We start from the raw sequence: 115099 nt of genomic DNA on the forward strand, positions 1-115099 counted from the left end.
GTCGACGCGGGCGCTACCCTGGCCTGCCAGGCTCCGCTGCTGTGGCTGGGCGCTGTGATCGTGGGCGCGATCGTGCCTCTCGTGTGCTGCGTGATGGCCCGCAAGAAGGGCGACGCCGCCAGCTGGAAGCTCTTCGGCGGCGTGGCCGTGGTCGCGGCCCTTATCGGCGCGGTCTGCCTGCGCGTCGCCTTCTACAACGTGGGCCTGTCCGTGTTCATGTTCTACTAGGCGGCCTCAAGGGGATTGGCCGGGCCCAGCAGCCCGGCCGCCCCTGGCGGGGAAGGCCGACGGCTCCGCGAGGCTCCGGCCCGCCGGCCTTCCCGCCCCGCCATCGGCGATCCGTCCTCGATGGCGGGGCAGAGGCCGAGCGATCCCGGCAGGGCACCAGGCCCCGACAACCGAATACCCTCGAGCGGCCCCTTCCGCTTGGAGACACCCTTTCCCCAAACCCCCTTGCAAACAGGGACGTCTCCAAGCGGAAGGGGCCGTTTTGCGTTTGGGCGAGACGCTTAGAGAAGACGCTTAGGGGACGTAGCTCTATCTGTCCGGAACAAGCTGGCCATTGCTTTGCGGCAGAAAGCCGGACAGATAGAGCTACGTCCCCTAAGCGTCCTTGTGCATGGTTGAGCGGTACGGTGGCGTCCTGCTACGTTATGCAACGCAAAACGCAAAGGCGAGCCGCCTAAAGGAAGGAGCTCATCGTGAAGGAAGTGCTGTTCGTCGAGTACCCGAAGTGCTCAACGTGCAAGAAGGCGAAGGCATGGTTGGATGCGCATGGCGTGGCGTATTCGGATCGCGACATCGTGGCGGATAACCCCACGGCGACTGAGCTGGCCGAATGGCATGCGAAAAGCGGGCTGTCGCTGCGCCGGTTCTTCAACACCAGCGGGCAGCTGTATCGTCAGCATAATGTGAAAGCCCAGCTAGATGCAGGCATGTCGGACGCGGAAGCTTATGACCTGCTGGCTGCTGACGGCATGCTGGTAAAGCGTCCCATCGTCGTTGGCTCCGATTTCGTCTTAACCGGTTTCAAAGAAGCCGATTGGGAAGCTGCGCTGCTATAAGCATTTCGCACAGGCGTTCTGCGCTTCCGTTAGACAGATAGGAAAAGGGAAACCGCCGAAAGTCGATTGGCGGCTGGGCTAGTGGGGCGCTTAGGGGACGTAGCCTTATCTGTCCGGAACATGCTGGCCATTGCTTTGCGGCAGAAAACCGGACGGATAGAGCTACGCCCCTAAGCGTCTGGACCTAAGCGTTTGGGTAGATAAGGCTACGTCCTCAACTGGCAAGGCCCCGGATCGCTTTAGCGGTCCGGGGCCTTAGTGACTTCGGCGCGAAGCCGGGGTGGCTGCAGCGGGAGGCTGCGGCCCGCTGAAATCCCTTATGCCAGCTGCTCGGTGAAGTCGCTGGGCTCGATGACGCACATGCGCTTGCCGTCTTGCAGGCGGATGCGGCCGATATGCAGCTTCATGACGCCGGCGGTTTCCAGGCTGGTAGTGGTGAAGCGGGAAACCACCAGCTGCTCGCTTGCCTTTCCTGCCATGGCGTACACGCGGCGAGCGTCCTTCGCGTGCTCCTTCTCCTGCTTGTCCAGGGGCATCTCGGAGCTGTCGAAGTATTCACGGCAGGGGATGAACCCGTTCACGAAACCGCTGATGATCAGCACCTTCGGCGAAAGCCCCGCGACCTGGTCGTAGGGGACCACCTGGACGGCGCTTGCGGCGTCGATGCGGGGCGCCAGCAGGCGGCTGCGGAAGCGCTCGGCCATGGCGGCGGCGGAGTTGTCGTGGCCGCCCAGGCACAGCGTGCTCACGATGCCCGGTGCCGTTGCGCCTTCCTGGCCCGTAACCAGCTCGGCGAGCTTGTTCAGCAGCGCCGTGCCCTCAAGGCCGGCGGCGGACTTGATGAGCGCAAGGCCCGCTTCGTGCGCATCGGCCACGCGCTTGGCGCCCACCACGCGGTCGGTCTCGCCTGCGTTGGCGGCGAGCGCGCCGTCCTGCACGTTACGCAGGGCCTCCACCAGGCCCTTGTCGTGCTCGTCGGCGTATGCGCGCAGGTTCGCCATGGCGGAGCTGTTGGCCAACCAGTCGCCGTACCCGCACCAGCAACGCCATGCAAGCGCGTTTTCGGGGTCGGCCACCAGGTCCAGCGCCGTCAGCACGCGGGCGGGCACGCAGCGCTCGTTGTCGCGGATGTCGCCGCGCACCGGCTGGCGATCGTTCAGCGCCTGGGCGGGAACCTTCGCCGCCAGCAGGGCTTTCACCATGTTGCGGCCCCATACGCCGTTGGGCGTGGCCACCACCACATCGGCGGGGTTCATGCCGCCCGCCATGGCTTCAGCAGCGAAACGCGCAACGGCGCCGAATTCGTCTTCGGGCAGCGGGCTTTCCAGCACAACCGTCTGACCTGCGGCGACGTCTTCCGCTGCATGGAACGCGATCGACTGCATGGCGGGGTCTGCCAGCAGTTTGGAGGCCGCTGCGGCCCCGGCTGCGCAGGTATGGCACGCGGAAAGCTCGATATCCTGCGCCCCTTCGTGCGCATCCATGAACTCGTCCAAGCCCGCGGCATAGGGGTAGCTGTCGTAGACCTGCACGCAAGCGGCGCGGTCGCCGGCGACGGTGAGCGTCTTTGCCGCCACCAGGCCGGCAAGCAGCTGCGATGCCTTGCTGATGCGCTGATAGTCGTCCACCAGCACATGGGCGAACGAATGCGCTGCAACCGCGCCGGCATGGGTCCGCAGGTAATTTGCCGCAAGATTGCCCGCCTCGGGCTCGGCGATGCTGCGCGTGAAGGCTAGGTTGTCCTTCAGCAGCGTATGCACGTTGGACTCCTCGCCGGGCAAAAGCCAGTTCGGATCGTCATCGGCAAGCTCGGTCCAGCTGCGGTAGAAGAACTTCAGCATCTCGCGCAGGCGTTTGGGGCGCAGACCGCTCACCTTCATGTCCTCGAGCAGGAACAGCTCCTCGTAGGCGGTCAGCAGGCGCGGCTCGCGGCCCGACCAGCGCACCGCCTCGGCGTCGGAGAGCACCTCGAGCGCCAGGGCGCGCGGCGTGGTCACCGTGACCCCATCGGCGTTTGCGCCGGCTTCCTCGGCAGCGGCGTTCAGGCGCAGCGTGAACGCCTCGCATGCTTGCGGCGTGGCGCACAGCACTAGCACGTTCTCCGCCTTTTCGCCGCCTGAAAGCAGCGAGCATACGCGCTTGATCAGCGCGTGCGTTTTCCCGCAGCCGATGCCGCCGATGATGCGCGTTGCCTTGATGTGCGAAACGTCTTGATTCATGTTCGACCTCCCAGCCGTTAACCCTTACCTATTTATATATGCGTTCGCGATCTTGCCCGCCAGGCGGGTCGGAACGCGTTTCCGTCGGTCGCCGCCGACGGGTCGTTGTCTTCCTCGGCCCCTCCGTCGGCTTGTTGGGCGACGGAGGTTTGCGCCGAAGCGGGTGAGGAGGGTGCCCGCTTCGGCTTCTCAGGTTGAAAGAGGGGGCGGCGGCATCTTCTAAAGTGGGGAGGGAGGGGAGGGTGAAGAGGCGCCGCTCCCGGGCAGAAGGTGGTCTATCCCCAGAACCCTTGCTAGGCCACCCTCTGCTCGGGAGGCCGGGCGCGATGCGCGCCCGGCTGTTCCCGTGTTGCGTTCCTCGCGCCGCAACGTGCGCGTTTGCCGTATCCGCTTGCCGGCTACTTCTCGTTTTCCACCAGCGAGACGGGTTCGCCCTTCTTGGCGATCAGCGGCATGCTGATCGCGTGCGCCGGGCAGGCGTCCACGCACGAGCGGCACTTCGTGCATTCGCTCCATGCGGCCTCGGACAGCTCGGGGTGGCGCGGGTCGATGCCCTCCTCGCAGGCGCGTCCGCAGGCGCCGCACTTCTTGCCCTGGGCCGTTTCCAGGCACTTCGCGTTATCGATGGTGGGCTTGAACGTGCGGTTCAGCTTGGCGATCAGGCTCATGAACGCCGAAAGCGGGCACAGCTTATGGCACCACTTCTTGAACAGCAGCACCTCGGCGATCAGGATGGCGGGCACCACGATGAGCGACCACGTCACATCGCCCTGCGCGAACAGGTTCACCAGCAGCAGGATGGTGGCGAAGGTAAGGCCGATGGGGCACACCAGGCAAAATACCGGGAAGCCGAAGATGAAGGTGGACAGCAGCGCGCCGCCCAGCACGAAATGGCGGGCATCCACGGCCTCGCCGCGCTTCTTCGCGCAGCTTGCGCAGCCGGCCAGGCCCTTCGAGTCCTTCTCGCAGCCGGTTGCCAGCGCGGCCTTCTCGTCCTCGGTCAGCGGTGCGATATCGGCAGCGGCCTCGGCCGCCTTACCGTCCGCCTGTTTCGCGGCCTTTGCCTTCGCGGCCTTCGCCTGCTTCTCAGGCTTGGTGAAGATGCCGCGAAGCTTCTGCACCAGGGGAACGAGGCACATCCAGCCGCAGAACGCGCGGGCGAACACGATGATGAGCGCCACCATGATGACCAGCGACACCACGGCGCGCGGCACCATCATCTTGCTTGCGAGCATGGTGCCCAGGGCGCCCAGCGGGCAGAGGATGGAGATATCCCAGATGCCCGGCGCGGAAATGGTGCCGATGCCCAGGTTCGTCAGAAAGCCAACGAAAACGATGGCGACGATGGCGAGCGCGGTTATGGTGCGCAGCGTCTTGGAATTGCGTTTCATGACCGCACCTACCTTTCTACCTGGTCAAGCGGCTTGATGGTGATGGCGCGCGAAGTGGCGCCCTCGGAGATGGAGCCGTTTTGCAGCGACACGCATACGCTTTCGCAGGCTCCGCAGCCGTTGCACTTGTTATCGAGCACCACGGGTCGGTTCTCGTCGTCGAGCGCGATGGCCTCGTACGGGCACGCGTCGTAGCAGAATCGGCAGCCGATCAGCTTGTACGCCAGGCACCAGTCGGTGTTGATGACGGCGCGGCCGATGATGGTGTTCTCCTTCGTGGCGCCCGCCGGCAGCTCCAGCGCGCGCGTGGGGCAGGCCGAGACGCACAGCGGCGTGCCGCCGTTCTCCTCGGTGCACCAATCGCAGTAGTCGTCGCTGAAGTCGAACGTGGGCGTGCGCATGTTCAGGATGCCGTCCTCGATGTGCGCCGGGCGGATGACGTCGCGCGGGCAGATCTCGTAGCATTTCTCGCAGCGGATGCAGGCGCTGATCAGGCGGTCCTCATCCTGACCTCCCGGAGGTCGGATGATGGCCTGCGGGTTCGCCAGCTTCAGCCCGCCCAGGCCGAGCATCACCGCGGCGCCGCCGATGCCCAGGCACAGCGTGCGACGCGTCATTCCCCCGGTTTTCGCTTGTTTCTCCGCGGCGGCCTGCGCTGTTGCGGGATCCGCCGCTCTCCTCGTCTGTTCCGCGCGGCCTTCGGGCAGGTCCGTGCGGTTATCCGTGTTGTCCATCTCTCCTTCTTTCGCTCGCGCCCGATGCTGGCCTCCCCGTATCCGACGCCCTCCGCGCCGGGAAGCCTGGCGGTGCAAACCGCCGACGCGCCGGCTTCGAAGCGCGTCGGCGGGCGATGCCCGTTACTCGTCTTCGGTCAAAACGTCGTCCAGGAACGCCTTGTCGGTGTTCAGGAACCCATCGGTGAGATAGGCCAGGCCCTGATACAGGTCGGTTTTCGCGAAACGCTTCATGTCGGCCGTCATCATGGGAACCCACGACAGCAGATGGTCCTCCAGGAAGTTTTTCTGCGTGGTCAGCAGCGCGGCGGCCTCCTCCTCGTCGCCCTTGCGCAGCGCCTCGGCGGTGCGGTTGGCAAGCACCTGCTCGAATTCCAGCTCCAGGGCCACGTGGTCCTCGCCTTCCTTCCAGCTGTTCTTCTTGTCAAGGCCGGCGGAACGGTAGATGGCGAGCACCTCGTCGCGGGCGTCCTGCATGAGCAGGCGCTTCTCGGAGGTGTACACGCTTTCGAACGGGTAGGCGGCGCTGTAGGCGTCCACGCCGTGGCCGATGAACACGCGGGTGTAGTCCACGGCCAGGTCGGTCAGACTGTTCTCCCAGGTGTTGGACAGGTACTTCGCCAGGCGCAGGTAGCCCTCGTCCACGTCGGCGTTGCCCGTGGAGGCGGGGAAGCGCATGCCGTGCAGCTCGTCAAGCAGCTCCTGGTCGATTTCCACGCGGAACAGTCGGCTGAGCAGGCCGTACGTTGCGGCACGCTGCTCGATGAGCTTGATCAGATCGTCCATGGAAGCCTGCTCTGCGGCGGTGTTGGCGTTCTCGGTCATGGTTAGTCCTCCTTAGAATCGGCCGCGGACCCGTCCACGACGTCTGCCAGCATTTCCAGGCCTTGCTTTCCCGTTTCGGTGGTGAACCAGGCCTTGCGCCATTCCAGCGCATCGCATTGCTCCAGCTTGTCCACGAAGTGCGGGGCGTACAGGCGGGGCTTTTGCACCAGCGGGTCGTTGTCGACCTTGCCGTTGATGGCCGGCGTGGCGGCGCCGCCTTCGGCCGCGCACAGTGTGAGGATGCGCTTGTAGATGACCGCGTACGCCGCGTCCTCCTCAAGCAGGGCGCGCAGGCGCTCGATCGGTTTGTCGGAATCAAGTTTTGCCTGGCCAGGCTCGGTGATGCGCCAGAACACCTCGACGGGTTCGGCGGCCTCCAGATACTCCACGCCGTCCACGACCACGGTCTTGGGCTCGTTTTCCGTGTCGTCGGCGGGCTGGCCGTCGACGGTGATGCGCTCGATGGCGCCGGCGCGCTCGAGCAGGTTGCACAGGTTGGCGGCGGTGTAAACGCTGAAGTTGTCCTGCTGCAGCTCGTCGACGTGGGCGTTCACGGCCTCGGCGGTTTGCGGCTCTTGCACGAAGGAAAGGATGCCCAGCAGCACCTTGCGGCGCGGGGCCATGGATTTGAACAGGTCGTCGATGCGCTCGGCAGGCGTACGGTCGTCGCTTTCGGCTTCGGACTGCTGCGCAGGTGCATCGGTTGCCGAGCTGATAGCGGTGTAATCGCCGCCCTCGTCCTCGTCGTCGTCCGCGCCGGTATCCTCCAGCGGGTCGAACTCGTCAAGCTCGGAATCAAAGGATAGATCGAAAGTGGAATCAGACATGCTCCGCCCCTCCCAGACATTGCCAACAACAAAACTAGCGCCTGCCTTCTGGCACGACGCTACAGTGCCGGCCCGTAAGACCGACTCCGGGAACTTCACCCCTGAAGCTCCGACTTTTGCAAACAATGTCTGCCGCACGCATATGGTGCGCCGGCGGACTCCCCGCGTTGATGATAGGCGCGCCGCGTCGACGATGTCAAGGTCCGACTTTTCGCGGCAGATTATCCGACTTTGCGGATAATCGTGTCCGCGTTTGACAATGCGCGGAGGGTTGCGCCATACTGCGCGGCGGGGTTTGGGGAAGAATGCAAGTGGACGACGGACCCGGCCGCGTGGGGACGTGCGCCGGCCCGCTTTGGTTTGGAGAAAGGAAGCTGAAGCCATGACCGCTTTTATTCGACCCTCTTTGATTCTTCGCATGGACCTGGACGAACGTTTATTCAACGACGAGTGCGTCTCCGACATCAAACGCTCGTACTCCTATGTGGCGCCGTCGCTTGTGCAGGCGCACAAGCCGGCAGACGGGCAGCGCCCGGAGAACGTGATGCGCTTCATGATCAAGCTGCATCGCGCCTACTGGGACAGCTCCGATGAGGCGGCGCAGCAGCTGTGGGAGGGCGTCATGCCCAAGTGGCTGCACAACATGTTCTCGAAGGTGTCCAACACCATCACGGCCGCCAACAACGTCCGTGCCGAAAACGGCCAGCCGGCGTTCCCGTACCACTGGCTTGAGCTGGAGTTCGGCGACGACGCGCTCATCGCGATGAAGACGGGCTCCGATTCGTCGTTGCCTGCCGATGCGGTGGACATGGTCGAGCGCGTGCGCGAACTCATGAACGCCGGTGCGCTGGGGCAGGATATCGCCTGCGTGCGCATCCCGTCGCGCGCCAGCTACGAGGCGCAGCTCGCGGTCGCCGAGCAGGCGCAAGCCGAGGCGGCCGCTGCCGAGCAAGGTGAAACCGCAGGTCAAACGGCTGAGCAGCCGCAGATTGCCGAGCTCGCCGACGCCGCCGAGCCCGTTGCCGCCGAGCCCGCCGCCGGCGCGGCCGACCAGTCCGCCGAGTCCGCCTTCGCCATGCCCGAGCTGCCCGCGTTCGACGTGGATTACGGCACCTGGGGCATCGAGTACGCCGACGGCACCGTGCGCGAGTTCGATGCTTCCGCCGGTGCGTTCGCGTAGGCGAACGGCTATACTAACCATTTGCAAGGGGGTAGACGAGAAAGGGGCAGCAATGCCAAGTGCCAAGAATTTCCTCGGTCTGCTCGAAAAACTTCAGAGCGCCGATATCACGGTTCATCAGAACCGTTGCGCCGTCGTGCGCAATCGCAACGCCTCGTGCATGAAATGCGCGGAGGTGTGCACATCGGGCTGCATCTCCTACAACGACAACGAGCTGATCATCTCGCCGGAGAAGTGCATCGGCTGCGGCACGTGCGCCACCGTGTGCCCCACGTGCGCGCTTGAGGCCCATCGCCCCAATGACGCCGAGCTGCTGCATCGCTGCATCCAGGCCATGCGCGCCGCCGACGGCGAGGTCGTCATCGCGTGCGAGCAGATCGTGAACGCCGCCGAGGGGCTGCTTGACCTGGAGAAAGTCGTGTCCGTCACGTGCCTTGGGCGCGTGGAGGAAAGCCTGCTGGTCACGTTGGCCGTGGCCGGCGCCAAGCACGTCAGCCTGGTCGAGGGCAAGTGCGCCGCCTGCGAGCACGCCACCGGGTTCCATATGGCCGAGCAGGTGCGCGACACCGCCAACACGCTGCTGGAAACCTGGAACAGCAGCGTGCGCGTCGACCTGGTCAAGAAGTTCCCGCACCAGGTTCGCCAGGAGGGCAAGTCCAGCTTCGACGCCGGCAAGCGCAGGTTCTTCGCCGAAGTGGGCTCCGAGGCGAAAGCCGCCGCCGGCACCACCGCCGATTACGCCGTGAAGGAAACGCTCGGCATCGAGGAGAAGCCCGAATCGCGTTTCCAGAAGGTGATGGAGGACGGCACGCTGCCGCATTTCGTCCCCGATCGTCGCGAGCTTCTGCTGAACAGCCTGTCCAGCCTAGGCGAGCCGCAGGACGTCATGATCGACACCCGCCTGTGGGGCCACGTCATCATCGACCCGGACAAGTGCAGCAGCTGCCAGATGTGCGCGACGTTCTGCCCGACCGGCGCCATCAGCAAGTTCACCGACGAGGACGGCACGTTCGGCGTGGAGCATTTCCCCGGCGATTGCGTGAAATGCCGCTGCTGCACGGACATCTGCCCGCAGCAGGCGCTCACGCTCTCCGACGAGGTGTTCGCCGTCGACCTGCTATCGGGCACGGTGGAACGCTACGAGATGAAGCCGCTCGCGCACCCCGTGGGCGACCCGCATCAGATCTGGCACACCATGAAGGACCTGCTCGGCTGCGATCAGGTCTACGAGCGCTAAATCCGCTTCCATAACTTCCGCATGCGGGGCCGTCCTTCGGGGCGGCCCCGTTCTTTAAGCCCGTTTTCAGGCTGGGCCGTATACTGTTGATCAAGAGAATGCACGCCTGCGCCCTGCGGCGCGGGTTCGGGAATCGACGGAAGGCACACCATGCAGATCCTCATCGTGGAAGACGACGTGCGGCTGGCCCGCGCGCTGGCGCACATCCTGGAGAAGAACGGCTACGGCACCGACGTGGTGCACAACGGCGCCGACGGGCTAGCTTATGCCGAAAGCGGCATCTACGACGTGGTCATCCTGGACGTCATGCTGCCGAAGATGGACGGTTTCACGGTGGTGGCCGAATTGCGCCGCAAGAACGTGAGCACGCCGGTGCTGCTGCTCACTGCGCGCGATGCCGTGCCCGACAAGATCGCCGGCTTGGACAGCGGCGCCGACGATTACATGACCAAGCCGTTCAGCCCCGCCGAGCTGCTGGCGCACCTGCGTGCCCTCACGCGCCGCCAGGGCGAGGTGATCTTCGAGAAGCTCGACGCGGGCGACCTTTCGCTGAACCTGGAAAGCTACGACCTGACGTGCGGGCAGAAGACCATCCACCTGTCGTTCAAGGAGTTTTCCCTGGCGAAGGTGCTTATGAGCAACCCGGGCCAGGTGGTGTCGAAGGAGCTGCTCATCGAACGCGTGTGGGGCGTGGAGTCAAGCGCCGAGGACAACAACGTGGAGGCCTACGTCAGCTTCCTGCGCAAGAAGATGCGCTTTTTGGGCTCGCAGGCATGTATCGAGACCATCCGCAAGGCGGGTTACCGTTTCGCCGCCGATGGCGCTGCGGCCTAGGGCGGCGCCATGCTGAAGAAGCTCCGCATCAAGTTCATAGTGCTGAACATGGCCACCGTCGCCGTCGTGCTGACGGTGGTCTTCACGACCATCTGCGTGGTGAACCATCGGCAAAGCGTCGCCGCGGTCGACGGCGCGCTCAACCAGGCCATCGCGCAGGCATCCGAGCATCAGGGCAGGCAGATGGGGAAGGACGCGTTCGGCGAAGGCCAGCCGGAATCCGGCGACGGCCCGGAGGCGCCGGCCCAGGCGGTCGAGCAAGCCGGCGCTGCCGTCGATCCGGCTGTGGGCCGGGAGGACGCCGCGGCCGATGTGCTCGCCGGCTCGGCCGATCAGGAGCTCGCCGTCGCCGACTCCTCCGACGTTGCGGCGCCGCCGACCATCGGCGGGCGCGAGCGCGATGGGGAGCAGGTCATCCCCGTGGCCCTGTTCTCCATGTCCGCGGACGGTGACATGTCCGCTCTCGGCCGCTTCAACACGGCTTCCATCAGCCAAGACGTGCTCGAGCAAGCCGGTCAGCAGCTCGCCGGAGCCGACGAGGGCTTCGGCAGCCTATCCGACCTGGGCCTGTTCTATGTAAAGCGCCAGGCGGGCGGCGTCACGTACCTGGCGTTCGCCGACATGGGCAGCGCGAGCGGCTGGCGCACTCTGGCGGCCACGCTTGCCGTGGTGGAGGTGGCGGCGTTGGCCGTGTTCTTCGTCATCAGCCTGTTCTTCAGCCGCTGGGCGCTGCGCCCCGTCGCCCGCGCCTGGACGCAGCAGCGGCGTTTCGTCGCCGATGCGTCGCACGACCTGAAAACCCCGCTTACCGTCATCCTGGCAAACACGTCCATCGCGCTCGAGCATCCTGAGCGCAGCGTGGCAAGCCAAAGCCAATGGCTCGAGAGCACGCAGCACGAGGCCGAGGCCATGCAGGGCCTGGTGGGCGACCTGCTTGCGTTGGCGAAGATGGACGAGGAGGAGGCCGCCGCGCAATCCGGCGATGCCCGCCCGGCCTTCGAGGAAGTCGACCTGTCCGACGTGCTCGAGGGCGAGGCCTTGCAGTTCGAATCGGTGGCGTTCGAGCGCGGCGTGAAGCTGGAATCGCAGGTGGAGCCCGGTATCAGGCTACGCGGCAACGAGCAGAGGCTGCGCCGTTTGGCGGGCACGCTCATCGACAACGCCTGCAAGTACGTCGACGACGGGGGAGCGGTGGACGTGTCGCTTTCGCGGTCGGGAAAGCAGGCGAAGCTTGCGGTGCGCAACACCGGCGCGCCCATATCGCCCGAGGACCTTCCCCACGTGTTCGACCGCTTCTACCGCGCCGACAAGGCGCGCACGGGCGGCGCCGGCGGGCACGGCCTGGGGCTCGCCATCGCGCGGGCCATCGCCGAGGAGCACGGCGGCACGCTGACGGTCGCCAGCACGCAGGCCGAAGGCACCGTGTTCACCGCAACGTTGCCGTTGAAGTAGGTAGCGGTCCCTCCCTGCGCCGCTCGCCGCGTTGCTTTCGTGGAAGCTCTGCCGAGGCGCTCATCGGTGGTATCATACGTGTTTACTTGCAAATCACGGAACAAGCGAGGCAGCCCATGCTTTTGTGCGCGCAGTACGTGCTTCCCATCACGTCGGAACCCATCCACAACGGTGCGGTGCTCGTTCGCGACGGCGCCATCCGCGACGTCGGCGACGCCGCCATGCTCAAGTTGCGCTATCCCGATGAGAAGGTCTCCGATTTCGGCCAGGCGGCCATCCTGCCCGGCTTCGTCGACCTGCACACCCACCTGGAGAACGCGGTCATGCGCGGCATCGTCCACGATGTCCCCTATGCAACCTGGATCATGACCATGCGCGAACTGTCCGCGAAGATGGACGTGGCGGATTGGTACGATTCCGCTATCCTGGGCGGCCTCGAGTCGCTGTCCAGCGGCATCACCACCGTGGCAGACATCACCACCTCGGGCGCCAGCTGCACCGCCATGCAGAAGCTCGGCATGCGCGGCGTCGTCTACCGCGAGGTGGGCGCCATGGACCGTCGACGCGTCGACTTCGCCATGCATCAGGCCGAGAACGACCTGGCCCATTGGCAGGAGGAGGTCGACTCCGACCGCCTCACCATCGGCTTGGCGCCGTCGTCGCTGTTCACCTGCAATCCGGAGATCTTCCGCAAGGTCGCCCAGCTCGCCGCCAAAGAGAACCTCCCGGTGGCGTTGCGCCTGGCCGGCGACCGCGAGGAATGCGACTTCGTGCGTTACGGCTCCTCGCCCTTCTCCGTTCATTCCATGGACACCACGCGCTGTTTCGTGGAGGTCCCGCCGTGGCTGCCCACGGGCACCACGCCGGTCAACTACGTGCTGAACTGGGGCGCGTTCGAAAGCGACAACGTCATGATGGTGCACGGCGTCTACGTCGACGACCATGACGTGGCCAAGCTCAAGGAATACGACGTCTCCATCGCCAGCTGCCCGCGCATCAACGCGCAGCTGGGCATGGGCGTGGCCCCGCTCGCCGAGTTCCTGAACAACGGCCTGCGCGTTGGCCTGGGCACCGACAGCCCCGCCGCCACCGATTCCACCGACATGATCTCGGAGATGCACACCGGCATGCTCATCCAGCGCGCCGTGAACCCGCGCAGCTTCATGAAATCCTCCACCATGCTGGAGATGGCCACCATCGGCGGCGCCCGCGCGCTGCGCATGGACGACAAGGTGGGCAGCCTGGAAGTGGGCAAGCTGGCCGATGTCATCGCCGTCGACCTGTCCGGCTCGCACCAAACGCCGGCCACCGACCCGGTCTCGGCCGTGGTCAACGCCTGCACCGGCTCCGACGTGCTCATGACCATGGTGGGCGGCAACGTGCTGTACGAGAAGAGCAGCTGGCATGTGGGCGTGGAAGTGGCCCGCAGCATCGCCCGCGTCATCGAGATTCGCAGCAAGCTGAGGTAGCGCGCCATGGGAACGAACCAAAAGCTCACGGCCAAGCAGAAGGCCGAACGCATCAAGGCGGCGCAAGAGCGGGAAGCGCGCGAGAAGGCGCGCCGCGAGGCGGCGGCCCGCACGAAGAAGATCTTCACCGTGGTGGTGTGCGTCATCCTGGTGCTGGCGCTCGGCATCCCGACCATCGCGCTCTCCGTGCTGTCCCTGTAGCAACCTTCGGTAATCGATAACGCCCCGGTCCCCGAACGCGGCTTCCCTAGGAAGAACTTTTCTGTAAAGGAAGTGCGCGCGAAGGGGGCCGGGGCGTTTGTGCTACCATGAATGGCTGTTGCGCGCAAGCGCGAAAAGAGTAAAGGGAACGCACGCAAAGGGGAATGCTTTGTTTGGTATCGGTGGATTTGAGCTATTTCTCATTCTGCTGTTCGGTTTCCTGCTGTTCGGCCCCGACAAGCTGCCCGCAATGGCGAAAACGCTTGGCAAGGCCATCGGCAAGTTCCGAAACGCGCAGGAGGAGATGAACAAGGTTATCAAGAACGAGGTGTACGACCCCGATTCCGACGAGCCGTTCAAGAACCCGCTCGATGTTATGGAAAAGGCCGCTGACGCAGGTAAGAAGGCCGCCAACGGCGCAAGCAAGGCAGTGAGCAGCGCAAGCAAGGCCGTCTCCTCGCATAGCTCCTCCGCCGCGGCATCCAAGCCGCGCCCGGCGGGCCAGCAGGAAAGCTTCAGCGAGCGCAAGGCCCGCTATGATCGCGAGCGCGCCGCCAAGCAGGCCGCCGAAGCCGAAAGGGCCGAGGCCGCCAAGCAGGCCGCCCTGGCCGCCGCCGACGCCAAGTCGACCGAGGCCGCGGCGCCCGAAACCGCCGCGCAAGCGGCTCCCGCGGCGCCCGCCGCACCGGCGGCGTCCGCTGCAGAATCTTTCGCCACCGAAACGAAGGGGGAGTAACCGATGCCTATCGGACCGGCGCGAATGCCCCTATTCGATCATCTGGGCGAGCTGCGCATGCGCTTGGTGCGCATCGTCGTGTGCCTGCTCATCGGCGTGTGCGTGTTCTACTTCGCCACGCCCACCATGGGCCAGTTCCTGATGATCCCCATCTCCGAGTACCTGCCGAAGGGCCCCGACGGCCTGCCGTCGTTCATGGCCATCGACCCGTTCGAGGCGTTCTCCACCCGCTTCAAGATCTCCATCTGGGCGGCCATCGTCGCTTGCTCGCCGGTTATCCTGTGGCAGCTGCTGGCGTTCTTCCTGCCGGCGCTCAAGCCCAACGAGCGCAAGTGGTTCATCCCCACGTTCGCCGCTGCCGTGGTGCTGTTCATCCTGGGCACCGTGTTCTGCTACTGCATCATCCTGAACCCGGCGTTCCAGTGGCTCACCGACCAGGCCATGGGCCTGGGCACCGTCACGCCGCGCATGGCCAGTTACGTGGACATCATCATCAAGTTCGAGCTGGGCTTCGGCGTGGCCTTCGAGCTGCCGCTGGTCATCTTCTACCTGGTGGTGTTCAATGTGGTGCCGTACAAGAAGCTGCGCAACAGCTGGCGCGGCATCTACGTGGGCCTGCTGGTGTTCTGCGCCATCGTCACGCCCGATGCATCGCCGGTCACCATGGCGCTCATGTTCGCCGCGCTGATCGTGCTGTACGAGGTGTCGCTGCTGCTGGCGCGCATCGCCTTGGGCAGGCGCATCAAGAAGCAGAACGAGGAGCTTGCGAAGGAGGAGGGCCAGGAAGCCCCTGCTCCCAAGACCAAGAAGCTCAAGGCCGTGAAGCGCAAGTAGCTTCGCCGTCAAACATATATGGTTAACCTGAAGGCCCGCTGCATGCGGGCCTTCTTGGGATAGTATGGGTGCGTACCAATGACGTGCGGCGCGGGCGCTGCACGATTTCGCGGATCGAAGGAGCTGCATGCACGAGCTAGGTATCATGACCGGAGTCATGGAAGCGGTGGAGAATTCCGCCGTGCAGGCGGGCGCCACGAAGGTGCTCAAGGTCACGCTGTCCATCGGCGAGATGACCGAGGCCATCGAGGACTCGCTGCGCTTCGCGTTCGAGGTGCTCACGGAAGGAACCATCAGCGAAGGCGCGGAGCTTGAGATCAACATGGTGACGCCCCGAAGCTTTTGCCTGGACTGCGGAGCCGAGTACGAGCACGATCGCTTCCACATGGTGTGCCCCGAGTGCGGCGGCTACAACACGAAGCTTTTGGCTGGTCGCGAGATGCAGATCGATTCCATCGAGGTGGACCTGCCCGACGACTAGCGGGCGCCGGCGCAATGCCGCGTGGCGGATGTCTGCTGCAGGGACGGGCGGTTCCCGCGCGTACGTGCCCGATGGCGCAGCTGGAAGACCGAGCGTTCGCCACGCTTTCCCGATTTGGTTTATCACCGAAACCGCTGCTTGATCAATAGGAGGAATCAGCATGCAAATCGATATGAAGCAACCTATCCTTGACAAGAACGATCAGCTGGCGGCGCAGCTGCGCAAGCGCTTCGCCGACAACCACGTGTTCGTGCTCGACCTGCTTGCCAGCCCCGGCTCGGGCAAGACATCCACCATCCTGGCCACCATCGAGGCGCTGCGCGACGAGTTCAACATCGCCGTCATCGAGGGCGACATCGCCAGCAACGTGGATGCCGAGAAGATCAAGGCGCAGGGTATCGCGGCCGTGCAGATCAACACGGGCGGCGCGTGCCACCTGGAGTCCAACATGATCAGCCGCGCCATCGATGTGCTCGACCTGGAGCGCCTGGACCTGATCATCGTGGAGAACGTGGGCAACCTGGTGTGCCCGACCGACTTCGATCTGGGCGAGAACGCCAAGGTCATGATTTTGTCCGTGCCCGAGGGCGACGACAAGCCGCTTAAGTATCCCGGTGTCTTCCAGGCGGCGAAGGTGGTCATCCTGAACAAGGTGGACACCATGCCCGTGTTCAACTTCGATCGCGAGGCGTTCGATTCCAGCGTGCGCCAGCTTAACCCGCAGGCTCCTATCTTCCCCATCGCCGCAACCACGGGCGAGGGCGTTGAGGAATGGGCCACCTGGCTGGCCGAGCAGATCCGCGCCATCCAGTAGCACGGCGAACATATCCTATCCAAGCAGGCGGCATGTCGCAGGACATGCCGCCTGCTTGCGTTTTCGGGGGTTCCCAACGTAGGCTCGCCGTTTCATTAGAGGGGTGACAAGACCAAGTGCCGGCGTACGCGGACGGCGGCAAGGGCAAGCTCTACGCCGTCCGCCCGCCTTCCCGCGTTCGCTGGTCGCGCTATTCGACCGGTTGCCAAGCTGTTGCGTGCTGGCAATCACCTGGAAACACTGCTTGGGCATACTCGTATCCGAAGGAATCCCGCTTGTGCTGAAAGGACAGCTTTATGCGAGCGAACGATATGTACAAGGCGTGCGCGGACGCGCTGCGCGCCTATGCGGAGGGCGCCGGCTTCACCGATATGGTGGTGGGACTTTCCGGCGGCATAGATTCGAGCGTCATCGCCGTCATGTGCGCCGACGTGTTCGGCCCCGATCACGTGCACGGCATCATGCTTCCCGGCCCTTATTCCACGGAGCATTCCCTGGACGATGCGCGCGAGCTGGCGGATAACCTGGGCATCGAGACGCACATCGTGTCCATCTGCGAGCCGTTCGAGGCGTTCGAGGCGGTGCTGCGCCGCTCGGGCTGCGGCAAGCTTTCGGGCACGGCATCGGAGAACACGCAAGCGCGCTGCCGCACCGTGGTGCTCATGGCGCTTTCCAACGCCAACGGCTGGATGCTCGTGAACACGGGCAACCGCAGCGAGTCCATGATGGGCTACTCCACGCTCTACGGCGACACGGCCGGCGCGTTCGCGCCCATCGGCGGCTTGTACAAGACCGATGTGTACGCCATCGCGCGCTGGCGCAACGAGCGCGCCGAGCGCGACGGCCAGGTGCCGCCCATCCCCGAGCACGTGCTGGTCAAGCCGCCGAGCGCCGAGCTGGCGCCCGGCCAGGAGGACGAGAAGTCCATGGGCATCGATTACCCCACGCTCGACCGCATGCTCATCGCGCATTTCGAGCACGGCGTCAGCGAGGACGGCCTGGTGGAGGCCGGCTTCAACCGCGCCGACGTCGAGCGCGTGTTGGCGAAGGTGCGCTCGCAGGCCTTCAAACGCGCCCTCGAGCCGCCGTATCCCGACACCAAGTTCTACGAATAGGGAAGCGGCTGCCGACGCCCCGCCGGGCGGTGGGGAAACGGAGCGGCGTGGAAAGGCGGCGCGGCGGATCCGCTCCCGCTGGCAAACCGCGGGCGCGTCGGCTCCGCTCGCCCGCTCGGGGTGCCTCCGGTTGCCGGGCGCCCCGCATATCGAGAAGATGTGACGCGTGCCGAACGGCCGGCCGCGCGCGTGGCGCGTGCGTTACCATGGCTGCGATATCGAAATGGGGGACGGTGCCCACGGCCGATTGTACGGCGGCGGGCGCCGTCCCTTCGCCATCTAGTGAAAGAGCATGCCACACATGAAACGCCGCGAGTTCTTCAAGCTGGTCGGTGCCTCCGCCGCCTTCGCCGCCGTGCCCCTGCTGTCGTCGTGCAGCTCCGCCGCGGTCCCCTCCTCCGAGGGGACCGGCGTGCTCGGCCAGCCTCAGGTGTCGTTCTCCACGTCGGTGGACGTGCTCATCCTGGGCAGCGGCATGGCGGGCCTTTCGGCGGCCATGGACCCCTCCGAGGCGGGGCTGACGGTCATGGTGGCCGAGAAACTTGACGTGCTGGGCGGCGAAAGCTACGAGTCGAACGCCGTCATGGAGGTGTGCGGCAGCCAGCTGCAGAAGGACGCGGGCATCACCGAGACCTGCGACGACGTGTGGCCCGAGCGCAAGGAGCAGCTGAAGGCCGCCGGCGTTACCGACCTTGATTTCGCGAAACGCCTGTTCTACGCGGCACCCGAGTGGGTCGACCGCATGAAAAGCTCGTATGGCGCGCAATTCGCCAACCCTGCCAGCTATTCCGCCAACGAGGCGAACCGCCGCCGCGTGCTCCCGAAAAACGGCATCGGCGACACGGAGAGCATCATGATGCCGCTGCGCGACAAGCTGGCGGCGAAGGGCGTGCAGTTCTCCACCGGCTACCGCGCCACCGGGTTCATCCTGGACGAGGCGGGCAAGGTGTGCGGCGTGCGCTTCTCCACCAGCAAGAAGGACCAATCCGGTGTGGTCGACGTGCATGCGCGCGCCGTGGTGGTTGCCACGGGCGGGTTCGCCAGCAACCAGTCGCTCGTGCGCGAGTACCTGTCGGCGTGGGAGCGCATCGGCTGCTACACCGCCGCGTCCATGGGGGAGGGCCACAAGCTGTGCCAGGCGCTCGGCGCGCAGCTCAGCGACATGAGCGTGACCCCTTCCGTGACCAGCGATCTTCCGCCGGCAGCGGCATGGAGCATGTTCGCGCCCACTATCGTGGTGGACGCGCAGGGCAACCGCTTCGCCAACGAGGATTACATGCGCAGCCTGTGCGCCACGTGCTTCACCCAGGAACGTGGCTATTTCTGGACCATCTTCGATAGCGGCATCTCGGAGAGCGGGCAGGCGCGCAGCGCGGCGCAGGTGACGTCGAAGAACGCATCGCGCCTGGTGGGCCCGTGCGATACGGTGGAGCAGCTGGCGTCGGGCATGGGCGTGTCCGAGGACGTGCTCGGCAAGACCATCGACCGCTTCTCCAGCATGGTGGAGGCGGGCAAGGACTCCGATTTCGGGCGCAAGCAGTTCCTGGAGAACCTCAAACCGCCGTATTACGCGCTCAAGCAGCTCCCCGTGCGCTTCCGCACGCGCGGCGGCGCGGTGGTTGACGGCAGCGGGCGTTTGCTGGACGCCACAGGCAAGGCCATCGCGGGCGTGTACTGCTGCGGGGCGGCCGCGCAGGGCGGCGGCGAGAGCCTGACCACCAACGGCGCCTTCGGCGTGCTCACCGGCAAAGCCGTGACCGAGGACCTGGGCGCCGCGTAACCCTACCGTCCGCATCCGCGTGATTACCCCGGGCGGCGTATGGCGCGTGGGGCGCGCTCGGGATACCATGGACGGCATGGAAAACCTTCTTATGACATATCGCGACATGACGACGCGTGACTGGGCGATCGACGCCGCGGTGACGCTGGCGGCGTTCGCCGTCGGCTGCCTGCAGCTCATGCTCACGGCATCGTCCATCATCATCCCCGACCTGGCGCTGCGCCAATATCTCGGCATGGTCAACGTGGTGCCCGACCTGCAGGTGTTCGTGGGCCTGGGCATGACGGTGGTGCCGCTCGTGTTTCGCCGCCGTTTCCCGCTTCCCGTGTTCGCCGCGTGTCTGGTCATCTTCCTGGGGCTGCAGGTCAGGTTCTCGGGCTTCTCCATGACGGTGGTCGGGCCGCTGGTGGCGCTCTACACCGTGGCGGCCGAATGCGGCACCGTGCCCGGTGTGGCGTGCGGCGCGGCGGCGGTGCTGTCGTTGCTGTTCGCCGGGGCCCCCATGCAGGCTGCTAGCCTGGTGTTTTTCACCCGCTTCCAGAACATCGCGCTCATGGTGGCGGCGGTGCTCGCCGGTTACGCCTACCGCACACACGTCGCGTACGTGCACGAGGTGGAGCAGCGCGCCGTCGAGGCCGAGCGCACGCGCGAGGAGGAGGCCGCCCGCCGCGTGGAGGAGGAGCGCGTGCGCATCGCCCGCGAAGTGCACGACATCACGGCGCACTCGCTTTCTGCGGTGAGCATCCAGCTGGCCGCGGCCGAGCGGCTGGTGGAGCGCGACCCTCAAATGGCGAAGGAGGCGGTGTCCACCGCCCGTGCCACGGCGAAGGGCGCGCTCGACGACATCCGCTCGATGATCGGCGTGCTGCGCCATGGCGACGACGCGGCCGAGACCATGCCCGCCGCCGGAACGAACCAGGTGGGCGAGCTGGAGTCGTACCTGCGCGGGGCCGGCCTGGACGTGACGCTTGACATGGCGGCGTACGACCGCGCGCTCGTGCCCGCGCACATCGATATGGCGCTGTTCACCGTGGCGCGCGAGGCGTGCACGAACGCGGTGCGGCACGCGGGCGCGCGGACCGTGTCGCTGCGGTTCGCCGTGGAGGGCGAAGCGGCAACGCTGTCGGTGGTCGACGACGGCGTCGGCTGCGGTGTGGCGGCGCAGCCGGCCGATATGGCCGCGCAGCAGCTGCCGCGGGCAGCCGACGGCGCGGGCCACGGCGTCGCGGGCATGGCCGAGCGCGTCCACGTGCTCGGCGGCTCGTTCTCGGCAGGCGGTGACGAAAACGGCGGGTTTTGCGTGCGCGCAAGCATCCCGCTTCGCGGAACGGAGGCATAGCGAATGGAACAGATGCTCAACGGCGAAGGTGCGGCCGACGCCCCGCGCCCCGTGCGCGTGCTGGTGGCCGACGACCAGGACCTGGTGCGAAGCGGCTTCCGCATGATCTTGTCGTCCTACGACGGCATCGAGGTGGTGGGCGAGGCGCGCGATGGCGAGCAGGCGGTCGACCTTGCCGAGCGCCTGCGCCCCGACGTGGTGCTCATGGATATCCGCATGCCGCGCGTCAACGGCATCGACGCCACGCGCGCCATCCGCTCCAACGCCGCCCTCGCGGACGTGCAGGTGCTCGTCCTCACCACGTTCGACCTGGACGAATACGTCTACGACGCGCTGTCGGCAGGTGCCGGCGGCTTCCTCCTCAAAGACGCCGAGCCCGACGAGATCGCGTCGGCGGTGCGCGTAGTTGCGGCGGGCGAGGCGCTCATCGAGCCGTCCATCACGCGCCGGCTCATCGAGACGTTCGTGGCGGCGCGCCCGGGCACGCCTGCAGGCGCCGCGGCGCGCGGCATCGACCAGCTGACCGACCGTGAGCGCGAGATCCTCACGCTGGTGGCGCGCGGCCTGAACAACGACCAAATCGGCGAGCGCCTGTTCATCAGCCCCGCAACGGTCAAAACGCACCTCGCGCGCATCATGGCTAAGCTCGACGCGCACGATCGCGCGCAGCTGGTGGTGCGCGCCTACGAAAGCGGTTTGGTGAAGCCCGGCGTGGCATAAAAAGCTGGCGAAAGGGGGAGCGCCGGCGGCTATCGGCCGCCGGCGCTCCCCTCTGCCTTATGCAGCTGCACAAGAAGTTTGCGAAGCGCACCATAAATCACCGTAATCCACTTGCAATCGGACGGTCGGCTGCTATAGTAGGCAATGTGTTTAGCACTCGTTACCAAAGAGTGCTAGCACTCAGAAAGACAGAGTGGTTAAATAACGGGTATGCGAAACCAATCTCGCGTAATCGATGCGAAAGGAAGGCAGCGTTATGAATCTGAAACCCCTGGGCGACCGCGTTATCGTGAAGGCCGACGAAGCTGAGGAGACCACGGCTTCCGGTCTGTTCATCGCATCCGAGGCCAAGGAAAAGCCTCAGAGCGGCGTCGTTCTGGCAGTCGGCGCTGGCAAGCCCGATAAGGACGGCAACCTGGTTCCCGTTCCCGTGAAGGTCGGCGACAAGGTCGTCTACGGCAAGTTCGGCGGCCAGGAGATCAAGGTCGACGGCGAGGATCTGCTCATCCTGCGCGCCGACGATCTGTACGGCGTCTTCGAATAAGTTTCGATCGTTTCACCTCGTCAGTAAGCATGGGCCTGCGCCCGGCATCTTGGAACCGCGCGCAGGCCGCATTCGAAAGGAAGCTTTAGAATGGCTAAGGATATCAAGTTCGAGGCTGATGCCCGCAGCGCTCTTGCCGCAGGCGTCAACAAGCTGGCAAACGCCGTCAAGGTCACGCTCGGCCCCAAGGGCCGCTACGTCGCCCTTGAGAAGTCCTTCGGCGCTCCGCTGATCACCAACGACGGCGTCACCGTCGCCAAGGAAGTCGAGCTGGAGGATCCGGTCGAGAACATGGGCGCCCAGCTCATCCGCGAGGCCGCTGTGAAGACCAACGACGTCGCCGGCGACGGTACCACCACCGCCACCCTGCTGGCCGACGTGATCGTCTCCGAGGGCCTGCGCAACGTCACCGCCGGCGCCGACGCCCTGGGCATCCGCCGCGGCATCCAGAAGGCAACCGACGCCGTGGTCGAGGCCATCAAGGCCGACGCCACCCCGGTTTCCACCACCGAGCAGATCACCAACGTCGGCACCATCTCCGCCGGCGACGCCGTGATCGGCGCCAAGATCGCCGAGGCCATGGACGCCGTGGGCAAGGACGGCGCCATCTCCGTCGAGGATTCCCAGACCTTCGGCCTGGACATGGACATCGTCGAGGGCATGCAGTACGAGCGCGGCTACATCAGCCCCTACATGGCCACCGACATGGAGAAGATGGAAGCCAGCCTCTCCGACCCCTACATCCTGCTGACCGATCAGAAGATCTCCAACATCCAGGATATGGTCCCGCTGCTGGAGCAGATCATGAAGACCGGCCGTCCGCTGTTTATCGTCGCCGAGGACGTTGAGGGCGAGGCTCTGGCCACCATCCTGCTGAACAAGCTGCGCGGCACCTTCACCGCCGTGGCCATCAAGGCCCCCGGCTTCGGCGACCGCCGCAAGCGCATCCTCGAGGACATCGCCGCCGTCACCGGCGCGCAGGTCATCGACAAGGACTTCGGCATGACCCTGGCCGACGCCAAGATCGAGATGCTCGGCACCGCCAAGACCGTCAAGGTCACCAAGGACCGCGCCCTGATCGTGGACGGCGCCGGCGACAAGGCCGCCATCCAGGACCGCATCACCCACATCAAGAAGGAGCTGGAGCGCGTCGACTCCGACTTCGACCGTGACAAGCTGCAGGAGCGTCTGGCCAAGCTGTCCGGCGGCGTGGCCGTGCTGAAGGTGGGCGCTGCCACCGAGGCCGAGCTCAAGGAGAAGAAGTCCCGTATCGAGGACGCCCTGCAGGCTACCCGCGCTGCTGTCGAGGAGGGCATCGTCGCAGGCGGCGGCGTGGCTCTGATCAACGCCATCCCGGCTCTGGACACGCTCGAGATCACCGACGCTGACGAGAAGGTCGGCGTGGAGATCATCCGCAAGGCCATGGAGGCCCCCATGCGCGCCATCGCTCAGAACGCTGGCTTCGAGGGCTCCGTCATGGTCGACAAGGTCCGTCACATGGAGAAGGGCGAGGGCGTGAACTTCGCCGACGGCACCACCGGCAAGATGATCGAGATGGGCGTCAACGATCCCGTCAAGGTCACCCGCACGGCTCTGCAGTCCGCTGCTTCCGTGGCTGCCCTGATCCTCATCACCGAGTGCACCATCAACGAGATCCCGAAGGATCCCGATCCGGCGGCCGCTGCTGCTGCCGCAGGTGCAGCCGGTATGGGCGGCATGATGTAAGCAACAGGTTCATAAACCTTGCAGCAACAAGGGCCCGCTTCGGCGGGCCCTTTCCGCGTCTTGCGGGAAAGATGCGGTGGCCGATGTAGCTTCCATATGCGCATCGTGGGGGCTTTCGGCGCGGCTATGGCGAGCATTCTGGACGAAGCCGCCGCTGCGCACGTCGAGCCGTGAAAGTTAGCCGTCGTTCACGGTTTCTTCACGTTCTACTTGACGGGTTCTGTAAACTGGGAACCTGACATATGGAGCGCATCCGGCGCATGCGCAGGCAAGGGCATTTTTCAATCGCAAGGCAAGGTTCATGGAAGATATCACGCATCTTATCGGACACGTCCTCGAGCATTCCGTCGAGGACACGTTGTACCTTATTCCGTTCCTGTTCATCACCTATCTGGCAATGGAATGGCTCGAGCACAAGGCGGGCGACAAGGCCGAGGAGGCCGTGCGGCGCGCAGGCGCGGCGGGGCCGGTGGTCGGCGCGCTCGTGGGCATCGTGCCGCAATGCGGCTTCTCGGCGGCGGCGGCAACGCTGTGGGCGGGTCGCGTCGTCACGCTGGGCACGCTGTTCGCGGTGTTCCTTTCCACCTCCGACGAGATGCTGCCCATCTTCCTGGCCGAGCAGGTGGCGCCGATGACCATCCTGAAGATCATGGGCGTGAAGCTGATGATCGGCATGGTCATGGGATTCGTGGTCGACGCGGCTGTCCGCCTGGCGCGTCGCGACCGCGAGAAGCTGCGCATCCACGAGCTGTGCGAGCGCGACCATTGCCATTGCAACGGCGACTGCGAGGCTTGCGAGCAGCAGCCGGAGCTGGCGTACGATTTCGAGCACGATGAGGAGCACGAGCACCACCACGAGGGCGGTTCCATCCTGCGCAGCGCGCTCAAGCATACGGTGCAGGTCGCGGTGTTCATCTTCATCATCACGCTCGTGCTCGACGGCGCGCTGGAGCTAGTCGGCGAGGATGCGCTGGCCGCGTTCCTGGGCAGCAACCCGGTGCTGTCCGTGCTGGGCAGCGCGCTGGTGGGCCTTATCCCGAACTGCGCGGCAAGCGTGGTGATCGCGCAGCTCTACGTCGAGGGCGCGCTCGGCGCGGGCGCCATGATGGCGGGCCTTCTGGTGTCGGCCGGCGTGGGCCTGCTGGTGCTGTTCCGCACGAACCGCGGCCTTCGCCAGAACCTCATCGTGCTGGCGGGCCTGTGGGCAACGGGCGTGTTCTGGGGGCTTATCATCTCCGTGTTCGGCATCGTGTTCTAGGACGCCGATGCCGCGGTCGCGGGCCGAAGCGGCTATACGCTGAAGGGCCGCATCCGGTTCCCGCTAGGCGGGGGGACGGGTGCGGCCCTTCCGTCGTTTCGTGCGCATGGCCGCGCGCTGTGGCGCTGTGATAGCATGGGCTCCAACGATGAAAGGAGCATGCAATGGCAACCCTTGATGCCGGTATCACCCGCGAAGCGGCTTTCGACTTGCTCAAAGCCCACAACCAAGACGCCTTCCACATCGAGCACGGCGAAACGGTCGAGCAGACCATGCGCTATTTCGCGCGCGAGTTCGATGCGGAGAACGAGGGTTTTTGGGGCATCGTCGGCCTTCTGCACGATCTTGACTGGGAAGAGCATGACGACGATCCCGAGAACCACACGGTGTATGCTGCGGAGCTCATCGCGGCAGCCGGCGGGTCGCCCGAACTCATCCGCGCCATTCAAACGCACAACAGCGACTTCAACCCCAGCCTTCCCGCGCCCGAGCTGCAGATGGAGAAGGTCCTCTTCGCCACCGAGGAGCTGACGGGGCTCATCGGCGCGGCGGTCATCATGCGCCCGAGCAAGTCCGTCATGGACTTCAACGTGAAGTCGCTTAAGAAGAAGTTCAAGGACAAGCGCTTCGCCGCCGGCGTGAACCGCGACGTCATCCGCCGCGGCGTCGACATGCTGGGATGGGAGCTCGACGAGCTGTTCGAGCGCACCATCGCCGCCATGCAGTCGTTCGCGCCCGACCGCGACACGTTCGTTGCGGCCGAGTAACGCCCCGGCACCTAATTCGCCCAAAAGAATGAAACGCCCGGTGCCCCGTTGAGGGTCGCCGGGCGTTCTCGCGTTCGGCACCTGCCGTCTGCGAGCTTATCGTCTTTGCGGCGGCAGCCGCTTCGCTTTCCTGCCTGCGGGTCTTACCCGCTAGCGCCTGTTGAAGGGGCGCATGGTTACGGGGATGCCGTTTTCGCAGATCAGCTTCGGCTCGCCTTGGATGAGCGGGCGGAAGTAGTCCAGCGCCTCGTCGGAGACGCCCTGGTAGTTCGGCAAGATCCACTCGCTGGGGAAGGGGCGCACGAAGTTGGCAAGGTCGGAGGCGGGGCAGGCGAAGAACTCGGTGTTGTAGCCGCCGTCGACGCCCTGGCCGCGGCGGATGCCCACCACCTGTCCGGTGAACTCGGGCTTCGCGCTGCGCATATGCGCGGAGACGCCCAGGTCGTAGGACTCCTCAAGATCCACCAGGCTCATGGCGAAGTTGCTCGAGCGCGCCACGCGCGACAGGTCCTGCACCACACAGCGCGGTACGATGCCGGCTTCCACGATCATGGACTTCAGCCGTCCGGCGGCTCCGCCCAGCATGGCGTGGCCCAGCCCGTCGGCGGCCTTGCCGTTGGCGGACAGGTACGTGCCGTCGTACCAGCGCGCGCCTTCCGACACCACCACATAGCAGCTGCCCTGCTGCTCCATCTTCGCGCGCACCTGCTCTAGGAAGATGCTGCGGCGGAAATCAACCTCGGGCAGCACGAGCAGGTCGACGTCGCCGGTCAGGCACGTGCTTGCCGCAAGCCAGCCCGCGTCGCGGCCCATGGTTTCCAGCACGAACACCTCGGGGCGCGTGTAGGCGTCGTAGTCCATGCGCGTGGCGTGCGTGATCTCGCATGCCACCTTCGCGGCGCTGGCGAAACCGGGGCAGTGGTCCATAAGGCCCAGGTCGTTGTCGACGGTCTTCGGGATGCCGATGAAGCGCTTGTCTAGGTTGCGCTCGGCGGCCCAGGCGGTCATGGCGGCCACCGTGGACATGGAGCCGTTGCCGCCGATGTAGAACATGGTGGAGATGTCGTTCTCGTCCATGACGTCGATAAGGCGTTGGAAATCGGCCTCATCGGAGAACTTGTAGCGGCACGTGCCCAGCGCGCACGAGGGCGTTTGCTTGAGCACCTCGATCTCGCGACCGCTTAAATCGGTCAGATCGAACAGGTTGCCCGCCAGCGTTCCCTCGATGCCGTGAAGGCCTCCTAGGACGCGGTCGTAAAGCGGGTTGAGCTGGTTTGCGCGGATGACGCCGGCAAGGCTGGCGTTGATGACGGCGGTGGGGCCGCCCGATTGGGCGACAAGGCAATTGGCCATGCGATGCTCCTGCACGTTGTTCAGGGTAGGAAGGCCCCATTATCGCACGCCCGCGCCAGGCTGCGGGCGAAGGGCGAAAGGCTGCAAAAAAGCTGCGAACGGCGCAGGTGCGGCAGGGGCGAACGGGGCGGCGTCGCGCGGTCCCCCGTCGGCGTCGCGTCTCTTTGCGGAGCGGCTTGGCACGTCGCCCGAACCGCTTGCGACGTTGCCCGCCGACCGCGGCACTTCCCGGCGGCGGCGCCATGCAGTTGTGCGACAATAGAGAGGAACTATAGGAAAGCACTGCAATAAGTAGGTAATCACCATGTCTGCCAGATTCAACATCAAGGCGGCAGAGCCCGAGGCGGTCGCATGCCTGCAGCGCGAGCTGCACATGCCGCACTTCATCGCGGCCACGCTCGTCTCGCGCGGCATCGACACCCCGGAAGCCGCGAACCGTTTCCTCACGCCGTCGCTGGAGCGCGATTGGCGCGACCCCTACATCATCCCCGGGCTTTCCGAGGCCGCCGATGCGCTGGAGGCCGCCATCCGCCGCGGCGACCATATCCTCGTGTTCGGCGATTTCGACCTGGACGGCATCTCCGCCACCACCGTCATGACGCGCGGTTTGCGCGAGTTCGGCGCGCACGTCACGCCCTTCATCCCGCGCCGCTTCGAGGAGGGCTATGCCATCACTCCGGCGGCCATCGAGCGCCTGTCGCAGGTCAAGCCCGACTTCCTGGTGACCGTCGACTGCGGCATCGCCTGCAAGGCCGAGGTGCGCCTGCTGCAGGAGCGCGGCATCGAAGTGGCCGTCACCGATCATCACGAGCCTTCCGACCTGGTGCCCGAGGGTGTGCCCGTGGCCGATCCGAAGCGCGACCCCGCCTGCCCCAGCGCCATCCTGGCCGGCGTGGGCGTGGCGCTCAAGATGGTGCAGGCGCTGGGCGGGCGCTTCGGCAAGCCGCACCTGTGGCGCCAGTACACCGACTTCGCCACGCTCGGCACCATCGCCGACCTCATGCCCATGCGCGACGAGAACCGCGCCCTGGTGGCCGACGGTTTGCGCCGCATCAACCAGGCTCCGCGCCCGTGCATCGCCGCGCTGCTCGACACCTCGGGCGCCTCCGGCAAGCAGGTCACCGCCACCAACCTCAGCTTCTCCATCATCCCGCGCCTGAACGCCGCCGGCCGCATGGGCGACGCGCAGCTGGCGCTCGACCTTCTGCTCACCGACGACTTCGAGCAGGCCAACCAGCAGGCGCAGCGCCTCGAGGGCGTCAACGACCAGCGCCGCGCCATCGAGGCGGAGCTCTCCGAGATCGCCAAGGCCCAGGCCGCCGAAACCTACAAGGGCCAGCGCGCCCTGGTGGTGGCCGGCGAAGGGTGGCACGAGGGCGTGAAGGGCATCGTGGCAAGCCGCCTGGTGAACACCTACGGCGTGCCTTGCCTGCTGTTCACCATCGATGGCGACGAGGCGCGCGGCAGCGGCCGCAGCGTGGGCCAGGTCAACCTGTTCAAGGCCGTGGAAAGCTGCTCCGACCTGCTGCTGCGCTTCGGCGGGCACGAGGCCGCCGTGGGCGTGACTCTTCCCACCGAGAAGCTCCCCGAGTTCGAGCGTCGCCTGTGCGAGTACATGGACGCGCTGCCCGAGGGCGCGTTCCATCCGCTCATCACCATCGACGCCTGCGTGAACCTCGACGAGCTCACGCTGCGCAACGTGGCGCAGCTCGACGCGCTGGCCCCGTTCGGCCAGGAGCATCCCGTGCCCGTGTACCTGGCGCGCGACGTCACGCTGCTGCACAGTCGCGCGGTGGGCGCCGAGCGCAACCACTTCTCGTGCTCGCTTTCCAACGGGCGCACCACGGTGGCCGGCATCATGTTCCACTGCAACGACATCGAGGCGCTCATGAAGACCGACAGCGTGGTCAACGCCGCGTTCGAGGTGCAGATCGACGAATGGAAGAACCGCCGCAGCGTGAAGGCCATGCTCAAGTCGCTGTCGCCGGCGCGCACGTGCGTCGCCTTGGAGGCGTGCCTGAACCCGGAGAACCTCAGCTTCGTGAGCGATTTGTACGCCACGCGCGACGAGGAGCTGTGCGCCGACGCGCCGCACGATCCCGAGGCCATCGAGGAGTATGAGAACGAGCTGGAGGTCAATCGCGCCCATTGGGAGGCCATGGCGCGGCAGGACCCGCAGCGCCTGCGCGAGCATATCGTGCGCGCCATCATCGGCGACGGCCAGCTCCATCAGGCCCAGCGCGACATCCTGGATAACCTTGCCGAAGGCAAGTCGGTGCTCGGCGTTATGGTCACGGGCCGCGGAAAGTCGCTGACCTTCCAGGTGCACGCCACGCTGCGCGCGCTGGCTGCCCGCGAGGCCAGCCTGTTCGTGTACCCGCTGCGCGCCCTCATCGCCGACCAGGCGTTCCATCTGCGCGAGGCGCTGGCGCCCTTCGGCATCACCGTGGTCACGCTCACCGGTGAGTCCACGGTCGACGAGCGCCGTCAGGCGTTCGCGGGCCTAGCCGACGGCAGCGTGGACATCGCACTGACCACGCCCGAGTTCTTGGCCTGGCACGCCGACTCGTTCGCCTACACCGGCCGCGTGAAGTTCGTGGTGGTCGACGAGGCGCATCATGTAGGCCTGGCTCGCGCCGGCCAGCGCGAGGCGTACGCCACCATCGGCGCCGCGGTGCGCAGGTTGGGCAATCCCACGGTGCTCGCGCTCACCGCCACGGCCGACGACGAGTGCGCCCAGGCGGTGCGCCGCGAGCTGCCCATCGACGCGTGCGTGTTCGACGCCTCCGATCGCCCGAACCTGCGCCTGGACGACCGCCGCAACGTGCCTAGCCGCGACAACTACCTGGCCAACCTGGTGGCAACCGGCGAGAAGACGGTGGTGTTCGTGAACTCCCGCGAGCAGTCCGTGGCCGTCGCCCGCGCGCTGCGCAAGCACGCGCCGCAGGTGGCGCCGCTCATCGGCTTCTACAACGCCGGCCTGTCGCGCAGCGAGCGCAAGCGCATCGAGCAGCTGTTCCGCACCGATGCGCTCCTGGTGCTCATCGCCACCAGCGCGTTCGGCGAGGGCGTGGATATCCCGAACATCCGCCATGTGGTGCTGTACCACATGCCGTTCAATGAAATAGAATTCAACCAGATGTCGGGCCGTGCCGGACGCGACGGCAAGCCGGCCTGCGTGCACCTGCTGTTCAGCCGCAACGACTGCGCCCTCAACGAGCGCATCCTGGCGGATATGACGCCGTGCCATGACAGCTTGGCGCAGGTGTATCGCAAGCTGCGCGATATGCAGCGCGCCTCCGATACGCTGTTCTTCACCACCAGCGATGCCGAGCTGGCCAAGAACGTGTCCACCGACATCTTCCCGGTGAACACGGCGTCGGTCACGTGCGCCGTGGCGGTGTTCCGCGAGCTGGGGCTTATCGAGGCGCACGCCATGTTCGGTCCCGACGGGTTGGTCCGCTCCATCCACGTGAAGGACACGCAGGACAAGGTGCAGCTCACCGACAGCGTGCGCTATCGCGAGGGGATGGACGAGCGCGAGATCTTCCACGCGTTTCGCGATTGGGTCATGCGCAGCAACGCCTGCGACCTGCAGAGGCGCGTTTCCCATCCCATCCTGCCCACCACCGCCGTTGCAAAGGAGGCTGGAAATGAACAAGTCGAATAGCCGATCGGATCAGGGCCTGCTGGGGGCGCAGCCCGACGTTGTCCGGCAAACCGTCGACGATAGCCTGCTGGGCCGCCCGCACGTGGCGGAGAAGGCGTTTTCCACCGAGGCCACCAAGGTGCTGCCCAAGGGCGAGAAAACCCCTGATGAGCGCTTCGCCGACCTGCAGGACATGACGCGCGGCTACCTGACCGACGAGGAGGAGGCCAAGCTCGAGAAGGCCTTCCGCTTCGCCGCCGCGGCCCACGAGGGCGCGTGCCGCAAGTCGGGCGAGCCGTTCATTGCGCATCCGGTGGAGGTGGCCATCATCCTGGCCGACCTGCGCATGGACGTGGAAACGCTGTGCGCGGCGCTTCTGCACGACACGGTGGAGGATACCGACGTGACCAGCCAGCTGGTCGAGCAGGAGTTCGGCCCGCACGTGGCGCAGCTCGTCGACGGCGTCACCAAGATCACGCGCATCGAGGTGGAAACGCTCACCGACGAGCAGGCGGCAACCATCCGCAAGATGTTCGTCGCCATGAGCAAGGACATCCGCGTCATCGTCATCAAGCTGGCCGACCGCCTGCACAACATGCGCACCCTGGCGGCGCTCAAGGAGGATCGCCGCATCTTCAAGTCGCGCGAGACGCTTGAGATCTACGCGCCCATCGCGCACCGCCTGGGCATCAACTCCATCAAATGGGAGCTTGAGGACCTGAGCTTCTACTACCTCGAGCCCAACAAGTTCAAGCAGGTCTCTCGCATGGTCACCGAAAGCCGCTCCGAGCGCGAGGAGTATCTTGACGAGGTCATATCCGTGCTGCGCGGCGAGATGGACAAGGTGAGCATCCAGGCGCAGATCATGGGCCGCCCCAAGCACCTGTACAGCATCTATCAGAAGATGGCGAAGAAGGGCAAGGGCTTCTCCGAGATCTACGACCTGATCGCCGTGCGCATCATCGTCAAGTCGGTGAAGGACTGCTACTCGGCGTTGGGCGCGGTGCACACGCTGTGGCACCCCATGCCCGGGCGGTTCAAAGACTATATCGCCATGCCGAAGTTCAACATGTACCAAAGCCTGCATACCACCGTCATCGGCCCTGCCGGCCGGCCGCTCGAGGTGCAGATCCGCACCGAGGAGATGCACCGCCAAAGCGAGTACGGCGTGGCGGCGCACTGGCGCTACAAGGAGAAGGGCGGCCGCGGCAGCAACGACTCTATGGACAAGCAGCTGGCTTGGCTACGCGAGATGGTGGACTGGCAGGACGAGACGCACGATTCGCGCGAGTTCCTGAAGGACCTGAAGGTGGACCTGGCGCCTACCGAGGTGTTCGTGTTCACGCCGAAGGGCGAGGCCATGAGCCTGCGCGCCGGCTCCACGCCCGTGGACTTCGCCTACGCCATCCACACCGAGGTGGGCAACCATTGCGTGGGCGCGAAGGTCAACGGCGCCATCGTGCCGCTGGCCTACGAGCTGCAGCTGGGCGACCGCGTGGAGATCCTCACGCAGAAGTCGGCAAGCCCCAGCCGCGACTGGCTCAACATTGTGAAAACGCCCAGCGCGCGCAACAAGATCCGCGCGTACTTCAGCAAGGTCACCCGCGCAGACGACCTGCTCAGCGGCCGCGACAAGCTGGCGCGCGAGATGCGCAAGCACGGCCTGGGCATTTCCAACACCCGCTCCGAGCGCGCGCTGCGCACCGTCGCCGAGCATCTGGGCTACAAGGACGCCGACGACATGCTGGTCAACATCGGCACCAGCAAGGAGAGCGTGCAAAGCGTGGCGAACCGCCTGCTCGCCGAGCTGGGCCGCAAGGGCGATCAGCAGCCCGACCCGCTGAACCTGGGCACGGCGGCCATGACCACCGGCAAGCTGCCGCCCATGCTCACGCTGGTGAACAAGCCGAAGAAGCACGAGACGAAAAGCTCCAACGGCGTGGTGGTGGAGGGCGTGGAAGGCGCGCTCGTGCGCCTGTCACGCTGCTGCAACCCCGTGCCGGGCGATGACATCATCGGCTTCGTCACGCGCGGCCGCGGCGTGTCGGTGCACCGCCGCGACTGCCCGAACGCCAAGGAGCTCATGGCCCAGCCCGAGCGCATCATGAAGGTGCATTGGGAAAGCGACCTGCCGAAGAACACGTCGTTTAAGGTGGAGGTCTACATCGAGGCGCTCGATCGCCTGCAGCTGCTCTCCGATGTCGTGCTCGTGCTGTCGGGCATGGGCGCCAACGTGCTGTCGTCGAACACGGTGTCGCACCGCGACGGCATGGCCGAGATGCGCTTCCTGTTCCAGGTCAGCGATATCACGCACATCGATATCATCCTCAGCAAGCTCAAGGCGCTCGAGGGCGTGTTTGATGCACGCCGCATGGTGCCGAAGGTGGGCGGAGGAAAGGATTCCGCGCAGTTGTAACAAGGGCGCGGCGAATCGCCGCCTTGGGGGTTTCCGGGGCGGCGGGTTTCACGTGCCGGCTCGTTGGGGAAGGGGCGTTTCGGTGAAGTTTCCTTCCCGTTGCAAGGTAAAGGAGGGGCGGCGCGCCCGCCCCTGACGTACGAAGACGATGATTCAGGAGGTTGAACATGGCATATAAGGTGAAGGGAACGTGCGTTGACGCGGCGTTCCTGGTTCTGGGCGGATATCAAACCAACGTCTACGTCGTGTCGGACGGCTCCGCCACCTTCGTGGTGGACCCCGCAAGCGATGCGAAGAAGATCGTGGCGGCTTTAGGCGGGCGCAAGCTCGACGCCATCGTGCTGACGCATCGTCATTCCGACCATGTGGGGGCCGCCGCCGAGCTGCGCAGCCTCACGGGCGCCACCGTCATCGCGTCGGCCATCGACGCCGATATGATCTGCGGCGACAAGCCCGTTCCGCGCGATGATCACCAGTTCCCCGTCTGCCCGGTCGACCAGCGCGTCAACCACGGCGACGTGGTGAAGATCGGCAACATGCCGTGGAAGGTCATCGGCACCCCCGGCCACACCGAGGGCAGCATGTGCCTGTTCCTGGACTCCTCGCTCACCGAGCGCCTGGATGCCAAACCGGTGCTGATCGCCGGCGATACGCTGTTCTTCGGCTCCATCGGCCGCACCGACTTCACCGGCGGCAGCATGTCGGCCATGCGCAAGTCGCTCAAGCGCCTGGCGGTCCTGCCCGACGACACGGTGGTCCTGCCCGGTCACGGCAACCTGACCACCATCGGCGGCGAGCGTCGCCGCGTGTTCGCCTTCTACGCATAAGACGTAGCCTGGTCGGTAACCTTGTATCGTATGAGAAAGGCCCGCGTGAGCGGGCCTTTCGCGTTTTCTAGGTTGTTCGTGCGCGAGCTACACGTTCTTCAGCATGATGGTGCTCATGACGTCGGCGGCAAGCTCGCATGCGTCGCAGCAGGCTTCCATGCTGTCGAACAGGTTCGTCCACACCTGCACGCGCATGGGGTTGTCGTAATCGTTCACGTGCAGGTCGCGGATGACCTTGGTGTAGAGCTGGTCGGCCTGCTCCTCGAGGTCGTGGACCTTCACGATGAGGTGCACGAAGTTCTTCGACTTCTTGAAGTTGCGGAAGTCGCACATGGCGTTGTCGAGCGCCTCGCAGCTGCCCTGGATGAGCTTTGCGAACTCAAGGGCCTGGTCGTGCATGAAGTGGATGTCGTACATGTAGAAGCGAAGCATGACGTCTTCGATATCGTCGACGATGTCATCGAGCGCCTGGCACATCTCGATGATGTCCTCGCGGTCGATGGGGGTGATGAAGTCGGTGGCGACCGTCTTGAAGATCTTGTGGTTGATCGTGTCGCCCTCGTGCTCGATCTCATGCGCCTTCTGCGTGTTCTCCTCGAGCGCGGATGCTTCCGTGAACTGCTCGATGGTTTCAACCAGCAACGCCGACTCGGCGACGGCGAGCTTCGAGTGCTGCTCGAATGCGCCGAAATAGTCGAACTTGTGCTTCCTGCCCATGGGGTCTCCTTCTAAGAACAAGTACCTACCACGTTCGCACGTGCGATTCCAAAGTGTAACGCAAGTTAACGTGCGTGAAACGGGGAATCCACGGCGGCGTTGCGAAAGACGCGAACCGTCAACATCCCGTTATATTGGATGCCCCGTTTGCGCAACAGCTGGGGTGGATGCCCCATTTGGCGGCGGGGTGGATGGGCTCCCGCCTGCACGGGTGGATGGCGCCGCCCTATCCGCCCGTGCGCTTTCGCTAGCGGGCGGGCGGAAGCCCCGGCGGCTGGGGCGGCGTGCGCTGGGCGTCGTCCGGGCTTGCGGGGCCCCTACGTCTCGCTCTCGGGACGCGGCGGCTGGTCGTCGCTTTCCGGATAGCAGCGGTTCTCGCCGTCGGTGCTGGTCACGCCATTGCCCAAGGCGCTATCCGACGACGAGCCGTCGGCGGTGATGGGCGCCATGCTGCCGGTTGTGCCCAGGGAGGTGATGGGCGGCATGCTGCCGGTGACGCCTTTTGCGGTAACCGGGGGGATGGGGCCGGTGAGGCCGGTGGTTTGCGCTTGGAAGCCGGTGGGGCGGCGACGGGCGCGCACGCGGCTGGCCATGCGCTTGACCGGCTGCGCGACGGCTTGCGTGACCACGTCGGAGTAGTCGCGCGCCGGGCGGGTCCGCCAGCCGAACGCCAGCGATGCGTAGCGGATGCCCATGACCAGCGCGACGCACGTGATGGCGGCATACTGGTCGAACAGGTGGTTCGATTTCATGACGGCGAACGCCAGCGCGCCGATGAGCGCCGCGCTCACGTACACCGTGCCCGCTTGGAACGCCTCGGGTTCCCGGTTCATGCAGATGTCGCGCACGATGCCGCCGCCGTTGGCGGTGACGGTGCCCAGGATGACGGCGGGCACCAGGTCAAGGCCGGCGGAGAGCGCCTTGCCCGTGCCGATGATGGCCCACAGCGCAACCGAAAGGTTGTCTAGGAAGTCCATGAGCGGGTCGAAGTACGTCATGAGCTTGCCGAAGTAGAACACCACGATGCCGGCGGCGATGCAGGCGAGAATCAGGTTCGGCTTCTGAAAGGCATAGATGCCGTAGTCCTGCAATAGGATGTCTCGCGTGATGCCGCCGGCCAGGCCGACCACGATGGCGATGCAGCAGACGCCGAAGATGTCGTATTTCGCCCGCACCGCGCTGAGCGCTCCGAAGATGGCGCCCGAAATGGTTGCGGCGAGCTCGAGCCAATAGGGGATAGCCAGGGCTACTTCCAGCATGAATACCCTTTCATATGGGAGTCGTTATACAGGATGAGGTTGCCGCCCGCCCCGATGCGGGCAAACATGCGGGCGTGCAGGTTGCGCCGCGGACGGGCGGGCGGTTGCGGCGCAGGGCATGCGGCTGCGCTATTCCACCGCCAGCACCTGGGCCTGCGTGGGTCGGCCGGAGAAGTCAAGCTCGCCGGTCAGCTCGCGCGTCCGTTCGGCGGTGAAGCCCGGTTGGTCGAAGGCGGCGATCAGGTTCTTCGCCTTGTACTGAGCCTGATCGTAGAGGTCCCAGAAGCCGGTGGTGCGCACATCGCCGGTGAAGGGGTTGGTCCAGGCGGCGTGCTCATGGTTGTCGAACACGCTTTCTGCGGCGGCCACGGGGCGATGGCTCATGGACTGGTAGAACGAATGCGGGCGCGCCAGGCGCTCGACGCGGCCGATGAGGTCGCGCTTGATGCCGGTGGGCGACCAGAACAGGCGCTGCACCCGGCGGAACCCGTGCACCGACAGGCGGAACAGGTTGTGCGGGACCGCTTCGCCGTACACGTTCAGGGCCAGGTAGGCGTACATCTTCGACACGGCGTCGAGCACCGCCTCGCTGGCGTGCAGGATCTCGCGCGAGGGGTTGAACACGGCCACGGTGTCGCCGCGCTTGGCGAACAGCACCATCTCGTCCAGCTCGCTTTCGATGACGCCGTGCACCTCGCTGCCGTCATCGCGCGTCAGGCCCGGCTCGCCTGCGTCGCACAGCGCGTGCTCGTGGCAGTACACCAGCGGGTGCACGGTGGAATCGAGCGCGTAGTGGCAGAGGAATCCCAGCGCGTAGGCTCGTCCGAGGGGCTTCTCCTCGGGTTCCAGGACGCCGAGGGAATCCTTCAGCGCCGCCAGCAGCTCGGCGGGCTTGCGGCTGTGCATGGTGTTGCCCAGCTTGTGGAATGCCGTGGAGCGGAAGTCGGCCACCGCGTAGAACAGCGGGTCGGGGCCTTGATTGCCCAGCAGGAACGCGTCGGCTTCGTCGCGCGATCCGCCGATGGTCTGGAACAGCGCGTCGTACACGTCGCGTCCGAAGAAATCATGGGTGATGATGGCTGGCATTCCGAGTCCCCGTTTCTCGTGTGGCTGACATTCATTTTACGTGGACGATTATAGCCATCATATACAATGGATTGCGCGCCGCTCGGCGGCGTTCAACGTACATGCACGATTCGGTGATCGAAACCGCACGGGCCTGCGCGTCGGCGGGTTCCGCCGTCGGCGCGGGCCTTGCCGATAGCAAGGAGCAGCCATGGGATTGGGCCTTCGCAGCCTGTCGAAACGCGAGCGCAGCTGGGTTTTGTACGACGTGGGAAACTCCGCGTACGTCATGCTTGCGGCAACGCTCATCCCCATTTATTTCTCGGCCATCGCCGAGCCCGGGTCGTCTGCGGTGGTGGCCTGGGGTTATGCGACCACGGTGGCCTCGCTGGCGCTTGCGCTGCTCATGCCGTTTCTGGGCAGCCTGGCCGATCTGAAGGGCAACAAGAAGAAGTTCCTTGCGGGCACCATCGGCACGGGCGCGCTGTCGCTCGCGGTCATGGGCGTGCCCGGCAACGCCATGGTGTTCTTGGCGATATACGTGTTCTCGTCGGTCATGCTCAACGCGTCGCTGGTGTTCTACGACGCGTTTCTGGTCGACGCCACCGAGCAGGAACGCTACGACGAGGTCTCGTCGCAGGGCTACGCGTGGGGCTATATCGGCTCATGCATCCCGTTCATCGCGTGCCTGGTCATCGTGCTGTTCGGCAGCAGCTTCGGCATCGGGCAGCTTGACGGCATCCGCATCTCGTTCGTCATCACCGCGCTGTGGTGGGTGGCGTTTTCCGTGCCGGTGCTGCGCGACGTGCACCAGACGCACTTCAAGGCGCGCGAAGCGCATCTGTTCCGCCATACGCTCAAGGGCCTGGCGGGCACGTGCAAGAAGATCGCCCGCGACAAGCGCCTGCTCATGTACATGCTGGCGTTCTTCTTCTACATCGACGGCGTGCACACCATCATCACCATGTCCACCAGCTACGGCACCGACCTGGGCATCGACTCCACGCAGCTGGTGCTTGCGCTTTTGGTGACGCAGTTCGTGGCGTTCCCGTCGGCCATCGCCTACGGGCGACTGGCCGGGCGCTTCGGCACCAAGCGTATGCTGCTGATCGCGGTGTTCGCGTACTTCTGCATCACGCTGTTCGCTGCATTCTTCCTGCGCTCGGCCGCCGAGTTCTGGGTGCTGGCCGTGTGCGTGGGCCTGTTCCAGGGCGGCATCCAGGCGCTGTCGCGCAGCGAGTTCGGCAAGCTCATCCCGAAGGAGAACGCCAACGAGTACTACGGCTTCTTCGATATCTTCGGCAAGTACGCCACCATCATGGGCACGCTCCTCGTAAGCGTGTTCACCCAGCTCACGGGCTCAAGCAGCTACGGCGTCCTCAGCGTGGCCGTGCTGTTCATCATAGGCTTCACCCTGCTCTGGAAGATGCCCGAGGAGGGTGCCCGCTAGCAAGCGGTGAGCGGGGGGCCGATGTTGCTTGCGGGGGTGCGGGCAAGCAGCCTGCGGGTTCGCGGGGCGTAATCGGGGCGTGCGAGGCCGCTCGCGGTCTGCGGTTCGCAACCCGCGGCCCGCAACCGCGCCCAAGCGCGTCGCCGCTCGGGCTCGTCGGCCGCGTCTGTCGTCGCACGCGTCTGCTCGTGGTCCGCGGTCTCCAGCCGCAACTGTGCCATGCTCGTCTGCTGCTCCTCGGTCGTTCCCTTCTTGCTGCCCGCAGTTCGCGCCCGTAACGCCCGGGCTTGCCCGCAACTGCCCGCACGGTCTCGCGCCTACGCGCGTCGTCGCTTGCGTTTGCCGCCATCGTGTCCCGCTGGCACATGCGGTCGCCGGCTTTGCCGAGGATGTCGGGGTTGGCTTTCGCGTTAGGAAGGGTTTCGCGGAAATATGGCTGAGATTGCGAGTTTTCCGAATCTTAGGCGCCGCTTACTCGCTTCGCGCTGATGGCGGGAGACGAGTGACCTGGGGAAACGCGGGGCGGTGACGTCTTCGTTTGCTTTTGCGCTCGGAATCCTTGGCGAATCGCGTCATCATATTCGGAAAACTCGCAATCTGTGACACGAAACGCGAAAAACCTTCCCAAACGAAAAACGCGAGCTCGGTCTTGACCGCCTCGAAGACGTAGACCTTTTGCGCGAGATCTCTGCGGTTGACAAGGTCTCCCAATTGAACAGCGAAAACTCTACCAAGCGGCAAGCATGATTACGGTTTCGACGCGAAGCTCGCGAGCTATTGCGTAAAACGCCACTGCCAGCACGGTCTTCCGGTCGAAACGCGAAATACTTTCCCAAGCGACAAGCGACAAGCGACAAGCGACAAGCGACAAGCGACAAGCGGCCGGAGCGGACGCGACTGCGACCGAAAGTCCGCGGGCCTTTGCGTGAGGCCGCGCAGGCCAACGTGCTCGCTCACCCAGCGGATGCCGCGCTGTAAGCGGTGCTTCTGCGTGAGGCTTTAGCGGTTCGTGTGCTCGCTTGGTCGGCGGACGTCGTTTGCGCGCGATGTCTTTTGCGAGGCTTTAAGCCCTGCTCCTTTACGTGCCTTTATCGTGCTTGGCAAGGGGATAGGGGTGGACGGAAAGATTTGCGCGCTATTGCCATCCGCCTATATCCTTGCATCCAGTATTTCTCAGCGGATATTTCGGTCGGCGTGAATAACAGAAACCCCTCGGAGTCTTCTCAACCGAAACGGGAAAACCCCGAGAGGTTTATCGTTCTACGCGCTTGTTCTGATGCTTGCGAAACTCCTCCCCTCTCGAATGTGGCGAGCGTGTCAGCGGGGTTGGCGGATGTTCCGGCCGGGGTGAAGGCACGCTCCGATTTGCTGCGCCCTCGATGCGCTTAGCGTGGCCGGCGGTCTTGGCGTGCAGAGCGCTTCTTTGACTGCTTGCGAGGGGGCGCAACTAACCTTCGCTGTTGTCTGAAGGGGAGGCGAGCCCGCTATCGCTTTCTTTTCTATCGCTTTTATATCTCCGGGCCGCCGTTTGGCCGAAAGCGCGCTTTCATGAAGTTGGGATTCTCCGTGCATTGTCTTCGGCTATTTCCTTCGGAAGCCCTTCCGCCGCCTTCACGTCTCCGGTTCATCGCGCAGCCGAAGGTGCGCATTTGCGAAGATGGGACCATCTGCGCGATTTCTTCGCTTTCTCCTCGTTGGCTCTCCGTCGCTCTCATACCCCCAGTTCATCGCGCAGTCGAAGGTGTGCTTTCGTGAAATCGGGGTCTTTGTAGCGCAGCCTGTGGTTCGCCAGAGCGGCTAGCTGTTTCGCAAGCTCGTTAAACGCCCCGCTGTTGCGCACCTGTCCCGAAGCGACGTTGACGGATGTGATTCCCATTGCCTCGAGCGCAGCCCTTCGACGGCCATCGAGCAGCATTTTCTCCTCGTACGCGTGGAATGCGTCGCTATCGTACTCGACGTCGAGCTTCAGCTCCGGCCAATACAGGTCGAGTACGTATCGCCTTCTTGCTCCGAGATGCTTCGGCGGGCGAACGGCGTAATTGAGCTTCGGCATGGGAAACCCGTAGCCGCCAAGGCGATAGGGAAGCACGAGCATCATGGCCAACTGCGTCTCGCGAGGCGACGCCGACCCGTCGATAACGTGCCGCACCGCGCGTCGCGCGGCTTGTTTACCCTGAAAGTTGCCCGACTTCTCAACGAAGCCGAATAGCCTTGCGACGTTTGTCAGGGAAATGGCGTGATAGGAGGTTTCCTCTTGGCTGAAGGAGGCATATGTCCCGCAAAGTTCGAACCCGAGCATGACCAGCTGCGTGAGGCTAAGCTGCTTCGCCACCTGGGTAAATGCCAACTCTGGCGAAGCTGCGGCGTACCCCGGCCCTATGCGCACGAGCGAACTCGGCGGTAGCGCGGCGGTTCGCAGGTGGGTGACGACTGACGCGCTTTCCGTGCGGGCGTGCTTGTCGGTGATCATGACGTGCAGGGGTGCCGTGCATTTCGGCGGCGCATCGCGCAGCCGGGTAGGAGGCTTGGCGGATGCCGATTCCAGCGCCAGCTTCGTGTCCGCCCAGCGGGTCTTCGCCGTTCCCAGGAGCTGCTCTCGGTTTTCGCACGAGCGTCGCGCAAAAGCCCAGTATTGCAGTGCGCTCGATCCGTGAAGCGTTATGAGCCCATGAGTACCCGTGCCCTTCGCCGTCATTGCGCCCCTTTCCGTCCCCATTCATCAGGTCTCTGTTCCCGTCCTTGGAGTTTCCGTCCGTCAGGTTCCCGCTCCCGCTCTTTGGGGTCCCCGTCTTTCGAGTTTTCTCTCCCGTCTTTCAAGTCCGTGAACCATATCCTTCGGGCGCGGCCGCGTCGACGCAGCGGCCGTTCTTGGCACCGATTCGTAACGCGAGATGGCGCAAACCCTTCCATTGTGCTCGCCGACGTCTCCGATTGCGAAGATGCGGTGAAGAGGCGGACCGGTTGCGGGTGCTTCCAGGGATAGATTGCGGTGGCGTTTCCCGGGCTGGATTATGCCGGGCTCTCCCGGGAAAAGCGCATTGGCGTGCGGCCATCTGGCTTAGAGAAAGAGGGACGTTGCGATGTGAGGCCCTGGCTTTGGGGAGGGGGAGGCGTTTTATCGCGCGGTCTCCCTGGCTTCGAGGAAGGAAATCGGCCGATTGTGTCTCAAAATGCGAGTTTTCCGAATCTTTGCCGCGGTTTTGGCGGGCTTCGAGCGTCTTTTCTCGGGCGCTGCCGCGAGCCGAGAAGATAATGCCTGATGGGAGCGTTATCGCTTTGAGTCCGATTGGGATCTGCTGATCTGCCCCAAAGCTAACTTTCGGAAAACAAGCGATTCGAGCCGCGAAACGCGAAAAACCTTCCTTGTAAACGTTTCGCGGCCTGCGCTGAGCGTGCGCCGGCTGTTCGTTGCTCGGTCTCCCTCGCGGTTCGCTCTGCTGCTGGGGCGCCTGCCGCCCGCTAGCCTTCCCCTCGCACCTCGCCCTTTCGCCTGGGCCTCCCGCCGCTTGCGTCGCGCTTGCCGCTTCCGCGTGTGCTACTGTGATGGTTGCGGTTTTTTCCGCATATGATGATTCGACTCCGGCCGCCCGTGCGCTTGCGCGGGCGGCCGCCGCGCTGTGGGGGCGCGGAAGGAAGAGGGGGCGCGCCGCAACGCGCGCATCCGGAAAGGGAAAGGGCGGAATGGAAGCGGCTATCGAGCGTTTCTTCAAGATAGGCGAGCGCGGCAGCTCATTGGGCACGGAGGTGATGGCGGGTCTGACCACCTTCCTGACCATGGCCTATATCGTGGCGGTCAACCCCGCCATGATGGAAGCGGCGGGCATCCCGTTCAACGCCGCGCTCACGGCTACGTGCTTCGGCGCCGCCGTCATGACGGCGGCCATGGGCCTGATCGCCAACCGACCCATCGCGCTGGCGTCGGGTATGGGCATCAACGCCATCGTGGCCTTCACGCTGTGCGGGTCGATGGGGCTCGACTGGCGCATCGCCATGGGCGTGGTGTTCTTGGAAGGCGTCATCATCCTGGTGCTGGTTATGCTGGGCTTGCGCGAGGCCGTCATGGACGCCATCCCCGTGGCGCTGCGCCAGGCCATCGGCATCGGCATCGGCCTGTTCGTGGCGTTCATCGGCCTGAAGGGCGGCGGCATCCTGGCGCCCGATTCCTCCACGCTCGTCACCATGGGCAGCCTGACCGAGCCCACGGCCATAGTGTCCGTAGTGTCCATCGCCCTTGCCATCATATTGACGGTGCGCGGCACGAAGGGCGGCCTGCTCATCTCCATCGTGGTGGCCACCATCGTAGGCATCCCGCTCGGCGTCACGGCGCTGCCCACCGAGTTCGACTTCGTCCCGGACTTCAGCGCGCTGTGCGCCCCGTTCCAACAGCTGCCCGACGGCAGCGGTCTGGCTATCGTGCAGGTGTTCGTGCAGCCCGTGCTGCTCATGTTCGTGTTCAGCCTGCTCATGAGCGACTTCTTCGACACCATGGGCACGATGATGGCGGTGGGCCAGCAGGGCGGCTTCGTCGACGAGGATGGCAACGTGGAGAACACGCGCGAGATCCTCATGGTCGACTCCGTGGGCGCCATCGTCGGCGGCTTCGTCGGCGCAAGCTCCATCACCTCGTTCGCCGAATCCACCTCGGGTGCGGCGGCGGGCGCGCGCACGGGCCTGTCCAACATCGTGATCGCCCTGGCGTTCTTCGTCTGCGCGTTTTTGGCTCCCATCATCGGCATGGTGTCGAGCTTTGCCACCTGCGGCGCGCTGGTGGTCGTGGGTTACCTTATGATGAGCGACATCGGCAAGATCGACTGGGGAAGCCTCGAGGCGGCCATCCCCGCGTTCGTCACCATCATGGGCATCCCGTTCACCTATTCCATCACCAACGGCATCGGCTTCGGCTTCATCACCTACGTGGTGGTGAAGGTGACGCAGGGCCATTGGCGCGACGTCAAGCCGCTCATGTGGATTGTATCGGTAGCGTTTCTGCTCACGTTCGTCGCGTTCTCGTAGCGGATGGGCATTGCCCGGGCCGCACGGTTCGGGCTGCATGTGGCGAAGGGGCGGCGAAGATCGCGCGGCATTCCCGCGACCTACCCGGCGCTTGCTAGCGGATCGCGCCTGGGCGGCGCCTCGCGCCTCGGCTATCCCGCAAACCGATAGCGCGTAGCCGTTCGGCCCGATATCGCCAGCTCGTCCATACGTTCGCTGTGAAAAAACAACCTCGCAACCATCGTTTGATGCGGCGGTTACGAGGTTGTTTGCTATAGTGGCAGACAATCGAAACCCCGTCCGAAAAAGGAAACGCATGTCGCTAATCGTATGCAAATTCGGGGGCACGTCCGTCGCAAGCCCCGAGCGCATCCAAATGGTTGCGAAGAAGCTGATCGCGAAGAAGCAGGCCGGCCATGACGTGGTCGCCGTGGTGTCCGCCATGGGCAAGACCACCGACGAGCTGGTGGGCCTGGCAGCCGCGCTCAACGACAACCCGCCGCTGCGCGAGATGGACCGTCTGCTCTCCACCGGCGAGCAGGTGTCCATGTCGCTTCTGGCCATGGCCATCGAGGCGCGTGGCTACAAGGCCATGAGCTTCACCGGTCGCCAGGCTGGCATTGAGACCGACAAGTTCCACAACAAGGCGAAGATCGTCATGGTGCACAGCGAGCGCGTGCGCGATGCGCTCGAGCGCGGCGCCATCGCCGTCGTCGCCGGCTTCCAGGGCGTCGATGCCGACGGCGACATCACCACGCTCGGCCGCGGCGGCTCCGACACCACGGCGGTCGCTGTGGCGCACGGCCTGAACGCCGACGTGTGCGAGATCTACTCCGACGTGGACGGCGTCTACACCGCCGACCCGCGCATCTGCCCGCGCGCGAAGAAGCTCGATGTCATCAACTACGAGGACATGCTGGAGCTCTCCGGCTCCGGCGCCGGCGTCCTGCAGATGCGCGCCGTCGAATTCGCCCGCAAGTACAACGTGGTCATCCATTCCCGCTCGGCGTTCTCCGACGCCGAGGGCACCTATGTCAAGGAGGAAACCGACATGATGGAGGAAGCCGTCATCACCGGCATCGCACACGACACGTCGGAAGTGAAGGTCACCATCCGCGGCGTGCCCGACATGTCCGGCGTCGCCGCCAAGCTGTTCAGCGCATTGGCGGGCAACCAGGTGAGCGTGGACATGATCATCCAGAACGTGTCCGAGGACGGCATCACCGACATCAGCTTCACCTGCCCGGGTGCCGATGAGAAGCGCGCCTGCGAGACGGTGGAGCGCATCCTTCCCGACATCAACGCGCGCGAATACGTGGTCGACGAGGACATCGCCAAGGTCAGCATCGTGGGCACGGGCATGAAGTCCAGCCCCGGCATCGCCGCCAAGGCGTTTCAGACCCTCGGCGAGAACAACATCAACATCCTGGCCATCTCCACGTCGCCCATCCGCCTGTCCGTGGTGGTCGACGGCGCCCAGACCGCTGCCGCGGTGCGCTGCCTGCACACGGCGTTCGGCCTGGACTCCGACAGCGTGTTCGAGGAGACGCAGCTGTCCGCGGAGGAGATTGCCGCGAAGATGAACAAGGGCAGGTAGCTGTAGCTCCGTCTGCCTGACGGCAGCCGGACTGCTCGACGTTGCGGCCGCCTGTGGCGCCCCGCCTTCGCACGAGCCCGAGGGCTCACGTACCAAAGGCGGTCATACGGCGAACGAACCGCTCGGAGCCGCGGGGGCGCGAAGCATCCCGCGGCTCCTTTCCCATTGCGCGCAGGCAGGGGCCGGCGTGCATCCCCTAAGGCAATATGGGGCGCAAAAGCACCCATCATTGACGATATATCAACCCGGAACGTGAACGAGGAGGACCTCATGGCTTGGACGAAAGTTATGCCGGCTAACCCGGTGGTTGCGGTTTGCGGCGCTACGGGCGCCGTCGGCAACGAGTTCTTGAATGTGCTGCACGACCTGGATTTCCCCGCGTCGAAGGTCATCGCGCTGGCTTCCGCGCGTTCCGCCGGTAAGAAGCTGCCGTTCAAGGGCTGCGGCCAGGTTCCCGCAGGCGAGCTGACCGTGCAGGAGATGACCCCCGAATCGTTCGAGGGCGTCGACATCGCGTTGTTCTCCGCCGGCGGCTCCGTGTCGAAGGCCATGCGCGAGGCCGTGGTCTCCCACGGCGCCGTCATGATCGACAACTCCAGCGCGTTCCGCATGGACGAGGACGTGCCGCTGGTGGTGCCCGAGGTGAACCCCGGCGACGTGAGCTGGCATGACGGCGTCATCGCCAACCCGAACTGCTCCACCATCCAAATGGTGGTCGCGCTCAAGCCCCTCTACGACCTGGCGCGCATCACCCGCGTGGTCGTCTCCACGTACCAGGCCGCATCCGGCGCCGGCGCCCCGGCCATGGCCGAGCTGTACGACCAGACGCGCGAGTTCCTGGACGGCAAGCCCGAGGACGAGCTGACCATCAAGGCGTTCAAGCACCGCATCGCGTTCAACACCATCCCGCACATCGACGTGTTCCTAGACGATGATTCCACGAAGGAAGAGTGGAAGATGGTCGCGGAAACGAAGAAGATCATGGGCGACGAGGGCGTTCAGGTGGCCGCCACCTGCGTGCGCGTGCCCGTGCTGCGCTGCCACGGCGAGTCCATCAACGTCGAGTTCGTCGGCGATGTGCCGCCCGAGGCCGCTCGCGAGGCGCTTGCCGCCGCGCCGGGCGTCACCGTCATGGACGATCCCGCCAACGACGTGTATCCCATGCCGGGCCTGCTGGCCGGCACGAACGACACCTACGTCGGCCGCATCCGCCGCGACCCCACGGTCAAGCACGGCCTGGCCATGTGGGTCGTCGCCGACCAAATCCGCAAGGGCGCTGCGCTCAACGCCGTGCAGATCGCCCAGCTGCTGCTTCCGCAGGAGTAGGGAAACGGCGAAGGGCGTACCCGAAAGGGTCCGCCCGAACAGCTTTATGAAACGCGAACGGGGAGCTGCGGCACGGAGCCGCAGCTCCCCGTTGCTTATGGGCGGGGCGCCCCTTCGGCTCTCCGATGGGAGGGCGAAACTTCGCGAAAGGCGCTCTTGCGGCGCTGATGAGACCCCGCTGTTCCGCCGCCGTAAAACCGCCGCGGACGCTCGCAGGGCGTGGGAGGTCGAGCGCCTGCGAGCGATATTCCGGTGGGGCGATGCGTTTGCTTGCGGGGTTGACGAGGTCTTTCGCTATAATGGGCCGCATGACTAAGAAACCGAAAAAGATACGCTTGGATGAGCTGCTGGTCGAGCAGGGGGTGTTCCCCGACGCCGGCACCGTGCTGCGCGCCGTTTTGGCGCACGAGGTGAAGGTGGACGACGTGTACGTCACCAGCGCCGCCATCAAGGTCGCGCCCGACGCCGACATCGTGGTGAAGGGCCGCAAGAAGTTCGTCTCGCGCGGCGGGCATAAGCTGCAGGGCGCGCTCGACGCGTTCGGGCAGGACGTCTCGGACATGCGCTGCATGGATATCGGCAGCTCGACGGGCGGATTCTCCGATTGCCTTCTGCAGGCCGGCGCCGGCAGCGTGGCGTGCGTGGACGTGAACTACGGGCAGCTGGCGTGGAAGCTGCGCCAAGACCCGCGCGTGGCGGTGTTCGAGCGCACCAACATCAAGCTGGCCGATCCCGCCGAGCTGGGTGCGCCGTTCGACCTGCTGGTGGCCGACCTCAGCTTCATCGGCCTGGCGGCCCTGGCGCCCACGTTCGCGCGGTTCGCGCAGGCGGGCACCATCTTCATCGGCCTGATCAAGCCCCAGTTCGAAAGCCAGCACGACGAAACCGACCACGGCATCGTGCGCGACGAGGCGGTTCGCCTGCGCACGGTCGATGAGGTGCGTGCGGCCCTGGAGGCAGCCGGCTTCGAATGCACGGGCGTCACCGAAAGCCCCATCACCGGCCACGAAGGCAACGTGGAGTACCTGGTCCGCGCGGTTTTTCTGGGGTAGCGATCCCTGTTACACGCGGTACACGGCGATGCCCGTGAAGTTGAATATGCGTTTGCCGTTGCCGCGTACCGCCACATATGCGCGGTCGGTCGTTCCGTCGTTGTTCACGATGGGCGCATAGTATTTGTGGCGATAGAGATGCGACGGATGCATCATCTGACGTTCATCGATAAGCGGCAGCTGATAGGCGACGAAGGGAACGCCCGTGTTGCGCGGCGCGGCAAGGTTGCCCTCGCCTTCGCCGAACAGGATGTCCGTGAGCGTCTTCTTCTTGTCGTAGTCAAGGTACATGTTGACCAGTTGGTCTTGCGTGAGGACGCAATGACCTGCGGAATCTTTCATGAGCTGCTTTTGCGTCATGCCGCCGTCCTTGGTCGTGCGCACGTTCGCGGCGTTGGCGGCGATCTGCACCTGATGCCCCGGCACCTGGTAGTAGCGGATGTTGTCGGCCCGTTTCACCAGCTTTTGCGCGGTGGCCATCGCCGCGACTTCGTTGGAGACGCCCGTCGCGGCGCCGTCGGCATCGTCGTCCTCGGCAAGCAATGCCATCGCCGACTGGGGCAGGGTGGCGGTTCCGAACAGGCCCTTCCAAAAGCCCAGCCACTCGGCAAGCTCGGTCTTCTTTTCGGGGTCGTCTTTGATGACAAGGTAGTGCTCGTTGAGGCAGAACGTCGAATAGTTGATGAGCGCCATGAAGTTCGACAGCACCGAGCTTTGGAAGTTGGCGCGCATCTCGTATCCGTGGTGCTCCCATTTGTAGCTCAGCACCATGAGCTCGTCGAACGCGCCGAACAGGTTCTTGTTCGTGCCGGTGTAGCACTGCATGATCTCGTTGCCCAGGACGCCGGCCATGTCGTAAACGTATCTGCCGCACACCTGGTAGCGGGGGTTCGAGTACAGGTTCTCGGCGAACTCCTTGCGGCGGGCTTCCTTCTCGTCACCGTCGGGCAGCGCATCGATGGATTCCATCATGCTGTTGAGCTTCGAGAGGTCCCATCGCATCTCGGCGGAGAACTTGCTCAGGTAATTGTTCACCTGCAGGTAGCAGGCCTGTTTGTCGAATTGGGCTATGACCTGCGCGATCTTGCGCTCGATGTCGTCGAGCTGCCCTTGGATCTCGGTAAGCTTCGATATGATCTGCGCTGATTCGTCGTTGCCGCCGAACACCAGCTCGAGCAGCGACGAGCTCCCGTACTCGAAGGCGCGCCCCGCCGTCTGCTCGCCGATGAATTTCAGGCCGGCGATCAGCAGGTCGATGGCCTCGATCGCGACGTCGGCCTGGGGAGCGGGGTCTTCCGCGGTCAGCGCGGCCACGTCTTGCTGGAAGTCCTCGGCCGGTTGATCGTCGGATGACATGTCGGGCTCGCCATCGGTTTCCAGGGGATCCTCGGGCGTGAAGGACAGCAGGTTCTCGTCGTCGTCGGCCGTATCCTCCGCGTCGATGGCGACGTCGCTTGCAGCCTCGTCTGCGTAGGCGGTTTGAGGGGCGAAGGGGTTGGCGGAGGCGACGGAGGCGGCGGTGGCGCTGGCGGCGGGCGCCTTCGCCTGCTGGGTGGTTGCGGCGCCGGCCAGGGCGGCGACGGCGTCCTTCCAGGCTGCATCGTCGTTCGCGGCTTCGAGCAGCGTGCCGTGGCGCTGCTCGGCGGCGCCTTCGTCGCCGGTGACGGTCACGCGTGCGCCGCCGGAGCCTTCGCCGGACACCTGGGCCTCGAAGGGCGCGTCGACGTCGCCCACGGAGCTGTTCGCGTTGATGATCAGATCGGCGCACGAATCGCCCAGCGTCGCCTGCCCGATGTGCGCGCCGCCATGTGCGACGGCGTCGCTTTTGCCGATGACGATGAGGTGGTCGACCGACCCTTCGATATCGGCGGTTTTGATCGAGCCGAGGCTCAAAACGCCGATCGCCGCGTCAGGTTGGATGGAAACGACGCCGTCGGAGTTCACGCCGTCGACGTTGAGCATGCGCAGCGTTCCCGTCACGATGACCGGGGACCCAAGCGGCGCCAGCGTTGTACAGCAGGAATCGGGATTTTCGCCATCGCGATAGCAGAGTGCTATGGTGCCGTCGGCAAGGTTGGGGACCAGGGAAAGCGCCGCGCCTGAGAACGCGGTTCCCGCGGCGTCGCCGTTGATGAAGAAGCGCTGTCCATCAACGTGCAGCGTTACCTGGTCGGAGTCGTTTGAGGAAGCGTTGCCGCCATTGTTGTCCGCGCTGCATCCGAGCGAGGCGACGCCCGTGAAACCGAGCGCGCACGAGCCGATGAGCACGGCGGACGTTTTGATCATGGTGCGGCGGGTGAGGCCGTTCCCGGCGGGTCGAGCGTCGAAGCTTGTCATAGGGGCTCCTCCCCGAAGGTGAAAACGTTGCGCACATGATATGACACGCGTGCTCGCTTCCGAAAGGGGGATGCCCGCCTTTTTCGGCGGCGGGCGGCGGCTGGGCGGGTGCGCGAATCAGCGGCGTTGCTTTCGCCCGTTCGCTCGCGTTCTCCGGTGGCGAGCCGTGACGAGCAGCGCCCTCATGTTTCGGGTTTTGAACGATGTTGTTTCCAGCTGGTTAACCGTAGCTGCGGAAACGCTCGCGTAACACGCGGCCTGCACACTGAATGCGGGCCGCTTCTGTTCTCCGGCGGCCTTATCATCCAGACGAAGGACCGCATATGAACGCTGAACTTACCGAACAAGCCGAGGCAGCCCGCGAAACCGGGGCGGCCGCTGGCTTCACCGGCGCGCAATGCGCGAACGAAACGGCCGGTTGCACGCATGCCGCTCCGGCGGCAACCGCGGCGCGCACGCCCGGCCTGTACCGATCCAGCTACGAGCACGACGCGTGCGGCATCGGCGCCCTGGCCCATCTGAAGGGGCAGCGCAGCCATGCCATGCTCGACGACGCGCTTTCCGTGCTCGTGAACCTCGAACATCGCGGCGGCACCGGCTTAGAGCGCAACACCGGCGACGGCGCCGGCGTGCTGTTCCAGATTCCGCACCGCTTCTTCCGCAAGGAGGCCCAGAAGGAAGGCCAGCTGCTGCCCGACGAGGGCGATTACGGCGTGGCCATGCTCTTCTTCCCGCACGACGACCCCACGGGCGTTCGCGACGCGAAGCGCACGTTCGAGGAGGGGTGCGCGAAGTGCGGCATCCCGCTGATGTTCTGGCGCGAGGTGCCGGTCGACCCGCACGACCTCGGTTCCACCGCGCAGGCGTGCATGCCCACCATCCTGCAGGCGTTCCTGCGCCGTCCCGCCGACGTTGACGCAGGTCAGGCGTTCGAGCGCAAGCTGTACGTGTGCCGCCGCACCATCGAGCGAGCCGCCGACGCCAACCCGGCGCTTGCGGGCAAGATCTTCTACGTGTGCTCCATGTCCTCCCGCACCATCGTGTACAAGGGCATGTTGGTGGCCACGCAGATGCGCCGATTCTTCATCGACCTCAACGACGCGGCGGTGGAGACCAGCCTGGCGCTCGTGCATTCGCGCTATTCCACGAACACCACGCCCAGCTGGGAGCGCGCGCATCCGAACCGCTACATCATCCACAACGGCGAGATCAACACGCTGCGCGGTAACATCAGCTGGACGCGCGCCCGCGAGCCGAAGCTATACAGCCCGGCGCTGGGCGATGACCTGCGGCAAGTGCTGCCGATCATCAACCGCGAGGGCTCGGACTCGGCCATTTTGGACAACGTGCTGGAGTTCCTGACCATGAACGGCCGCCCGCTCGACCGCGCGGTCACCATGATGATCCCCGAGCCGTGGGACCACAACGACCGCATCTCCGACAAGCGCCGCGCCTACGACGCGTACCAGTCCATGCTCATGGAGCCGTGGGACGGCCCGGCGGCCATCGCGTTCACCGACGGCCGCATGCTCGGCGCCGCGCTCGACCGCAACGGCCTGCGCCCGGCGCGCTACTACGTCACGCGCGACGACTGGCTGATCCTGTCGTCGGAGGTGGGCACCATCGACGTCGACCCGGCCAACGTGCTGCAGGCTGGCTGCCTGGGCCCCGGCGAGATGCTGGAGGTGGACCCGGGCCAAGGCCGCGTCATCTGGAACGACGAGATCCGCAACCGCTACGCCAACGAGAAGCCGTACCGCGATTGGCTGGACGAGGAGACGCTGGCCGTCGACGACCTGGAGGCCCCGGCGCCCGGCAAGCTGCCCGCCGAGCGCGACGCGAACGTGGGCTTCGCGCGCCGTTTGGCGAAGCTGGGCTACCATTACGACGACGTGCAGGAGCTGGTGCGCCCCATGGCCGAGCAGGGCAAGGTGCCGCTGGCGTCCATGGGAACCGACGCTCCGCTGGCGTGTCTGTCGAAGCGCCAGCGCAGCTTCTTCGATTACTTCAACCAGCTGTTCGCCCAGGTCACGAACCCGCCGATCGATGCATTGCGTGAAAGCTTCGTTACCAGCAGCGTGCTTTACGTCGGCAACCACGGCAACATGCTCGAGGACTGCCGCGACACGTGCCGCCTGGTGCGCCTGGAAAGCCCCATGCTCACGCATGACGAGTTCGACCGCCTGTGCGCCATCGACCGCGTCGGCTTCAAGACGCAGCGCTTCGTGTGCGCCTACGACCGCGATGCCGCCGAGGGCGCGCTCGAGGCGGCGCTCGACGAGCTGTGCGTCGACGTCGAGCAGGCGGTGCGCGATGGCGTGAACCTGGTCGTGCTGACCGACCGCACCGCGGAAGGCGAAGTGCCCATCCCCAGCCTGCTGTCGCTGGCGGCTGTGCACAACCACCTGATCGCCGTGGGACTGCGCACCGACGCCGATCTGATCGTCGAGACCGGCGACGCGATGCGCGCGCATGATTTCGCCTGCTTGGTGGGCTATTCCGCGTCGGGCATCTACCCGTATGCGGCCCACGAGTGCATCCGCGACCTGTGCGAGCGCGGCGAGATCTCCATCCCCGGCGACCAGGCTGTGGCCAACTACGACCGCGCCGTTGTGGCCGGCATCACCTCGATCATGTCGAAGATGGGCATCTCCACGATGCAGGGTTACCATAGCGCGCAGATCTTCGAGATCTTGGGCCTGGACGACTCCCTGGTGGAGAAGTACTTCACGCACACCTCCACGCGCATCGGCGGCCTGAACGCCGCCGGCGTGCAGCGCGAGCTCAACGAGCGCTATGACAGCGCCCTGGCCCTGGAGAAGAGTCCCTCGCCCGAGCAGCTGCCCACGCTCGGCGTCACCGCATGGCGCCCGCTTGGCGGCGAAGAGCACCTGATCAACCCGCAGACCATCTACCTGCTGCAACGTGCTTGCCGCGAGGGCGACTACGGCATGTTCCGCGAGTACAGCGCCGCATGCCACGTGCCCGGCCGCGCGGTCACGCTGCGCGACCTCATGGACTTCGTCCCCACGCGCCAGCCGGTGCCGCTTGATGAGGTCGAGCCCGCAAGCGAGATCGTCAAGCGCTTCAACACCGGCGCCATGAGCTACGGCTCCATCTCCAAGGAGGCGCACGAGTGCCTGGCCATCGCCATGAACCGCTTGGGCGGGCGCAGCAACACCGGCGAGGGTGGCGAGGACCCGGCGCGCGAGACGCCGCTGGCAAACGGCGACAGCAAGTGCAGCGCCATCAAGCAGGTGGCATCGGGCCGCTTCGGCGTGACCAGCCGTTACCTGTCGAGCGCCATCGAGATCCAGATCAAGATGGCCCAGGGCGCGAAACCTGGCGAAGGCGGCCACCTGCCCGGCAAGAAGGTGTACCCGTGGATCGCCGAGGTGCGTCGCTCCACGCCGGGCGTGGGCCTGATCTCCCCGCCGCCGCATCACGATATCTACTCCATCGAGGACCTGGCGGAGCTCATCTTCGACCTGAAGAACGCCAACCCCGATGCGCGCGTGTCCGTGAAGCTGTGCGCGCTGGCGGGCGTGGGCACCATCGCCACGGGTGTGGCGAAGGGCGGCGCCGACAAGATCACCATCGCCGGTCACAACGGCGGCACGGGCGCGGCCCCGCGCGATTCCATCTACCATGCGGGCATCCCGTTCGAGATCGGCCTGGCCGAAACCCAGCAGACGCTTCTGCGCAACGGCCTGCGCAGCCGTGTGGTCGTGGAGACCGACGGCAAGCTCATGTGCGGCCGCGACGTGGCCATGGCGGCCCTGCTCGGCGCCGAGGAGTTCGGCTTCGCCACCATGCCGCTGGTTACCATGGGCTGCATGATGCAGCGCGATTGCCAGCAGGACTCCTGCCCGGTGGGCATCGCCACGCAGAACTGCAAGCTGCGCGGCTGCTTCGCCGGCAAGCCCGAGTACGTGGTGAACTTCATGATGTTCGTGGCCGAGGAGCTGCGCGAGATCATGGCTGAGCTGGGCTTCCGCACCGTCGACGAGATGGTCGGCCATCCCGAGTGTCTGCGTCAGGTGGAGGTGCCCGGCAACTGGAAGGCCAACGAGATGGACCTGTCCGACATGCTGGCGCCCGCGACCTGCGAGTTCGGCCGCGCCATCCCCGGCGCCGACGTGCGTCACTTCCTGCCGTCGATGGCGGCGGATTGCCAGCTTGACAAGTCGCTTGACGCCACGCTGTTCATCCCGTACACGGCCAACGCGCGCGAGCATCTGGAGCCCATTCGCTTCCGCGCCGACATCGACAACGTGAACCGTTGCGTGGGCACCATGCTGGGCAGCCAGGTGACGCGCCAGCATCCCGAGGGCCTGCCCGAAGGGTCCATCACCGTGGACTGCGACGGTTCCGGCGGTCAAAGCTTCGGCGCGTTTCTGCCCTGCGGCGTGACGCTCAACATCACCGGCGACGCCAACGACTACTTCGGCAAGGGCCTGTCCGGCGGCATCCTGACGGTGCGCCCGCCGGAGACGGCAACGTACAAGTTCGACGAGAACGTGGTCATCGGCAACGTGGCCTTCTACGGTGCCACCAGCGGAAAGGGCTTCGTCAACGGTCTGTCCGGCCAGCGTTTCGCCGTGCGCAACTCCGGCGCTACCGTGGTGGTGGAGGGCGTGGGCAACCACGGCTGCGAGTACATGACCGGCGGCGTGGCGCTGATCTTGGGAGAGGTCGGGCCGAACTTCGCGGCCGGCATGTCCGGCGGCGTGGCCTATGTGTACGACAAGTTCGGCACGCTTGCCGCCAACTGCAACCAGGACATGGTGCGCCTGTGCGAGCCCTTCGCCGACGAGATCGAGCTGATCCGCAGCCTGATCGAGGAGCACGCCGAGCGCACGCAAAGCCCGCGCGGCATCAAGCTGCTGTACCAGTTCAACACGCTGAAGCGCCACTTCGTGAAGGTCATCCCGCGCGATTACGAGCGCGTGATGAACGTGGTGGCCGAGGCCGAGGCGGCAGGCAAATCGCGCACCGATGCGCTGCAGATCGCATTCGATGCCATGACGGAAGGGAAGTAGGAGATGGGAAAGCCCGGAGCATTTTTGGAACACGGCCGCTGCGCCCATAGCCTGCGTCCCGTGCAAGAGCGAACCCGCGATTTCGATGAGCTGTACGAGCCGGTGCCGGAGGAGCGGACGCGTGAGCAGGCAAGCCGCTGCATGGCATGCGGCGTGGCGTTTTGCCAGGTGGGAGCGCCGTTCGGGAAGGCAAGGCCTTCCGGTTGCCCGCTGCACAACCTGATTCCCGAGTGGAACGACCTGGTGTGGCGCGGCCAGTGGGAACAGGCGGCCGAGCGCTTGGCGCTGACCAGCCCCATGCCCGAGTTCACCAGCCGCGTGTGCCCGGCCTTGTGCGAGGCGGCGTGCAACCTTGCCCGCAACGACGAGGCGGAGACCATCCACGACAACGAGCGCGCCATCTCCGATTGGCAGTGGGCCCATGGCGGGCCGCGCCGCTTCGAGCCGGCGAGCCCGGATGCGCCGAGCGTCGCCGTGGTGGGCTCGGGCCCGGCGGGCCTGGTGGCCGCTTGGGACCTGGCGCGCCGCGGGGCGCGCGTGTGCGTGGTCGAGCGCCACGACCGCGCTGGCGGCCTGCTCATGTACGGCATCCCGAACATGAAGCTGGATAAGTCGGTGGTCAAGCGCCGTGTGGACCTGATGGCCGAGCTGGGCATCGAGTTCCGTCTGGGCGTCGACGCGGCCGATGCCGACGTGGCCGCGGGTCTGGCTGCGGAGTTCGACGCCGTGGTGGTTGCCGCGGGCGCCTGCAAGGCGCGCGGCGTGAACGCCGAAGGCTTCGACGCCGGCATCGCCGCGGGGGACGTGGTGTACGCGGTGGATTACCTGACCGAGCAGACGCGCTCGTTGCTCGAGGATCGCAAGCCCGCCATCAGCGCCGAAGGCAAGGACGTGGTGGTCATCGGCGGCGGCGACACGGGCAACGACTGCATGGGCACCGCGGTGCGCCAGGGCGCGCGCACGGTTCGCCAGCTGGAATATGGTCCGCGTGCGCCGAAGGAGCGCGCGGCGTCGAACCTGTGGCCCGAATGGCCCAACGTCGCCAAGACCGACTACGGTCAGGAGGAAGCTATCGCGCTGCAGGGCGATGACCTGCGCGAATGGTGCGCCGACACGCAGAAAGTGCTGCTGGATGACGCCGGGCATGTGCGCGGTCTGCAGGTGCGCTCGTTCGATTGGTCGGCCGGCAAGCCCGAGCCCGTGGAAGGCTCCGAGCGTGAGGTCGATGCGCAACTGGTGCTGGTGGCCTGCGGCTTCGCGGGCCCGGAGGGCGGCGTGTTCGACGCGTTCGGCGTGCCGCTGGCAACGCAGGGCCGCCCGCTTCCGGTGATGGCGGCCGGCGATTCGCATCGCGCCCTGCGCGCCGCCGCGGGCAAGGATGATGCCGCCGTGTACGTTGCCGGCGATGCCCGTACGGGCAGCAGCCTGGTGGTCAACGCCATGGCCGACGCCCTCAAATGCGCAGCCGAGGTAGCTGGCGACCTGGGATTGTAGGGAGCTGACGGTAGCGAGTCTAGTGCTAGGGAGCAGGCTTCGGGGAAGCGGGCGGTTTGCCGCCGGCTTCCCCATTTGGTGCCTATGCCATGGCGAAGTTGGTCGAATATCGGATGCATAGTTGCGCTTCTTTGATTCGTGCAATAGCATATTCAGTTACTGCTAATCACAACGAAATCGGAGTCGCATGTCTCGTAGCCAAGCCATCTCACGCATCCTCTTCATCTGCCACGGCAACATCTGCAGGTAAAGGGAGAAGCGCCAGGTCAGAAGGCGAAAAACAAGCTACTAGATTATCAATTTACTACTGATTTACATTTTTTCGGAGTCCAAACACGACAATATAGCTGTTCACGGTGGCAGTCTTGCTTTTCCCATTCGAGCTGCCACCGTTTGAGACAAGGACTTTGATTTTGATACCGCGTTTACTACGCGACAAGATGCGTTCGATACATCCGAACTCCAATTATTCGATTTGAACCCAATCGAAAAGAAACCCCATGCTATAGTGGCATCACCACAACTGCACCTTACTTTGTGAGGGGCGCACAACCGCATAAGCGTAATCACTGACCAGGAAGGCATCTGCCTGTTCTTGGGTGATTCGCTTATGCGCGCCTTTGCAGTTGTGGTGACTGTGGCGGATGCCTTCCTCATCACGACACTTCACGAAGACCTCCCCGCAGTATAGTGTCGGCTCATTGAGCGCGGAGGTGTCATCATGGCAAGTAAAGCACCAAAATGTTGTCCTTCATGCGGGGAAACGCAAGGTTGGAAAGCCGTAGATCAATCAAATAAAGGGTTTTCGGTTGGGAAGGCTGCGGCTGGTGCTGTTCTTCTCGGCCCGGTTGGGCTAGTCGGTGGCGCTTTAGGCAAGAGAACCGCCACGTATTATTGCCAAAAATGCGGTTTTCGCAATGACTACAAACCGAACTAAGGGGTCACGATGAAAGAAAAAGTGATTGCGATTGCTTTTACGTTGGTGATCCTCCTTGGCCTGGGTGGCTGCATTAGCGCTTGTTCAGGCGGTAGCAGCAACTCAAGTAGTTCAAGTTCAAGTTCAAGTTCAAGTGATTCCAGCAGTTCTTCGTTGAGCAAGGACGAACAAGGCAGAAGAGCCGCAGAGAACGAGGCCAGCCACTATCACTACGACAAGTCTGGTCACATATACGATGACCGCAAATAATAAGGGACGAGCCGTTGTAGAACTGCTTGTTTGACGCATGCTTTAGCCAGTTGCTTAACGGCTGAACGATATCGAGCATCATGCATGCGTGCTTCAAGAGGTGTCCTGGCGCTTGAGCGGCTCATTGCGTCTGTTTGGTTTTGTTGCACAACAAAATGGCAAAAACCAATGATAGCGTCAGTAAGCAATGGGGCGCATCAGTTGGAAGTTGCTTGGTGCTGCGCGTATCTGTTTCGGGGAAAGGCGAGGATAATCAATGAAGAAATCAATTGTGTTGGTAACTGCGTGTGTGATGCTTGCTGTCTCCCTCGTTGGCTGTGCTGGTGGTGCGATCAATGAGGCAAGTAGAGCAATTAATGCCATCGGGGAAGTTTCTCTTCAGTCAGGAGAGGCGATTGAGTCTGCTCAGGCGAAATACGATGCCTTGACTGATGAGGAGAAAACGAAGGTGGAGAATTACGACAAGCTGCAAAGTGCGGAAAAGGAATTTACGCAGCAACTTTACTCTGCAACAAAGAAAGAAATTGAGACTGCTGACAAATTAGCGGGCAATTATTTCACTCAGTACTACGATGCGAAGAGCTTTGATGCTGCTAGAGATGACGCTGAGGCTGTGCTGAACTCTTCGGATGAGGAACGATATTCCGAGGCTTATTCGGAATTAAAGGCAGAGAATGAAAGCCTTCAGTCGTATATCGACGGGGAAACAGCAAAATCCTATAGCATAACGACCGATTTGGACGATGAATGCCCCTTTATGATTGATGAGGAGCATCTCCCGTCCCAATGGCTTTTCTCGCCTATTGTCATGCAGACATCGTCCCACCCCACAAACGTTGTCAGCATGAAGAAAGCGACTGACTTGCCGACATATATCTATTTGTATATCAATGGCTCTTCTCGAGACTATACCTATGCGTTAAGCCAGGTTCCGACTAAAGAGATTAACGTGCAAGACAAAAATGGCGAGATCAAGACTGCGCTTGTGAACACTGAGGTTAGCTTCGCGGCGGCTTTCGACCAGGCTGTTAATCGCGATCCCAGCAAGGAACTCAATGAGAGGCCGGGCTATTTCTTTGTTGACAAGAACGGCTATATCGTTTTGGCCTTGCCGAATTACGACGGTGAAGACCACTATGTCTTGTATACGTCTCGCGGTTAAATGACTGTGACTTGGCCGCGAAGTAAAACGCTGCAGGTGTGGCGATGCGGCATCTGCAGGTGAATAGTAAAATACCAGGTCATAAGCTAAAAGAAAGCTGATAGAGAAGCTATTTACTACTGATTTACGCATTTTGAGTCAAAACTCAACATATCGTTTTGCAACAGCAGCGTTGAATTGGCAGGGTTGGCCCCGCTTGGAGTTATCGCTAGTCATCTTGGCACGAGCGTTTTTCGCGGGGAAGCAATCAGTGTTGCTGAGCATCGGTTCTGTATAGGACTGTTCTAAGGGAAGAAAGGGACAGCAGTGAGGAAGATACTTGCGTTAGCAATCATATGTACGGTGCTAATTGCCCCTCTTACCGGCTGTGCTGGTAGTCCGGTCAATGAGGCAAGCGATGCGATCAATGCTATCGGGAAAGTCTCTCTTCAATCGGGGGAAGCTATTGAAGCCGCTCAGGCTAAGTATGATGCTTTAAGCGATGAAGAGAAGGGTAAGGTAGAGAATTACAGCAAGCTGCAGAATGCGACCTCGGAATATCAAGAGCTTCTTATTGAGAAAGATTGCTTTAACCTAATTGAGTCGAGCTACCTGGAGGCGCAGAAGGTCGAACCGGATCGTTCGTCAGCTTCTGAGATGGGGATTAGCATATCAGAAGGGGTATCAGACGAATTGTCGAAACTCGCTTCGTTTGACGATTCGGCTATTGCAAACAAGGACTTCAGGGAACTATTCGGCAGATATAAGCAATCACTGCAATCTCAGATAGACGGTCTTTCCGATTTTCCAAATAACCCTTCTGCTTACAATGAAGCATATCTTGACCAGGGAAAGGTTGTTCAAAACGATTGCCTGGCAACGTTCGAATCCAGTTATGGTTTAGCTCTGAGCGCTGATTACGGGTCGAGCAAGCTTAACAAGATGGGCGTTATCGGTACGCCGTATTCCATCGATACCGAAAAGGGAAAAGTTGTAATGACCGTTGAAGGGTTTTCTGTTACTAGCAAAGATACCGAGACGGTTCGCCAAGTTGGAATGGCAAATGATTCCCAAGAATGTGGTTTCCTTCTTTGCGTCATCAACAACGCTTCGCATCCTGTCTCGGATGAGTATTCGGGCCGTCTCCGATTTGACGAGCTTGGTATTGTTGCCTCTTTAGACGGAGTTCAATTGGCAACGGTTGACGGCTCACTTCGATATCCCGGCTACGAATGTGGCGGTGCAGGCGTTTTGGGCATCTATAACGGATCTGAAGTTAAAGTTGGCGAAACAAAACGAATCTCAATCCCCTACGTTGTTGATTCTGGCGCTAAGGAGGTTCTTGTCAGTTTGAAATCGGGCGAGTTTTTAATTGTCCCGATTGTTCGGTAGGGGGCTGCTAAATGAACGTGAATAGGGAAACTCGGAGTAAGGGACGCGTCAGAATTATTGTCACATCCGTGGGCGCGGTACTGCTGTTAATGTCAGTGCTTTGTTTATCTGCTTGTAACCATAGCGAATCAGCTGATGGGGAGGCTTGGCCACAAGGCGGATTGCTTGATATGGTTCCCGTCGGAGCTGGGACATGCCTCGATACCTTCGAGAACGCCGATGACGCCTATGTGTCATTCAAGGGGGACGAAGAGAGGTTTAAAAGCTATCTAGACGAATGCTCTCAGATGGGTTTTACCGTCGATACCAAATTGAACGGGCATAATTACGATGCATACGATTCTGAGGGATATAGCGTGCGGATTGTCTATTTCGATAGCGGCAAAGATGCGCCTTTCGTCTCCGTTCATTTATACAGGCCGAAAGCGAGCGGAGCCTTGAATTGGCCGACACAAGGTTCCGCCGCTTTGCTACCCAGCCCAAACAAAACAAAAGGCAGTATTTCGATTGACGATAGCGAGCACTTTAGGGCTTATGTTGGTGAAATGAGCCGCGAAGAGTATGACGCCTATGTCGAGGATTGCATGAAAAAAGGATTCAATGTTGACTACTCCAAAGGGGAGAGCTTCAGCGCGAAGGATTCTAAGGGAAATGAACTAGCTCTATGGTATGAGGGCTTTCAAACAATGTATGTTGACCTGAGCGTAGCTTCTGGGACATCAGGCGCAGCTTCAGGCGATGTATCTGCTTTGAAGAAAGAGGAATCTGCGAGCCAAAAAGAGAACGTCTCCTCGGACTTTCCTTCACGGAAAGATGAGAAAACTAGCAAATCAGATTCGGGTTCAAAGTTGAACAAGGACGATATCGAGAAGGTTGCAGTTACGGAGCTCTACGCGAGATTGCAAGAATTGGCCGAAATCTATACGAATCTAGAACCTGGGCCTTGCAAATACAAAATCGGTAGCATAGAGCGCAGCTCGATTCTGAACGAATGGGAGGTTAACGGCACTGTGTACTACGTCGATAAATTCGGCAGCTCGATGAAGTGCACCGGTGGCTATTCGATGTCGTTCACCGTTTATGTGGACGATTATGGAAACGCAACTTGCAACGGCTTCTGATCTTGTTTGAGCGAAGACGCCTCGACTGGAAACCCAATAAAAGGGAAGTTGTTTGAAGTGGAGAAAAGAGCAGGGCGCATATCGGCAATTGACCTTTCGCTTGCAGCGGCGCTGTTATTGCTGGTGCTGCCTGTGCGCTTGCAGTTCAAATGATTCGAGTGACGCTCCATTTTCGCAAGGAGGGGTAGCTTGGCCGCGAGGTGGATTGCTTAACATGCTTCCCGTTGGTTCAAGTTGTTGTTTCTCTTCGACTGAAAACGATGTTTTTGCTGATGTTAAATTTCTGGCAAACAGAAGCGAGTTCAACTCTAAGCGGCTACCGTTTGTTTGCAAGCTATAAGGGCTATCAAACCATGCTCATGAGGTGACGGTTGAAAAGCAGTAGTTTGCTGTGCTGAGCTAAACCGCATCTTGCCGTGTTGGAGATATCGAACCTGCTTCAGAGTTTAAATGACCCCCGAATTGCACAATGTTTATCGATTCGGGGGTCTTCTGCTGGTATCTCATGTGGGGTTCGACCGTCATTCTGCTAAGGATGCCTCTATGGGCTTAGCGTGCTATCAAGATGTTCTGCTGTTTGCCCAGTTCATCGAGGAATAATTGCGTTCAGACCGTTTAGCACGCATAGATGCGTCTTGTGTATCCGCAGCTTTAAACCTCCCTGAGATGCTTTTATATATACCTCTTATTATTCTTGTTTAAATATATAAGCGGTCTAAACGTTCTAAAGCCACCTTACCTGGGAAAACTGCAGAACAGATGCATTATGTAGGCGTTTTCGCCATGCTATTGCGTTCTGCGCACGTACATGCGCGAACCATTCGAGCTGATAGTTTGCAGCTCTTCATGTGCGCATAGCTTTCTTGAGAAGCTGCTTATCGGCATCGAATCGCAGCAGTTCTTAGCACACCAGCTTACGTACGACTCGTATACGCCCTTGTTTGTTTTACCTTCAAATTTGCCAAAAGATGGCTTTACATCCGAGATGAAGGCTCGAACGGGGTCATTGTCCCTAACGATATTGAATCTCATGGTGTCTGACTGCTTGTTAGGGGTCAAGCCAAGGTTTTTACGGCATCTGCGCAGGGCGTTTATGCCTTGCACGATAGCGTATTCGATACATTCCTCTTCGCAAAGCTTCTGCTTGAGGTGCGGATCGTACTCTTTGTCGTTCGGCGTAAATCTCGCGGAAAGCGGAATCGGATGCGTGCGTCTCTCGAAGCCATATGACCCGTCTGCGAAGCGTGGCAGCTCGTTGCAGGAGTATATGAGCGTAGCGCACGGAGTGAACTCAAAAGTCGCGCTGCCCTTGTATTGATCGCTTACGGCTTCGCCTGTAACGAACTTCTTCAGCACTGAGCATGCTTGGTTACCAACGTGATCATTCGAAATATCGTCCCCGATGAGAGCGAGCTTTCCGATGGCTGGCACAAGCTGAAACTTCTCGCCTAGTGCATGGATTGGCAAAGAGAAATAATTTTCGTTACCAAGTAGACACTTCAGCGTCTCGAGAATGGTGCTTTTCCCATTTGCTCCCGAGCCTTGAAGAAGAATCATTCGGGAAACCTCGTGGCCTCTATACATAGCCAATCCGAACATCTCCCAAAGGTTAGCGAGAACGGCCTCATCGTTTTGGGCGATTCTGGCGAATGCCTCATCTACTAGCTGTGAATGAGCGCCTGGATTCCAATTGTGCGGAATCTCGTTCAGGAGCATCAGCTCTCCGCTGTTCGCAACTAGCTCAAGCGTATCGATGTTGAGAATGCCGTTTTTGAAGCGGATGTATTTCTCATCGGCTTGCTTCTTGCGCGGGGCCATCAAGGATAGATACCTCATCACCTCGTTTCTCGTGTAGGTGCTGGCATCTTTTTGAATCCCGATTATCGTTCTGTAAATGTTGTCCTGCCCTAGTGCGTATCTTCCATCAATCTTGATTGCTGGAATGCCCTCAACGAAGCAAACGTCATAGTCGTTAATGAGGATGTCAGCTATTTCGTCATGACGAAGTTTGATCTGCTTTCTTTGGTCGGCTACCTTTACGCTATCAAGGAAGCTGTCGATGCTCGCGTTAGCGTTTACTTCGGTATATAGAAGCGATTGGGTGTTTCCTTTTCGTTCAGCTCCAGCCAGTCGGGTTAAGCGGGATGGGTTTTTGTTTGCCTGGTCGCAGGCGCTGCCGTACTTCTGCTCTAGGCAGCTGTACAGCATGGACACGCGTTTTTTGTATTCTGTGGCGTTTTTTGCATCGATCTTAACGATTGTGTGAATCGATTTATTTCCTGAGTCGGCCATCGTCTGGATAGGCAGCCCCGAGTCGAGCATGCGGTTAATCTGCTCATCCTTTGGAATGTCATCGTATTCGACAAGAGCGTTACGGAACGCTTTCACGTCCTTGTTCTTACGCCCATCAAAACTCATCGGGTTAACGTGAAATAAGATGCCTGCTTCCTTGTTGTAGTCTGGAAATACATCGTCCAGTGATGAGGCTTTATGAAGGTCGCGGATGACGGAGCACGCGGGTTTTGTCTCGGGCTTTCCCGTTGGCGCCCATTTGCCATCATCTGTTTTGCTGAACTTCGTGACGAATACAATGAAGTCGTCAGACGCAAACAGTGATTCAAGTTGTTGCGCAGCTTGCTCGGGCGCGGGTAGATTTTCCTCCACTTTCACTGGCTTTTCCTTTTGCTTGCGACCGGTTCCCATGGGCTTACCTGACCTCATGCTAAGGACGCTTCGGGTGATTTGGGAAACCTCGTTGTCGCTCATGGGCGGCATACAGCGTTCTGCGTTCGCCTTCTTGAGAAGCGCAGCGATGTCCTCCTTGTTTTTGCGGTCTCGTTTAAGTGTTACTCCATATTTGAAGATAGTGGTGTTGCGCTCACCTTCCATGATAATTTCGGGTAGCTCAAACTGGGCGCTTTGATTATTAGCCATGCTTGTCATTCCTTTCGTACATGTTTACTGTTCTAGCGATTCGTAGCAGCGTTTCTGCCATATTTGCTATTCGAGAAATCATCTGATCCCATCCTGTTGGTTGTCTTTTTGAGAGGTAGATTCCGTTTCGTTGGATCCTTCTCAGGTGTTGAATAGCGATTAGCTCGATGAAATCGTTGTCCACCTCCTTGCTCGTTAATCATCGTGGTTACATGCTATATGCTGCAATTAACGATAATCGGGTACATTATCGGGACAAATTATTAATTTGAGAGGAGAGGCATTGTCGATTAGATTTTTCGCAGCTGAGCCAGGGGAGCGTTATGACTTGGACGCAATAAGAAACGCGCCGAAGGGTTATTCCTTAGAAGAAGTTATTCGTCAGATGGGATATTCCGATGTCGAGCGATTGATTAATGCCGCTACGAATCAGGAATTCCTTGAGATCGCTGAGCAATATGCCTTCTTTGTCGGGTTAGAGGCTCCGGAGCTTGAGTGCGACATTGAGGCGGATGCAGAGCAAGAAGCGACAGAGCGTTATAAAAGGAGGTTTTATAACTCGCTTGGTTATATAGATTTGAGAACGCATATGCAATTCGCTATTGCGCTAAACGAGCTTCTTAAAAAGGAGGTCATTGACGTTGATGATTTGCGCGAGGTGGAGATATTTGCTGCCGAGCCTGCGAAAGGCCATAAGGAAATGCTGAAAGAGATGGGGAGGTTGACCAATGTGGCGCGAAGCGTTGCAGGGATGGCTGACCCTCTGGCGGTAGATTGCGAGAAGAATCGTACTGCATTCACCAAGACGCGCTATAGATGCATCCTCGGCTCGTGTTACGCGGGCAGTCCATATGCCGAGCATCTTAAACAGGGGATGCTTCATGCGTCAAAACAGGACGGCTTAGCTTTCGGTCTTGTTGAAGTTGGGGAGGGATTCATGTTCGATATAGTTAACGACCATTTTTCGGATTCGCCTTCCGGATATAGGGAGGCGGTTTCTAAGGCGTTTGAGACGCTGTTCAGAATCAATCTGTGGGATATGGTTCTAACGATGAAGGATGGTTGCCTTACGCTGGCCCCGCGCTCCGTTTATTCGGCGTTCTGGTATCAGCTCGCAAGAGGGATTGAAGGAGGAAGAGCGATGAAATGCGAGGCATGCGGGAAGCCGTTGATAGCTTTTGACGAGAGGGGGATGAAGCGGAAATACTGTTCAGAGGCGTGTAAGAAATGGGCGCATCGGCATCCTGGAGAAAAACGTCCAATGAGACGATAGTGCTATATGAAGTCTAAAAAACAAATGTTTCTTTGACTTTCTTTATCTTCGGTATTTCCCCTGGTGACGAAGTCTAATAAAATAGTCTAAAAAGAAAGGGGAGATAGTGAAGATCGGATATGGGAGAATCAGTACCGATAAGGAAGCTCAGAAGTTTGATCGCCAGGAAGACCAGCTGAAGGATGCTGGATGCGAGCGCATCTACCTTGAGCGCGTGAGCGGCACATCGAAAAGCAAGCCTGAATTGGAGAAGTTGATAAAAGAGCTTAAAAGCGGTGACGAACTTGTTTGCGTCTCAATTGACCGGTTGGGTCGCTCGACTCAGCAAGTTCTCTCCCTTGTGAACACGCTTGACGAGATGGGCGTTGGGCTGACGAGTTTGAAAGAAGGGTTTCAAGCCAATACTCCGCAGGGGAAATTCTTTCTTACTATTGTTGCTGCTTTCTCTGAGCTTGAGGTTGAGATGTGCCGCAGTCGTGTGAAGGACGGGCTTGAAGCAGCTAGGAGAAGGGGAAAGAAGCTCGGCAGGCCGCGCAAGGATATGGATACGGCAATAAAGATGTGGCAATCGAAGGACTACTCGATCAACGAGATATGCTCTGCCGTTGGCTGCACGAAACAAACCCTGTACAACGCAATTAAGCGAGAGGGAGCGACTAGGGATTAGTTGCCTCCTTGGCAGAAGACTTTCGTCTATATGCTTATCAAATAACGCACCATATGAAGCTATAAGCCTCGATAAGATTGCGGATGGGTAAATACTCGTCCTGAAGCAAAACGCGCTTTCTAGCCCCCAAAACGTGCGATTTAAGCCTTATATCCCGACATTTGAAGTGGCAACGGAGCGCTTATGACGGACGGTATGGCAATGCTGCAGCCTGTGAAAACAGGTGGATTTTGCGGTAATTGGCATCTCTGATTTCTTCAAAGGCCATTTGGTTTTGCCGCGCGAATTAATTACCGCGTTTTGTTCATATGCCACGAGTCTTACTACAATAGGCCTTGTCGTGTTTGGACTCCATTAAGAAGGAGGCAAACACATGAGTAGGAAAGATTCCAAAGGTCGCAATCTTCACTATGGTGAAGGACAACGCTCTGATGGCCGCTACTCCTTTCGCTACAAAGATGCAAAGGGGAAGAATCGCACTGTCTACTCTTGGACATTGACAATTCATGACCAAACGCCAGAGGGGAAACGCCCAGGAATGTGCTTGCGTCAGATGGAGAAGCAGATTCAAAAGGACTTATTCGATCGCGTTACGGAAACGAACATGACCGTTCTTGAGCTTGCCGAGAAATACATTGAGACGAAAACAGCGGTACGGATGACAACGCTAGCCGGATATAAAACGCTGTTGAATTTTCTTTCGCAAGACGATTTCGGTGCAAGGCGAATTACGGACGTGACAACCTTGGAGGCGAAGCATTGGATTATTCATTTGCAAAGGGATTGCGGCAAAGGCTACAGCACCATTCACAGTTTCCGAGGTGTTCTGCGCCCGGCATTTCAGCTTGCTGAGGACGATGACCTGATTAGGAGAAATCCGTTCTCATTTGAGCTGGCAACTATTGTGATCAATGACTCGGTTCCAAGAATTGCTCTGACAAAGAACCAGGAGCGAAGGTTTCTTGAGTTTGTTGAGTCGGACAAGCACTACTCTCGGTATTTCGAGGAGTTCTATATTCTGTTCAACACCGGATTGCGCATTTCGGAGTTCTGCGGTTTGACTGATGCGGACTTTGATTTCAAAGAAAAGAGCATCCGTATCGATCGGCAGCTGATGCGATCCTCGAAGATGCAGTATTACCTAGAACCGCCGAAAACTGAATGCGGCACGCGCTTCCTCCCTATGAACAAACGGGTTGAAAGCTGCATCCATCTGATGCTCGATAAGCGAAAGGCGGGATGCGAGAGTTTTAAGGTCGATGGCGTGAGCGGCTTTCTTTCGTTTGATAAGAACGGAAGGCCAAGGGTGGCTCTGCATTGGGAGAATTACCTGAAATATGCTGTTGAGAAGTACAACAGCCTTTATAAAGATGCGCTTCCGAAGATAACTCCGCATGTGTGTCGGCATACGTATTGCAGCAAAATGGCAAGGAATGGCATGAGTCCCGTGCGCTTGAAGTACCTCATGGGGCACTCGGACATTAGCGTTACGTACAACATTTACACGCATATTGGCTTTGAAGATGTTAAAAATGAAGTGCTGAAATCGTAAAACCCCAGGTCAAACCGTGTGTAAAAATGAGCCGAAAATCGCCGATTTGTACATTATTTACACATTCCGCCAGCTATTTTCGAGCGAAATTCAAGGTCAAGGAAGCTGAGATTGGTGTTGCGGGGAAGGGCTTCGGACTTCGAGCCGATTGGGATTCGCGAAGACTGATCGTGTGATTATCGGTTCGTGTTCGTTTAGTGGCGTTGCCTGTTGACCCGCTTTCGAACGAAGCCTTGTTTTGGATAGTATTTGGCCCTTGATAAGGGCAAAGGCCTTCTCCGTTCGATGCCTATGCTGTGGCGAAGTTAGCCGAATATCGGATGCATTATTGCGCTTCCTTGATTCGTGCAATAGCATATTCAGCTACTGCTAATCACAACGAAATCGGAGTCGCATGTCTCGTAGCCAAGCCACCTCACGCATCCTCTTCATCTGCCACGGCAATATCTGCAGGTCGACCATGGCCCAGTTCGTGATGCAGGACCTGGTGAACAAGGCAGGGCTGGCCGACGTCCTGTTCATCGATTCCGCCGCCACCACCAACGACGAGATCGGGCATCCGCCGCATCACGGCACGGTCGACAAGCTCAAGCAGGTTGGCGTGCCGGTGCTGCCGCATCGCGCCCGCAAGGTCCGCGCCGACGAGTACGACGAGTGGGACCTGTTCGTGTATATGGATGACGAGAACGAGCGCCATCTGAGCCGCATCTTCGGAAGCGACCCTGAAACGAAGTGCGTGCGCTTGCTCGCGTTCGCTCCTGGCGCGGGGCTGGTTGACGAGGGCGGGAAGGCTCTTCCCGATGCGCAGGACGCCCGCGTGATCGCGCAGGCCGGCGCAAACGCCGCCGACGTTGCCGACCCCTGGTTCACCGGCAACTTCGACGACACCTATCGCGACGTGCTGGCCGGCTGCAAAGGCCTCCTGACCTGGTGTCAAGCGCAATAACATACGCTCGTTAAACGGGGCCGCCGGCAGATATGCCAGCGGCCCCGCGAACGTTTTCGACGTTTCGTGCCCCAAAACGCGAGTTTTCCGAAATCGCACCGAAGTCCTTCGTTACCAACAAGGCGTTTATAACCGAAATCATGTCGTTCGTTACGATTTCGCCAGAAGTCGCCTCGTTTAACGATAAAACGAGGCCTTCCCGTTTTGGAAAACTCGCAATCCGAGACATCATTCTCCAAAAAGCTTCCAAACCCACCCTTCCAAACTAGTGGATTGACTCTGGTTTGGAAGGGTTTTTCGCTTCGAGTTGCTTGCCTTATGCTCGTTGCTTGCCGGTGAAGCGGTCGATGTCGATGCAGTAGATGTTTGCGCGGGCGAGCGCCTGGTCGGTGAAGTCGGTCGAGGCTTCGGGTGCCAGGTGCTGCATGATGCGCGTGAGGCCGTAGCGCTTCGCTTCGATCCCCTGGATGCGATGGATGGTGCCCGTTCCCATGATGGAGCGGTATGCGTACGAATACGCGCAGGCGTACGTGCCCGTGATCAGGCCTTCCTGCACGTCCATCTCGATCGCCACGCGCGGTTCCCGATTGAACGCGTCCACCTTGCGGCCAACGCCGGCCGAGTGCACCCACAGCGCCAGGCGCGGCGCGTCGGCGTCGATCTCCTCGGGGTCGGCCCAGTCGTAGCCGAAGCTCATGGGCACGATGAACGGCCCTTCCTCGTCCATGCATGCGATGCGCACCGTCTGGCAAGCCTCGACTACCGCATGCAGCTGCGTGGTGCTGCGAAGCTGACGGCCCGCCTGCCGCATGGGGCGATGCGAAACGGGCATGGCGGCCTGCGCTGCGGCGCCGGCCCGGGTCATGCCGGCAGCCTGCTGCGCCTGTGCGGCCTGCGCCATGGCGGCCGCCTGCGCCGCAGCGGCGGCCTGCTGCATTTGCGCGGCCTGCGGTTGCGGCACCGCGCCCTCGGGATAGATGGCGGGGATATTCTGCAAATCCATGAGTGCTCCTGGGTTCGGGCGTTTTCGTTACCCCTATGGTACGGCGTGCCGTTGCGTTCGGTTGCCGCAATCCGCCGTTGCGCCAACATCACACGAGTTTCCCTACTCCTGTTCTACTTGCCATAGAACAGGAGTAGGGAAACTGTTATAATGCGGCTATAACAGCAGTTTCAGGGGGAATCCAGCGTCAAAGGGCAAAAGCGAGGGAAAGGAGCGGATCTTGTTCGTGCGAATAGACCAAACGCTCGATGTGCCGTTGTACCAACAGCTTCGCAACGAGATCGTTCGCGGCATAGCGCAGGAAGAGCTTGCTCCGGGCGATGCGCTGCCGAGCGTGCGCGCTCTGGCGTCGGATCTGGGCATCAACCTGCACACCGTCAACAAGGCGTACGCGTTGCTGCGCGACGAGGGCTATGTGGAGATGAAGGGTCGCAAAGGCGCGTTCGTGGCGCAGCCGGCAGCGGCGGCGGGCACGGCGGCGGCACGAGAGCGGTTGTCTAGGGATATCCACCAACTCGCGCTAGCTTTCAAAGCTTCCGGGGGCACGCGCGAAGTGTTCGAACAGCAGGTAAAAGGCCAGCTAAATGAAGTGTTCTGCGAAAAGGAATAGGGGGTTAGGATATGGAATCCGCCGATATGCAGCTTGTTATGTTCGCGTTGATCGCCACCATCCCGCTTGTTGGGGCGATGATGGCGATCACCCCGCTTTTGCAGCCTAGCGGGCAGGCGTTCTCCGTTTCGGTGCCCGAGGTCGCGCAAGACGATCCGAGCATTCGCTCCCTGAAGCATCGCTTCGTTGCGATTATCGCGGCGTTTACGATGGTCCTTACCTTGGCGGCAATCGTCTTTTGCCTGATGGGGAGCTTAAAAGCGGTAATGGCGCTCGTCGTGGTCGGTTCGCTTGCCCCGCTTGCGCTGGGCTACGGGCTTATCGTGCGCTATCGCCGGCATGTCCAGGCGCTTAAACGCGAACGCGGCTGGCAGGCTAGCACGCAGCAGCGCGTTGCGGCGATCGGGGAGGGCGCCGAGGATGCGCCGCGGGCGATCTCGTTGGCGTGGAATTGGCTGTATGCGCCGGTGATTTTGCTGACCATCGTCGTTGCCGTCGCCGGCTACCCGGTCATGCCCGCCCAGATTCCCATGCATGTCGACCTTTCGGGTGCCGTTACCGATGTCGCGGCGAAAAGCCCGGCGGTTGCCGCGTTTCCCATAGCGCTCGAGCTGTTTTTGGTCGGCTGCTTCGTGTTCTCCCATTGGACGGTGCTGCGCTCGAAAAAGGGAACGGAGCCGGGCAATCCGGCGAGCTCCGCATGGGCGTACGGGATGTTCGCCCATGCGCAAACCGTGTTTCTGCTGGTAGGCGGGCTGGCGATCACGGCGGTATGCGGGCTTCTCATCGAGCTTTCCATGATCGGCGTGCTGCCGATAACGGGAGCGGTGGCCGCCATCGTCGTGGTGGCGATGTTGGTAGCGGCGGGTAGCGTCATCCTCAATGCGGTGTACGGCCAGTCCGGCTCGCGGGTGTTTCGCATGCAGCGGTCCAGCATGCTTTTGGCCGACGATGATGCATACTGGAAGCTGGGCCTTTTTTATTACAACCCTGGCGATGCCAGCCTGTTTTTGCCGCAGCGTTCTGGTTTCGGCTGGACGGTGAATTGGGCGCGCCCGGCTGCATGGGCCGTGATGGCGGGCTTTGCCGTGGCAACCGCCCTATTCGTGGTGCTATGCGTGGCGATGGTCGATTGATCGCAATGTCGCGGATAGGTGCCCTTTCGGGGCTGGTTTCCCGTCCGCAGGCGTCGAGAGGCGAAGGATAAGACGAAGGAGATGGCGAACATGGTGCTGCCCGAGAACGTAGAAGGTTTCCAAAACGGGGCGGATTCCGGCAGTGCGGCCCAGGCGGGAGGTGCGGCGCCGGTGGCGAGCGCGTCGCGAACCGACCGCGGCGCCATGCCTCGGAAGGCGGCGTCGGCAGATTCGCCCGCTGGCCTGCGCGGCTCCCATGCGCACACCAGGCCGCTTGCCGGTTGCGCGGATGCGCCGTCCGCGTCCCCCTCGCTAGACGCCCCTGCGCTTTGCGCGCTGGTCACGGGCGCGACGGGCGGCATCGGCCGCGAGCTGTGCGCGCAGCTGGCTCGCGAATGCGGGACGTTGGCCCTGGTGGGGCGCGATCGGGGTAAGCTTGAGGAGCTGGCGAAGGACCTGGTCGAGCGCCTCGACGTCGACACGCGCGTTTTCGTCGCCGACTTTGCGCAACCGGGCGCCGTCGATGCGCTGGTGTCGCAGGTGCAGGCGGCGAACCTGCAGGTGGAGACGCTCGTGAACAACGCCGGCTTCGGCTACGACGCCCCGTTCGCGGAAAGCAGCCTGGAACGTCAGCGCGCGCTCGTGCAAACCAACGACATGGCGCTCATGGAGCTTTGCCACGCGTTCGCGCCCGGCATGGCGGCGCGCGGGCACGGCGGCATCCTCAACGTGGCCAGCGTTGCCGGGTTCGTTCCCGGGCCGTATATGTCCACGTACTACGCCTCGAAGGCGTTCGTCCAGTCGTTCTCAAGCGCGTTGCATATGGAGCTGCGCCCGCACGGCGTGCACGTGACCGCGTTGTGCCCCGGGCCTGTTCGCACGCCGTTTTGGGACAACGCCGACGCCGGCGGCACGGTGCTGGCGCGCATGACCATCAGCGCACCGCGCGTGGCCCGCGCTGCCATCCGGGCCCTGGGCTGCAACCGTCTGCTGTGCTGCCCGGGTGTGCTGGCGAAGCTCATCGTGTTCGGCAGCCGTTTCGTTCCGCGCACCTGGGCCGCCGCTGCGGCCGCGGCCCTGCAAAAACCGAAAAGGTAGCGTTTCGGCGCCGTCGTCGCTGCGGCTGCGGCGCTAGCAGTCGCGTAGGTTCTTTGCGAGTTGCTTATCGAAGGTGCGGACGGGTTCCTGCTGCAAGACGTTGCGCGCCACTAGCGTGCAGTCCACGAAATCGAGCGAGCTTATAGCGTACATTCGTAAGGCGGCGCGCTTAATATCCTCGTCGTAGACATATACGTCATCAAGCAGGTTTTCAACAGCGGTATCGATTTCTGCCCGCGAGATCTTGTATACGCCTTGCAACACATACACCACTTCGGCAATAGCTTCCATGTACATGCAAGCGCCTTCGATGATCCATTGCTTTGCTTGCTTCGCCTGCGCTTCGTCGTCCCAAAGCAAGTAGCGCAAGGCGACATTTGCATCGATGGTGCTAGCCATGGTGCTTCTCCGCAACGGCGGCAGCCCATGCGTTTGCTTCTTGTGCACGCTTTTCGGGGTCGGCATATCGAGCAAGGCACCCTGCGCCATGCAGTGTTGCCGCGTTTGGCTTCGGGCGAGCGGGCCGAGCGGAAGGATCGGTCATCTCGTCAAGCAGCGTGGCGCTATCAAGCTGAATGCTTTTCGCCAGAAAGCGCCTAACGGCTTCCGCCGGAGATGATCCGCGAGATTTGAACAGCGCCTCTGCGCGCTGCTTCGTTTCTGCGTCCATTCGCACTTGCAAGACGGCATCCATGGGCATAGCAAGCTCCTTTTGCAATACATCGTATTACATAGTAGTATACAACTTAAGGAAGGCGCGCTGCAAGTTAGGTTGTTGAAGGATGGCTCTGATAGAATGGGAAGGAACGCCAATGGGCGAAAACGAAAAAGCCCGGCGGCACCGGGCTTAACTATCCATAGCGCAATCACGCCCGCCTCGGTTATCCTTCCGGGCTTGATGTGCGCCCGCAGCATAGCATGGAGCGGTTGGACTTGCTAAGCGTCCACCTGCTCGACAAGAAAGGCAACACGCATGGCAGAGTTCATCTACCAAATGTACAAGGCGCGCAAGGCGCACGGTGACAAGGTCATCCTCGACGATGTCACCCTGTCGTTCTACCCCGGCGCGAAGATCGGCGTGGTGGGCCCGAACGGCATGGGCAAGTCCACGCTGCTCAAGATCATGGCCGGCATCGAGGAGGTCAGCAACGGCGACGCTCGCCTGACCCCCGGCTATTCGGTGGGCATCCTGCAGCAGGAGCCGCCGCTGGACGAGGACAAGACCGTCCTGGAGAACATCGAGATGGCGTTCGCCGACGTGAAGGCCAACATCGCCCGCTTCAACGAGATCGGCACGCTCATGGGCGAGCCCGACGCCGACTTCGACGCGCTCATGGAGGAGATGGGCAAGCTGCAGGACGCCATCGACGCGGCCAACGGCTGGGATTTGGACAGCCAGCTGTCCCAGGCTATGGACGCGCTGCAGTGCCCCGATCCCGACATGCCGGTCAACGTGCTCTCCGGCGGCGAGCGTCGTCGCGTGGCTCTGTGCCGCCTGCTGCTCGAGGCGCCCGACCTGCTGCTTCTCGACGAGCCCACCAACCACCTGGACGCCGAGTCCGTGCTGTGGCTTGAGAAGTTCCTGCACAAGTACCCCGGCGCCGTGCTGGCCGTCACGCACGATCGCTACTTCCTGGACAACGTGGCCGAGTGGATTTGCGAGGTCGACCGCGGCAGCCTGTACCCCTACAAGGGCAACTACTCCACGTACCTGGAGACCAAGGCCGCGCGTATGGCGGGCCAGAAGCAGCGCGATGAGAAGCTGCAGAAGCGCCTGGCCAGCGAGCTCGAGTGGGTCCGCAGTTCCCCGAAGGCGCGTCAGGCGAAAAGCCGCGCCCGTCTGGAGCGCTACGACCAGATGGCCGCCGAGGCCGCGCAGTCCAAGAAGCTCGACTTCACCGAGATCCAGATCCCGGCCGGCCCGCGCCTGGGCGCCGAGGTCCTCAAGGTCGAGCATCTGCACAAGCAGTTCGGCGACCGCGTGCTCATGGATGACCTGTCCTTCGAGCTGCCGCGCAACGGCATCGTCGGCGTGATCGGCCCCAACGGCGTGGGTAAATCCACCCTGTTCAAGATGATCATGGGCATCGAGCAGCCCACCTCCGGCAGCCTGAAGCTCGGCGAGACCGTGAAGGTTTCCTATGTCGACCAGGGCCGTGCGGGCATCGATGGCGACAAGAACGTGTGGGAAGTCGTCTCCGGCGGCCTGGATTACATGATGGTCTGCGAAACCGAGGTTCCCAGCCGCGCATACGTGGCCAGCTTCGGCTTCAAGGGCTCCGACCAGCAGAAGCCCGCGGGCGTGCTCTCCGGCGGCGAGCGCAATCGTCTGAACCTGGCGCTGACGCTCAAGCAGGGCGGCAACCTGCTGCTGCTCGACGAGCCCACCAACGACCTGGACGTGGAAACGCTGTCCAGCCTGGAGGAGGCGCTGCTGCGCTTCCCGGGCTGCGCCGTGGTGACCAGCCACGACCGTATGTTCCTCGACCGCGTTGCCACGCACATCCTGGCGTGGGAGGGCACCGATGAGAACCCGGGCAACTGGCACTGGTTCGAGGGCAACTTCGAGAGCTACCAGAAGAACCGCGTCGAGCGCCTGGGCGAGGAGGCCGCAAAGCCCCACCGCCTGCACCGCAAGCTGACCAGGGATTAAGCCAAGCGCACAAACGCGAGCGAACGGCTCCCATGACCTCAAAGGCCGCGGGAGCCGTTTTTGCGTTAGCGGCAAGGAATCGTTCGTCGTCGATGTGCGGAAGGTGCGGGAGCGAGGCGCGTTCGACGGCGTTGGGCTTTCTCGTTGGAGACTCGGCTAGATATCCCGAGCTGTGTTCATTCCGGATTGTCCTTCGCGAATGGAGGGGCGCTGAAGGTCACCTCGCCTCTGGGGCAGAAGAAAAGCGGGGATTCCGAGCGTTCGGAATCCCCGCTTGCGTTCGGGTGGTGTTTGCCGTGCTCGCTAGTTCTTCAGCGAGTTGATGGGGGCGGGCATGCGGCCGCCGCGATGGGCGAACACGGTGCCAGCGTGGGTGTTCACGGGCATGACCGGCGCGTAGCCGAGCAGGCCGCCGAAGTCCAGCTTGTCGCCGACCTTCTTGCCGATGGCCGGGATGACGCGCACGGCGGTGGTCTTGTTGTTGATCATGCCGATGGCGCACTCGTCGGCGATGATGCCGAAGATGGCCTCGACCGGCGTGTCGCCGGGGATGGCGATCATGTCCAGGCCGACGCTGCACACGCAGGTCATGGCCTCGAGCTTCTCCAAGCACAGCGCGCCGGACTCGGCGGCGCGGATCATGCCGGCGTCCTCGGACACGGGGATGAACGCGCCGGACAGGCCGCCGACGCTGGAGCTGGCCATGACGCCGCCCTTCTTCACAGCGTCGTTGAGCATGGCGAGCGCGGCCGTGGTGCCAGGGCCGCCGCACTGGCCCACGCCGATGGCTTCCAAGATCTCGGCCACGGAGTCGCCCTCGGCCGGGGTGGGGGCCAGCGACAGGTCAAGGATGCCCTTGGCCACGCCCATACGGCGGCTGGCCTCGCGGGCCATCAGCTCGCCGGCGCGGGTGATCTTGAACGCGGTGGCCTTGATGGCCTCGGCGATCTCGGTCATGTCGGCATCCTTGGGCATGTTCGCCAGCACCTGGCGCACGACGCCCGGGCCGGAAACGCCCACGTTGACCACGGCGTCGGCCTCGCCCGAGCCGTGGAAGGCGCCGGCCATGAAGGGGTTGTCCTCGACGGCGTTGCAGAACACCACCAGCTTGCCGGCGGCGATGCAGTCGCGATCGGCGGTCAGCTCGGCGCACTGCTTGACGATGCCGGCCATCTTCAGTGCGGCATCCATGTTGATGCCGGCGCGCGTGGAGCCGACGTTGACGCTCGAGCACACGCGCTCGGTGGCGGCAAGCGCGTTGGGGATGGAGTCCATCAGCTTGTTATCGGCGGCCGATGCGCCCTTGTGCACGAGCGCGGAGAAGCCGCCCACGAAGTCGACGCCCACCTCGGCGCCGGCCTTGTCCATGGCCACGGCGATGCGCGACAGGTCGGTGTCGGGTACAGCGGCGCAGATCTCGGCGATAGGCGTGACGGAGATGCGCTTGTTCACGATCGGGATGCCGAACTCGCGCTCGAGCTGCTCTGCGGTGGGCACCAGCTGCTCGGCGGCCTTCGTCATCTTGTCGTACACCTTGCGCGCCATGGTGTTGATGTCCGAATCCGTGCAGGAACGCAGGTTCAGGCCCAACGTGATGGTGCGGATGTCCAGGTGTTGCTTGCTGACCATGGCAAGCGTTTCGGCGATTTCTTCCGGGGTGATTTGCATGATGCAGTCCTTTTAACGGGCGATTCTTTTGCAACAGGATAGCAAATTGCGGCCGCTGCCGGGTGCCGCGCCCAACTGTTCCACGAATGATTGACGCTCGGCGGCGCCATTTGCGCTCCTTGCGCACCCGCGATGGGGCAAAGCGCGATACGTCTGCGTTTAAAAAGAACGTCTGAAGTAGCCGAAAATGAGCCACGCCTCTGACCTGGTGTTTTCTGACTGTCGGAATTCGGCTATTCGCCAAGGCCCTATTTAAACGCAGACGTATCGTGGTTAGCCTTGCGTGCGGCGGTATTGGGCGGGTGGAAGAGCTTTTAGGCAACGAAAAAGCGGGCCCGTGGGCCCGCTTTTGCGATCGGTTCGTTGTTGCGGCTTAGAAGACCGGGACGACGGCGCCCTCGTAGGTTTTGTTGATGAAGTCGCGCACGGCGTCGGACTTCAGGGCCTTGGCCAGAGCCTGGATCTTCTCGGAATCCTGGTTGCCGTCCTTGACGACCAGCACGTTGGCGTAGGTCTCGGCGGCCAGGGAGTCGGTAGCCTCGACGGCCAGGGCGTCCTTCTCGACGGACAGGCCGGCGGCCTGGGCATAGTTGCCGTTGATGCAGGCGATGTCGACATCCTTCAGGGCGTTGGGGATGTTGGCGGCCTCAAGCTCCTTGATCTGCAGGTTCTTGGGGTTCTCCACGATATCCTTGGCGGTTGCGGTGATGCCTGCGCCGTCGGCCAGCTTGATCAGGCCCTCCTGCTGCAGCAGGAGCAGGGCGCGAGCCTCGTTGGTGGTGTCGTTGGGAACGGCGACGGTTGCGCCGTCGGCCAGGGCGTCAAGGGAAGCGGTCTTGCCGGCGTACAGGCCGAAGGGCTCGAAGTGGATCGGCTCGACGGAGACCAGGTGCGTGCCCTTCTCCTCATTGAAGGAATCCAGGTAAGGCTGATGCTGGAAGTAGTTGGCGTCGACCTCGCCCTCCTCGGTGACCGTGTTGGGCTGGACGTAGTCGGTGAACTCCTTCACCTCGAGCGTGTAGCCCTGCTCCTTGAGCTGGTCTGCCACGGCGTTGGTGAGGATCTCGGCGTGCGGGGTGGGGCTGGCGGCGACGGTGATGGTCTTGTCGTCGGAGCCGGAGTTGGAACCGGAACCTGCGCAACCGGCCAGGACGCCGGCGGCCAGGACGCCTGCGGCGGCGAACGCCGCGAGCTTCTTCAGTGCGGACTTCTTCATGTAGGGTCTCCCTCCCATCGTTTTGCGCTCAGGCCGCCTCGCGAGTTTGCGGGCGGAGCGGCAAGCGCTTTGTTTGCGTGACGATTAGTATACCGAGCGGCGATTTTTGGGCAATAGCTTTGATGATACGAAAAGTCGGGTGGCGGCTATCTGTGAAATCGATAACCCGGTCGGCTGTGGTGCAGAATGGGGGCGAACGGCGGCAGGACGCCCGCCACCGGCATCGTGTTGCTGGCGAAGTGCTGGAAACCGTGCCGCGCCGTCGATGGTGCGTTGGGAAACGCAAAGGTTCGGACGTCGATTTTAGCGCGCGTTGCATCGTCATTGCCGCTTTGGGCATTGCGCTGCTCCCGGTTTCGTGCTGGAAACCATACCGTTCACCTATATATATGTAGAGGTTGCGGGACTCGTTTGCAGGCGCGCTGCGCTCGTTGCTTCCCGCTTGCGCGGCCGGTAAAATAATCCTATTGAACACTTTGTCCATTATTGCCCGAGTTGTTCAAAACACGTAAAACAGCGCCGCCGGCCGTCACGATCCGGGCCTGCGCGCATTTGCAACCCGCGTACGCAAGGAAGGGGGGCATATGCCCACGCAACGGAGTTCGGTTTCCGATCCGGCGACGGCTGCGAAGCCTGCCGCAGTGGGATCGGCAACCGGCGCATCGCCCGCCGCAGCCTGCTCGGAAGCGAAGCCTGAGGCCGCCAAGCCCGCGCCGCTCGCCGTCGAGGATCGGCGCATCACGCGTTCGAAGCGCGCGCTGCGCGATGCGCTCGTGGAGCTGATCGAGGAACGTGGCCTGACCAACTTCAGCGCCAGCGACCTGTGCTCCCGCGCGGACCTCAACCGCGGCACGCTGTACAACAACTTCGGCGACATGGAGGGCCTGCTCGCCGCCCTTGAGGATGACATCATGGCCGACCTGGAGAACCTCCAGTCCCGCATGCAGCAGCTCAGCCTGAAGGACGTCCTGCGCTATCGCGTGAACAAGAAGCCCATGCCGTTTCTGGTGGGGCTGTTCGACTACCTGCGCGAACAGGGAGACTTCCTACATGCGATCATGGGCCCGAAAGGCGACCCGAGCTTCGGCCCGCGCGTGCGCGACGCCGTATGCACCGAGATCATCCAGACCATCCTGCACGAGCGCTACCGCAACGACCCCTCGCCGTTCGTGCAATATTATGTGGCGTTCTATGCCAGCGCGTATCTAGGGGTAATCACCCATTGGATCGAAACGGGCATGAAGGAAAGCTCGCAGGAGATGGCCCTTGTGGCCATGCGCCTGTTCTTCATCAAACCCGGCGACCCCATTCGACTGTAAGGAATAAGGCGGAACATGAGCGAGAACAACCAGAACGAGAACCTGCACATCGGCATCGACGTGGGCTCCACCACGGTCAAGCTTGCCATCTTGGACGACGCGGACCAGATCCGCTACGCGGTGTATCGCCGTCACCACGCGGACGTGCGCGCCACCATCGTAGAGGTGCTGTCCGAAGCCGCGCGCGACTTCGGCGACAAGCGCATGACCATCGCCATCACCGGCTCGGGCGGCCTGCTTCTGGCCCAATGGCTGGGCATCGAGTTCGTGCAGGAGGTCATCGCCAGCAAAACCGCCGTCGAAACCTTCATCCCGAAAACCGACGTGGCCATCGAGCTGGGCGGTGAGGACGCGAAGATCATCTACTTCGACAACGGCATCGAGCAGCGCATGAACGGCACGTGCGCCGGCGGCACCGGCGCGTTCATCGACCAGATGGCGGCGCTTTTGAACACCGACGCCGGCGGCCTGAACGAGCTGGCGCAGCACGCCACCACCATCTATCCCATCGCCAGCCGCTGCGGCGTGTTCGCGAAAACCGACGTGCAGCCGCTGCTCAACGAGGGCGCGCGCCGCGAGGACATCGCCGCGTCCATCTTCCAGTCCGTGGTCACGCAGACCATCTCCGGCCTGGCGTGCGGCCGTCCCATCCGCGGTTACGTGGCGTTCCTGGGCGGCCCGCTGCAGTACCTGCCTGAGCTGCGCAAACGCTTCTACGAAACGCTGAACCTTGATGAGGAGCACCGCATCGTCCCGCAAAACGCCCACCTGTTCGTGGCCGGCGGCTGCGCCATCGCCGGCGCGGCCAGCGAGACGGTGAAGGCCGAGCTGCTCTCCGACGTGCTCGAGCGCCTGAAGAACCTCGGCGACATCCAGGGCAGCGAGGTCGTGCGCCTGCCCCCGCTGTTCGCCGACCAGGCCGAGCTTGACGAGTTCAACGCCCGCCACGCCGGCGAGCGCGTGCCCCGCGGCGACCTTGCCAGCTACCGCGGCACCGCCTTTTTGGGCATCGACGCCGGCTCCACCACGTTCAAGGCCGCGCTCATCGGCCAGGACGGCGAGCTGCTGTGGACCCATTACGTATCGAACAAGGGCGACGTGCTCGGCTGCGCGAAGGCCGCCATCGCCAAGCTCTACCGCGAGCTGCCGCGCGACGCCGCCGGCAACCCGCTGGTGACCATCGGCCACTCCACGGTCACGGGCTACGGCGAGCACCTGCTGCTCGAGGCGCTGCGCGTGGACTCGGGCGAGATCGAGACGGTCGCGCACCTGCGCGGCGCGCAGGAGATGCTGCCAGGCGTGGAGTTCATCTTGGATATCGGCGGCCAGGACATGAAGTGCCTGCGCGTCAAGGACGGCGTCATCGACCACATCATGCTCAACGAGGCGTGCTCCTCGGGTTGCGGCAGCTTCATCGAAAGCTTCGCCAGCGGCCTGAACCTGGACGTGTCCGAGTTCGCGAAGACCGCCATCGGCGCGGAAAACCCCGTCGACCTGGGCAGCCGCTGCACCGTGTTCATGAACAGCCGCGTGAAGCAGGCGCAGAAGGAAGGCGCCACCGTCGGCGACATCGCCGCGGGCCTGGCCATCTCGGTCATTAAGAACGCCCTGTTCAAGGTCATCAAGATCCGCGACCCGCATGACGTGGGCAGCAAGGTCATCGTGCAGGGCGGCACGTTCCTCAACGACGCCGTGCTGCGCGCCTTCGAGCAGCTCTCGGGCGTGAACGCCGTGCGCCCCGATATCGCCGGCAACATGGGCGCGTTCGGCGCGGCGCTTCTGGCCCGCGACCGCTTTAGCCGCCAGGATTCGCAGGTCAGCGGCCTGCTGTCCCTTGATGCGCTCGAGGCCCTTGCTCCCACGCACAAGACCGTGCGCTGCAAGGCGTGCTCGAACCACTGCCTGCTCACCGTCAACGACTTCGGCGTCGACGAGGCCACGGGCAAGCATCGCCGCTTCATCACGGGCAACCGTTGCGAGAAGGGCACCGGCGCGCTGGGCCAGGCGACGAAGGCCGACAAGGTCCCCAACCTGTTCGAGTACAAGTCGAAGCGCCTGTTCGATCACTATACGCCGCTGCCGGAGCAGGATGCGCCGCGCGGCACCGTGGGCATCCCGCGCGCGCTGAACATGTACGAGAACTACCCGTTCTGGTTCACCTTCTTCACGAAGCTGGGCTGGCGCGTGGTGCTCTCGGACCCGTCCACGAAGAAAACCTACGAGGCCGGCATCGAGTCCATGCCGTCGGAGAGCGTGTGCTACCCGGCGAAGCTCTCGCACGGCCATATCATGAACCTGCTGGACAAGCACCCCGACTTCATCTGGTTCCCCTGCAGCAAGTGGGAGCGCCAGGAGGACGAGGGCGCCGGCAACCATTTCAACTGCCCCATCGTGGCCAGCTACGCTGAGGCGCTGCGCCTCAACATCGACGAGCTGCGCGACTCCGATACGCAGTTCTTGAACCCGTGGCTGCCTTACGATAAGAAGGAGCACCTGAAGAAGCGCCTGTTCGTGGAGCTGATCCAGGCGCATCCCGAGCTGTGCGGCAAGGGCGTGGCGGCGCCTACGCAGGCCGAGGTCGACGCTGCGGTCGACGCCGCATGGGCCGAGGACGAGGCGTTCAAGGCCGACATCCGCGAGAAGGGCGCCGAGACGCTGCTGTGGATGGAGAGGACCCACACGCACGGCATCGTGCTGGCGGGCCGCCCGTACCACAACGACCCCGAGATCAACCACGCCATCCCCGAGCTTCTGACCAGCTTCGGTCTGGCGGTGCTCGCCGAGGACTCCATCGCGCACCTGGGCACGCTCGAGCGCCCCATCCGCCTGGTGGACCAGTGGATGTACCACACGCGCCTGTACGCCGCCGCGAAGGTGGCCTCGGAGCGCAAGGACCTCGACCTTATCCAGCTGAACAGCTTCGGCTGCGGCCTTGACGCGCTGACCACCGACCAGGTGCAGGAGATCTTGGAGCAGGCGGGCAAGGTGTACACCGTGCTGAAGATCGACGAGGTGTCGAACCTGGGCGCCGCGCGCATCCGCGTGCGCAGCCTGCTTGCGGCCCTGAAGGACCAGGCCGACGAGGAGGCCGAGGCCCGCGCCGCCGAGCAGGCGCAGAATGCCGCGGGCTGCGGCGCATGCAGCCTGGACGTGGAGCAGCTGCTGTCCGAGGCCGAGGAGCGCGCGGCGGGCAAGCAGGCCGGCGGCGCCGATGCCGAGGCCGTGCAGGCCGCGGCGGCCGCCATCAAGCCGCCCGCAAGCTTCACGGAAAAGGCCGCGCCCGAGGTGCAGGCCGAGTTCAAGCAGCGCGATAGCGGCGCTTCGACGGAGTTCCCGCGCGCCCAGTTCACCAAGGAGATGCGCGATGCGGGCTACACCATCCTGGCCCCGCAGATGGCGCCGTACCACTTCGAGCTGCTCGTGCCCATCTTCGAGCGCTTCGGCTACAACGTGGAGCTGCTGCCCTCCGTGGACCACGGGGCGGTGGACGCGGGCCTGAAGTACGTGAACAACGACATCTGCTATCCGTCCATCCTGGTCACAGGCCAGATCATGGAAGCGGTCATGTCCGGCAAGTACGACACCGACAAGCTGGCCGTGCTCATCACGCAGACCGGCGGCGGCTGCCGTGCCACGAACTACATCTCGCTCATCCGCAAGGCGCTCAAGTCGGTGGGCCTGTCGCATATCCCGGTCATCGCCATCAGCTTCAAGGACTTGGGCGAGGTCAACCCCGGCTTCTCCATCACGCCGGCCATGCTCTACCAGGCCGTGTCGGCGCTGCAGTACGGCGATTTGCTTATGATGTGCTTGTACCGCACGCGCCCCTACGAGGTGGAGCCCGGCAGCGCGAACGCCCTGTTCGACCACTGGATGGCCGAATGCAAGCGGCAGCTGAAGCGCGGCGTGAAGCGCGGCGAATTCAAGCAGACGGTCAAGCAGATCGTCGAGGACTTCGACACGCTGCCGCTGCAGGGCGAGGGCACCAAGCCGCGCGTCGGCGTGGTCGGCGAGATCTTGGTGAAGTTCCACCCCACGGCGAACAACCAGATCGTCGACGTCATCGAGCGCGAGGGCTGCGAGGCCGTGGTGCCGGGTCTCATCGAGTTCTTCCTGTTCGGCGCCGCGGGCGGCATCTTCCAGAAGGACCCGCTCGGCCGTTCGGCCAAGGGCGCGTTCGGCAGCAAGATCGCCCTGCAGGTGGTGAAGGCCCTGCGCGCGCCGGTGACCAAGGCGCTTGAGGAGTCCACGCGCTTCGAACCGCCGGCGAGCATCTACGAGCTGGCCGAGTACGCAAGCGAGATCTTGAGCCTGTGCAACTCCATGGGCGAGGGCTGGCTGCTCACGGCCGAGATGGTGGAGCTCATCCGCACGGGCGCCCCGAACGTGGTGTGCACGCAGCCGTTCGCCTGCCTGCCGAACCACGTGGTGGGCAAGGCGGTCATCAAGGAGCTGCGCCGCCGTTACCCGGAGAGCAACATCGTGGCTGTCGACTACGATCCCGGCGCGTCCGAGGTCAACCAGCTCAACCGCATCAAGCTCATGATCGCGGTGGCGAAGAGCAACCTGGCCGACAAGGAGGCCGAGGCTCGCGCGGCCCGCACGGCGGCGGCAACGCCGGCAGCCGAGGAAGCCGGCAAGCTCGACGTGCAGGAAACCAGGGCGTAAAGCCGCTAACGGGGGCGAGGGGAAACCGTCGCCCCCTGCGTTTCGCTTGCGAGAACGCGGTCGTTTTGCAACAAGGAAAGGAACGATATGGCTGGCAAGCTGATCATCTGCCCGACGCCCATCGGCAACTTAGGCGATATGCCGCAGCGTGCGCTTGATGCGCTGACCAGCGCCGATGTGGTGTGCGCGGAGGACACGCGCGTCACCGGCAAGCTGCTGGCGGCTTTCGGTATCGAAAAGCGCCTGGAACGCCTGGACGAGGCGCTCATCGGCTCGCGCGCCGACGGCATCGTGGCGCGCGTGGAGGCGGGCGAGGTCATCGCGTACTGCAGTGACGCCGGCATGCCGGGCGTGTCCGACCCGGGTTTGCGCCTGGTGCGCGCATGCCGCCAGGCGGGCGCTCCCGTGGAGGTGCTGCCCGGTCCCACCGCCACGGCAACGGCGTACGTGGCCAGCGGCTGTACGAACCCGCGATTCTATTTCGGCGGCTTCTTCCCGCGCAAGGCCGGCGAGCAGAAGGCCGCGCTCGACGCGGTGCGCACGCTGGATGCGGCGCTTATCTATTATGAAAGCCCGAACCGCATCGCCGGGGCGCTGGCGGCGCTCGCCGAGGCGTTCCCGCTGCGCGAGGCGGCGGTGTGCCGCGAGCTCACGAAGCTGCATGAGGAAGTGGTGCGCGACGCGCTGCCCGCGCTGCGCGACGAGTTCGCGGCCCGCGAGGCGGCCGGCAGCATCAAGGGCGAGATCGTCATCGTGATCGACGGGCCCAGCGAGGCGGAGGGGCAGGCGGCCCAGGAAAGCGCCGAGGATTCCGCCCGTGTCCGCGCCGCCCAGCTCAAGGCCGAGGGCGCGCGCAACAAGGACATCGCGAAAACGCTGGCGGCAGAGTTCGGCCTGCCGCGCAACGCCGCGTACGAGATCGCGCTGGAGGCGTAGGGCGTGGCCAGCGAAAACCGATCCGGCCCGGTGCGCACGCGTCGCGTGGACCCGGGCGAGCTCAAGCGCCAGACGGTGGGCGGATCGCGCACATCGGGCGCCGGTCGCGGGGCCGGCGGAGCCGGGAAGGCTGCGCGGCAGCGTCCGTCCGGCGCCGGTCGCGCGGCGGCCGGGGCGGGGAAGGCCGGTTCGCAAACCGTGCGCCGCAAGCCCGCGCGCGCAGCGGCGGCGCCCGAGGTGTTTTACGTGGACGGCATCGAGGTGCATCTGCAGCGCAAGCGGGTGAAGAACCTCAACCTGCGCATCGCCCGCGACGGCGGCCACGTGGATGCATCCGCGCCCGCCTGGATGACGCCCGCGGACGTTGCCGATTTTGTGCATCGCAAGCACGACTGGATTCAAGCCCAAATGGAGCGCGTGTCCGCCACGCCCATGGCGCAGGCCTCGCAGGCGTCGAAGGCCGAGGTGGCGCAGTGGCGCGCGGTGGTGCAGGCATGCGTGCCCGCGCTGGTGGCGGCATGGGAGCCCATCATGGGGGTGAAGGCGGGTCAGCTGGCGTATCGCAACATGACCAGCCGCTGGGGCAGCTGCCAACCTTCCACGGGCCGCATCTGCATCAACGTGCGATTGGCGCTCTACCCGCCGGAATGCCTGGAGTACGTGGTGGTGCACGAGCTGTGCCACCTGCTCGAGCGCGGTCACGGCCCAAGGTTCCACCAGCTCATGGACAACTTCATGCCCGACTGGAAACAACGCCGCGACAAGCTGCGGTAAAAACTAATGCCTCCGTAGCATTCTGGTTCGTTAACGCTTCGCACCCCGCTGCTGCATTCCATTAGCGACTTGAGCACCTGCGCGCACGGTGGTAGAATACAGTGTATTCAAACAGTGAGAGGAGCTGCTATGACTACGCTTACCATGCGTGTGGATGACATTGATGCGTCGGTCGTGCGCAAATACGCCAAGTTTGAGGGTAAAACCATTTCCGATTTCATTCGCGATGCCGTGTTCGAGAAAATCGAAGACCAAGAAGACCTCGCCGCGCTGCGCGCCGCCGTGGCAGAAGATGACGGCGAACGTTATAGCCAAGCTCAAGTGCTAGCGGAGCTGGGGCTGTAAATGGCGTATCGCGTTGAGTACACCAAGGCTGCGTTGAAGCAGCTAAAGAAGATGGATCGCTTCGATGCGCGGCTTATCGTTTCTTGGATTGGCAAAAACCTGGAAGGGTGCGAAAATCCGCGCGTCCATGGCAAGGGCCTTACGGCCAATCGTTCGGGTGAGTGGCGTTATCGCGTTGGCGATTATCGCATCCTATGCATTATCGAAGATGAGAAGCTTGTCGTTGAAGTTTTCTCGATAGGTCATCGCAGCACGGTGTACGATCGCTAGCGAGTCGATCCTCTGCGATGTTCTAGTTCGTTATCTTCAATTGTTTCTTGTAGCGTGTTTCGTTTCCGTTGCGCTTCCGTGCGCGTTTCGTGCGTCCATGATTGACGGCGGTGTATGGCTGGTACCATCACGGTCATGAACACGAATGAGCTTATATCTACGGGCGTGCCGGACGCGCCTTCTGCAGAACAATCGGCAGTAACTTCCATGGCGGTTAATGGCTGCTCAAACGCTTCTCCCGCCAATCCCGAATCCGAGCGCGACGGCTTGCCGCCGCGGCAGCGCCGCTTGGTGCTGGGCATCATGGTGTCGGGTACCACGGCGGCGTGCATCTCCCAAAGCATGATGATCGCCGCGTTGCCGGCGGTCATGCACGAGTACGCCATCAGCGCAAGCTCCGGCCAGCTGCTCACCACCGCCTACATCTTCGTGTTGGGCCTGATCAGCGCTATGACGGGCTATCTGATGAACCGGTTCGACTCCAAGAAGCTGTTCTTCGCATCCATGGCGTCGTTCGCCATCGGGTGTGCAGCGGCCATCTTCGCGCCGAACTACCCGTGCCTGCTTGCGGCGCGCCTGCTGCAGGCCGGCGGCGCCGGCATCTGCCTGCCGCTCGTGCAGCTGGTGGCGCTGAACATCTATCCGAAAAGCCAGTACGGCCAGGCTACGGCCATCGTGGGCATGATCATCGGGTTCGCGCCCGCCATCGGCCCCACCATCAGCGGCTTCCTCATCGATGCGTGGGGTTGGCGCTCCATGTTCTGGATGCTCGGTGCCATCGCGCTTGCGGTGATGGCGCTGACGGTGCTGCTGCTTGATGACGTGGTGCACCGTCCCGACCATCCGGGGCATTTCGACCTGGTGTCGGCGCTTCTGTATTCCGGCGGCTTCGTGCTGGTGATGATTGCGGCCACCATGCTGGAATCGGGCGGGTCCGTGGGCGTGGGCTTCGTCCTCCCGTTGCTGCTGGGCTTGGCGGGGCTGGCAGTGTTCGCACGCCGCCAGCTGCGCGTCCCCGAGCCGTTCCTGAAGCTGAAGTGCTTCCGCGACAAGACGTTCGCCGTCTCCACGCTCATCGTCATATGCGCGCACATGATGTTCATGGCGCCGTCGATCATGGTGCCGCTGTTCGTGCAGGATATCCAGGGGCTTTCGGCAACGGTGTCGGGTCTGACGCTTTTGCCCGGCGCCATCATGATGGGCGTGATGAACCCCATCACCGGACGCCTCCTCGATCGTCGCGGCCCGCGCCCGCTTATCGTGGCGGGCTGCGCTACGGTGCTTGCGGGCACGGTGGCGTTCGCCCTTATTCCCGCAAGCGTTCCCGAATGGGTGGTTACGGTGCTTTATGGCATCCGCGCGACGGGCATCGCGTGCCTGATGATGCCGCTGACGGCATGGGCGTGCACCACGCTCGATCCCGACGAGCTGGCGCAGGCATCGGCCATCATCACGTCCGCGCGACAGCTCATCGGCAGCCTTTCGGCATCGGTGTTCATCGCCGCTATGGCGTTGACCTCGCAAAACGCGCTCGGCGTCGACCTTGGCGGCTTCGACTTCAGCTTCTGGCTGCAATGCGCCGTTCCCGTGCTTGCGTTCATCCTGGGCATGTTCGTCCTGCCGAAGATGGGAAGCGTTGCGAAATAGCGGGGCCGTCGTGCCATTGTGGTGAGGAGGGATGGTCCGAAGGTATTTCGTTGTTAGCGCCGTTTTAGGATGGCCTCTAGCGTTTCGGTAAGCTCTTCAAGCAGGGGGTCGTCGTTTTCCTTGTTCCAGACAAGGAAAACTGGAACATTTGCCTCTTCGTCGGCGAAGGGGAGAAATACTGCATTTGGATAAGTACTTGCTATATAAGGTTCATTGGTGGCTATGAGACAACCTTTGTCCTCACTAATGAACTGTGTGTTGTCATCGATTGTGTAGAGGTGCGTAAAATGCGGCTCGACGTCTGACTTATCGAATAAATCGAGCAGTAGGGGCAAAGCATATCGTATATCGTGGGGCCACCCGACGGCGACAGAGCGAAGGTCATTGGGCGAAATGGTCGTTAGATTTGCGAGTGGGTTGCTTTTATTGACGACTACGATTGATTGGGACGTTCCGACGCGGGCGGATGCCAGCGTATCGCTCTTTGGTTCCCCAAGGATGAGCGCGGCATCAACGGAGCCTTCAATTACGGCAGATAAACATGACCCGCTATCTCTTCTTACTACGAGAATTCTTCGTTGTGGGTCAAGGCGTTCCAGCGCCTCCACTCCTTTTTGGTTGATAAGTTTGCTTCTTGCTGGGGCATAGGCTGCTGCAAGGATAAATGTTCTGGGGGTGTCATTATTTTCTTTGGGAAGCTTGGCCAAGCGTTCGAACTCTTTGACATTGCGGCTGATGTTGTCGGCAAGGGGCTTAAGGAGCAAGGCTTTCTCTGTTGGAACGATAGCACGCCCTTCCTTTACGAATAGCTTTATGCCGAGCTCTGTTTCCAAATCTCCTAGTGCTTTTGATATGGCGGCGGGTGTCACGAAGTGCGTTTGAGCGGTTTCCTTAAAGCTGCTTGTGTCTACCGCCGTCGAAAAATAGCTGAGCTGCTGAATATTCATACGCTGGTCCGATCGTGATTGAATTTACTTTTGATTATATAAGGACTTCGACTTTGCAATTTACGGAATTAACATAAGGCATGGGTAACAATTAGTTGTCCATCGCAAACCGATGGTGTTTATTTGCGCATAAATAACCGTGTTACAAATGGGTCACTCGATATCGGATAGGCATGCAATCAAGAATGAAGGGAGATGATTATGGAACTTGTTGGAAAAGGTGACTCACTAAAGCTGAAGTTTGCAGCTGCTTTGGCGGCTTGTGCGTTGGCTTTTGGCGTTGCTGTTAGCGTAAGCGACTCGGCATTTGCGTATGATTACAGCCAGGGTAATTGGGGTGATAGCTCTTACTCGAGTTATGCGTATGCTTCAGACGTGTCGTATACGTCCGCTAGGAGCAAGCTTAACGATTCGTCGGCATGGGATGCTTGCTATGGTGGAGCGAACCATTATGTTGAGGTTGCGGCAACAGGATACGTTTGGGATGTCAAATTTGTTGGTAGCCCCATTTATTATTGGAATGCGGGCAAAAGCGGATATCTTCTCAACAACGTAAAAGAGAGAGGCTTTCCTCAAGCGCTTCTGTGGTTTAACAATCCTAACAGCTACAACACGACAATTTCTGGCGTCTGGAGTCCTGATAGTATCTAGCGATGTTAGGGGCGTTGCTTTTGGCGGCGCCCTATTTGAATGGAGCCCTGATGCGCGTAGAAATATCGCATTACACTAAAGCAATAAAAGGCATAACGGTTCTTGACGACGTCAATCTAATTCTTGAACCAGGAACATGCTATGGCCTACGTGGTAAAAACGGGTCTGGCAAAACAATGTTGATGCGTGCAATTGCTGGTTTGCTTTTCCCAACGTCGGGCGGCGTTTTTGTTGATGGCAAAAAACTGGGGAAAGACATTGACTTCCCTGCTTCTGTGGGTCTACTGATAGAGACTCCGTCGTTTTTGCCTCGATACGCAGGGTTTAAGAACCTGCAGTTACTTGCTGGGTTGCGCGGGGTCGCCGGTGGCGACGACATAGCTGAAGCTCTTCGCCGCGTTGGTCTTGATTCCGATGATAAGCGGCCTTATCGCAAATACTCACTTGGTATGCAGCAACGTTTGGGGATTGCGTGTGCCATTATGGAACATCCGGACCTCATTCTTTTAGATGAGCCCATCAACGCACTTGACCCATCTGGGGTTGCGCGCGTAGAAACAATTGTGCGCGAAGAAAAAGAGCGCGGGGCAATTGTTGTTGTGGCTTGTCACGACGCTGAAGAGTTAGACCTTCTTGCTGACGAGATTTTCGTCATGGCGGAAGGGCGTTTGACAAGTCACGAAAAAGCGGGTGGCTAAGATGCGACAAATGAAGAACACGGCTTCCGTAAAGCGTCCTATTAAATTAGCTATTGCACTTGCGCTTGTAATATTATTGGTTGCAGCTTGTACGCTTCGCATCTATTCGGTAAATAACCCGTCCCAACAGAAACCCCCTGTTAGCTATTCGATTTTCGAAGACATGCCAATCCTGAACTCCGCTGGTTCTGATGTGTATGCTAGGGCGCTTCACTATTGCGTCCTGTCCAAAGATGAAGCAATGTCCGCTTTTCCCAATTGCCAAAGCGAATTGGAAATATTGGGGCCCGATGTAAAGACCAAATTACTTGTTGTTCGAGTCGTCTTTTCAAACAAGAGCGATAGTGAACAGGTTGTAGAGCCTGGGCGCTTAACGGCTCAAGCGGGCACCTGGGCGAACGGTATGGATGCCGGACTGTTTTGCAAAATAAACAACGTCACGGGTATGGCGGGACGCCTCGCCGCAGGTCAATCTGTGGAGATGCTGGTTCCTTATGTTGCGTCCGACAATCAGTTTGGCTTTAGCCGCGAATGGGATACGTTTGAAAACGCGTCATTCAACTTGGTGACGGCGACGTACCCGCAAAAAACGTATATCCAACTTTCAAACAAGCTTGCCCTTGAAGATTTTTCCTTTTCATCTAGCTCAGGGGAGGAGAAATAGGATGAAGCGCGCAATTGCGTATGAGATTAAGCGAGCCTTTGGCTCTAGCGGCTTTGCCGTAGCCTTGTTTGCTGCGCTGGTGCTTTCTGTTACTCAAGTTGCCATGGTTTCTGCTCCGTTTGCATATTCCGATGGCTGGCAATTTTGGCGAAATGGTGCGAATGGCGCGTTTCCTCCATCAGCTTACAATACCTGGATAGGGCTTACTGCGTACTCGGTTTTCACGATGATGTTTTACTATGCACTCCCTTTGCTGGCTTGTTTTCCCGCAGCGAGCTCCTTGTGCTTTGATGTCCATTCTGGGTATGCGTGCCAGGTTGTTTCGCGTATTGGCCGAGTACATTACATCGTTTCGAAAATACTTGCCGCCAGTCTGACGGCGGCGATTGTGATTGCTGTGCCGTTGGTGCTGAATGTTACGGCAACGGCGTGCCTGGTGCCTGCATTATGGCCGGACTCGGCTGAGTCTACGTTCTTTGTGAGGCCGAGCAATACGTTGGCGAGCGTATTCTTCGCGTGCCCGCTAGCGTTTATTGCTCTGTTTTCTGCATTGGCGGTAGGCTTGGGCGTTGCTTGCGTGGCGTTGTCCTGTGCACTGTCGTTTTTGGTTAGCAGCCGGTTCATCGTTTTGCTTGCCCCTATGGCGGCATGCTTTGCTCTTCAATTCGCCTTGCAAGGTTCCGCTATTGCAGGCTTTGCTCCTATCAATGCGATATTGCCGTTTCAGCCTCAGCCTTCGATTTTTGTGATTTCAGCTGGGTTGCAAATGCTTGCCATTGTTGCTTTGTTTGGCGTTACGGTCTTGCAAACTAAACGGTTTGAGGGTACGCAATGAGCGCAGCGGGGCGTCATTGGGTTGTATCAGGCATCGAATACATGTGGAAAGTGAACCGGTCGGTTTCTTTTGTTCTGACGGTTTACGGAGTGCTATCAGCGGTGCTTCTTGCAAGGTCAATTTGGGCAGCTGATAGTTTGCTTGATGTGTGGACTACGCTAGGAGTTGGTCCTTCGTATGGCGGAGGGTCTGGGTTGTTGAGCGTAACCTGGGTTGATTGTCTGCTGTTCTTTCTGTTTGGTATGAAGGAGCCGTCAGGTGCAATAAACGAGGTTTTAGCTTTGAACATTGCGTGGGTTCTTTTGTTCGTAGTGGTTGGCTTTGCGGCTTGCTGCGCGGCCGGGCATAAGTGCACTTTGCCGGTTGCTTTGAGGTGCGGGGGCAGGAAAAGGCAAGCTCTGATTATGCTGCTGTGGTTGGTAACGGTTGTCTTGTTGCTGCTAGCTGAGCTTGCTGTCATTGCGTATATTGTCCCAGCCGCATTAGGCGTGCTGGCTCAAGGCGATATATGCTCGCTTTCTCCGTATGTTCAGCTGTTGGTTAGGGAAGGGGTCAGCTCGTTAGAGCTTGCGGACTTTGGACTTATGCTCGTTGCGAATGCTGCCTGGCTGATTGCGGTGGCATTGGGTGTAGCGGCATTCTGCACGATTGCTGGTCGTCCCCTGGCTATGTTGTTGTTGCTTGGAGTGGCTGTTGGCTCGGCGTATGCGCCAACGGCGCTTCCTTTGTTGGATTATGCGATGATTGCTCGTTCTGCGATATTCGGGCCAGGCTTGATTGAACCGCTTATGAGCATGTTTATTGCGGTTGTTGTTGATGCTGTGGCGCTGTTGTTTCTGGTCGTCGCTCGAATGCGTGCTGAATGGAAGTGAATATGATTAATGCGATAGTGCGTTCTGCGAAGGATGCTAGGACGTTGACTGTAACAACTGGACTGACTGTCGCGCTTCTAGCCTTATTGTGCGGGTGTTCTTCACTCCCTTCTTCCCATACGGGGGAGGTGTCTGTAGATCCGGGTGACGCATTGGATGTGCAAGGTGCGAGAGTTTCGGAAGGGCTTCCTTTTAATAGCTCGATTATTAATAAAGCATCAGCGGACGAAGGGGATCTTGTCATAACGCTGCTTGAATATAGCGTTGGCTCATCATTGCCATCAGGTGCGGTTCCCCTTTGGATGAATGGTCAGGCGGACGAAAGCGTGGGCGGACATTGGGAGATTAATGAGGACGGTGCGTTTTCCGATGGCTGGGCGTTTGTGAACGCTCGTTTTCGCGTGACAAATAACGAAGATGTTGCAAGAACGTTTAACGTGGGGACTTTCCGGCTGATGCCTTTCAATGAAGCTGGCGAAAGGGTGCCATTGCTGTATGGGGCCGACCCTATTTGGTTTGAATTGGGCGAACCGAACACGAAGAGCTACTATAACGCGACTGTTCAACCGCATGAGTCGGTGGAATTTGGTATGTCGTTTATTTGTCGGGAGGATTTGTTTGACAATGCTACCGTTTATCTAACCGTTGGCGAAGACATTATCGGCCTTGAAACCACGAATATAAAAGGCTTCCTTCTCGGGTCAACTGCGGAGCAGCAATGAACAGCTTGCGTTTTTCCGAGCGAAAGACGGCGATACGATCGTTTGGAGGCTTGTTTAGGATGCATAAAAGTTTACCGTTTGCAGCGTTGCTGGTCGGGATTGTTGCTGCATCTTTTGCGTGCGTGAAAACGGCGGTTTCCGTTGACATAGGGCTGTGCGCTATGGATTGCTTGCTTGATGCTTGCGATTCGGCGCGGGGGGTTCCTCTGTTGTGGTTGGTGTGCCCGGTGCTCTCGGCGTTTTATCTTGGGTGGTTGTGGCAGGCGCGTGAGGTGCCGGTTGCGGTTGTTCTTTCGGGAAGTCGCGTTCGCTTGGCGGGTGCTCAGTTAGCGGATGCCGTAATTGTCTCGGTTGCGGTTTCGCTGGCTTTCGTAGTGTCGCTGATATTGTTTGGCGTGTTGCTTACGGGGGGCTTTTGCAACTTCGACGCCACAGCAAGTCGTTTCGCTTACGTCAACAAGGGGCTTACGCTTGAAATTGTGCCGGTGACAGAAATAGTCGCGACGGTCTATCTGTACTGCGCTGTCTCTCAGGTAGCGTTATTTGCGGTGTTTTATGTTGTGCGGAATTTCGTGGCTACGAAGGGGGCAATAGCAATTTTGGGAGTGCTTTGCTTGCCTGCGGTGCACGGTCACGATTCGTTTATCTACGATGTTGCGCACAATATTCTTGGTGGTTCGATTATTTTCCCCAATCCGCTTTCGTTCTTGTTCGAGACTGCAAATGTGGGTCACTCATCATGGTTGCCTGGGGCTGGTCATGGGCTTCTCTCGTTGCTTGCTATGATGGGTGTATTGTTAGTGTTTGCGTTTTTGCTGGCTCGCAGGCGAGAGTTTTTGTGACGCAAACGCAAAACTGCGAGACGCGGCAGGGCAAGAACTTGCGAGTCGTCCTCCCCTAAAAATAAGAAACCCGGCTCGTGGCCGGGTTTCCCTTTAGATCATATTCATCTGCGCAAGCGTTGCGTTGTACCAGTGCTCCCAGTTCGGCGGGCAGTACTTCTTGGCGGCGTCCACCGAGATGGTGTAGCCGTAGCCGCGGGCAAGGCCGGCCACATGATCGCGGATGGCCTCTTCCCAGCTTCCCCAGCTGCAGCCGCCCCAGCCCCAGGCGTTGCAGCTGCCGGAGCAGTACAGGCCCTTGGAGCTTTCGGTGTTGGAGATGGCGGGTGACCAACGCGGGTCCACGCCGTAATCCCAAGCGGCCTCGGCGAACACCTTGCCCGTGCCTGCCATAGGCGAACCAGCCAGATATGCGTCGATGCGGCCGGCCCACTGCGCCACGAACACGTCGCGCTCACTTGCCCAGTCGGCGCCGTCGTCGCCGGGTGCCTCCACGGTGCCCGCGGAAGATCCGCCCGCTGCCTCGGCGGCAGCCGGAGCGCTGGCGGAATCGGCCTGCTCCTGCTTGTCCGCCTCCTTTGCGGTTTCGGCCTTGGCTGCCTCGGCTTCAGCGGCCTTTGCGGCCTCTTCGGCCTGGCGGGCAGCTTCCTCCTGCGCTTTGCGCTGGGCCTCCTGGCGCGCCTGCTGGGCGGCGGAAAGCGCCTGCTCGGCGTTGGCCGCTTCGGCGTCGGCGTCCTTCTTCGCCTGCGACAGGTCGCGATGCGTCTGGTCGAGCTCGTCCTTCAGTTCGCCAAGGCGCTTGATCTCGGCCTGGTTGCTGCTGTAGATGTGGGACACGTACTCAAGCGACGTGAAGAAGTCCACGATGTTCTCGGAGCTGAGGACCATTTCCAGCAAGCCGGGCGTGGAAGCCTGCGTCTTGTACAGCTTCACCGCGGCAGCGGAGCTGCGCTCCTGCTGAGTGGGAAGGGCCTCCTCGATTTCGGCGATGCGCGCCTCGTTGTCGGCGATCTGCTGATTCAGGTCGCCGATGCGGCTTATGGCCTGGTCATATTCGGCGGCAGTGCGCTCGACTTCTTGCTGTGCGGCGTCGGCCTGCACGTTCGTGTCGATGTCCTCCGCCCATGCGGTTTGCTGCGAAAGGCCCACGACCGGCACGCTTGCGAAGGCCAGCGTCGCGCTCAAGGCGACGGTCAGCGGCAAGCGGTGGCGAGGGCGGCTGCTCGGGTTCGTTTGAAGTTTGTTAGAAAACATCCGCCATCCTTCGATTTATAACAATTGCCGTTGATTATACCGGGCGGATATGTGCAAACCGTGCCGCTCATTAAACGTGCACAAGCGCTCGAGCCCGCCGGATCGCCCGATGATTGCGTGGTGGCGGGTTTGGGGGCAGGCTTCGCGCCGTCCCCGCGTGGTACAATCAAAGGCACTGCGAAAACCCAGGTTGGCGGGGCATCATTCGCCCGACTGCGGCCGCGAGCAAAAGGAAGCACCATGTCAAAGGGAACCTACTCGTTCACCACGCCCATCTATTACGTGAACGCCGAGCCCCACTTGGGCACGGCCTACACTACCGTCGCCGCCGACACCGTCGCGCGCTACCAGCGCATGAACGGCTACGACGTGGCGTTCGTCACGGGCATGGACGAGCATGGCCAGAAAGTGGCCGATACCGCCGAGTCGAAGGGCATGACCCCGCAGGCCTGGTGCGATTCCATGGAGCCGGCGTTCCGCAACGTGTGGGACCTGCTCGACATCACCTACACCGATTTCGTGCGCACCACCCAGCCGCGCCACGCCCGCACCGTGCAGAAGTTCTGGCAGGACCTGTTCGACAAGGGCTGGTGCTACAAGGGCAGCTACGAGGGTTGGTACTGCGTGCACGAGGAAACCTATTACGCCGAGTCCGACCTTGAGAAGAACGAGGACGGCGAGCTGGTGTGCCCCGACTGCCATCGCCCGGTGCAGAAGGCCGGCGGCGAGGAGAACTGGTTCTTCAAGCTCTCCGAGTTCCAGGAGCCGCTGCTGAAGTTCTACGAGGAGAACCCCGACTTCATCCGTCCCGAAACGCGCAAGAACGAGGTGGTCACCTTCGTGAAGAGCGGCCTGAAGGACCTGTCCATCAGCCGTTCCACCTTCGACTGGGGCGTGCCGCTGCCCTTCGACGATGGCCACGTGGCCTACGTGTGGGCCGACGCCCTGCTGGCCTATCTCACGGGCATCGGCTACGGCGACGAGCAGCGCGCCGGCGAGTTCGAGCAGCGCTGGCCCATGCAGTACCACTTCGTGGGCAAGGACATCACGCGCTTCCACTGCGTCATCTGGCCGGCCATGCTCATGGCCGCCGGCCTGCCCATCACGCACGCGGTGTTCGGCCATGGCTTTTTGCTCACCAAGGGCGAGAAGATGTCGAAGTCCAAGGGCAACGGCATGAAGCCCGCCGACCTGGTGAAGATCTTCGGCGTGGACGCGTACCGCTACTACTTCATGTCCGACGTGCAGTTCGGTCATGACGGCAACATCTCCATGGAGCGCATGGTGCAGGTGTACAACGCTGACCTGGCCAACACCTGGGGCAACCTGTGCAGCCGCGTGTTCAACATGACGAGCAAGTACTTCGACGGCAAGGTGCCCGCCGTGCCGGCAGACGCCGCCGAGCGCGTTGCCAACCCCATGCTGCCCATCGTCGAGCAGCTGTACGCGAAGTACGATGCCTGCATGTCCCAGGTCGACTTCACCGGCGCTGCCGCCGCGGTGCAGGAGCTTGCCGGTCGCGTGAACCTCTACGTTGAGGAAAGCGCCCCGTGGAACCTGGCGAAGAAGGAGGAGACGCAGGGCGACCTGGCCGCCGTCATCTACAACGCGCTCGAGGCCATCCGCATCATCGCGCTGTACATGGCCCCGTTCATGCCGAACACCTCCAACGAGGTCTTCGATCGCCTGAGCCTGGGCAAGGTCACCGATGTGGTGGACGTCGAGGGCGCCACGAAGTGGGGCCAGCTGTCCGCCGGCAACATGGTCACCGTGGGCGACCCGCTGTTCCCGCGCCTGAACATGGACGAGATCCAGATCGAGGAATAAAGGGGTTTCGCCCGCTAAACGGCAGGCGGAACGCTTGATGTTGCGGCAGATCGCGGCGAAGGAACCTCCTCCGCCGCGCCGCACATCGCGACGTCCCGGGCTCCGACGTCGGACGCTTTGGGGACGTAGCACTAAGTGTCCGGGCGAAGGGGAGGACCCTTCGCCCTGCTGTATATATAGGGAAGGGATGCATGGCCGAGGAAGAGCAACAACCGGTTTTCGATGACGCGCTGTTTCGGCAGAAGCGTAAGCACGGAAGGTTTCGCCTGGTGGAGCCGCCGCGGCTTGCCGGTCCGGTGGTGGACACGCACGCGCATGTGCACCTGCTGGCCGACCCGGCGCTGGAGTTCGCGCGCTGCGCGGCGTGGGGCGTGGGCTTCGTCTGCGACATCATTGATGTGCAGGAGGACGCCCCGAACGTGTTCGAGCGCTTCGATGGCTGGTTTGCCGAAGCGCGGTCGCGCCTGCCCGAAGCGGTGGAGCGCACGCGCGAGGTGTTGGCCGCCGGCGGCGACGAGCTGACGCATCTGCCCGATGGCGCCGATGCGGCGTGTTTCGCCTTGCCTGCCGATGCGGCGTCGCGCCCGCTGCCGCGCTTGCGCCTGGCGGCCGGCGTGCATCCGCATAACGCGCGCTTTTACGATGATGCAATGGAATCGCGCCTGGTCAAACGCTTGGCCGACCCGCGTGTATGCGCCGTGGGCGAGATAGGCCTGGACTACCATTACGACCTGTCGCCGCGCGAGGATCAGCGGCGGGCGTTTCGCCGTCAAATCCGCCTGGCGCACGCTACGGGACTTCCCGCGGCGCTGCATGTGCGCGAGGCGCATGACGAGGCGTTCGCCATCCTGTGCGAGGAGGGCTTCCCCGAGGCGGGCACGTTGCTGCATTGCTTCGACCTGGACTGGGAAACGCTTGAGCCTTGGGTCGATCGGGGTTGCTTCGTGGCTTTGGGCGGTGCGCTCACGTTCAAGCGCTGCCAGGACACGCGCGATGCGGTCGCGCGCACTCCGCGCAACCTGCTGCTCACCGAAACCGATTCGCCGTACATGACGCCCGAGCCCATGCGCGGCATGCCGTGCGGCCCGGCGCACACCGTGTTCACCGCGGCGTGCATGGCCGAGATGCTCGGGTGCGAAACCGAGCAGGCCAGGAACGAGATGCTGGCCCAGATCGCGCAAAACGCGCGCGCATTGCTGGACCGCCAGCCCACCGCCTGGCAGATCGAACACGCGCAAACCGCCGCAACTGAAAGGAATTGCGAATGAAACGCCTGATCATCGTTGGTTCGCCTCGCGTCGAGGGGCGAAGCGGCGCGCTTGCGGACCTTCTGTTCGAAAGCTGCATCGAGGAATGCCCGGAAGACGAAGTGTACCTGGCGCCCGTGTCCACGCTCGACGTGGCCGGCTGCAACGCCTGCGATTTCTGCAAGCGCAAGGCGCAGGGCGCGATGACCGAGCAGGAGGCCGCCGAGGACGAGGCCTTCGAGGAGCAGCGCGCCGAGGACGAGGCGCCGCGCCGTTGCGCCATCCGCGACGACATGGACGACGTGTACCCGCTGCTCGAGGACGCCGACGAGCTGATCGTCGTGGCGCCGGTGTATTTCGCCGGGCCGTCTTCGCAGCTCAAGTGCATGCTCGATCGATTCCAGCCGTACTTCTGGACGCGTACCCGTGCGCGCAAGCGCCCGTGCACGCTGCATGTGGTGGGCGAGGGCGGCGACCCGCATGGCTTCGACCCGCTTGTGGGGTGCGTCCGCTCCGCCGCCGCGGTGGCGGGCTTCCGCTTGGAGCGCGTGCTGGATTGGGTCGGCAAGATCGACGAATCCGGCGAGATCGTGGATGAGGCCGACGAGTACCCCGTCGAGGGGCCCGTGGTGCGCGCCTTCGCCGGGGGCAAGATGGCGGACCAGTCGGCCGATGTGCAGGAGCTGCTGGCCGAGGATGAGCCGGTGGAGCAGTTTGACGAGCCCGAGGCGTTCGCCGAGGACGATTTCGCCGCTCAACTGGCATCCCAGGCGCAGCGCCGCCAGAACCGCGCGCGCCTGAACCTGGGCGAGAACGGCGCCGAGCGCCAGGTCATCCAGCTTGACGAGGACGGCCGCCGCATCGATGCGGCGCAGCACGGCCGTAAGCGTTCGGCTCAGAAGAAACACGCCAACGCCAAGCGCGGCACGAACGGCACGGTGCAGGCCAAGCACGAGAACCCGCACGCCCCCAAGGGCAAAGGCGGGCAGGGCAAGTCCGGCAAGGGCGGCTCGAAGCAAGGCGGCGGCCGCGGCAAGCAGGGGAAGCGCCGTGGGTAGCGTATCGTCTTTGGCCAACCTGTCGGTCACCCGGCAGGTGCTGGTGGACCACGGGCTTTCGGCTAAGTACTCGCTCGGGCAGAACTTCCTGGTCAACGAGGCCATCGTGGCGAAGATCGTGGCGCTTGCGGAGCTCGAGGGCGCGGACAACGTGCTCGAGATCGGCCCCGGCATCGGCACGCTCACCATGGCCTTGCTGCAGAATGCGAAGCACGTCACGTCCATCGAGCGCGACACCGACTTGCCCGCCGTGCTGGCCGAAACGCTGGAGCCGTGGTGGGATTCGTTCACGCTTATCCAGAAGGATGCGCTTGACCTGCAGCTTTCCGACTTGGATGGGCAAGAGGCCCCCAACAAGCTGGTGGCGAACCTGCCGTATGCCGTTGCCGCAACGGTGGTGCTCGACTATTTTCAGCGTATCGAGTCGCTTGAGTCGGCAACGGTGATGGTGCAGAAGGAGGTGGCCGACCGCATGGCCGCCGAGCCGGGCACGAAGAACTACGGCGCCTACACGGTGAAGCTGCGGCTGTACGCGCAGCCGGCTGGGCGTTTCCCGGTCAGCCCGAACAACTTCTTCCCGCCGCCGCGCGTGGACAGCGCGGTCATCCGCCTGAACCGCACGCCCGTGCTTGATGAGCAGGGGAAACCGCTCGACGGGGAAGTGGTGCGCGCCGCTTGCGCCATGGCCGATGCTGCGTTCGCCAGCCGTCGCAAGACGCTGTCGAACTCGTGCAAAACCTACTTCGCTGGCCGTGGAGCCAATGGCGCTGCGGTGGCGCCGCATCTGCCCGAGTTGTTCGAGCAAGCGGGCGTCGATCCCAAGCGCCGCGGTGAGACGCTCTCGCTGGCGGAGTTCGTGAACATGGGCAAGGCGCTGCTGGCGCTGCAGCAGGGTTAGCGATGGAAGCCGATATGCTATTTGGGCCGCGTGCGTCGCGGCCCTTTTTGCGTGATGCGGGGTTAGGAATGCGAGTCTGCAGCAGTCTGGCAGGTGTGGGTTCGTTTGCCCGCAGCGTTTCCCGGTAGCAAAGCCGGCAACAGGGAAGCCTGCATTGCTGCGCGCCCCATCAAACGCTGCCTGCAAGATAAAACGTGCCTGGAATATGGCTATTGTGTGGGAAATGCTATGGAATTAGGTGCAAAACATGGAGAAGTAAGCGTGCATTGACCTGCATGATACAATTTTGAGCTGTTATCTGTGTGTTATGTAGGAAAGAGCAACTATGGACTTAGCGAAACAAGCGCAAATCGTCGACTCCATTCATGATACGTTACACGATTTCGTCGGTCAACGCCTGAAGGTGCGCGCCAACATGGGCCGCTCTAAGATCGTCGAGAGCGAGGGCACGCTCATGCAGGTGCACCCGCAGCTGTTCATCATGGAAGTCGATCGCAAGCGCGGCCGCACCGCCCGCCAGTCGTATCAGTACGTCGACGTGCTCACTGGCATGGTCGAGCTGTCGCAGAACGGCGAGCCGCTGTTCGAGCCTTTCGTTCCCGAGGGCGACGAGCCGGGTATGGAATCTCCCCTCATGGAGGAGCGCGTTCTGTCGTAAGCGGCTTCAACCGTGAACTTTTTGCGGATGCCCGCGAAGAAGTGTTTGACAAACAGCGTTTGAACGAGGAAAATACTTTCTCGCGCAAAGCGCAATACCCATGGGGATGTAGCTCAGCTGGGAGAGCATTACGTTCGCAACGTAGGGGTCGTGGGTTCGAATCCCATCATCTCCACCACATGGTAATTAGACGAACCCTTGTTTATCAGGGGTTCGTCTTTTTTTGTCGGCATAAAGTCATCATCCCAATTGTCGAAGCTAAAGAACAGCTGCACTTCATCGCCGTCGATTTGTATGAATCGTATGAACGTGTCGATGATTTCGAACGGGTCAGATTCCGCGCCTAGCGTGTCGAGCCATGCAAGATAGTCATCAAGGCTCAAGTCTTCGGCGCTTTCCGCTTCAAGCGCCTTCTCCAATTCCTCTTTCAGAGCCGCTTGACGGGCTTTCAATTCCTCAACCCTATCCTTGCCGCCTGGGGGCGCTATCCCGTCCTCTATGGCGTGCCATATGCGCTCAAACGCCGCGTCTATGCGCTTAATCTCTGCCGTGATGCGCTCGCTTTCCTTTGGCGCATCATCCTCGGCAGTTTCAGCGATCATCATTTCGAGAGTTGCGATGATGCGCTCGCGCACCTTTGGGTCATGTATTGATTCGAGTATGGTGTCGGCAACTGCATCCTCTATGAGGTCGCGGCGGAACGTTCGGCGGCATTTTGGGCAGCGGTAGTAGTAATACGTCTTGCCGCTCTTTCCAGTTCCAGAGGTTCCGACGAACCACCTGCCACACTCGTGGCAATACATCTTGCCACTGAGCGCATAGGGCTGCTCTCCGTCAACGACGCGGTGCTTATGCCCGCGCCCGCTGAGGATGCTCGCTATTTCATCCTGTTCCTGGTGCGACCACAGCGCAGGCATGCCGTTCGGCATGCGCACGCCCGCGTATTTATACACGCCGCAATTCTGCTCGCGTGTAAGCAGCCTTTTAATCGTGCTTTGCGAGAACGGTTTTCCGCGCCTGGTTCGCTCGGTTCTTATGGCCCTCTGGATGTCGGCAATGGTCGAGCCTGAGAACAGCATGTTTTTCATCTTGTGCATCACGGCGGCTTCGCGCTCGTTTACAACGAAACGATCATCTATCACATCCCAACCGTACAGGCGCTGACCGCTTGCCATGCCGCGTTGCGCGTTCTTCTGGATGCCGTCGCGGATGCGCTCGCTATCGACGGCGCTCTCATACTCGGCAAGCACTTCGAGCATGCCGAGATGCAGAACCTTCGTCGAGCCCTCGCCGAGCGTTTCACCGGCATAGAGGATTTCAACGCCTGCCTTGCGAAGCATGATGCGCGCTAAGGCCATTTCGTCGCGGTTGCGCATGATGCGCGTGACCTTGTATATCACGACGTAATCGAAGAGTCCCTTTTGGGCATCCTTCAACATTGCCTGAAATTCGGCGCGGTTCGTGTTTTTACCCGTTTTAGCGTAATCGCTATATATGCGAACGACGGTAAGGCCGCTTTCGTCGCAGAACTCGCGCGACTTATCGACTTGAATCTCGATGCTCTCGTCTCGCTGGTTGTGCGAGCTGAAACGTGCATATATGGCCGCACGGTTACCCTTTGCCATGGTATTATCACCTTGCCTTTTCAGTTGTCTGTGGAATGGCGCGCCCTGCATCCGGTCTTGGCGGATGGATGCAGGGCATTTTGCTATCTGTAGGTAATCAGCGTGTCATAACGGTCTGCGCCACTGATGCCCTGATCGGGTACTGAGTTGGTATCGACACGTATTATCTCAAGACCTTTCTCTTGCAATGCATTAAGAACCTCATTTATCTGCTCGTTGTATTTCTGGTCAGCTCCAAAAACCTGACCGCTGAACGTTTGCCCAAACGAGCGAATCAGCATTACGTGTACGCGACCATCTGGATTTGGAACAGATTCAATCGCCTTCTCAATTTCTTGCCGTGCAAGTTCTTCGCGCTGGTTCTTAAAAATCCCCATCCTTAATCCTTCCTCGATTCGCTTGCCGCAGCCTTTGCGGTCATCGCTATGTTCTGCTGCCACTGCGGCGAGCTTTCGCGGTAGTTGTCTACAATCTCGCGCTCGTCGCTGGTCAAGTCATCTTCGCTTGTCCCCGTGCTTGGAAAGCCGCATAAATCATTCGGCGTACATTTCAATGCTGCGCATAGCATGAAAGCGTCTTCGAGCGGAATACCAACCTCGCCACGTTCCCATGACGCATATTTGCGTTCTTTTATACCGAGGAAATCGGCAAACGCCTTTTGTGTCGCAAAGCCAGCGGCCTTGCGAAGCTCTTTCAATTTCAATTGATATTCCATGTACCCTCCTTTCGTTGCTGCAACGCCGATTCTACGTGATTCACGTACGTTAATCAAGAAAATACGTAATTCATGCTTGCAAAGTACGTTAAACACGTTTATTGTCTGTAGCCGTCAACGTGATTCACGTTGATTTTGATTCTTTTACTACACGTAAAAGAATACGGTTTGTATTGACTAAAGCCAATACAAACCTAATGAACACTCATTGAAAGGAGGTGAACATATGCCCGAGTTGAAACATGCGTTTGCGGACAATCTGAGAGTTCGTCGCGTCAAGAAGCATTGGTCGCAACAGCAGCTTGCGGAAGCGTCCGGTGTCGGCGTTGATGCAATCGGCAAGTACGAGCGTTGCGATTGCTCGCCGACGCTGGAAAGCATCGTAAAGCTTTCAACCGCTTTGGACTGCACGCCAAACGATCTGTGCACTTTCCCCGAATTCAAGTAAGGAGGTCGCGTAATGGAATGGGTTGACGAGCTGTTCCAGGTAGTCGGCCTGTGGGGCTTCTTCGCTTCGGCTGTTGCCGTCGGCGTTGGGCTCGGCATGGAATACGCGCTCAAGCACACCACTTTCACCATTCGCAAGCATTAAGAAAGGAGGGGTTTCCAATGTATGAAACCAAGCAAGAAACCACTGGTTTGCGTGGTGGTTTTGGACACTCGAAACCGCCGCAACGCATCGAGTGCGTATCAGCGTCGGTTCTTTACGACGGTCAGAGAGGCCGCGCAAGTCTGCAAAGAGAAGGTGCCCGCGCACGTCGGCAAACGCGCACGGGCTATCGTCAAAACCTCCACAGCAATGACGATGAGATTCTAGCAGGAAAACCGAAGGTTATCCGTTGGTTTGTCTACATTTTCGCGGCGTTGTGCTTGTGCGGCATCGTCCCTATGGCGGCGGCGGAATGGCTTATCTGGTTTTGCGATTCCTTTGGCTGCTGGTGGCTTCCGTTCATCCTGCTCGGCGGCGAGGTGTGGTTCATCCTGCATCTGATCGGACGTGATGCGCGATGAACACCGACGATTTCACCCAGCCGCTCGAAAGCGTGATGCGGCAAGAGCGAATGGCGGTCTACCCGCTTCCGCTCAAGATTCAAGACCGCGCAGAGCTGTTCGCCAAATGGTGCGAGCTGAACCCCAAGACGCTTCGAAGCATCGAACTCACGGCCTTGGCTATCCATCAGCGCGGCATGCGCGTATCGACCAAGTACCTCATTGAGAAGCAGCGCTATGAGGGTTCGCATCAGATTACGGGCGTTCCGTTCATGGATGGAAACGGACAAGAACACGCCTATGCCATCAACAACACGGATACGCCGCTTCTGAGCCGTTGGCTTTTGGAACGGCATCCCGATTTGAACATCGAGACGCGCAAGTCCATCTACGACACGAAGAAAGAAGGCTGACATGCTGCGCAAGAACATCGTCAAGCAGCTTCGCGAGGTTTCCGACGTCGCACACGGCATCGAGGAATGCCATATCGGCAACAGCGTCACCGGCGAGCGCATCGACTTCGACGCCGCTTTCGTGGGCGAAATCATCTGCTCCACGCTCGCATACGCTTCCGTTCTGGTCGATGGCCGCTTGAAGGCGGGAGACCCCGAAGACCATCTGATGGGAATCATCCGAACCGCGAGCCAGAAGTATGTCGAACAGTTGTGACCAGCTGAGCTTGTTCGAAGAGCCGCCCATGCCTGAGCCGGGCGCGTGCGAGTACGAGAGCGGCTTTTTCAACGCCACTGGCAACAAGCCGAAAAGCAGGTGCATGTTTCGCGGCGTCTTGATCTGGACGAACTGCCGCGAGTGCGGTCACTGCCTATGGGATGGTTGGCATCTTCACGGCGTGAGCAAGGGGCTTGTGATGGACGAAGGAGGTGAGGACGAATGATGGTTGCCAAGGAGGTGCACGACAAGGCGCAAGAGCCGATGGCGTGGTTCCAGCACGACGCGAACGCGGCTCAAGACCAGAAGTGCCAAAGACTGCTGTTCCGCTACGGGAACGAAGGTTATGGGGCGTGGTGGCGGCTGTGCGAGATTCTGGCGAACACCACGACGCACTCTTTGCCCGTGGAGACGGACGAGGACTGGTTGATTCTCGCCGAGCAGATAGGCATGCGCAAGGCTGGCGCTTTCGACGAGATTTCGAGCGTCGACGATTGCAAGGAGTTCATCGACTGCCTGCTTGAGGTCGGCTTGCTGACGCGAGACGGAAAAGGGCGCATCGAGAGCGGTCGAATGCAGAAAAACGCTCTGTATTTCGGTATGCAAAGGGCGAACGGAGCCAAAGGCGGGAGACCGCGCAAGAACAAGTCAGAGCCGATGAAATAGCAGTTCAAAGGCGGTAAAGCGGATGTTCATGAAAGAAACCAGCGGTAAACCATCGGTTTGCGATTGGCTAAACCCTAACAATACAATACATAACAATACAGGGCGGGTTTTGGGTTGGGTCACAACCCAACCCAAACCCAAAACCCGCAAACGTGCTTGTGGCGTTATGTAACAAGCAAGTCTCACTTTCTTTGCTTCTTTCTTTGCGGACGTTCGTTTTCGCGCCGAATTTTCGAGTTTTCCAATCGCTCGAAACATAGTTTTCAACACGTTTTCCACCAGTTTTCAACAATCGAAGAGTTTTCAACAAAGGACGGTGATGCGGATGCCGTTTGGTAGCTACATCAACAAGATCGCAACTCGCCGATGCCCTTATTGCGGAATCGAGCGACCGAAGGATTGGTTCATCAAAGACCGCAATGCTTGCTGGAAGTGCAGGGCATTGAAGAAGGATGCGAAGGAGGTCGATGGCAATGAGCGAATCGAGTAAACCTCAGCTGCGACAGATCACCCGCGAAGACATCGAGTTCCTTGCCGCTTTGCAAGATGAGATGAACACGCAGCCGCATCTGTGTCAGACAGACCCTCGCTTTTGGGTGGTGAAAACGTTTGAGTACCGCCAAGCGACGGACGATGACGACATCTATCGAGTTACGTTCTACGACGACACTGGCGACATTTCCAGCATGACATTCGATGAAGCTTTGAAGCTCGCGCACAAGTCAAACGTCGATTTTGGCGGCGAAGAGTTTGCGCAAGAAAAGCTCGATGACTTCTGCCTCAGCGTTGATGCCGACGGCTGCGTAAGGTGGTGGTACGAGCATGAAGCTAAGAGGTTCATTGAGGAATACGCGAGCGCGAAGTGTGCCGAGGTTGCTTATGAGACGCGCGAGTCGAAGATCGCCGAGAACACGATGTTCCTCACGCTTCGCGAAGCCAAAGAGCACATCAAGCGCAACGACTATCACTATACCGACCCGTACACCTACGCCATGACGGCGTGGCGCTCTCCGCAAGTCGAGCAGCTCTACAAGATCTTGCACGAGGTCGATTTCAAGCAGCTTTTAGAGGTGGCGAACGATGAAGGTTAGCAGCAGGCAATGCCATATGTACGCGGAGCGTCTGCGTCGCTTCTATCCGTCCGAGCCGGTACCGACCGCCCGCGAGAGCAAGAACATTCGTGATGCGATTCAGTGCACTCGCGGCTATGACGTGTTCAAACGACTTGCCGAGCTGATAGACCGCCCGATATGCCACGACATCGCGAGCCATGGCGGAATGCAGCCAGTAGGTGCAATCCAATGGTTTGAGTGCTCCGAATGTCATTGCAAGGCGCAGACAGACAAGATAGGAATGGTTCTTCATTTCTGCCCACATTGCGGCGCGGAGATGGTCGCCAATGGCTAGCCAAGAAAGCCGCGTGTTGCGACTGCTCGAACCGCAGGGCGAGCCAGACATCATCGAATGCGACGGCAAGCTGTACGTGCCCGATAAAGAGTGTGAGTTCATTCCGGAGGTGTTCGACACCGTTTGGGATGGGGAAGACCAGTGCTTGCGGGTTGACAAGCCTTCCGATGATTGCAGCTGCTTCACATGCTCCGAATGCGGGCAAGAGCTGATGTTCGATTGGGGCGGCGAATACAGCTGGTTCGAGCCCGAATACCCGTACAAGCCTATCGGATTGAAATACTGCCCTGGATGCCGTGCAAGGGTTCTGTTCCCACATCCGTGGTTGGGCGCGAAGGAGGAAGACGAATGATTTGCATCGTTGGAACGCGCAGATCGGGGAAAACGACACGGCTGCTTGAGCTTTCCGCTCAAAGCGGCGTCCCGATTGCCGTTAAGGACGTAATGCATGCCACGTGGCTTCGGCGCTATATGCGTCAATGCGGAATTGATGCACCCGACCCAATTGTTGTTGGTCGTGGAATCTATGGCGAGCGAGGGTTTACCTCAATTGAGGTCAAGCGAGATTCCGACGGAATGGTTCCAGTCCTTATTGACGACGTTCGTGCTTTTTTTGGCGACATGGGCATCAGGGCCGAAGCGGTAACTATAGATGCCGATGCCCTCAACTTTGAGTTCGCAATCAAGGCGAATCCGACACTGGTCAACTGCTTGCGCGTCTGGCGCAACTGCAAGAAAGGCGGCAAGGAATGACTTCATACGTCAAACGGGTCGGCGATCTGACCGACCCCGAGAACCTCGAGAAGGCCGTTGCCGAAGCAAACAAGAACGGTGAGCTTGACAACTTCGACGTTTCAAAGCTCACGTCATGTGACATCAACGGCTCAACGATTAACCCTCGCGGCTACGACCCTGTTACCAAGCCCTCGCACTACGCAGGCCATACGGGCATCGAGTGCAAAACGGCAATGGAATCCATGCTCGGTACGGACGCCTATACGGCATACATGCAGGGATGCGCGTTCAAGTACCTGTGGCGATGGCGCGACAAGAACGGCATCGAAGACCTCAAAAAAGCTCGCGAGTGCATCGACAACGTGATTCGCGCGATTGAGGGTGATGGAGATGAGTAGCGTTAAGTTCGGCATCGAAATCAAGGACGGGGTAAACAACGCAAGGGTCGAGGACATCCAGAAGGCCGCGAGCGATCTAGTCGTGTCGCTGTTGTTCCTCTTGCGCACGTTTGGCGTTTCTGGCGTTACGGTGACGGTAACGCGTGGTGATTTCGATGAGTAGGCTCAGAAAGCGGCACGTGCTCGACAACCTCTGCATGGTCTCGCAGGACATGAGCCGCCGAATCCTGACGTGCGAGAAGCGCGAGCGCGAGAGCGTGAAGGTCAGCTACGAAGACCTCGTCATGTGGTCTGACATCGTTGGCGATGCCATCGAGGTAATCAACGACAAGGGCGGAAGCCATGGGCGTTGAGGTCAAGCAGGATGCCAAGGGTGTCTGGTACGCGCAACCGTACCTTGGAAAGACGGTTGACGGCAAGCAGCGCAGACCTCGCAAGAGCTTTCCCGAAGCGAGCACGCGGGCACAGGCCCAAGAGCTCGCGAACGAGTGGGTTGCGAGCATATCGGCTGGCGGCAAGGTCAAGAGCGCGTTCATAGCAGACCTTTTGGTCGAGTACAGGGCCGAACGCATGGCCAAGGACATAGCACCCGCGACCGCTAACCGCTGGGAGACGTCCACGAAGTACGTTGCCGAATACCTAGCCGGGAAAACCGTTGGCGAGCTGACCGTGATGGATTTCAACGACTTCGAGACGAAGCTGCTCTTGCCGAAGGACAAGAACGGCCAGGGCTTGAGCCGCAACACGGTTCGCGGAGTGCACTACTTCCTGCGCGGCGCATACAACCATTGGGTGAACGCTGGCATCTGCGAGAGCAACCCGATGTTCTACGTTCAAGAGCCTGGCGAGGAAAAGCATGAGGCGATCGCCATCGACGAATGGGATTTCGAGACGCTGAACAAGGCGCTCTCAAGCGAAATCGCGCCCGATGTGCTCAATGCGCAGACCATGCGCCAGGCGGCCTACTCGTTCGCCGCATGGCTCGCGCTCCATACGGGCATGCGCGTCGGCGAGGTGTGCGCCGTGCGCAGGCGGGACGTGTCGCGTCGACTCGGCTACATCCACGTGTGCGGAACGGTCGTCGAGCTTCACGGCGGCGTGGAGCGCAGGGACACGACCAAGAGCAAGCGCAGCCGCAACGTGAGCCTTACCGAGAAGGACTTCGCCGCCGTGTACGCCTTCCTGGGCTTGCAGGACGGGTTTTGCAGCTCTCTCACGCCCAACGCGCCGCTGGTGACCGTAGACGGCTCGTACATGCGCCCGAACACGGTCTCAAAGGCTTTCAGCCGCCTTCGAAACCGATTGGGGCTGTCGAAGAAATGCACCTTCCACAGCCTTCGCCACACTCACGCGACGTGGTGCCTTGCCGAGGGCGTCGACCTCAAGACGCTTTCCGAGCGCTTGGGACATGCCGACGAATCGACCACGCTCAAGACGTACGCGCATCTGATGAAGGGCCGCGACCAAGCCGCCGCGCAGGCTTTCGAGAGCTTCGCGGACAGCTTGGGAGGTGTGTAAACGGTGTGTAAACGGCATCGCGCTAACCATTTTGCCGACGCCGACGAAAAGACAGTTCAGGCCGCGAAACAAGCGGCTCTGAAAACGACATGGTGCGAATTCCACCTAAGAATAAGGAGATAGAGAAAATGGTACCGATTTTGACCAAAGAGCAAAGGCAAGAGAACCTTGCCAAGGGAATGCAGGTTAGGCATCGCCGAGCAGAGTACCGCGAGCAACTGAAGAAGGGCGCTTTGCCGCTTGAGAAGTTCTTCGAGCTTGCAGACGAAGGCGATCAGGCGGCGGCTGGCATGCGCGTCAAGCAGATGATTACGGCGCTGCCCGGATACGCCGAGAACCGCGCCGACGCGCTCATGAAGAAGCTGCGCATCGCAAGCGGTCGCAAGGTGAAGGGCTTGGGCAAGAACCAGCGCGCGAACCTGCTGTCTACCCTGGTGAGGTGGTAGGCATGGCGAAACGTGACGATGGCCGCACGAGCATCAACCGCTTCGCTCTGTTCACGACCGTTGCCGCTGTGCTGCTCGCAGTGGTTCTGATGTTCTGCTTCTTCTGCCTTGTCGAGTCGCTCACCCTGCTGTTCACGGGCGGCGCGTTCACATTGGTTCTGCCTGCGATTGCGACGGCCATCACGGTCTTCGCCTTCATGGCGCTGGCAATCGTCGGAGGTGGTGCCCGATGAGTTCCGAGAGCCTTAACACCTGCACGCTGAGCGGGAACATCGGCAACGATGCCGAGGTGAGGTACACGGCTGGCGGCATGGCGATTACGTCGTTCTCGCTGGCTGTCAACCACAGGCGCAAGCAGCAAGACGGCAGCTATGCGGACGAAACCAGCTGGGTCGATTGCACGATGTTCGGCAAGCGCGGCGAATCGCTGCAAGCCAACGGCTACCTGCAAAAAGGCGCAAAGCTGGCCGTCGTGGGGCACCTGCGCATGAGCACATGGGAAGCCGACGGACAACGCCGCCGCAAGCTGGAGGTCATCGTCGACAACATCATCGGCATGACCAACTACAGGCAACCGCAGCAGCCGCAGGCCCAGCAGCCCTACCAGGCTCAGCCGCAACAGGCGTACACGCCTGACGTTTACGACGAGGACATTCCGTTTTAGGGGGTAGATATGCAAGGACGAAAACTGAACGTGAAGCTGTCAGATGGCGCAGAGCTGCCGCGTTACGCGCACGACGGTGATGCTGGCTTCGACCTGTGCATCACCGAGGATTGCAGGCTTGAGCCGAACGCGCGGGCAATCGTCGGGCTCGGATGCGCGTTTGAGATTCCGACAGGATGCGTTGGGCTGCTGTTCCCGCGTTCTGGCCTTTCGAGCCTTTACGGCGTCACGCTCAGCCACGGCGTCGGAGTCATCGACAGCGGCTTTCGAGGCGAGGTGTGCGCGCCGCTCGTGAACCTCAGCTGCGACACGGTGTATCTGCCGAAAGGCTCGCGGGTTTGCCAGATGGTCGTTGTGCCGTTCGTGCCGTGCGACCTGGTGAAGGTCGACGAGCTGAGCAGCACCGATCGCGGCGAAGACGGCTTCGGCTCTACCGGCATCGAGTAGCTGATGCGTCGTGAATGCCAAGGAATACTTTGAGGGCATACGCGACGAAGTAGCGAGCCTTGAGAAGTCAAGAGAGATACTTGCGCGTCTCAAGGCTCGTGAAGGGGCAAAGGCTCAGAGCTACACGGCTGGCGGTGGCGGCGGCTCGTGCGACCCTATGGATGCGGTTAACGGGCGCATAGACTTCGAGCGACGCTTGGAGCTGCGCATAGTTGAGAGCAACGCCGCCGTCGATGAAGCCTGCGCCGTGCTGTATGGCAACGACAATCACGGCGGCTTGGCAAAGCTCAAGGGCAACCGCTACGCCGATGCTGTATGTATGGGCTACTGCCAGGCAATGCCATGGGCTGACGTTGCCGCCGTTATGCAGTGTTCGCCCAAGTGGTGCCGCGAATTGTGCAATGCCGCGTTCAGGTACATCGACGCTGCTGGTGCGGCGTGGCTCAAGGAAAATTGAAAACAGTACTTCCCTTCACTTCCCGCTTTATGCTAAAGTTCGCTACGGTGGATTAGGTAAACGAAAGGGACACGGGCCTCGGCTCGCGTCCCTTTTTTGTTGGGAAGGTACGGCGATGGCTAAGGGCTTCTCATACCGCTTCTATCATTCGACCGACTGGGAACAGGCTCGCGAGCAGGCGTTGCAACGCGACGGCTACCTTTGCCAGCACTGCTTGGCTCGGGGCATGGAGACGCCAGCGGTCATGGTTCATCACATCGTGGAGCTGACTCCAGCGAACATCAGCGATCCGAACATCAGCACAAACCTCGACAACCTAGTGAGCCTGTGCGACCTGTGCCACAAGAAGGTGCACGGTTGGGTGAGACAAGGCAGCACTAGGCAAGGCTTGGCGTTCGACGAGGACGGCAACTTGATTTCGCTGAGCAACGAACACACAGACTGAGCACAATTCGCAGCTCACAAAACAGAGACAACAAAACAGCAGGTCAGAGCGATGCGGCATCCCCCCGTTCGAAAACCAAGGCGATTAGCCTAGGGCACCAACGCCGGGAGATAGATTTATGCGCGCAGAGGTTTTCAGAACGGGGGTGGTCTTGTGGCGAAGCGGAAAATATGCGAAAGTACCGAGATTTCGCCGAAAGTTGCGAAAAGTCCCCCGAAGCGGAGCGGGCAATCGGTGCAGTCGCTCTACCAAAACGAGCTGAAAAGGCTGCAACGCCTGACCAAGGACGTCATTCCAGACGACAAGCGCACGGCCATCATGCCTCTCATGTCGAACATCGCGTTTCTCAAAGTGAAGCTCGACCAGGCTCGCGTGGAACTGATGGGCGAAAGCATCTTCACCGAGTACGACAACGGCGGCGGTCAGTCTGGGGTGCGCGAGCATCCTGGCTTTTCCGCGTACAACAAGCTGTTCACAACTTTCTCGCGCGGTATCAAGCAGATCACCGACATGATGCCGAGCGGAAGCACGTCAGCCGACGCGCTCATGGATTACCTGAACGAGACGAGGTTCGGTGGCTAGGAAGAAGGCCGCTGGCTCGTGCGAGAAGGCGATACGCGAGTACTTCGGCGGCATCCTCGACGGAACGATAACCTCGTGCGCGAAGATGCGGCAGGTCGCCGCCATCGTCCTTCGCGACTTGGACAACGACGATCCGCTGTATCCGTACCACTACCGCGAGGAATACGCGCAGAAGCACGTGAGCTTCATCGAGCGCTTCTGCCGACTTCCATCCGGCAAGCTCGGACAGCCCTTCGAGCTTGAGCTTTTCCAGCGCGCAATCCTGTCGGTCGTTTTCGGCTTCGTCGATGTCGAGGGGAAGCGGCAGTACCGCGAAGTGCTCTGGATTATGGGGCGCAAGAACGGCAAGACCGCGCTCGCCTCCGCAATAGAGCTTGACTTGCTCATCAACGACGATGAGGGCGCGCCAGAGGTCTACAACGTCGCCACGGCCCACGACCAGGCGGCGAAGGGCTTCAACAACGCCTGGCGAATGGTGCTCACGTCGCCCGCTTTGGGGCGGCACGTGCGAAAGCGCGTGAGCGACCTTTACTGCGACCTCAACATGGGTTCAATCAAGGCGCTGTCAGCCAACACGAACCACCTCGACGGCCTCGACATCTCAGGGGCCATCGTCGACGAGCTCGCGGCCATGAAGAACCGCGATCTGTACGACTTGACTATCCAGGGCACGTCCGCCCGCCGCCAGCCGCTTGTTTTGGAAATCACTACCAACGGTTTCGTTCGGAACGGCATCTTCGATGCTCAGTACGAATACGCCACCAAATGGCTCGACGGTCAGGCGACAGGTGAGAAGGCCGAGCGCTTCATAGCGTTCATCTTCGAGCTTGATGAGCGCGATGAGTGGCAAGAGGAATCGGCGTGGATTAAGGCGAACCCTGGCCTTGGCACCATCAAGAGCCTTGAGGGCTTGCGCCAAAACGTTTCGAAGGCCAAGGATGACCCGACTTTCCTGCCGACGCTGCTGGTCAAGGACTTCAACCTCATCGAGAACCAGAGCCAAGCATGGCTTACGTGGGCTGAGATACACAACGATGACACTTTCGACCCGTCCGACGGGTCTTTTTCTTATGCGGTGCTCGGCGTTGACGCGTCCGACACCACTGACCTCACCGCCGCATGCTTGCTGATGATGCGCCCGAACGACGAGCGCATATATGCGATGCACATGGCGTGGATTCCGCTTCGCGCCTTGGAACAGGCGGAAACGGAAGGACGGCGCGGCGGTCGCGACGGCGTGCCTTACGACGCGTGGATTGCGCGCGGGCTTCTGCGAACGTCGCCGACGCCAATTATCGACAAGCGGCTCGTGCTCGATTGGGTGGACGAGGTGCGCGAGAAATGTGGCATCTACGCCGTCGCGTGCGGCTACGACCCGTGGCACATGCGCGACGTGCCGACGGTGGAAGCCTACGAGGGCTATTTCGGAGCCGACAACTTCAAGAAGGTCATCCAAGGCGCTCAGACGCTCTCGATGCCGATGAAGGAGCTACGCGCCCTGTACAAGGAGAACCGCGTAGTCGATAACGCCAACCCCATAGCCGAGTGGTGTCGCTCGAACGTTGCGGTGCGCAGCGACGCGAACGGAAACATTGCGCCCGACAAGAAGAACCAAGACCCGCGCAACCGTATAGACGCCTGGGCGGCGGAATGCGATGCGTTCGTGGTCTTGAAAGACATGATGGACGATTTCAGAAGCATGATTGGAGGTTAAACGTGGCTAAACGAACGTCGATGTTTCGCTCAATGTTCGATGCCGTATTCCACAAGCCGATCATGCAGGCCGTGGACGGCTACTTTCAGACGTTCACGGCGTACTCACCGCGCTTCACGACGTGGAGTGGCGGCATCTACGAAGCGGAGCTGACGCGAAGCATCATCGAGCGAAACGCCGACCACGCGAGCAAGCTGAAACCCGAGGTTTCGGGAACCGCGCAGCGGTTGGCAACGCGTTCGCTCGAATGGCAACCGAACCCGTGGATGACGACGCCGCAGTTCCTGCACCGCATCTCGACGATGCTGGACGTGTGCGACACGTGCCTTATCGTTCCCATCCTCGACGGGAACGCCGAGACCATCACGGGCTACTATCCTGTCCTTCCGGGACAGTGCGAAGCCTACGACGTCGGCGGCACACTGTGGCTCAAGCTGTCTTTCCCTGGCGGTGACGCCACCATGCTCGAATGGTCGCGCGTCGGCGTGTTGACGCGTCACCAATTCAGAAGCGATTTGTTCGGCGACGGGACGAACGTGCTCAATCCGACGCTAGAGCTGATGCACGCGCAGAACGAAGCTGAGAAGACGGCCATCGAGCAAGGTGCGGCCATTCGCTTCATAGGCAAGATGTCGCAGAACCGCAATCCCGAAGACTTGGAGAAGGCCCGAAAGGAATTCAACAAGCAGCTCGGTTCGGCGAACGCTGGCGGTATAGCTGTCTATGACAACAAATACAACGACGTCAAGCAGATAACGCCGCAGAGCTACA

Annotated in this window: 105 protein-coding genes, 1 tRNA gene and 1 pseudogene (1 of these 107 cut by a window edge); 86 read left to right on the top strand and 21 right to left on the bottom strand. The window is 61.5% G+C overall.

Annotated features, from left to right (window positions below; all coding sequences use genetic code 11):
- Together Q0D52_RS00005 and Q0D52_RS00010 are read left to right on the top strand one after the other, a co-directional pair.
- Positions 1-228: pseudogene (locus tag Q0D52_RS00005) on the top strand (hypothetical protein); the annotation flags it as partial.
- A gap of 473 nt (positions 229-701) precedes the next feature.
- A complete protein-coding gene (locus tag Q0D52_RS00010) occupies positions 702-1064 on the top strand; it encodes an arsenate reductase family protein (protein WP_294379251.1) in 363 nt (120 codons plus the stop codon).
- A gap of 317 nt (positions 1065-1381) precedes the next feature.
- On the opposite strand, the gene Q0D52_RS00015 is transcribed toward Q0D52_RS00010, so the two are convergent.
- The 5 genes from Q0D52_RS00015 to Q0D52_RS00035 form a co-directional block, all read right to left on the bottom strand.
- Positions 1382-3283, bottom strand: coding sequence for a UvrD-helicase domain-containing protein (locus tag Q0D52_RS00015; RefSeq protein WP_294379252.1), 1902 nt, complete (start codon positions 3281-3283; stop codon positions 1382-1384).
- A gap of 398 nt (positions 3284-3681) precedes the next feature.
- Positions 3682-4674, bottom strand: a complete 993-nt coding sequence (locus Q0D52_RS00020; RefSeq protein ID WP_294379254.1) for a 4Fe-4S binding protein — start codon at positions 4672-4674, stop codon at positions 3682-3684.
- An 8-nt stretch (positions 4675-4682) separates the two neighbouring features.
- Positions 4683-5408: a 4Fe-4S dicluster domain-containing protein gene (locus Q0D52_RS00025; protein WP_294379256.1), complete on the bottom strand. Its 726-nt coding sequence runs from the start codon at positions 5406-5408 to the stop codon at positions 4683-4685.
- Between the two features lie 123 nt (positions 5409-5531).
- Entirely contained in the window at positions 5532-6233 is a 702-nt protein-coding gene (locus Q0D52_RS00030; protein ID WP_294379258.1) for a molecular chaperone, read from the bottom strand.
- Positions 6234-6235: 2 nt separating this feature from the next.
- Positions 6236-7060, bottom strand: a complete 825-nt coding sequence (locus Q0D52_RS00035) for a hypothetical protein (RefSeq protein WP_294379259.1) — start codon at positions 7058-7060, stop codon at positions 6236-6238.
- A gap of 382 nt (positions 7061-7442) precedes the next feature.
- On the opposite strand from Q0D52_RS00035, the gene Q0D52_RS00040 reads away from it, so the two are divergent.
- The 18 genes from Q0D52_RS00040 (at position 7443) to Q0D52_RS00125 (ending at position 25546) form a co-directional block, all read left to right on the top strand.
- Positions 7443-8240 (top strand): hypothetical protein, encoded by a 798-nt coding sequence (locus tag Q0D52_RS00040; RefSeq protein ID WP_294379261.1) that lies wholly within the window; start codon positions 7443-7445, stop codon positions 8238-8240.
- A gap of 52 nt (positions 8241-8292) precedes the next feature.
- Positions 8293-9477 (top strand): 4Fe-4S binding protein, encoded by a 1185-nt coding sequence (locus Q0D52_RS00045; RefSeq protein WP_294379263.1) that lies wholly within the window; start codon positions 8293-8295, stop codon positions 9475-9477.
- Between the two features lie 150 nt (positions 9478-9627).
- On the top strand, positions 9628-10311 hold the full coding sequence (locus tag Q0D52_RS00050) for a response regulator transcription factor (RefSeq protein WP_294379265.1): 684 nt from the start codon (positions 9628-9630) through the stop codon (positions 10309-10311).
- 9 nt (positions 10312-10320) lie between these two features.
- Positions 10321-11763 (top strand): HAMP domain-containing sensor histidine kinase, encoded by a 1443-nt coding sequence (locus tag Q0D52_RS00055; RefSeq protein WP_294379268.1) that lies wholly within the window; start codon positions 10321-10323, stop codon positions 11761-11763.
- Between the two features lie 116 nt (positions 11764-11879).
- The gene (locus Q0D52_RS00060) at positions 11880-13232 is read left to right on the top strand and encodes an amidohydrolase family protein (RefSeq protein WP_294379270.1); all 1353 of its coding nucleotides are present in this window, start codon (positions 11880-11882) and stop codon (positions 13230-13232) included.
- A gap of 6 nt (positions 13233-13238) precedes the next feature.
- Positions 13239-13433: a CASC3 protein CASC3 gene (locus Q0D52_RS00065; protein WP_118350733.1), complete on the top strand. Its 195-nt coding sequence runs from the start codon at positions 13239-13241 to the stop codon at positions 13431-13433.
- A 169-nt stretch (positions 13434-13602) separates the two neighbouring features.
- Positions 13603-14169 (top strand): twin-arginine translocase TatA/TatE family subunit, encoded by a 567-nt coding sequence (locus Q0D52_RS00070; RefSeq protein WP_294379272.1) that lies wholly within the window; start codon positions 13603-13605, stop codon positions 14167-14169.
- Between the two features lie 3 nt (positions 14170-14172).
- A complete protein-coding gene (gene tatC, locus Q0D52_RS00075) occupies positions 14173-15003 on the top strand; it encodes a twin-arginine translocase subunit TatC (RefSeq protein ID WP_294361248.1) in 831 nt (276 codons plus the stop codon).
- A 127-nt stretch (positions 15004-15130) separates the two neighbouring features.
- Entirely contained in the window at positions 15131-15484 is a 354-nt protein-coding gene (gene hypA, locus Q0D52_RS00080; RefSeq protein ID WP_294379274.1) for a hydrogenase maturation nickel metallochaperone HypA, read from the top strand.
- A 172-nt stretch (positions 15485-15656) separates the two neighbouring features.
- Complete coding sequence (hypB, locus tag Q0D52_RS00085; RefSeq protein ID WP_294379275.1) at positions 15657-16298, top strand: hydrogenase nickel incorporation protein HypB; 642 nt, start codon at positions 15657-15659, stop codon at positions 16296-16298.
- Between the two features lie 296 nt (positions 16299-16594).
- Positions 16595-17413, top strand: coding sequence for an NAD(+) synthase (gene nadE, locus Q0D52_RS00090; protein WP_294379278.1), 819 nt, complete (start codon positions 16595-16597; stop codon positions 17411-17413).
- A gap of 301 nt (positions 17414-17714) precedes the next feature.
- The gene (locus Q0D52_RS00095) at positions 17715-19193 is read left to right on the top strand and encodes an FAD-dependent oxidoreductase (RefSeq protein WP_294379280.1); all 1479 of its coding nucleotides are present in this window, start codon (positions 17715-17717) and stop codon (positions 19191-19193) included.
- A gap of 91 nt (positions 19194-19284) precedes the next feature.
- Positions 19285-20532, top strand: a complete 1248-nt coding sequence (locus Q0D52_RS00100) for a histidine kinase (protein WP_294379282.1) — start codon at positions 19285-19287, stop codon at positions 20530-20532.
- A gap of 3 nt (positions 20533-20535) precedes the next feature.
- Positions 20536-21252 carry a response regulator transcription factor gene (locus Q0D52_RS00105; RefSeq protein ID WP_294379285.1) on the top strand — a complete coding sequence of 239 codons (717 nt, stop codon included), beginning with the start codon at positions 20536-20538 and terminating at the stop codon, positions 21250-21252.
- A gap of 256 nt (positions 21253-21508) precedes the next feature.
- Positions 21509-21796, top strand: coding sequence for a co-chaperone GroES (locus Q0D52_RS00110; protein ID WP_042432634.1), 288 nt, complete (start codon positions 21509-21511; stop codon positions 21794-21796).
- A 90-nt stretch (positions 21797-21886) separates the two neighbouring features.
- The gene (gene groL, locus Q0D52_RS00115) at positions 21887-23521 is read left to right on the top strand and encodes a chaperonin GroEL (RefSeq protein WP_294379287.1); all 1635 of its coding nucleotides are present in this window, start codon (positions 21887-21889) and stop codon (positions 23519-23521) included.
- Between the two features lie 301 nt (positions 23522-23822).
- A complete protein-coding gene (locus Q0D52_RS00120) occupies positions 23823-24779 on the top strand; it encodes a putative manganese transporter (RefSeq protein ID WP_294379289.1) in 957 nt (318 codons plus the stop codon).
- A gap of 164 nt (positions 24780-24943) precedes the next feature.
- Entirely contained in the window at positions 24944-25546 is a 603-nt protein-coding gene (locus Q0D52_RS00125; protein ID WP_294379291.1) for an HD family phosphohydrolase, read from the top strand.
- Positions 25547-25696: 150 nt separating this feature from the next.
- On the opposite strand, the gene Q0D52_RS00130 is transcribed toward Q0D52_RS00125, so the two are convergent.
- Complete coding sequence (locus Q0D52_RS00130) at positions 25697-26899, bottom strand: diphosphate--fructose-6-phosphate 1-phosphotransferase (RefSeq protein ID WP_294361265.1); 1203 nt, start codon at positions 26897-26899, stop codon at positions 25697-25699.
- Positions 26900-27203: 304 nt separating this feature from the next.
- On the opposite strand from Q0D52_RS00130, the gene recJ reads away from it, so the two are divergent.
- The 3 genes from recJ to Q0D52_RS00145 all read left to right on the top strand — a co-directional run bounded on the left by recJ (position 27204) and on the right by Q0D52_RS00145 (position 33791).
- Positions 27204-30569: a single-stranded-DNA-specific exonuclease RecJ gene (gene recJ / locus Q0D52_RS00135; protein WP_294379294.1), complete on the top strand. Its 3366-nt coding sequence runs from the start codon at positions 27204-27206 to the stop codon at positions 30567-30569.
- Entirely contained in the window at positions 30553-32964 is a 2412-nt protein-coding gene (locus Q0D52_RS00140; RefSeq protein WP_294379296.1) for a bifunctional (p)ppGpp synthetase/guanosine-3',5'-bis(diphosphate) 3'-pyrophosphohydrolase, read from the top strand. Before recJ ends, Q0D52_RS00140 begins: the two co-directional genes overlap by 17 nt.
- Before the next feature lie 167 nt (positions 32965-33131).
- Complete coding sequence (locus Q0D52_RS00145; protein WP_294379298.1) at positions 33132-33791, top strand: MBL fold metallo-hydrolase; 660 nt, start codon at positions 33132-33134, stop codon at positions 33789-33791.
- Positions 33792-33878: 87 nt separating this feature from the next.
- On the opposite strand, the gene Q0D52_RS00150 is transcribed toward Q0D52_RS00145, so the two are convergent.
- The 3 genes from Q0D52_RS00150 to Q0D52_RS00160 all read right to left on the bottom strand — a co-directional run bounded on the left by Q0D52_RS00150 (position 33879) and on the right by Q0D52_RS00160 (position 36853).
- The gene (locus Q0D52_RS00150; RefSeq protein WP_294361273.1) at positions 33879-34508 is read right to left on the bottom strand and encodes a DUF47 family protein; all 630 of its coding nucleotides are present in this window, start codon (positions 34506-34508) and stop codon (positions 33879-33881) included.
- Positions 34509-34825: 317 nt separating this feature from the next.
- Positions 34826-35767, bottom strand: coding sequence for a trimeric intracellular cation channel family protein (locus Q0D52_RS00155; RefSeq protein WP_294379300.1), 942 nt, complete (start codon positions 35765-35767; stop codon positions 34826-34828).
- Between the two features lie 129 nt (positions 35768-35896).
- Entirely contained in the window at positions 35897-36853 is a 957-nt protein-coding gene (locus tag Q0D52_RS00160) for a zinc dependent phospholipase C family protein (RefSeq protein WP_294379302.1), read from the bottom strand.
- A gap of 190 nt (positions 36854-37043) precedes the next feature.
- On the opposite strand from Q0D52_RS00160, the gene Q0D52_RS00165 reads away from it, so the two are divergent.
- On the top strand, positions 37044-38282 hold the full coding sequence (locus Q0D52_RS00165) for an MFS transporter (protein WP_294379304.1): 1239 nt from the start codon (positions 37044-37046) through the stop codon (positions 38280-38282).
- A 1711-nt stretch (positions 38283-39993) separates the two neighbouring features.
- Here Q0D52_RS00165 and Q0D52_RS00170 read toward each other — a convergent pair.
- Positions 39994-40752 (bottom strand): hypothetical protein, encoded by a 759-nt coding sequence (locus Q0D52_RS00170; protein WP_294379307.1) that lies wholly within the window; start codon positions 40750-40752, stop codon positions 39994-39996.
- Between the two features lie 1211 nt (positions 40753-41963).
- Here Q0D52_RS00170 and Q0D52_RS00175 point away from each other — a divergent pair.
- The 4 genes from Q0D52_RS00175 to Q0D52_RS00190 all read left to right on the top strand — a co-directional run bounded on the left by Q0D52_RS00175 (position 41964) and on the right by Q0D52_RS00190 (position 47249).
- Positions 41964-43295, top strand: coding sequence for an NCS2 family permease (locus Q0D52_RS00175; protein ID WP_294379308.1), 1332 nt, complete (start codon positions 41964-41966; stop codon positions 43293-43295).
- A 295-nt stretch (positions 43296-43590) separates the two neighbouring features.
- Positions 43591-44871, top strand: a complete 1281-nt coding sequence (locus Q0D52_RS00180; protein ID WP_294361285.1) for an aspartate kinase — start codon at positions 43591-43593, stop codon at positions 44869-44871.
- 270 nt (positions 44872-45141) lie between these two features.
- The gene (locus Q0D52_RS00185; RefSeq protein ID WP_294379311.1) at positions 45142-46197 is read left to right on the top strand and encodes an aspartate-semialdehyde dehydrogenase; all 1056 of its coding nucleotides are present in this window, start codon (positions 45142-45144) and stop codon (positions 46195-46197) included.
- Positions 46198-46505: 308 nt separating this feature from the next.
- Entirely contained in the window at positions 46506-47249 is a 744-nt protein-coding gene (locus Q0D52_RS00190) for a TlyA family RNA methyltransferase (protein WP_294379313.1), read from the top strand.
- A 9-nt stretch (positions 47250-47258) separates the two neighbouring features.
- Here Q0D52_RS00190 and Q0D52_RS00195 read toward each other — a convergent pair whose 3' ends face one another.
- The gene (locus tag Q0D52_RS00195; RefSeq protein WP_294379315.1) at positions 47259-49586 is read right to left on the bottom strand and encodes a hypothetical protein; all 2328 of its coding nucleotides are present in this window, start codon (positions 49584-49586) and stop codon (positions 47259-47261) included.
- A gap of 323 nt (positions 49587-49909) precedes the next feature.
- On the opposite strand from Q0D52_RS00195, the gene gltB reads away from it, so the two are divergent.
- The 6 genes from gltB (at position 49910) to Q0D52_RS00225 (ending at position 60962) form a co-directional block, all read left to right on the top strand.
- Positions 49910-54628, top strand: coding sequence for a glutamate synthase large subunit (gltB, locus tag Q0D52_RS00200; protein ID WP_294379316.1), 4719 nt, complete (start codon positions 49910-49912; stop codon positions 54626-54628).
- A gap of 3 nt (positions 54629-54631) precedes the next feature.
- Positions 54632-56122 (top strand): glutamate synthase subunit beta, encoded by a 1491-nt coding sequence (locus Q0D52_RS00205; RefSeq protein ID WP_294379319.1) that lies wholly within the window; start codon positions 54632-54634, stop codon positions 56120-56122.
- Positions 56123-57068: 946 nt separating this feature from the next.
- A complete protein-coding gene (locus Q0D52_RS00210) occupies positions 57069-57308 on the top strand; it encodes a hypothetical protein (protein WP_294379321.1) in 240 nt (79 codons plus the stop codon).
- 256 nt (positions 57309-57564) lie between these two features.
- A complete protein-coding gene (locus Q0D52_RS00215; RefSeq protein WP_294379323.1) occupies positions 57565-58470 on the top strand; it encodes a hypothetical protein in 906 nt (301 codons plus the stop codon).
- A gap of 306 nt (positions 58471-58776) precedes the next feature.
- Positions 58777-59841 (top strand): hypothetical protein, encoded by a 1065-nt coding sequence (locus Q0D52_RS00220; RefSeq protein WP_294379325.1) that lies wholly within the window; start codon positions 58777-58779, stop codon positions 59839-59841.
- 11 nt (positions 59842-59852) lie between these two features.
- Positions 59853-60962, top strand: coding sequence for a DUF6591 domain-containing protein (locus Q0D52_RS00225; protein ID WP_294379327.1), 1110 nt, complete (start codon positions 59853-59855; stop codon positions 60960-60962).
- A gap of 786 nt (positions 60963-61748) precedes the next feature.
- Here Q0D52_RS00225 and Q0D52_RS00230 read toward each other — a convergent pair.
- Positions 61749-63896: a phage/plasmid primase, P4 family gene (locus Q0D52_RS00230; protein ID WP_294379329.1), complete on the bottom strand. Its 2148-nt coding sequence runs from the start codon at positions 63894-63896 to the stop codon at positions 61749-61751.
- 283 nt (positions 63897-64179) lie between these two features.
- Here Q0D52_RS00230 and Q0D52_RS00235 point away from each other — a divergent pair, with 283 nt between their 5' ends.
- The 4 genes from Q0D52_RS00235 to Q0D52_RS00250 all read left to right on the top strand — a co-directional run bounded on the left by Q0D52_RS00235 (position 64180) and on the right by Q0D52_RS00250 (position 68334).
- Positions 64180-65169: a hypothetical protein gene (locus tag Q0D52_RS00235; protein ID WP_294379336.1), complete on the top strand. Its 990-nt coding sequence runs from the start codon at positions 64180-64182 to the stop codon at positions 65167-65169.
- Positions 65170-65275: 106 nt separating this feature from the next.
- On the top strand, positions 65276-65836 hold the full coding sequence (locus tag Q0D52_RS00240) for a recombinase family protein (protein WP_294379338.1): 561 nt from the start codon (positions 65276-65278) through the stop codon (positions 65834-65836).
- Between the two features lie 373 nt (positions 65837-66209).
- Positions 66210-67388: a site-specific integrase gene (locus Q0D52_RS00245; protein ID WP_294379340.1), complete on the top strand. Its 1179-nt coding sequence runs from the start codon at positions 66210-66212 to the stop codon at positions 67386-67388.
- A 394-nt stretch (positions 67389-67782) separates the two neighbouring features.
- On the top strand, positions 67783-68334 hold the full coding sequence (locus Q0D52_RS00250) for a low molecular weight protein-tyrosine-phosphatase (RefSeq protein WP_294379342.1): 552 nt from the start codon (positions 67783-67785) through the stop codon (positions 68332-68334).
- 316 nt (positions 68335-68650) lie between these two features.
- On the opposite strand, the gene Q0D52_RS00255 is transcribed toward Q0D52_RS00250, so the two are convergent.
- A complete protein-coding gene (locus tag Q0D52_RS00255; protein WP_294379343.1) occupies positions 68651-69337 on the bottom strand; it encodes a pyridoxamine 5'-phosphate oxidase family protein in 687 nt (228 codons plus the stop codon).
- A 226-nt stretch (positions 69338-69563) separates the two neighbouring features.
- On the opposite strand from Q0D52_RS00255, the gene Q0D52_RS00260 reads away from it, so the two are divergent.
- The 3 genes from Q0D52_RS00260 (at position 69564) to Q0D52_RS00270 (ending at position 72181) form a co-directional block, all read left to right on the top strand.
- The gene (locus Q0D52_RS00260) at positions 69564-69947 is read left to right on the top strand and encodes a GntR family transcriptional regulator (protein ID WP_294379775.1); all 384 of its coding nucleotides are present in this window, start codon (positions 69564-69566) and stop codon (positions 69945-69947) included.
- 11 nt (positions 69948-69958) lie between these two features.
- Positions 69959-71083 (top strand): DUF1648 domain-containing protein, encoded by a 1125-nt coding sequence (locus Q0D52_RS00265; protein ID WP_294379345.1) that lies wholly within the window; start codon positions 69959-69961, stop codon positions 71081-71083.
- Positions 71084-71164: 81 nt separating this feature from the next.
- Complete coding sequence (locus Q0D52_RS00270; protein ID WP_294379347.1) at positions 71165-72181, top strand: SDR family oxidoreductase; 1017 nt, start codon at positions 71165-71167, stop codon at positions 72179-72181.
- 33 nt (positions 72182-72214) lie between these two features.
- Here Q0D52_RS00270 and Q0D52_RS00275 read toward each other — a convergent pair whose 3' ends face one another.
- On the bottom strand, positions 72215-72628 hold the full coding sequence (locus Q0D52_RS00275) for a PIN domain-containing protein (RefSeq protein ID WP_294379349.1): 414 nt from the start codon (positions 72626-72628) through the stop codon (positions 72215-72217).
- A gap of 526 nt (positions 72629-73154) precedes the next feature.
- Between Q0D52_RS00275 and ettA the strand changes: the two genes are divergently transcribed.
- Complete coding sequence (gene ettA, locus Q0D52_RS00280) at positions 73155-74834, top strand: energy-dependent translational throttle protein EttA (RefSeq protein WP_294361302.1); 1680 nt, start codon at positions 73155-73157, stop codon at positions 74832-74834.
- Between the two features lie 303 nt (positions 74835-75137).
- Here the strand turns inward: ettA and Q0D52_RS00285 are convergent, their stop codons facing one another.
- Positions 75138-76502, bottom strand: a complete 1365-nt coding sequence (locus Q0D52_RS00285) for a PFL family protein (protein WP_042432706.1) — start codon at positions 76500-76502, stop codon at positions 75138-75140.
- Positions 76503-76875: 373 nt separating this feature from the next.
- Positions 76876-77718: a MetQ/NlpA family ABC transporter substrate-binding protein gene (locus Q0D52_RS00290; protein ID WP_294161684.1), complete on the bottom strand. Its 843-nt coding sequence runs from the start codon at positions 77716-77718 to the stop codon at positions 76876-76878.
- Positions 77719-78302: 584 nt separating this feature from the next.
- On the opposite strand from Q0D52_RS00290, the gene Q0D52_RS00295 reads away from it, so the two are divergent.
- From Q0D52_RS00295 to Q0D52_RS00325, 7 genes are all read left to right on the top strand, one after another.
- Entirely contained in the window at positions 78303-79037 is a 735-nt protein-coding gene (locus tag Q0D52_RS00295; protein ID WP_294379354.1) for a TetR/AcrR family transcriptional regulator C-terminal domain-containing protein, read from the top strand.
- A gap of 15 nt (positions 79038-79052) precedes the next feature.
- Positions 79053-83705 carry a 2-hydroxyacyl-CoA dehydratase gene (locus tag Q0D52_RS00300; RefSeq protein ID WP_294379356.1) on the top strand — a complete coding sequence of 1551 codons (4653 nt, stop codon included), beginning with the start codon at positions 79053-79055 and terminating at the stop codon, positions 83703-83705.
- An 87-nt stretch (positions 83706-83792) separates the two neighbouring features.
- On the top strand, positions 83793-84641 hold the full coding sequence (rsmI, locus tag Q0D52_RS00305; protein ID WP_294379358.1) for a 16S rRNA (cytidine(1402)-2'-O)-methyltransferase: 849 nt from the start codon (positions 83793-83795) through the stop codon (positions 84639-84641).
- A 3-nt stretch (positions 84642-84644) separates the two neighbouring features.
- Positions 84645-85415, top strand: coding sequence for a SprT family zinc-dependent metalloprotease (locus Q0D52_RS00310; protein WP_294379360.1), 771 nt, complete (start codon positions 84645-84647; stop codon positions 85413-85415).
- Between the two features lie 129 nt (positions 85416-85544).
- A complete protein-coding gene (relB, locus tag Q0D52_RS00315) occupies positions 85545-85760 on the top strand; it encodes a type II toxin-antitoxin system RelB family antitoxin (protein WP_294379362.1) in 216 nt (71 codons plus the stop codon).
- On the top strand, positions 85761-86030 hold the full coding sequence (locus tag Q0D52_RS00320; protein WP_294379364.1) for a type II toxin-antitoxin system RelE/ParE family toxin: 270 nt from the start codon (positions 85761-85763) through the stop codon (positions 86028-86030). It abuts the gene before it with no gap.
- Between the two features lie 114 nt (positions 86031-86144).
- On the top strand, positions 86145-87677 hold the full coding sequence (locus Q0D52_RS00325; protein ID WP_294379366.1) for a DHA2 family efflux MFS transporter permease subunit: 1533 nt from the start codon (positions 86145-86147) through the stop codon (positions 87675-87677).
- Positions 87678-87730: 53 nt separating this feature from the next.
- On the opposite strand, the gene Q0D52_RS00330 is transcribed toward Q0D52_RS00325, so the two are convergent.
- Complete coding sequence (locus tag Q0D52_RS00330) at positions 87731-88624, bottom strand: LysR family transcriptional regulator (protein WP_294379369.1); 894 nt, start codon at positions 88622-88624, stop codon at positions 87731-87733.
- A 201-nt stretch (positions 88625-88825) separates the two neighbouring features.
- Between Q0D52_RS00330 and Q0D52_RS00335 the strand changes: the two genes are divergently transcribed.
- The 7 genes from Q0D52_RS00335 to Q0D52_RS00365 all read left to right on the top strand — a co-directional run bounded on the left by Q0D52_RS00335 (position 88826) and on the right by Q0D52_RS00365 (position 93908).
- On the top strand, positions 88826-89275 hold the full coding sequence (locus Q0D52_RS00335; protein WP_294379370.1) for a DUF2712 domain-containing protein: 450 nt from the start codon (positions 88826-88828) through the stop codon (positions 89273-89275).
- A 50-nt stretch (positions 89276-89325) separates the two neighbouring features.
- Entirely contained in the window at positions 89326-89973 is a 648-nt protein-coding gene (locus Q0D52_RS00340) for an ATP-binding cassette domain-containing protein (protein WP_294379372.1), read from the top strand.
- Positions 89974-89983: 10 nt separating this feature from the next.
- The gene (locus Q0D52_RS00345; protein ID WP_294379375.1) at positions 89984-90637 is read left to right on the top strand and encodes a hypothetical protein; all 654 of its coding nucleotides are present in this window, start codon (positions 89984-89986) and stop codon (positions 90635-90637) included.
- A gap of 1 nt (position 90638) precedes the next feature.
- Entirely contained in the window at positions 90639-91472 is an 834-nt protein-coding gene (locus tag Q0D52_RS00350) for a hypothetical protein (protein ID WP_294379376.1), read from the top strand.
- The gene (locus Q0D52_RS00355) at positions 91469-92344 is read left to right on the top strand and encodes a hypothetical protein (protein WP_294379378.1); all 876 of its coding nucleotides are present in this window, start codon (positions 91469-91471) and stop codon (positions 92342-92344) included. Before Q0D52_RS00350 ends, Q0D52_RS00355 begins: the two co-directional genes overlap by 4 nt.
- A gap of 128 nt (positions 92345-92472) precedes the next feature.
- Positions 92473-93066 carry a hypothetical protein gene (locus Q0D52_RS00360; protein WP_294379380.1) on the top strand — a complete coding sequence of 198 codons (594 nt, stop codon included), beginning with the start codon at positions 92473-92475 and terminating at the stop codon, positions 93064-93066.
- Positions 93063-93908 carry a hypothetical protein gene (locus Q0D52_RS00365; RefSeq protein WP_294379382.1) on the top strand — a complete coding sequence of 282 codons (846 nt, stop codon included), beginning with the start codon at positions 93063-93065 and terminating at the stop codon, positions 93906-93908. The genes Q0D52_RS00360 and Q0D52_RS00365 overlap by 4 nt, the downstream gene beginning before the upstream one ends.
- Positions 93909-94001: 93 nt before the next feature.
- Here the strand turns inward: Q0D52_RS00365 and Q0D52_RS00370 are convergent, their stop codons facing one another.
- Complete coding sequence (locus tag Q0D52_RS00370; RefSeq protein WP_294379384.1) at positions 94002-95162, bottom strand: hypothetical protein; 1161 nt, start codon at positions 95160-95162, stop codon at positions 94002-94004.
- A 240-nt stretch (positions 95163-95402) separates the two neighbouring features.
- Between Q0D52_RS00370 and metG the strand changes: the two genes are divergently transcribed.
- The 6 genes from metG (at position 95403) to Q0D52_RS00400 (ending at position 101028) form a co-directional block, all read left to right on the top strand.
- A complete protein-coding gene (gene metG / locus Q0D52_RS00375; RefSeq protein ID WP_294379386.1) occupies positions 95403-96989 on the top strand; it encodes a methionine--tRNA ligase in 1587 nt (528 codons plus the stop codon).
- Between the two features lie 191 nt (positions 96990-97180).
- A complete protein-coding gene (locus Q0D52_RS00380; RefSeq protein ID WP_294379388.1) occupies positions 97181-98257 on the top strand; it encodes a TatD family hydrolase in 1077 nt (358 codons plus the stop codon).
- Entirely contained in the window at positions 98254-99294 is a 1041-nt protein-coding gene (locus tag Q0D52_RS00385; protein ID WP_294379390.1) for a flavodoxin family protein, read from the top strand. The genes Q0D52_RS00380 and Q0D52_RS00385 overlap by 4 nt, the downstream gene beginning before the upstream one ends.
- A complete protein-coding gene (rsmA, locus tag Q0D52_RS00390) occupies positions 99287-100192 on the top strand; it encodes a 16S rRNA (adenine(1518)-N(6)/adenine(1519)-N(6))-dimethyltransferase RsmA (protein WP_294379392.1) in 906 nt (301 codons plus the stop codon). Before Q0D52_RS00385 ends, rsmA begins: the two co-directional genes overlap by 8 nt.
- Before the next feature lie 325 nt (positions 100193-100517).
- Positions 100518-100850, top strand: coding sequence for a Veg family protein (locus tag Q0D52_RS00395; RefSeq protein WP_281624064.1), 333 nt, complete (start codon positions 100518-100520; stop codon positions 100848-100850).
- Between the two features lie 102 nt (positions 100851-100952).
- Positions 100953-101028: transfer RNA gene (locus tag Q0D52_RS00400), tRNA-Ala, on the top strand.
- Here Q0D52_RS00400 and Q0D52_RS00405 read toward each other — a convergent pair.
- Genes Q0D52_RS00405 through Q0D52_RS00415 form a run of 3 tightly spaced genes read right to left on the bottom strand, consistent with a single transcriptional unit; the run spans position 100979 to position 103190 of the window.
- Positions 100979-102526, bottom strand: a complete 1548-nt coding sequence (locus Q0D52_RS00405) for a recombinase family protein (protein WP_366930319.1) — start codon at positions 102524-102526, stop codon at positions 100979-100981. The genes Q0D52_RS00400 and Q0D52_RS00405 overlap by 50 nt on opposite strands.
- 32 nt (positions 102527-102558) lie before the next feature.
- Positions 102559-102852 (bottom strand): hypothetical protein, encoded by a 294-nt coding sequence (locus Q0D52_RS00410; protein ID WP_294379395.1) that lies wholly within the window; start codon positions 102850-102852, stop codon positions 102559-102561.
- A 2-nt stretch (positions 102853-102854) separates the two neighbouring features.
- Entirely contained in the window at positions 102855-103190 is a 336-nt protein-coding gene (locus Q0D52_RS00415; RefSeq protein WP_294379396.1) for a helix-turn-helix transcriptional regulator, read from the bottom strand.
- Between the two features lie 226 nt (positions 103191-103416).
- Between Q0D52_RS00415 and Q0D52_RS00420 the strand changes: the two genes are divergently transcribed.
- From Q0D52_RS00420 to Q0D52_RS00535, 24 genes are all read left to right on the top strand, one after another.
- On the top strand, positions 103417-103638 hold the full coding sequence (locus tag Q0D52_RS00420; RefSeq protein ID WP_294379400.1) for a helix-turn-helix transcriptional regulator: 222 nt from the start codon (positions 103417-103419) through the stop codon (positions 103636-103638).
- A gap of 12 nt (positions 103639-103650) precedes the next feature.
- On the top strand, positions 103651-103782 hold the full coding sequence (locus Q0D52_RS00425; protein ID WP_294379402.1) for a hypothetical protein: 132 nt from the start codon (positions 103651-103653) through the stop codon (positions 103780-103782).
- A gap of 17 nt (positions 103783-103799) precedes the next feature.
- Positions 103800-104201, top strand: a complete 402-nt coding sequence (locus Q0D52_RS00430) for a hypothetical protein (RefSeq protein WP_294379405.1) — start codon at positions 103800-103802, stop codon at positions 104199-104201.
- The gene (locus tag Q0D52_RS00435) at positions 104198-104593 is read left to right on the top strand and encodes a hypothetical protein (protein ID WP_294379407.1); all 396 of its coding nucleotides are present in this window, start codon (positions 104198-104200) and stop codon (positions 104591-104593) included. The genes Q0D52_RS00430 and Q0D52_RS00435 overlap by 4 nt, the downstream gene beginning before the upstream one ends.
- Before the next feature lies 1 nt (position 104594).
- The gene (locus Q0D52_RS00440) at positions 104595-104849 is read left to right on the top strand and encodes a hypothetical protein (protein ID WP_294379409.1); all 255 of its coding nucleotides are present in this window, start codon (positions 104595-104597) and stop codon (positions 104847-104849) included.
- Positions 104850-104877: 28 nt separating this feature from the next.
- Positions 104878-105075, top strand: a complete 198-nt coding sequence (locus Q0D52_RS00445) for a hypothetical protein (RefSeq protein ID WP_294379411.1) — start codon at positions 104878-104880, stop codon at positions 105073-105075.
- Positions 105072-105515: a Lin1244/Lin1753 domain-containing protein gene (locus Q0D52_RS00450; RefSeq protein ID WP_294379412.1), complete on the top strand. Its 444-nt coding sequence runs from the start codon at positions 105072-105074 to the stop codon at positions 105513-105515. The genes Q0D52_RS00445 and Q0D52_RS00450 overlap by 4 nt, the downstream gene beginning before the upstream one ends.
- 467 nt (positions 105516-105982) lie before the next feature.
- Positions 105983-106606: a hypothetical protein gene (locus Q0D52_RS00455; protein WP_294379415.1), complete on the top strand. Its 624-nt coding sequence runs from the start codon at positions 105983-105985 to the stop codon at positions 106604-106606.
- Positions 106596-106922: a hypothetical protein gene (locus Q0D52_RS00460; RefSeq protein ID WP_294379418.1), complete on the top strand. Its 327-nt coding sequence runs from the start codon at positions 106596-106598 to the stop codon at positions 106920-106922. Before Q0D52_RS00455 ends, Q0D52_RS00460 begins: the two co-directional genes overlap by 11 nt.
- Positions 106915-107274: a hypothetical protein gene (locus Q0D52_RS00465; protein ID WP_294379420.1), complete on the top strand. Its 360-nt coding sequence runs from the start codon at positions 106915-106917 to the stop codon at positions 107272-107274. Before Q0D52_RS00460 ends, Q0D52_RS00465 begins: the two co-directional genes overlap by 8 nt.
- Complete coding sequence (locus tag Q0D52_RS00470) at positions 107271-107675, top strand: hypothetical protein (protein ID WP_294379422.1); 405 nt, start codon at positions 107271-107273, stop codon at positions 107673-107675. Before Q0D52_RS00465 ends, Q0D52_RS00470 begins: the two co-directional genes overlap by 4 nt.
- Entirely contained in the window at positions 107672-108055 is a 384-nt protein-coding gene (locus tag Q0D52_RS00475) for a DUF3310 domain-containing protein (protein ID WP_294379425.1), read from the top strand. The genes Q0D52_RS00470 and Q0D52_RS00475 overlap by 4 nt, the downstream gene beginning before the upstream one ends.
- A complete protein-coding gene (locus Q0D52_RS00480; protein ID WP_294379426.1) occupies positions 108048-108218 on the top strand; it encodes a hypothetical protein in 171 nt (56 codons plus the stop codon). Before Q0D52_RS00475 ends, Q0D52_RS00480 begins: the two co-directional genes overlap by 8 nt.
- Entirely contained in the window at positions 108211-108408 is a 198-nt protein-coding gene (locus Q0D52_RS00485; RefSeq protein WP_294379430.1) for a hypothetical protein, read from the top strand. The genes Q0D52_RS00480 and Q0D52_RS00485 overlap by 8 nt, the downstream gene beginning before the upstream one ends.
- Complete coding sequence (locus Q0D52_RS00490) at positions 108398-109573, top strand: site-specific integrase (protein WP_294379431.1); 1176 nt, start codon at positions 108398-108400, stop codon at positions 109571-109573. The genes Q0D52_RS00485 and Q0D52_RS00490 overlap by 11 nt, the downstream gene beginning before the upstream one ends.
- Positions 109574-109701: 128 nt before the next feature.
- Entirely contained in the window at positions 109702-110019 is a 318-nt protein-coding gene (gene mihF, locus Q0D52_RS00495; protein WP_294379433.1) for an integration host factor, actinobacterial type, read from the top strand.
- A 2-nt stretch (positions 110020-110021) separates the two neighbouring features.
- A complete protein-coding gene (locus tag Q0D52_RS00500; protein WP_294379435.1) occupies positions 110022-110252 on the top strand; it encodes a hypothetical protein in 231 nt (76 codons plus the stop codon).
- Positions 110249-110683, top strand: coding sequence for a single-stranded DNA-binding protein (locus tag Q0D52_RS00505; protein ID WP_294379438.1), 435 nt, complete (start codon positions 110249-110251; stop codon positions 110681-110683). Before Q0D52_RS00500 ends, Q0D52_RS00505 begins: the two co-directional genes overlap by 4 nt.
- A gap of 9 nt (positions 110684-110692) precedes the next feature.
- Complete coding sequence (gene dut / locus Q0D52_RS00510) at positions 110693-111130, top strand: dUTP diphosphatase (RefSeq protein WP_294379440.1); 438 nt, start codon at positions 110693-110695, stop codon at positions 111128-111130.
- Positions 111131-111140: 10 nt separating this feature from the next.
- Complete coding sequence (locus Q0D52_RS00515) at positions 111141-111587, top strand: hypothetical protein (protein WP_294379442.1); 447 nt, start codon at positions 111141-111143, stop codon at positions 111585-111587.
- Positions 111588-111702: 115 nt separating this feature from the next.
- Positions 111703-112032 carry an HNH endonuclease gene (locus Q0D52_RS00520; RefSeq protein WP_294379443.1) on the top strand — a complete coding sequence of 110 codons (330 nt, stop codon included), beginning with the start codon at positions 111703-111705 and terminating at the stop codon, positions 112030-112032.
- A 234-nt stretch (positions 112033-112266) separates the two neighbouring features.
- Entirely contained in the window at positions 112267-112614 is a 348-nt protein-coding gene (locus tag Q0D52_RS00525; RefSeq protein ID WP_294379446.1) for a hypothetical protein, read from the top strand.
- Positions 112607-114328 (top strand): terminase TerL endonuclease subunit, encoded by a 1722-nt coding sequence (locus tag Q0D52_RS00530; RefSeq protein ID WP_294379447.1) that lies wholly within the window; start codon positions 112607-112609, stop codon positions 114326-114328. Before Q0D52_RS00525 ends, Q0D52_RS00530 begins: the two co-directional genes overlap by 8 nt.
- Before the next feature lie 20 nt (positions 114329-114348).
- Positions 114349-115099 carry the 5' portion of a phage portal protein gene (locus tag Q0D52_RS00535; RefSeq protein ID WP_294379449.1) on the top strand. It continues 500 nt past the right edge of the window, so only the first 751 of its 1251 coding nucleotides appear in the window; the start codon lies at positions 114349-114351; the stop codon falls past the right edge of the window.

The sequence above is a fragment of the uncultured Senegalimassilia sp. genome, from assembly GCF_934630535.1.
In the GTDB taxonomy this organism is placed as follows: Bacteria; Actinomycetota; Coriobacteriia; order Coriobacteriales; family Eggerthellaceae; genus Senegalimassilia.

Excerpts from the sequence above, each read along its gene's own strand:
- Q0D52_RS00505 (WP_294379438.1), top strand. The coding sequence starts at position 110,249 with ATGAGTTCCGAGAGCCTTAACACCTGCACGCTGAGCGGGAACATCGGC.
- Q0D52_RS00455 (WP_294379415.1), top strand. The coding sequence starts at position 105,983 with ATGGCAATGAGCGAATCGAGTAAACCTCAGCTGCGACAGATCACCCGC.
- Q0D52_RS00410 (WP_294379395.1), bottom strand. The coding sequence starts at position 102,852 with ATGGGGATTTTTAAGAACCAGCGCGAAGAACTTGCACGGCAAGAAATT.
- Q0D52_RS00325 (WP_294379366.1), top strand. The coding sequence starts at position 86,145 with ATGGCTGGTACCATCACGGTCATGAACACGAATGAGCTTATATCTACG.
- Q0D52_RS00175 (WP_294379308.1), top strand. The coding sequence starts at position 41,964 with ATGGAAGCGGCTATCGAGCGTTTCTTCAAGATAGGCGAGCGCGGCAGC.
- Q0D52_RS00245 (WP_294379340.1), top strand. The coding sequence starts at position 66,210 with ATGAGTAGGAAAGATTCCAAAGGTCGCAATCTTCACTATGGTGAAGGA.
- gltB (WP_294379316.1), top strand. The coding sequence starts at position 49,910 with ATGAACGCTGAACTTACCGAACAAGCCGAGGCAGCCCGCGAAACCGGG.
- Q0D52_RS00330 (WP_294379369.1), bottom strand. The coding sequence starts at position 88,624 with ATGAATATTCAGCAGCTCAGCTATTTTTCGACGGCGGTAGACACAAGC.
- hypA (WP_294379274.1), top strand. The coding sequence starts at position 15,131 with ATGCACGAGCTAGGTATCATGACCGGAGTCATGGAAGCGGTGGAGAAT.
- Q0D52_RS00155 (WP_294379300.1), bottom strand. The coding sequence starts at position 35,767 with ATGCTGGAAGTAGCCCTGGCTATCCCCTATTGGCTCGAGCTCGCCGCA.
- Q0D52_RS00460 (WP_294379418.1), top strand. The coding sequence starts at position 106,596 with ATGAAGGTTAGCAGCAGGCAATGCCATATGTACGCGGAGCGTCTGCGT.
- Q0D52_RS00150 (WP_294361273.1), bottom strand. The coding sequence starts at position 34,508 with ATGGGCAGGAAGCACAAGTTCGACTATTTCGGCGCATTCGAGCAGCAC.
- Q0D52_RS00385 (WP_294379390.1), top strand. The coding sequence starts at position 98,254 with ATGAAACGCCTGATCATCGTTGGTTCGCCTCGCGTCGAGGGGCGAAGC.
- Q0D52_RS00380 (WP_294379388.1), top strand. The coding sequence starts at position 97,181 with ATGGCCGAGGAAGAGCAACAACCGGTTTTCGATGACGCGCTGTTTCGG.
- Q0D52_RS00055 (WP_294379268.1), top strand. The coding sequence starts at position 10,321 with ATGCTGAAGAAGCTCCGCATCAAGTTCATAGTGCTGAACATGGCCACC.
- Q0D52_RS00320 (WP_294379364.1), top strand. The coding sequence starts at position 85,761 with ATGGCGTATCGCGTTGAGTACACCAAGGCTGCGTTGAAGCAGCTAAAG.
- tatC (WP_294361248.1), top strand. The coding sequence starts at position 14,173 with ATGCCTATCGGACCGGCGCGAATGCCCCTATTCGATCATCTGGGCGAG.
- Q0D52_RS00440 (WP_294379409.1), top strand. The coding sequence starts at position 104,595 with ATGCTGCGCAAGAACATCGTCAAGCAGCTTCGCGAGGTTTCCGACGTC.
- relB (WP_294379362.1), top strand. The coding sequence starts at position 85,545 with ATGACTACGCTTACCATGCGTGTGGATGACATTGATGCGTCGGTCGTG.
- Q0D52_RS00500 (WP_294379435.1), top strand. The coding sequence starts at position 110,022 with ATGGCGAAACGTGACGATGGCCGCACGAGCATCAACCGCTTCGCTCTG.
- Q0D52_RS00190 (WP_294379313.1), top strand. The coding sequence starts at position 46,506 with ATGACTAAGAAACCGAAAAAGATACGCTTGGATGAGCTGCTGGTCGAG.
- Q0D52_RS00405 (WP_366930319.1), bottom strand. The coding sequence starts at position 102,526 with ATGCAGGGCGCGCCATTCCACAGACAACTGAAAAGGCAAGGTGATAAT.
- Q0D52_RS00050 (WP_294379265.1), top strand. The coding sequence starts at position 9,628 with ATGCAGATCCTCATCGTGGAAGACGACGTGCGGCTGGCCCGCGCGCTG.
- Q0D52_RS00425 (WP_294379402.1), top strand. The coding sequence starts at position 103,651 with ATGGAATGGGTTGACGAGCTGTTCCAGGTAGTCGGCCTGTGGGGCTTC.
- Q0D52_RS00025 (WP_294379256.1), bottom strand. The coding sequence starts at position 5,408 with ATGGACAACACGGATAACCGCACGGACCTGCCCGAAGGCCGCGCGGAA.
- Q0D52_RS00170 (WP_294379307.1), bottom strand. The coding sequence starts at position 40,752 with ATGATCACCGACAAGCACGCCCGCACGGAAAGCGCGTCAGTCGTCACC.
- Q0D52_RS00205 (WP_294379319.1), top strand. The coding sequence starts at position 54,632 with ATGGGAAAGCCCGGAGCATTTTTGGAACACGGCCGCTGCGCCCATAGC.
- groL (WP_294379287.1), top strand. The coding sequence starts at position 21,887 with ATGGCTAAGGATATCAAGTTCGAGGCTGATGCCCGCAGCGCTCTTGCC.
- Q0D52_RS00215 (WP_294379323.1), top strand. The coding sequence starts at position 57,565 with ATGAAGAAATCAATTGTGTTGGTAACTGCGTGTGTGATGCTTGCTGTC.
- Q0D52_RS00420 (WP_294379400.1), top strand. The coding sequence starts at position 103,417 with ATGCCCGAGTTGAAACATGCGTTTGCGGACAATCTGAGAGTTCGTCGC.
- Q0D52_RS00340 (WP_294379372.1), top strand. The coding sequence starts at position 89,326 with ATGCGCGTAGAAATATCGCATTACACTAAAGCAATAAAAGGCATAACG.
- Q0D52_RS00105 (WP_294379285.1), top strand. The coding sequence starts at position 20,536 with ATGGAACAGATGCTCAACGGCGAAGGTGCGGCCGACGCCCCGCGCCCC.
- Q0D52_RS00060 (WP_294379270.1), top strand. The coding sequence starts at position 11,880 with ATGCTTTTGTGCGCGCAGTACGTGCTTCCCATCACGTCGGAACCCATC.
- mihF (WP_294379433.1), top strand. The coding sequence starts at position 109,702 with ATGGTACCGATTTTGACCAAAGAGCAAAGGCAAGAGAACCTTGCCAAG.
- dut (WP_294379440.1), top strand. The coding sequence starts at position 110,693 with ATGCAAGGACGAAAACTGAACGTGAAGCTGTCAGATGGCGCAGAGCTG.
- Q0D52_RS00465 (WP_294379420.1), top strand. The coding sequence starts at position 106,915 with ATGGCTAGCCAAGAAAGCCGCGTGTTGCGACTGCTCGAACCGCAGGGC.
- Q0D52_RS00450 (WP_294379412.1), top strand. The coding sequence starts at position 105,072 with ATGATGGTTGCCAAGGAGGTGCACGACAAGGCGCAAGAGCCGATGGCG.
- Q0D52_RS00030 (WP_294379258.1), bottom strand. The coding sequence starts at position 6,233 with ATGACCGAGAACGCCAACACCGCCGCAGAGCAGGCTTCCATGGACGAT.
- rsmI (WP_294379358.1), top strand. The coding sequence starts at position 83,793 with ATGGCTGGCAAGCTGATCATCTGCCCGACGCCCATCGGCAACTTAGGC.
- Q0D52_RS00300 (WP_294379356.1), top strand. The coding sequence starts at position 79,053 with ATGAGCGAGAACAACCAGAACGAGAACCTGCACATCGGCATCGACGTG.
- Q0D52_RS00285 (WP_042432706.1), bottom strand. The coding sequence starts at position 76,502 with ATGCAAATCACCCCGGAAGAAATCGCCGAAACGCTTGCCATGGTCAGC.
- Q0D52_RS00470 (WP_294379422.1), top strand. The coding sequence starts at position 107,271 with ATGATTTGCATCGTTGGAACGCGCAGATCGGGGAAAACGACACGGCTG.
- Q0D52_RS00225 (WP_294379327.1), top strand. The coding sequence starts at position 59,853 with ATGAACGTGAATAGGGAAACTCGGAGTAAGGGACGCGTCAGAATTATT.
- Q0D52_RS00120 (WP_294379289.1), top strand. The coding sequence starts at position 23,823 with ATGGAAGATATCACGCATCTTATCGGACACGTCCTCGAGCATTCCGTC.
- Q0D52_RS00100 (WP_294379282.1), top strand. The coding sequence starts at position 19,285 with ATGACATATCGCGACATGACGACGCGTGACTGGGCGATCGACGCCGCG.
- ettA (WP_294361302.1), top strand. The coding sequence starts at position 73,155 with ATGGCAGAGTTCATCTACCAAATGTACAAGGCGCGCAAGGCGCACGGT.
- Q0D52_RS00290 (WP_294161684.1), bottom strand. The coding sequence starts at position 77,718 with ATGAAGAAGTCCGCACTGAAGAAGCTCGCGGCGTTCGCCGCCGCAGGC.
- Q0D52_RS00255 (WP_294379343.1), bottom strand. The coding sequence starts at position 69,337 with ATGGATTTGCAGAATATCCCCGCCATCTATCCCGAGGGCGCGGTGCCG.
- Q0D52_RS00365 (WP_294379382.1), top strand. The coding sequence starts at position 93,063 with ATGAACAGCTTGCGTTTTTCCGAGCGAAAGACGGCGATACGATCGTTT.
- Q0D52_RS00445 (WP_294379411.1), top strand. The coding sequence starts at position 104,878 with ATGCCTGAGCCGGGCGCGTGCGAGTACGAGAGCGGCTTTTTCAACGCC.
- Q0D52_RS00015 (WP_294379252.1), bottom strand. The coding sequence starts at position 3,283 with ATGAATCAAGACGTTTCGCACATCAAGGCAACGCGCATCATCGGCGGC.
- Q0D52_RS00520 (WP_294379443.1), top strand. The coding sequence starts at position 111,703 with ATGGCTAAGGGCTTCTCATACCGCTTCTATCATTCGACCGACTGGGAA.
- Q0D52_RS00415 (WP_294379396.1), bottom strand. The coding sequence starts at position 103,190 with ATGGAATATCAATTGAAATTGAAAGAGCTTCGCAAGGCCGCTGGCTTT.
- Q0D52_RS00355 (WP_294379378.1), top strand. The coding sequence starts at position 91,469 with ATGAGCGCAGCGGGGCGTCATTGGGTTGTATCAGGCATCGAATACATG.
- Q0D52_RS00210 (WP_294379321.1), top strand. The coding sequence starts at position 57,069 with ATGAAAGAAAAAGTGATTGCGATTGCTTTTACGTTGGTGATCCTCCTT.
- Q0D52_RS00110 (WP_042432634.1), top strand. The coding sequence starts at position 21,509 with ATGAATCTGAAACCCCTGGGCGACCGCGTTATCGTGAAGGCCGACGAA.
- Q0D52_RS00485 (WP_294379430.1), top strand. The coding sequence starts at position 108,211 with ATGAGTAGGCTCAGAAAGCGGCACGTGCTCGACAACCTCTGCATGGTC.
- Q0D52_RS00125 (WP_294379291.1), top strand. The coding sequence starts at position 24,944 with ATGGCAACCCTTGATGCCGGTATCACCCGCGAAGCGGCTTTCGACTTG.
- Q0D52_RS00145 (WP_294379298.1), top strand. The coding sequence starts at position 33,132 with ATGGCATATAAGGTGAAGGGAACGTGCGTTGACGCGGCGTTCCTGGTT.
- Q0D52_RS00435 (WP_294379407.1), top strand. The coding sequence starts at position 104,198 with ATGAACACCGACGATTTCACCCAGCCGCTCGAAAGCGTGATGCGGCAA.
- Q0D52_RS00490 (WP_294379431.1), top strand. The coding sequence starts at position 108,398 with ATGGGCGTTGAGGTCAAGCAGGATGCCAAGGGTGTCTGGTACGCGCAA.
- metG (WP_294379386.1), top strand. The coding sequence starts at position 95,403 with ATGTCAAAGGGAACCTACTCGTTCACCACGCCCATCTATTACGTGAAC.
- Q0D52_RS00265 (WP_294379345.1), top strand. The coding sequence starts at position 69,959 with ATGGAATCCGCCGATATGCAGCTTGTTATGTTCGCGTTGATCGCCACC.
- Q0D52_RS00040 (WP_294379261.1), top strand. The coding sequence starts at position 7,443 with ATGACCGCTTTTATTCGACCCTCTTTGATTCTTCGCATGGACCTGGAC.
- Q0D52_RS00160 (WP_294379302.1), bottom strand. The coding sequence starts at position 36,853 with ATGCCAGCCATCATCACCCATGATTTCTTCGGACGCGACGTGTACGAC.
- Q0D52_RS00475 (WP_294379425.1), top strand. The coding sequence starts at position 107,672 with ATGACTTCATACGTCAAACGGGTCGGCGATCTGACCGACCCCGAGAAC.
- recJ (WP_294379294.1), top strand. The coding sequence starts at position 27,204 with ATGTCTGCCAGATTCAACATCAAGGCGGCAGAGCCCGAGGCGGTCGCA.
- Q0D52_RS00020 (WP_294379254.1), bottom strand. The coding sequence starts at position 4,674 with ATGAAACGCAATTCCAAGACGCTGCGCACCATAACCGCGCTCGCCATC.
- Q0D52_RS00035 (WP_294379259.1), bottom strand. The coding sequence starts at position 7,060 with ATGTCTGATTCCACTTTCGATCTATCCTTTGATTCCGAGCTTGACGAG.
- Q0D52_RS00350 (WP_294379376.1), top strand. The coding sequence starts at position 90,639 with ATGAAGCGCGCAATTGCGTATGAGATTAAGCGAGCCTTTGGCTCTAGC.
- Q0D52_RS00370 (WP_294379384.1), bottom strand. The coding sequence starts at position 95,162 with ATGTTTTCTAACAAACTTCAAACGAACCCGAGCAGCCGCCCTCGCCAC.
- Q0D52_RS00165 (WP_294379304.1), top strand. The coding sequence starts at position 37,044 with ATGGGATTGGGCCTTCGCAGCCTGTCGAAACGCGAGCGCAGCTGGGTT.
- Q0D52_RS00270 (WP_294379347.1), top strand. The coding sequence starts at position 71,165 with ATGGCGAACATGGTGCTGCCCGAGAACGTAGAAGGTTTCCAAAACGGG.
- Q0D52_RS00045 (WP_294379263.1), top strand. The coding sequence starts at position 8,293 with ATGCCAAGTGCCAAGAATTTCCTCGGTCTGCTCGAAAAACTTCAGAGC.
- Q0D52_RS00480 (WP_294379426.1), top strand. The coding sequence starts at position 108,048 with ATGAGTAGCGTTAAGTTCGGCATCGAAATCAAGGACGGGGTAAACAAC.
- Q0D52_RS00140 (WP_294379296.1), top strand. The coding sequence starts at position 30,553 with ATGAACAAGTCGAATAGCCGATCGGATCAGGGCCTGCTGGGGGCGCAG.
- Q0D52_RS00185 (WP_294379311.1), top strand. The coding sequence starts at position 45,142 with ATGGCTTGGACGAAAGTTATGCCGGCTAACCCGGTGGTTGCGGTTTGC.
- Q0D52_RS00065 (WP_118350733.1), top strand. The coding sequence starts at position 13,239 with ATGGGAACGAACCAAAAGCTCACGGCCAAGCAGAAGGCCGAACGCATC.
- Q0D52_RS00095 (WP_294379280.1), top strand. The coding sequence starts at position 17,715 with ATGAAACGCCGCGAGTTCTTCAAGCTGGTCGGTGCCTCCGCCGCCTTC.
- Q0D52_RS00430 (WP_294379405.1), top strand. The coding sequence starts at position 103,800 with ATGTATGAAACCAAGCAAGAAACCACTGGTTTGCGTGGTGGTTTTGGA.
- Q0D52_RS00230 (WP_294379329.1), bottom strand. The coding sequence starts at position 63,896 with ATGGCTAATAATCAAAGCGCCCAGTTTGAGCTACCCGAAATTATCATG.
- hypB (WP_294379275.1), top strand. The coding sequence starts at position 15,657 with ATGAAGCAACCTATCCTTGACAAGAACGATCAGCTGGCGGCGCAGCTG.
- Q0D52_RS00195 (WP_294379315.1), bottom strand. The coding sequence starts at position 49,586 with ATGACAAGCTTCGACGCTCGACCCGCCGGGAACGGCCTCACCCGCCGC.
- Q0D52_RS00250 (WP_294379342.1), top strand. The coding sequence starts at position 67,783 with ATGTCTCGTAGCCAAGCCACCTCACGCATCCTCTTCATCTGCCACGGC.
- nadE (WP_294379278.1), top strand. The coding sequence starts at position 16,595 with ATGCGAGCGAACGATATGTACAAGGCGTGCGCGGACGCGCTGCGCGCC.
- Q0D52_RS00130 (WP_294361265.1), bottom strand. The coding sequence starts at position 26,899 with ATGGCCAATTGCCTTGTCGCCCAATCGGGCGGCCCCACCGCCGTCATC.
- Q0D52_RS00345 (WP_294379375.1), top strand. The coding sequence starts at position 89,984 with ATGAAGAACACGGCTTCCGTAAAGCGTCCTATTAAATTAGCTATTGCA.
- Q0D52_RS00180 (WP_294361285.1), top strand. The coding sequence starts at position 43,591 with ATGTCGCTAATCGTATGCAAATTCGGGGGCACGTCCGTCGCAAGCCCC.
- Q0D52_RS00395 (WP_281624064.1), top strand. The coding sequence starts at position 100,518 with ATGGACTTAGCGAAACAAGCGCAAATCGTCGACTCCATTCATGATACG.
- Q0D52_RS00335 (WP_294379370.1), top strand. The coding sequence starts at position 88,826 with ATGGAACTTGTTGGAAAAGGTGACTCACTAAAGCTGAAGTTTGCAGCT.
- Q0D52_RS00295 (WP_294379354.1), top strand. The coding sequence starts at position 78,303 with ATGCCCACGCAACGGAGTTCGGTTTCCGATCCGGCGACGGCTGCGAAG.